The organism is Acinetobacter sp. 1000160 (genome assembly GCF_000588715.1).
GTDB lineage: Bacteria > Pseudomonadota > Gammaproteobacteria > Pseudomonadales > Moraxellaceae > Acinetobacter > Acinetobacter courvalinii.
Genome location: NZ_JFWP02000001.1, coordinates 1 through 115343 on the forward strand (window position 1 = coordinate 1; position 115343 = coordinate 115343).

The 115343-nt window shown below is 41.6% G+C and carries 112 protein-coding genes, 2 tRNA genes and 1 pseudogene (1 of these 115 running past the window's edge); 58 read left to right on the plus strand and 57 right to left on the minus strand.

Going from position 1 to position 115343, the window contains the following annotated elements:
- A partial coding sequence (gene ahpF / locus J699_RS18285) for an alkyl hydroperoxide reductase subunit F (protein ID WP_032882651.1) occupies positions 1-951 on the plus strand: 951 nt, incomplete at its 5' end.
- Between the two features lie 48 nt (positions 952-999).
- Here ahpF and J699_RS18280 read toward each other — a convergent pair.
- From J699_RS18280 to dnaE, 5 genes are all read right to left on the minus strand, one after another.
- Positions 1000-3024: an esterase/lipase family protein gene (locus tag J699_RS18280; RefSeq protein ID WP_032868775.1), complete on the minus strand. Its 2025-nt coding sequence runs from the start codon at positions 3022-3024 to the stop codon at positions 1000-1002.
- Positions 3025-3148: 124 nt separating this feature from the next.
- Positions 3149-4048 (minus strand): ABUW_2363 family tetratricopeptide repeat lipoprotein, encoded by a 900-nt coding sequence (locus J699_RS18275; RefSeq protein WP_005229843.1) that lies wholly within the window; start codon positions 4046-4048, stop codon positions 3149-3151.
- A 112-nt stretch (positions 4049-4160) separates the two neighbouring features.
- On the minus strand, positions 4161-4973 hold the full coding sequence (gene cysE / locus J699_RS18270) for a serine O-acetyltransferase (protein WP_005229844.1): 813 nt from the start codon (positions 4971-4973) through the stop codon (positions 4161-4163).
- Positions 4966-5805, minus strand: coding sequence for an RNA methyltransferase (locus J699_RS18265; RefSeq protein WP_032882653.1), 840 nt, complete (start codon positions 5803-5805; stop codon positions 4966-4968). Before J699_RS18265 ends, cysE begins: the two co-directional genes overlap by 8 nt.
- A 13-nt stretch (positions 5806-5818) precedes the next feature.
- A complete protein-coding gene (dnaE, locus tag J699_RS18260; RefSeq protein ID WP_032868779.1) occupies positions 5819-9382 on the minus strand; it encodes a DNA polymerase III subunit alpha in 3564 nt (1187 codons plus the stop codon).
- Positions 9383-9597: 215 nt separating this feature from the next.
- Between dnaE and J699_RS18255 the strand changes: the two genes are divergently transcribed.
- Entirely contained in the window at positions 9598-10500 is a 903-nt protein-coding gene (locus J699_RS18255) for a tetratricopeptide repeat protein (protein WP_032882654.1), read from the plus strand.
- Positions 10501-10541: 41 nt separating this feature from the next.
- Here the strand turns inward: J699_RS18255 and J699_RS18250 are convergent, their stop codons facing one another.
- Positions 10542-11972, minus strand: a complete 1431-nt coding sequence (locus tag J699_RS18250) for a pyridoxal phosphate-dependent aminotransferase (protein WP_005229851.1) — start codon at positions 11970-11972, stop codon at positions 10542-10544.
- Positions 11973-12213: 241 nt separating this feature from the next.
- On the opposite strand from J699_RS18250, the gene msrB reads away from it, so the two are divergent.
- From msrB to J699_RS18230, 4 genes are all read left to right on the plus strand, one after another.
- Positions 12214-12633, plus strand: a complete 420-nt coding sequence (gene msrB, locus J699_RS18245; RefSeq protein ID WP_004771736.1) for a peptide-methionine (R)-S-oxide reductase MsrB — start codon at positions 12214-12216, stop codon at positions 12631-12633.
- The gene (locus J699_RS18240; protein WP_005229853.1) at positions 12630-13118 is read left to right on the plus strand and encodes a glutathione peroxidase; all 489 of its coding nucleotides are present in this window, start codon (positions 12630-12632) and stop codon (positions 13116-13118) included. The genes msrB and J699_RS18240 overlap by 4 nt, the downstream gene beginning before the upstream one ends.
- Before the next feature lie 66 nt (positions 13119-13184).
- Positions 13185-13988 (plus strand): helix-turn-helix transcriptional regulator, encoded by an 804-nt coding sequence (locus J699_RS18235; protein WP_032868784.1) that lies wholly within the window; start codon positions 13185-13187, stop codon positions 13986-13988.
- Between the two features lie 72 nt (positions 13989-14060).
- The gene (locus J699_RS18230) at positions 14061-14684 is read left to right on the plus strand and encodes a LysE family translocator (protein WP_032868786.1); all 624 of its coding nucleotides are present in this window, start codon (positions 14061-14063) and stop codon (positions 14682-14684) included.
- 43 nt (positions 14685-14727) lie between these two features.
- On the opposite strand, the gene J699_RS18225 is transcribed toward J699_RS18230, so the two are convergent.
- From J699_RS18225 to J699_RS18215, 3 genes are all read right to left on the minus strand, one after another.
- On the minus strand, positions 14728-17880 hold the full coding sequence (locus J699_RS18225) for an efflux RND transporter permease subunit (RefSeq protein WP_032882655.1): 3153 nt from the start codon (positions 17878-17880) through the stop codon (positions 14728-14730).
- Between the two features lies 1 nt (position 17881).
- Positions 17882-19072, minus strand: coding sequence for an efflux RND transporter periplasmic adaptor subunit (locus tag J699_RS18220; protein WP_032868789.1), 1191 nt, complete (start codon positions 19070-19072; stop codon positions 17882-17884).
- Positions 19073-19167: 95 nt separating this feature from the next.
- A complete protein-coding gene (locus tag J699_RS18215) occupies positions 19168-19620 on the minus strand; it encodes an Lrp/AsnC family transcriptional regulator (RefSeq protein WP_005229861.1) in 453 nt (150 codons plus the stop codon).
- Positions 19621-19771: 151 nt separating this feature from the next.
- Here J699_RS18215 and J699_RS18210 point away from each other — a divergent pair, with 151 nt between their 5' ends.
- A complete protein-coding gene (locus J699_RS18210; protein ID WP_032868790.1) occupies positions 19772-20389 on the plus strand; it encodes a LysE family translocator in 618 nt (205 codons plus the stop codon).
- Between the two features lie 127 nt (positions 20390-20516).
- On the opposite strand, the gene dapC is transcribed toward J699_RS18210, so the two are convergent.
- The 4 genes from dapC to J699_RS18190 all read right to left on the minus strand — a co-directional run bounded on the left by dapC (position 20517) and on the right by J699_RS18190 (position 26128).
- Complete coding sequence (dapC, locus tag J699_RS18205; RefSeq protein ID WP_005229867.1) at positions 20517-21686, minus strand: succinyldiaminopimelate transaminase; 1170 nt, start codon at positions 21684-21686, stop codon at positions 20517-20519.
- Between the two features lie 25 nt (positions 21687-21711).
- Positions 21712-24375, minus strand: a complete 2664-nt coding sequence (gene glnD / locus J699_RS18200) for a [protein-PII] uridylyltransferase (RefSeq protein ID WP_032868791.1) — start codon at positions 24373-24375, stop codon at positions 21712-21714.
- 24 nt (positions 24376-24399) lie between these two features.
- A complete protein-coding gene (gene purT / locus J699_RS18195) occupies positions 24400-25617 on the minus strand; it encodes a formate-dependent phosphoribosylglycinamide formyltransferase (protein WP_171070862.1) in 1218 nt (405 codons plus the stop codon).
- Positions 25618-25738: 121 nt separating this feature from the next.
- Complete coding sequence (locus tag J699_RS18190; protein WP_032868793.1) at positions 25739-26128, minus strand: tautomerase family protein; 390 nt, start codon at positions 26126-26128, stop codon at positions 25739-25741.
- 186 nt (positions 26129-26314) lie between these two features.
- Between J699_RS18190 and J699_RS18185 the strand changes: the two genes are divergently transcribed.
- Positions 26315-26779 (plus strand): hypothetical protein, encoded by a 465-nt coding sequence (locus tag J699_RS18185; protein ID WP_032868794.1) that lies wholly within the window; start codon positions 26315-26317, stop codon positions 26777-26779.
- Between the two features lie 64 nt (positions 26780-26843).
- Here the strand turns inward: J699_RS18185 and J699_RS18180 are convergent, their stop codons facing one another.
- On the minus strand, positions 26844-27161 hold the full coding sequence (locus J699_RS18180; protein ID WP_032869199.1) for a hypothetical protein: 318 nt from the start codon (positions 27159-27161) through the stop codon (positions 26844-26846).
- Between the two features lie 203 nt (positions 27162-27364).
- Positions 27365-28069, minus strand: coding sequence for a Crp/Fnr family transcriptional regulator (locus tag J699_RS18175; RefSeq protein WP_032868796.1), 705 nt, complete (start codon positions 28067-28069; stop codon positions 27365-27367).
- A gap of 106 nt (positions 28070-28175) precedes the next feature.
- Between J699_RS18175 and J699_RS18170 the strand changes: the two genes are divergently transcribed.
- The 7 genes from J699_RS18170 (at position 28176) to J699_RS19430 (ending at position 35622) form a co-directional block, all read left to right on the plus strand.
- Positions 28176-28709, plus strand: a complete 534-nt coding sequence (locus tag J699_RS18170; protein ID WP_032868797.1) for a DUF962 domain-containing protein — start codon at positions 28176-28178, stop codon at positions 28707-28709.
- A 264-nt stretch (positions 28710-28973) separates the two neighbouring features.
- Positions 28974-31838, plus strand: a complete 2865-nt coding sequence (locus J699_RS18165) for a type VI secretion system Vgr family protein (protein ID WP_032882657.1) — start codon at positions 28974-28976, stop codon at positions 31836-31838.
- A complete protein-coding gene (locus J699_RS19015; protein WP_079376485.1) occupies positions 31835-33490 on the plus strand; it encodes a glycoside hydrolase family 19 protein in 1656 nt (551 codons plus the stop codon). Before J699_RS18165 ends, J699_RS19015 begins: the two co-directional genes overlap by 4 nt.
- Positions 33487-34197 carry a hypothetical protein gene (locus J699_RS18155; protein WP_032868801.1) on the plus strand — a complete coding sequence of 237 codons (711 nt, stop codon included), beginning with the start codon at positions 33487-33489 and terminating at the stop codon, positions 34195-34197. Before J699_RS19015 ends, J699_RS18155 begins: the two co-directional genes overlap by 4 nt.
- Entirely contained in the window at positions 34190-34699 is a 510-nt protein-coding gene (locus tag J699_RS18150; RefSeq protein ID WP_228131931.1) for a hypothetical protein, read from the plus strand. Before J699_RS18155 ends, J699_RS18150 begins: the two co-directional genes overlap by 8 nt.
- A 46-nt stretch (positions 34700-34745) precedes the next feature.
- Positions 34746-35060 (plus strand): lysozyme inhibitor LprI family protein, encoded by a 315-nt coding sequence (locus tag J699_RS18145; protein WP_050441664.1) that lies wholly within the window; start codon positions 34746-34748, stop codon positions 35058-35060.
- 37 nt (positions 35061-35097) lie between these two features.
- Positions 35098-35622 carry a hypothetical protein gene (locus J699_RS19430; RefSeq protein ID WP_032868804.1) on the plus strand — a complete coding sequence of 175 codons (525 nt, stop codon included), beginning with the start codon at positions 35098-35100 and terminating at the stop codon, positions 35620-35622.
- Between the two features lie 120 nt (positions 35623-35742).
- Here J699_RS19430 and ychF read toward each other — a convergent pair whose 3' ends face one another.
- The 7 genes from ychF to J699_RS18105 form a co-directional block, all read right to left on the minus strand.
- Complete coding sequence (gene ychF, locus J699_RS18135; protein ID WP_005229883.1) at positions 35743-36834, minus strand: redox-regulated ATPase YchF; 1092 nt, start codon at positions 36832-36834, stop codon at positions 35743-35745.
- 94 nt (positions 36835-36928) lie between these two features.
- Entirely contained in the window at positions 36929-37588 is a 660-nt protein-coding gene (locus tag J699_RS18130) for a methionine ABC transporter permease (RefSeq protein WP_009515246.1), read from the minus strand.
- Positions 37569-38639 (minus strand): methionine ABC transporter ATP-binding protein, encoded by a 1071-nt coding sequence (locus tag J699_RS18125; protein ID WP_032868806.1) that lies wholly within the window; start codon positions 38637-38639, stop codon positions 37569-37571. Before J699_RS18125 ends, J699_RS18130 begins: the two co-directional genes overlap by 20 nt.
- Positions 38640-38650: 11 nt before the next feature.
- Entirely contained in the window at positions 38651-39481 is an 831-nt protein-coding gene (locus tag J699_RS18120) for a MetQ/NlpA family ABC transporter substrate-binding protein (RefSeq protein ID WP_032868807.1), read from the minus strand.
- Between the two features lie 27 nt (positions 39482-39508).
- Positions 39509-40921 (minus strand): LLM class flavin-dependent oxidoreductase, encoded by a 1413-nt coding sequence (locus J699_RS18115; RefSeq protein WP_032868808.1) that lies wholly within the window; start codon positions 40919-40921, stop codon positions 39509-39511.
- The gene (locus tag J699_RS18110) at positions 40921-42144 is read right to left on the minus strand and encodes an SfnB family sulfur acquisition oxidoreductase (protein WP_032868809.1); all 1224 of its coding nucleotides are present in this window, start codon (positions 42142-42144) and stop codon (positions 40921-40923) included. Before J699_RS18110 ends, J699_RS18115 begins: the two co-directional genes overlap by 1 nt.
- 13 nt (positions 42145-42157) lie before the next feature.
- Positions 42158-43369 carry an SfnB family sulfur acquisition oxidoreductase gene (locus J699_RS18105; protein WP_032868811.1) on the minus strand — a complete coding sequence of 404 codons (1212 nt, stop codon included), beginning with the start codon at positions 43367-43369 and terminating at the stop codon, positions 42158-42160.
- A 359-nt stretch (positions 43370-43728) separates the two neighbouring features.
- On the opposite strand from J699_RS18105, the gene J699_RS18100 reads away from it, so the two are divergent.
- Positions 43729-44499, plus strand: a complete 771-nt coding sequence (locus J699_RS18100; protein ID WP_032868812.1) for a glutathione S-transferase family protein — start codon at positions 43729-43731, stop codon at positions 44497-44499.
- A 459-nt stretch (positions 44500-44958) separates the two neighbouring features.
- Positions 44959-45429, plus strand: coding sequence for an Lrp/AsnC family transcriptional regulator (locus J699_RS18095; RefSeq protein ID WP_004771770.1), 471 nt, complete (start codon positions 44959-44961; stop codon positions 45427-45429).
- Positions 45430-45472: 43 nt separating this feature from the next.
- Here J699_RS18095 and J699_RS18090 read toward each other — a convergent pair whose 3' ends face one another.
- Together J699_RS18090 and J699_RS18085 are read right to left on the minus strand one after the other, a co-directional pair.
- Complete coding sequence (locus J699_RS18090; RefSeq protein ID WP_005285173.1) at positions 45473-46222, minus strand: YebC/PmpR family DNA-binding transcriptional regulator; 750 nt, start codon at positions 46220-46222, stop codon at positions 45473-45475.
- Between the two features lie 142 nt (positions 46223-46364).
- Positions 46365-46910, minus strand: a complete 546-nt coding sequence (locus J699_RS18085) for a 1-acyl-sn-glycerol-3-phosphate acyltransferase (protein WP_032869201.1) — start codon at positions 46908-46910, stop codon at positions 46365-46367.
- A 278-nt stretch (positions 46911-47188) separates the two neighbouring features.
- On the opposite strand from J699_RS18085, the gene J699_RS18080 reads away from it, so the two are divergent.
- Both J699_RS18080 and J699_RS18075 read left to right on the plus strand, forming a co-directional pair.
- A tRNA-Ile gene (locus tag J699_RS18080) sits at positions 47189-47265 on the plus strand.
- A gap of 247 nt (positions 47266-47512) precedes the next feature.
- Positions 47513-47914, plus strand: a complete 402-nt coding sequence (locus J699_RS18075) for a hypothetical protein (protein WP_032869226.1) — start codon at positions 47513-47515, stop codon at positions 47912-47914.
- Positions 47915-48372: 458 nt separating this feature from the next.
- On the opposite strand, the gene J699_RS18070 is transcribed toward J699_RS18075, so the two are convergent.
- From J699_RS18070 to J699_RS18050, 5 genes are all read right to left on the minus strand, one after another.
- Positions 48373-48666 (minus strand): hypothetical protein, encoded by a 294-nt coding sequence (locus J699_RS18070; protein ID WP_032868923.1) that lies wholly within the window; start codon positions 48664-48666, stop codon positions 48373-48375.
- Positions 48667-49017: 351 nt separating this feature from the next.
- Positions 49018-50031, minus strand: coding sequence for a fimbrial protein (locus J699_RS18065; protein ID WP_032869227.1), 1014 nt, complete (start codon positions 50029-50031; stop codon positions 49018-49020).
- Positions 50028-52601 (minus strand): fimbria/pilus outer membrane usher protein, encoded by a 2574-nt coding sequence (locus tag J699_RS18060; protein WP_032868924.1) that lies wholly within the window; start codon positions 52599-52601, stop codon positions 50028-50030. The genes J699_RS18065 and J699_RS18060 overlap by 4 nt, the downstream gene beginning before the upstream one ends.
- 63 nt (positions 52602-52664) lie before the next feature.
- Positions 52665-53399 (minus strand): molecular chaperone, encoded by a 735-nt coding sequence (locus J699_RS18055; RefSeq protein WP_032868925.1) that lies wholly within the window; start codon positions 53397-53399, stop codon positions 52665-52667.
- Positions 53400-53479: 80 nt separating this feature from the next.
- Entirely contained in the window at positions 53480-54013 is a 534-nt protein-coding gene (locus tag J699_RS18050) for a fimbrial protein (protein ID WP_032868926.1), read from the minus strand.
- A 500-nt stretch (positions 54014-54513) separates the two neighbouring features.
- Between J699_RS18050 and J699_RS18045 the strand changes: the two genes are divergently transcribed.
- Together J699_RS18045 and J699_RS18040 are read left to right on the plus strand one after the other, a co-directional pair.
- Positions 54514-54861 (plus strand): hypothetical protein, encoded by a 348-nt coding sequence (locus J699_RS18045; protein ID WP_005229912.1) that lies wholly within the window; start codon positions 54514-54516, stop codon positions 54859-54861.
- 135 nt (positions 54862-54996) lie between these two features.
- Positions 54997-55209, plus strand: a complete 213-nt coding sequence (locus J699_RS18040; protein ID WP_032868927.1) for a hypothetical protein — start codon at positions 54997-54999, stop codon at positions 55207-55209.
- Positions 55210-55255: 46 nt separating this feature from the next.
- Here J699_RS18040 and bioB read toward each other — a convergent pair whose 3' ends face one another.
- Both bioB and queG read right to left on the minus strand, forming a co-directional pair.
- Entirely contained in the window at positions 55256-56245 is a 990-nt protein-coding gene (gene bioB / locus J699_RS18035; protein WP_032868928.1) for a biotin synthase BioB, read from the minus strand.
- A 79-nt stretch (positions 56246-56324) separates the two neighbouring features.
- On the minus strand, positions 56325-57449 hold the full coding sequence (gene queG / locus J699_RS18030) for a tRNA epoxyqueuosine(34) reductase QueG (protein WP_032868929.1): 1125 nt from the start codon (positions 57447-57449) through the stop codon (positions 56325-56327).
- A 23-nt stretch (positions 57450-57472) separates the two neighbouring features.
- Between queG and J699_RS18025 the strand changes: the two genes are divergently transcribed.
- The gene (locus tag J699_RS18025) at positions 57473-58966 is read left to right on the plus strand and encodes a bifunctional ADP-dependent NAD(P)H-hydrate dehydratase/NAD(P)H-hydrate epimerase (RefSeq protein WP_032868930.1); all 1494 of its coding nucleotides are present in this window, start codon (positions 57473-57475) and stop codon (positions 58964-58966) included.
- Here the strand turns inward: J699_RS18025 and ruvC are convergent.
- The gene (gene ruvC, locus J699_RS18020) at positions 58963-59508 is read right to left on the minus strand and encodes a crossover junction endodeoxyribonuclease RuvC (RefSeq protein WP_005229920.1); all 546 of its coding nucleotides are present in this window, start codon (positions 59506-59508) and stop codon (positions 58963-58965) included. The genes J699_RS18025 and ruvC overlap by 4 nt on opposite strands.
- 320 nt (positions 59509-59828) lie before the next feature.
- Here ruvC and J699_RS18015 point away from each other — a divergent pair.
- From J699_RS18015 to J699_RS17975, 10 genes are all read left to right on the plus strand, one after another.
- Positions 59829-59905: transfer RNA gene (locus tag J699_RS18015), tRNA-Met, on the plus strand.
- A 189-nt stretch (positions 59906-60094) separates the two neighbouring features.
- Positions 60095-60328 carry a hypothetical protein gene (locus tag J699_RS18010; RefSeq protein ID WP_005229922.1) on the plus strand — a complete coding sequence of 78 codons (234 nt, stop codon included), beginning with the start codon at positions 60095-60097 and terminating at the stop codon, positions 60326-60328.
- Positions 60329-60435: 107 nt separating this feature from the next.
- The gene (locus J699_RS18005) at positions 60436-60645 is read left to right on the plus strand and encodes a cold-shock protein (RefSeq protein WP_004661816.1); all 210 of its coding nucleotides are present in this window, start codon (positions 60436-60438) and stop codon (positions 60643-60645) included.
- 478 nt (positions 60646-61123) lie between these two features.
- A complete protein-coding gene (locus J699_RS18000; RefSeq protein WP_004771798.1) occupies positions 61124-61333 on the plus strand; it encodes a cold-shock protein in 210 nt (69 codons plus the stop codon).
- A 478-nt stretch (positions 61334-61811) separates the two neighbouring features.
- Positions 61812-62024, plus strand: a complete 213-nt coding sequence (locus J699_RS17995; RefSeq protein ID WP_005229924.1) for a cold-shock protein — start codon at positions 61812-61814, stop codon at positions 62022-62024.
- Between the two features lie 531 nt (positions 62025-62555).
- Positions 62556-63974, plus strand: coding sequence for an NAD(P)/FAD-dependent oxidoreductase (locus J699_RS17990; protein WP_032868932.1), 1419 nt, complete (start codon positions 62556-62558; stop codon positions 63972-63974).
- A gap of 179 nt (positions 63975-64153) precedes the next feature.
- On the plus strand, positions 64154-64315 hold the full coding sequence (locus J699_RS19435; protein WP_005229928.1) for a hypothetical protein: 162 nt from the start codon (positions 64154-64156) through the stop codon (positions 64313-64315).
- A 32-nt stretch (positions 64316-64347) separates the two neighbouring features.
- Entirely contained in the window at positions 64348-64842 is a 495-nt protein-coding gene (locus J699_RS17985; protein WP_032868934.1) for a hypothetical protein, read from the plus strand.
- A 152-nt stretch (positions 64843-64994) separates the two neighbouring features.
- A complete protein-coding gene (locus tag J699_RS17980) occupies positions 64995-65429 on the plus strand; it encodes a DUF333 domain-containing protein (RefSeq protein ID WP_005285230.1) in 435 nt (144 codons plus the stop codon).
- Positions 65430-65615: 186 nt separating this feature from the next.
- The gene (locus tag J699_RS17975) at positions 65616-66188 is read left to right on the plus strand and encodes an FxsA family protein (protein WP_005285233.1); all 573 of its coding nucleotides are present in this window, start codon (positions 65616-65618) and stop codon (positions 66186-66188) included.
- Positions 66189-66233: 45 nt separating this feature from the next.
- Here the strand turns inward: J699_RS17975 and J699_RS17970 are convergent, their stop codons facing one another.
- The gene (locus tag J699_RS17970; protein WP_032868935.1) at positions 66234-66416 is read right to left on the minus strand and encodes a hypothetical protein; all 183 of its coding nucleotides are present in this window, start codon (positions 66414-66416) and stop codon (positions 66234-66236) included.
- A 242-nt stretch (positions 66417-66658) separates the two neighbouring features.
- Here J699_RS17970 and J699_RS17965 point away from each other — a divergent pair, with 242 nt between their 5' ends.
- Positions 66659-66916: a hypothetical protein gene (locus tag J699_RS17965; protein ID WP_005229937.1), complete on the plus strand. Its 258-nt coding sequence runs from the start codon at positions 66659-66661 to the stop codon at positions 66914-66916.
- 53 nt (positions 66917-66969) lie between these two features.
- Here the strand turns inward: J699_RS17965 and metK are convergent, their stop codons facing one another.
- Complete coding sequence (gene metK, locus J699_RS17960; RefSeq protein ID WP_004771809.1) at positions 66970-68136, minus strand: methionine adenosyltransferase; 1167 nt, start codon at positions 68134-68136, stop codon at positions 66970-66972.
- A gap of 383 nt (positions 68137-68519) precedes the next feature.
- Between metK and tkt the strand changes: the two genes are divergently transcribed.
- Entirely contained in the window at positions 68520-70508 is a 1989-nt protein-coding gene (tkt, locus tag J699_RS17955; protein WP_032868936.1) for a transketolase, read from the plus strand.
- Between the two features lie 140 nt (positions 70509-70648).
- A complete protein-coding gene (locus tag J699_RS17950) occupies positions 70649-71281 on the plus strand; it encodes a hypothetical protein (RefSeq protein WP_171070861.1) in 633 nt (210 codons plus the stop codon).
- 37 nt (positions 71282-71318) lie between these two features.
- Here J699_RS17950 and J699_RS17945 read toward each other — a convergent pair whose 3' ends face one another.
- Positions 71319-71729, minus strand: a complete 411-nt coding sequence (locus tag J699_RS17945) for an OsmC family protein (RefSeq protein WP_032868938.1) — start codon at positions 71727-71729, stop codon at positions 71319-71321.
- 225 nt (positions 71730-71954) lie between these two features.
- On the opposite strand from J699_RS17945, the gene J699_RS17940 reads away from it, so the two are divergent.
- A complete protein-coding gene (locus J699_RS17940) occupies positions 71955-72533 on the plus strand; it encodes a YceI family protein (RefSeq protein WP_005229947.1) in 579 nt (192 codons plus the stop codon).
- Between the two features lie 135 nt (positions 72534-72668).
- Here J699_RS17940 and J699_RS17935 read toward each other — a convergent pair whose 3' ends face one another.
- Positions 72669-73346, minus strand: a complete 678-nt coding sequence (locus J699_RS17935; RefSeq protein ID WP_032882659.1) for a LexA family protein — start codon at positions 73344-73346, stop codon at positions 72669-72671.
- A 136-nt stretch (positions 73347-73482) separates the two neighbouring features.
- On the opposite strand from J699_RS17935, the gene J699_RS17930 reads away from it, so the two are divergent.
- The 5 genes from J699_RS17930 to J699_RS17910 all read left to right on the plus strand — a co-directional run bounded on the left by J699_RS17930 (position 73483) and on the right by J699_RS17910 (position 77202).
- On the plus strand, positions 73483-73887 hold the full coding sequence (locus J699_RS17930; protein WP_032868940.1) for a hypothetical protein: 405 nt from the start codon (positions 73483-73485) through the stop codon (positions 73885-73887).
- 162 nt (positions 73888-74049) lie between these two features.
- Positions 74050-74598 (plus strand): hypothetical protein, encoded by a 549-nt coding sequence (locus tag J699_RS17925; RefSeq protein ID WP_032868941.1) that lies wholly within the window; start codon positions 74050-74052, stop codon positions 74596-74598.
- 203 nt (positions 74599-74801) lie between these two features.
- Positions 74802-76016, plus strand: coding sequence for a hypothetical protein (locus tag J699_RS17920; protein ID WP_032868943.1), 1215 nt, complete (start codon positions 74802-74804; stop codon positions 76014-76016).
- A 181-nt stretch (positions 76017-76197) separates the two neighbouring features.
- Positions 76198-76593, plus strand: coding sequence for a hypothetical protein (locus tag J699_RS17915; RefSeq protein WP_032868944.1), 396 nt, complete (start codon positions 76198-76200; stop codon positions 76591-76593).
- Positions 76594-76653: 60 nt separating this feature from the next.
- Entirely contained in the window at positions 76654-77202 is a 549-nt protein-coding gene (locus J699_RS17910; protein ID WP_032868945.1) for a chitinase, read from the plus strand.
- Between the two features lie 82 nt (positions 77203-77284).
- Here J699_RS17910 and J699_RS17905 read toward each other — a convergent pair whose 3' ends face one another.
- Both J699_RS17905 and J699_RS17900 read right to left on the minus strand, forming a co-directional pair.
- A complete protein-coding gene (locus J699_RS17905) occupies positions 77285-77791 on the minus strand; it encodes a GNAT family N-acetyltransferase (protein WP_032868946.1) in 507 nt (168 codons plus the stop codon).
- Between the two features lie 139 nt (positions 77792-77930).
- Entirely contained in the window at positions 77931-78464 is a 534-nt protein-coding gene (locus tag J699_RS17900; RefSeq protein ID WP_032868947.1) for a lecithin retinol acyltransferase family protein, read from the minus strand.
- Positions 78465-78634: 170 nt separating this feature from the next.
- Between J699_RS17900 and J699_RS17895 the strand changes: the two are divergent.
- A pseudogene (locus J699_RS17895) lies at positions 78635-79371 on the plus strand (phosphodiester glycosidase family protein).
- 44 nt (positions 79372-79415) lie between these two features.
- Here J699_RS17895 and J699_RS17890 read toward each other — a convergent pair.
- From J699_RS17890 to putA, 4 genes are all read right to left on the minus strand, one after another.
- Positions 79416-79643 carry a hypothetical protein gene (locus J699_RS17890; RefSeq protein ID WP_004653128.1) on the minus strand — a complete coding sequence of 76 codons (228 nt, stop codon included), beginning with the start codon at positions 79641-79643 and terminating at the stop codon, positions 79416-79418.
- A gap of 249 nt (positions 79644-79892) precedes the next feature.
- Positions 79893-80978 carry a tRNA (uridine(54)-C5)-methyltransferase TrmA gene (gene trmA, locus J699_RS17885; RefSeq protein ID WP_032868948.1) on the minus strand — a complete coding sequence of 362 codons (1086 nt, stop codon included), beginning with the start codon at positions 80976-80978 and terminating at the stop codon, positions 79893-79895.
- A gap of 83 nt (positions 80979-81061) precedes the next feature.
- Complete coding sequence (locus J699_RS17880) at positions 81062-81544, minus strand: GrpB family protein (RefSeq protein ID WP_032868949.1); 483 nt, start codon at positions 81542-81544, stop codon at positions 81062-81064.
- Positions 81545-81663: 119 nt separating this feature from the next.
- Positions 81664-85425, minus strand: a complete 3762-nt coding sequence (gene putA / locus J699_RS17875; protein WP_032868950.1) for a trifunctional transcriptional regulator/proline dehydrogenase/L-glutamate gamma-semialdehyde dehydrogenase — start codon at positions 85423-85425, stop codon at positions 81664-81666.
- Positions 85426-85545: 120 nt separating this feature from the next.
- On the opposite strand from putA, the gene J699_RS17870 reads away from it, so the two are divergent.
- Entirely contained in the window at positions 85546-86037 is a 492-nt protein-coding gene (locus tag J699_RS17870; RefSeq protein ID WP_005229968.1) for an Lrp/AsnC ligand binding domain-containing protein, read from the plus strand.
- A 43-nt stretch (positions 86038-86080) separates the two neighbouring features.
- On the opposite strand, the gene putP is transcribed toward J699_RS17870, so the two are convergent.
- The 5 genes from putP to J699_RS17845 all read right to left on the minus strand — a co-directional run bounded on the left by putP (position 86081) and on the right by J699_RS17845 (position 92142).
- A complete protein-coding gene (gene putP, locus J699_RS17865; RefSeq protein ID WP_032868951.1) occupies positions 86081-87577 on the minus strand; it encodes a sodium/proline symporter PutP in 1497 nt (498 codons plus the stop codon).
- Positions 87578-88238: 661 nt separating this feature from the next.
- Positions 88239-88613, minus strand: a complete 375-nt coding sequence (gene gcvH / locus J699_RS17860; RefSeq protein ID WP_005229972.1) for a glycine cleavage system protein GcvH — start codon at positions 88611-88613, stop codon at positions 88239-88241.
- Between the two features lie 87 nt (positions 88614-88700).
- Positions 88701-89726 carry an AraC family transcriptional regulator gene (locus J699_RS17855; RefSeq protein ID WP_005229974.1) on the minus strand — a complete coding sequence of 342 codons (1026 nt, stop codon included), beginning with the start codon at positions 89724-89726 and terminating at the stop codon, positions 88701-88703.
- 128 nt (positions 89727-89854) lie between these two features.
- Positions 89855-90295 (minus strand): MaoC family dehydratase, encoded by a 441-nt coding sequence (locus J699_RS17850; protein WP_032868952.1) that lies wholly within the window; start codon positions 90293-90295, stop codon positions 89855-89857.
- Positions 90295-92142, minus strand: a complete 1848-nt coding sequence (locus tag J699_RS17845) for an ABC transporter ATP-binding protein (protein ID WP_032868953.1) — start codon at positions 92140-92142, stop codon at positions 90295-90297. The genes J699_RS17850 and J699_RS17845 overlap by 1 nt, the downstream gene beginning before the upstream one ends.
- Positions 92143-92337: 195 nt before the next feature.
- Between J699_RS17845 and J699_RS17840 the strand changes: the two genes are divergently transcribed.
- The 9 genes from J699_RS17840 to J699_RS0218290 all read left to right on the plus strand — a co-directional run bounded on the left by J699_RS17840 (position 92338) and on the right by J699_RS0218290 (position 98015).
- Positions 92338-92532: a hypothetical protein gene (locus tag J699_RS17840; RefSeq protein WP_005229981.1), complete on the plus strand. Its 195-nt coding sequence runs from the start codon at positions 92338-92340 to the stop codon at positions 92530-92532.
- A 94-nt stretch (positions 92533-92626) separates the two neighbouring features.
- Positions 92627-92932, plus strand: coding sequence for a hypothetical protein (locus tag J699_RS17835; RefSeq protein WP_032868954.1), 306 nt, complete (start codon positions 92627-92629; stop codon positions 92930-92932).
- Positions 92933-93248: 316 nt separating this feature from the next.
- Positions 93249-93578, plus strand: a complete 330-nt coding sequence (locus J699_RS19025; RefSeq protein ID WP_079281804.1) for a four-helix bundle copper-binding protein — start codon at positions 93249-93251, stop codon at positions 93576-93578.
- Between the two features lie 259 nt (positions 93579-93837).
- Complete coding sequence (locus tag J699_RS17830; RefSeq protein WP_032868955.1) at positions 93838-95700, plus strand: hypothetical protein; 1863 nt, start codon at positions 93838-93840, stop codon at positions 95698-95700.
- A gap of 205 nt (positions 95701-95905) precedes the next feature.
- Complete coding sequence (locus tag J699_RS17825; protein WP_009511753.1) at positions 95906-96238, plus strand: hypothetical protein; 333 nt, start codon at positions 95906-95908, stop codon at positions 96236-96238.
- A gap of 108 nt (positions 96239-96346) precedes the next feature.
- Entirely contained in the window at positions 96347-96631 is a 285-nt protein-coding gene (locus J699_RS17820; RefSeq protein ID WP_032868961.1) for a hypothetical protein, read from the plus strand.
- Between the two features lie 81 nt (positions 96632-96712).
- Positions 96713-97162 carry a hypothetical protein gene (locus tag J699_RS17815; RefSeq protein WP_032868963.1) on the plus strand — a complete coding sequence of 150 codons (450 nt, stop codon included), beginning with the start codon at positions 96713-96715 and terminating at the stop codon, positions 97160-97162.
- A gap of 141 nt (positions 97163-97303) precedes the next feature.
- Positions 97304-97585, plus strand: coding sequence for a hypothetical protein (locus J699_RS17810; RefSeq protein ID WP_005229994.1), 282 nt, complete (start codon positions 97304-97306; stop codon positions 97583-97585).
- A gap of 178 nt (positions 97586-97763) precedes the next feature.
- Complete coding sequence (locus tag J699_RS0218290) at positions 97764-98015, plus strand: hypothetical protein (protein ID WP_032868964.1); 252 nt, start codon at positions 97764-97766, stop codon at positions 98013-98015.
- Between the two features lie 34 nt (positions 98016-98049).
- On the opposite strand, the gene J699_RS17805 is transcribed toward J699_RS0218290, so the two are convergent.
- The 10 genes from J699_RS17805 to J699_RS17760 all read right to left on the minus strand — a co-directional run bounded on the left by J699_RS17805 (position 98050) and on the right by J699_RS17760 (position 108719).
- Positions 98050-99300 (minus strand): mechanosensitive ion channel family protein, encoded by a 1251-nt coding sequence (locus J699_RS17805; RefSeq protein ID WP_005285342.1) that lies wholly within the window; start codon positions 99298-99300, stop codon positions 98050-98052.
- A gap of 118 nt (positions 99301-99418) precedes the next feature.
- Positions 99419-99958, minus strand: a complete 540-nt coding sequence (locus tag J699_RS17800; RefSeq protein WP_032868966.1) for a DUF2058 domain-containing protein — start codon at positions 99956-99958, stop codon at positions 99419-99421.
- Positions 99959-99961: 3 nt separating this feature from the next.
- Positions 99962-100642 carry a YoaK family protein gene (locus J699_RS17795; RefSeq protein WP_005230002.1) on the minus strand — a complete coding sequence of 227 codons (681 nt, stop codon included), beginning with the start codon at positions 100640-100642 and terminating at the stop codon, positions 99962-99964.
- A gap of 6 nt (positions 100643-100648) precedes the next feature.
- On the minus strand, positions 100649-101851 hold the full coding sequence (sstT, locus tag J699_RS17790; protein ID WP_032868968.1) for a serine/threonine transporter SstT: 1203 nt from the start codon (positions 101849-101851) through the stop codon (positions 100649-100651).
- Between the two features lie 197 nt (positions 101852-102048).
- Positions 102049-103749: a SulP family inorganic anion transporter gene (locus J699_RS17785; protein WP_032882660.1), complete on the minus strand. Its 1701-nt coding sequence runs from the start codon at positions 103747-103749 to the stop codon at positions 102049-102051.
- Between the two features lie 85 nt (positions 103750-103834).
- The gene (locus J699_RS17780; protein ID WP_005285354.1) at positions 103835-104146 is read right to left on the minus strand and encodes an ArsR/SmtB family transcription factor; all 312 of its coding nucleotides are present in this window, start codon (positions 104144-104146) and stop codon (positions 103835-103837) included.
- Between the two features lie 562 nt (positions 104147-104708).
- Positions 104709-105275, minus strand: coding sequence for a TetR/AcrR family transcriptional regulator (locus tag J699_RS17775; protein WP_005230011.1), 567 nt, complete (start codon positions 105273-105275; stop codon positions 104709-104711).
- Positions 105276-105753: 478 nt separating this feature from the next.
- Entirely contained in the window at positions 105754-106266 is a 513-nt protein-coding gene (locus tag J699_RS17770; RefSeq protein ID WP_032868972.1) for a hypothetical protein, read from the minus strand.
- Positions 106267-106291: 25 nt separating this feature from the next.
- Entirely contained in the window at positions 106292-107347 is a 1056-nt protein-coding gene (locus tag J699_RS17765) for a linear amide C-N hydrolase (RefSeq protein WP_032882661.1), read from the minus strand.
- A 211-nt stretch (positions 107348-107558) separates the two neighbouring features.
- A complete protein-coding gene (locus J699_RS17760; protein WP_032868974.1) occupies positions 107559-108719 on the minus strand; it encodes a cupin domain-containing protein in 1161 nt (386 codons plus the stop codon).
- A gap of 192 nt (positions 108720-108911) precedes the next feature.
- On the opposite strand from J699_RS17760, the gene dnaX reads away from it, so the two are divergent.
- The 6 genes from dnaX to J699_RS17730 form a co-directional block, all read left to right on the plus strand.
- On the plus strand, positions 108912-110909 hold the full coding sequence (gene dnaX, locus J699_RS17755) for a DNA polymerase III subunit gamma/tau (RefSeq protein ID WP_032882662.1): 1998 nt from the start codon (positions 108912-108914) through the stop codon (positions 110907-110909).
- Positions 110910-111019: 110 nt separating this feature from the next.
- Positions 111020-111658 carry a vWA domain-containing protein gene (locus tag J699_RS17750; protein WP_032882663.1) on the plus strand — a complete coding sequence of 213 codons (639 nt, stop codon included), beginning with the start codon at positions 111020-111022 and terminating at the stop codon, positions 111656-111658.
- A 28-nt stretch (positions 111659-111686) separates the two neighbouring features.
- The gene (locus J699_RS17745) at positions 111687-112328 is read left to right on the plus strand and encodes a TerD family protein (RefSeq protein WP_032868980.1); all 642 of its coding nucleotides are present in this window, start codon (positions 111687-111689) and stop codon (positions 112326-112328) included.
- Positions 112329-112365: 37 nt separating this feature from the next.
- Positions 112366-113001 carry a vWA domain-containing protein gene (locus tag J699_RS17740; protein WP_032868981.1) on the plus strand — a complete coding sequence of 212 codons (636 nt, stop codon included), beginning with the start codon at positions 112366-112368 and terminating at the stop codon, positions 112999-113001.
- A gap of 34 nt (positions 113002-113035) precedes the next feature.
- Positions 113036-114094 (plus strand): TerY-C metal binding domain-containing protein, encoded by a 1059-nt coding sequence (locus tag J699_RS17735; protein WP_032868982.1) that lies wholly within the window; start codon positions 113036-113038, stop codon positions 114092-114094.
- A gap of 21 nt (positions 114095-114115) precedes the next feature.
- Positions 114116-115343, plus strand: the 5' portion of a protein-coding gene (locus J699_RS17730) for a PP2C family serine/threonine-protein phosphatase (protein ID WP_032882664.1). Its footprint extends 581 nt past the window's final position; the window shows 1228 of its 1809 coding nt (coding positions 1-1228); the start codon lies at positions 114116-114118; the stop codon falls past the right edge of the window.

The window sequence follows — 115343 nt, forward strand, 5'->3', positions numbered from 1 at the left end:
ATCAATGCCAAAGATGCATTTGATGTGTTGGTGATTGGTGGTGGTCCTGCCGGTGGTACTGCGGCAATCTATGCAGCACGTAAAGGCATCAAGACCGGTATCGTGGCTGAACGCTTTGGCGGTCAGGTGATGGATACCATGGACATTGAAAACTTCACCACGGTGCAGAAAACCGTTGGTCCGAAGTTTGCTCAGGATATGGAAGCACATGTCCGTGAATACGGTGTGGATATCATGAACCTGCAACGTGTCAGCAAGATCACAGGTGCAGATCAAACGGCCAACGGTTTGGTTGAAGTTGAACTGGAAAATGGTGCCAAGCTGGAATCGAAAACCATCATTCTTTCCACCGGTGCACGCTGGAGAGAGATGAATGTGCCGGGTGAAGCAGAATACCGTACCCGTGGTGTGGCTTACTGCCCGCACTGTGATGGCCCATTATTCAAAGGCAAACGTGTTGCGGTGATTGGTGGCGGTAACTCGGGTGTAGAAGCAGCGATTGACCTTGCCGGTATTGTTGAACATGTCACACTGGTTGAATTCGATACCAAACTTCGTGCCGACCAAGTGTTGCAAGACAAGTTAAACAGCTTGCCAAATACCACCGTGATCATGAATGCATTGAGTACCGAAGTGGTCGGTGATGGTGCTCAGGTGACGGCATTGAAATATAAAGACCGTGCGACTGATATTGAGCATACGGTTGAGCTGGCAGGGATCTTTGTACAGATCGGCTTATTGCCAAACACTGATTTCCTGAAGAACAGTGCGGTTGAGTTGAGCAACCGTGGCGAGATCGTGATCAACGACCGTAACGAAACCAGTGTCAAGGGTGTATTTGCCGCAGGTGACTGTACCACTGTGCCGTACAAGCAAATTATCATTGCTACCGGTGAAGGTGCCAAAGCCTCACTGTCTGCCTTTGATTACATGATCCGTTCAGGCGTCTAAATAATCTGGCAAAAAAAGCCCCAATGGTTTGGGGCTTTTTTATTGGGTTTAGTTTTTAGTCGGTTTATATAAGCCATGATCGACCAGATGTTCACGTAAAATACGGCGAAGTTCCAGTACGGCTTCAGGTGTTTCCTGAATGGAGTGGCCACCGGTGAAGATCTTTTCCGATACCGCACCATCCAGATGGGCACTTTTATAAGGCACAATGCCATCGGTGATAAGCTCTGGATCATTGCTTTTGGTGACATTTCCCATAATGGAATGGAAAACCAGCCCTTTTTCTGGCGGAATGGTGGCCGTTAATTCCATAAATTTGGATTTTTTACTCAGATCACTTGGGCCATTCTGGATCACGTCATTGGTCAGGGTTTTGACAAACTCCTTAAGGTCCATGTCATCGCTGGTAAGTGTATCCGCCAAAGTGGTCAAGAACGTCGCAGGGAGCTTGATAATCTTTCGGGCTGCCAAGGTAAACCAGCGATCGGCATAATCTGTACCGCGATGCGGGGAGGCCAGGAAAATGGCACGATCAAAATTGGCAATCGGTTCCATTTTCAGTCGCTCGCCAATCACCGGATGTTTGCGCAAACGTGCCTGCTGGCGGCTATTCATCATGGTCAGAGCCTCTTTGGAAATATCCGCATTGCTCACTAAAAGCCGACTGATAATCCCACCCATACTATGACCGATTAAAACTGCATCCTGTGCAGCTGCATCTTTCGGGTTCAGTGAAGCAAAGGCTTGCTTTAACAGGGCATAGATTTGAAAACGGCTTTCCAGAATCGGCATATTGGTGGAGTAGAACACTTGCCAGACCTGATAATGCTCACGTAATACAGGGTCGCCCATAATATCGTTAGTCACTGCAATCCAGGCTTCAGGACTACTGGCCAGACCATGCACCAGTACAATCACTTTCTTATTTGGATTATAAGGTTCAAGCATGTAGAGATGCGGCATGGTCAGATGCTGATCGCGGTCAATCAGGGTCAGGTAGGCAGCAGTGCCTAAGTTATTTTCAGCCAGCCAAAGCCCATAAGGTGCAGAGAAATTGGCTGCCAGTGAATATTCTTTTCCAGCAATACTTACTTTCTCGACACTATAGGGATCATAAACTTTGACTTCAAAGTTTGGATTATTTAAAACATCATTGATCGTTGCAGCCGCATTCTTGGGTTGAGCAATAATGGTCGCAGCCAGATAACGGGCTTTATGAATGTTCGGGTTAACACCATTGGGGTAGTCAAAGCTTAACGGATCAAGAATATATTTATTGTCTCCGTGGGCAGTATTCTCTGAGGAAGGGAATACCGCAACGAAATCCGAGCCGAAACCATCCCGACGGTTAATCGCTCTTAAGCCGGAAAAGTTCATGTTATAGCTGGAAATAAACTTTTCAAGCTGCATGTTTTGCAAGCGCTGATAAGACTGGATATCAATGGTATAGATACTTTTACCAATTTTAATGGTCGGGGTAATGGTTTTAGCCGGATTTCTTAAGCTATGGACATTGACCAGTTTGGTCAAGGCCTGATTATAGAAATCCCGGATCTGAACTTGTCTGTTATCGAAAATACGCTCTTGCGGCTGACGAGCGGTTTTAAATAAATAAGCATAACTATAACGAATGCTCTTATCGAGGGCTTCAAGCTCTTGATCCAGACACTGTTCATAGGTTTTCTGAATTGTTTTTTGTTGTTCTTCGCCCTTATGTTTGCTGAGCTTGCTGACTTTACATTCAGACGAGTCAGACAGACTCATAGCTTTGGAAAGGTATAATTCACTGGAAGTTGATAACAGCTGCTCATCCTGAATCTGCGGAATTTTATGCAGATCTGCAATACATTCATCTGGTGTCTGCATGCAGACTTTTGCTTCTTTGCCTGACATTGACAACACATTGAGACTGGCTTCGCTCAATTTCTTCTGAGTCAGAATACTATTACGCTCGTTCGCAATCGTGACATTCAGGTCTTGCTGTTTCAGACTGACAACTTGGCAGCCACTCATTACCATCGCACTGAGTAGGCTAATCGCAAATAAACGTTGATTCGGGGTAAATGCTAGCATTATAAATCAGCAAGTTGGCTGGGAGATGGTAGCTATAATACGAAAATCGAATGTTTTTTCAATCATCCATAAAAAAATAGACTGTACACGACAGTCTATTTTTCACTACAGCATGGGCGAGTAATTAGTTCAATACTTGCCACACATTCCAGCGTTTTCCAGATTCAACTTCCTTGATCAGACGATCAGTGACTTCAGCCTCATCTGGGTAATTGATTTTGTAGTTCTTTAAGGTTTGAAGCGCATTTTTCTTTTGCTCTAACCAGAGATAATTGTTGGCAGCAGAAAGATAAGCTTCCTGAACACCACCTTTCATCGCCTTATCTAAATAAGGAATCGCTTCACGTTGACCGCCACCTTCAGACAGGCCAAAACCGAACCAGAAGTTTGTTTCAGCATCATTCGGGTTCATTGCCAGAATACGTTGCGCATAGTTCAATGATTTAGTGGTATAAGCGGTACCCAAATCCATATTACGTGCCATTACACTTGCTTTAAAGGCACGTGTCAGAACATCAATAGACGCATTTGGTTTTTCTGCCAAAGCATCCAGTTTTTGCGTGGTTTCTTTTAACTTGGCTTCATAGCCCTTGCGTTCTTGACGGTCAGGGAAGCGAGGTGGATAGTGACGCGCTTTACCTTCAACCAGTTGTAAGAAGTCATCAATCTCGGTCACGTCGACTTCGTTTTCACCAGCAAGAACCGCATATTTAACATTACGTTGTTTGCTGTCGATGGTCGGAACGATCAGTTTATTGATATCTAATGTGGTTGTTTTTGACGGGTCATTCTGTAATGACACCACCATTTTAGTCACAGGTTGGGCTGCAGCATCTTTAAGTGCAACTTCAAAGCTTGGCGGCGCATCATATTTGATTGGATTTAAAGCATAGAACGGTGCGGTTGGTTCTGGCTCTTTGAATACAAATGGCTCAGAAGCTTTATCTTTTTTGACAGGGGCGACGCCACAAGCGGTTAAAAAAGAAGTTGAAAGTACAAGTAATGCCAAAGGCTTAAAATTCATGCTTACATCCATTAATTTTAGTTAAATGAGAAGTAGATCGTTGGTTTCACCAGTCTAGGAAAAGCAAAACCAACTTGCAATGATAAGCTTGTTACATTTCTTATATATCTGCTTATGTTGCCGAAGTTTTGTTCTGTGCTTCGCACTCACGTCTAACTTCTTCAATAATTTTCAGTTCTTCTTTACTCAATGGTTGATTTTTAGAACTTTGCGGAGCGAAACTCGGATCCAGTTCCGACAGGCGCTGACACAGCACATTCATCCGCTTTTCATTTTTTTGCATACGGTCCAGAAGGACACGAATACCTTCTAAAATAGGATCAGACTGATCCTGAGTGGTGGCATAAGGCTGGAAGCCAATACTTTCAGCATAGTCACGGCGACTGACTTCATCCTGTTCAACCTGACTTTTATCTTTAAAGATATATCGGGCAGGGTTACCAACCGCAGTCACATTTTCAGGCACTTCCTTCGTTACGACAGCATTTGAACCGACTTTGGCACCTTTATGCACGGTAAACGGCCCCAGAATTTTTGCGCCAGCACCTACCACCACACCATCTTCCAGCGTCGGATGGCGTTTGCCTTTATTCCAGGTGGTGCCGCCTAAGGTCACACCATGATAAAGCGTGACATCATTACCAATTTCAGCGGTTTCACCAATCACCACGCCCATGCCGTGATCGATAAAGAAACGTTTGCCAATTTTTGCACCCGGATGAATTTCAATCCCTGTGGCAAAGCGGCTAAATGAAGAAAGCAGGCGAGCCGTACCCTTATATTCTTTTTTCCACAATTCATGTGCCATACGATGCATGATCAGCGCATGGATACCCGGATAGGTGGTTAGCACTTCCAGCGTGTTTCGAGCCGCAGGATCACGCGCAAACACAGCCTCGATATCTTCTTTAAGCTGTTTAATCATTTGAACGATCCTCCGTGTTTGTCTTTTTCCATGAACCATTGGCCAATGCCTGAACGCGACTGAAGATGCCGCGTAATAAATGATACTCCATACGATCTAATTGTATCCTGCCAAATAAACGACGCAAGCGTAATGGCAATAAACGCGGATTATTCGGGTCCAAAAACTCGATTTCAGTCAGCATTTTTTCCAGATGAGGATAGAATTCTTCCATCTGTTGCTGTGTCACCAGCGGTTCATCCCATTCCATGCTTTGCTGTTGTTTCAGTTGCATGTGATCGCTTGGCGTATCTTCAGTCTGGGTATTTTGTTCAAGCGCAGCCATTCTCAATTCATAACAGACCACCTGAATGGCTTGTGCCACATTCAGCACCCCATACTCAGGATTGACCGGAATGGTTAAGTGGTAATTGGCCAAGGCCAGTTCTTCGTTGGTCAGTCCCCGATCTTCACGACCAAACACGATGGCAATATGCTGTGCTTTGCTAGCCGCTTGTAAGGCTTCTTTTGCCGCAGGCCGAACATCAAGCAATGGCCATGGAATAGTACGACTACGGGCACTGGTGCCGAAGACAATATGACAATCCTGAATGGCCTGTTCTAAAGTCTCAACAATTTCAATTTGTGCAATCAAATCCTGTGCACCCGCTGCCAAAGCATCAATATCGGGATGTGGATAGGTTTTCGGTGCAACCAGTACCAGCTTGGATAAGCCCATGGTTTTCATTGCACGTAATGCACTACCAATATTGGCGGGGAGGGGGGTATTGACCATGACAATACGGACATGATCCAAATGTTTGGACACGTTATTTGAGTCAAACTGGTTCATATATTATCCAGAATTAAGAGTATTGAGAGACTTCTGCCTGATAGAGATCAAGCGCTTCATCCATTGACATATTATCCGGCGGCGGTGCGATGTTTGCCACTTTAGGCGCTTCAGCCACTCTGGCCGCTTTAGATTTCACCTGATATTCGATCGCAATGGCTTCTTTGCCAAAATAATCCCGCAACTTGCTGAGCAGCTCATCCAGTGGTGCAACTTTCCATTGTGGGCCAAGTTGTAGCTCGGCAGTTGCAAAACTCTGGTCCAGCTGGATGTGCAGTCCGATATGCTGGCACATATCCACATTACAATAAGGGAGAAGAATGGCCTGCAAGTCTTTCGCCAGCGTTTTGCTCATCAGCTCTTGAGCCAGTCGAATCTGAATGCTTTGGGCACGTTTTTGGCGAATTTCATTCAAACTGAATGCCTTACTTAAGCGTGCCATTGGACGGTCAAAACCTTCACGTTCGTAGATTTCACCTTCAATCACCACCACTTGTTCTAAGCGCACCACCTCTTTATAGCGCTGGAAACGCTCGTGGTTACAACTGATTTCGACACGGGCTGTACCATCATCCAGTGTGATCATAATCCGGTTCGGGAAGTTGGCAATATCAACCACTAAACCTGCAAAAACAGTGGTCACACCGCGACGGGTCGGGGTCAGTTCATTCAGTTTTGCAGAAATAAATGATTTCAATTCCGGGCGATAGACATCAATCGGATGACCTGTGAGATAAAGTCCAAGCGTATCTTTTTCACCTTTAAGACGAACTTCATCTGACCAGGGTTTTACTGGTTTAGCGGGTTTGCGTTGAACTTCTTCGACTTCACCAAACAGGTCCATAATCCCTGTTTCACGGTTACTACGCGCTTGCTCGGCGGCTTGCACGGCTTCTGGCAATTGTGCCATCAAGCTGGAACGTTCAATGCCGAGACAATCCAGCGCACCCGCACGAATCAGAGCTTCCAAGGTCCGTTTATTGATCTTTTTCAAATCAATACGATGACAGAAGTCGAATAAGTCCTTATACGGACCTTCATTGATGCGTGAGTCGATGACCGATTGCATGGCCTGCTCACCGACACCTTTAATGGCACCTAAACCATAGACAATGGTGGCTTCATCGCTGGCATGGAAATGATACAAAGACATATTCACTGAAGGTGGCAGTACTTCCAGTTTGTTATTACGGCAGTCATCAATCAGGAACACGATACTGTCGGTGTTCTGCATTTCCGAAGATAAAACCGCCGCCATAAATTCAGCAGGATAATGGGCTTTTAACCAAGCGGTGTGATAGGCAACCAGGGCATAGGCTGCGGCATGCGATTTGTTAAAACCATAGCCTGCGAACTTTTCCATATAGTCAAAGATATGGTTGGCGGTGGCTTCATCAATATCCTTTTTCGCAGCACCTTCAATAAAGATCTGGCGCTGTTTAACCATTTCTTCAGGTTTCTTTTTACCCATGGCACGACGAAGTAAGTCTGCGCCACCAAGGGTATAGCCTGCACAGAACTGTGCAGCCTGCATTACCTGTTCCTGATAAACCATAATCCCGTAGGTCGGTTCTAGCACGCCTTCAAGTAGTGGATGAAGATACTCAAATTCCCCACCATGCATACGATGGATAAAGTCGGGAATCAGGTCCATCGGACCCGGACGATACAAGGAAACGAAGGCAATAATTTCTTCAAATTTGCTTGGTCGTGCTTCCTTCAACATCTTTTTCATGCCGACGGATTCAAACTGGAATACCGCAGTCGTATTTGCTTCAGCAAACACCAGATAAGCATCTTTATCGTCTAAAGGGACATTGGAAATGTTTAGGGGGATCTCGGATTTGATCCGTTTATTGATATTCTGAACGGCATCTTCAATGACCGTCAGGTTACGTAAGCCCAAAAAGTCGAACTTAACCAGACCTGCGGCTTCAACATCGTCCTTATCATATTGTGCAACACGGTTGGTCCCATCAGGATCACACAACACTGCCGAGTAATCGGTAATTTTACCCGGTGCAATGACCACACCGCCGGCATGTTTACCGGTATTACGTGTAATCCCTTCCAGCTTGAGTGCCATTTCCCAGATTTCGGCAGCATCATCGTTGTCCGGATTGGACGGGTTGGTGACGATATCCTTGAGCTGCGGTTCCATATCAATCGCAGTGGCCAGATCAACACCCAGTGGCTTGGTCGGTACCATTTTGGAAATACGGTCAGCCAGACCATAAGATTTACCCAAGACACGGGCCACATCCCGGATCGCACCTTTTGCCGCCATGGTACCGAAGGTGGCAATCTGTGAAACCGCTTGACGACCATAATTTTGTGCCACGTATTCAATTACACGGTCACGGCCTGCAATACAGAAATCGACGTCAAAGTCGGGCATCGAGACACGTTCCGGATTTAAGAAACGTTCAAACAGCAGGTCATAACGGAGTGGGTCAAGATCGGTAATTTTTAAGCTATACGCAACTAGTGAGCCTGCACCTGAACCACGGCCCGGACCAACAGGCACGCCATTATTTTTGGCCCATTGAATGAAGTCCATGACGATCAGGAAGTAACCCGGGAATCCCATCTTGAGAATAATGTCGACTTCATATTTGATTCGCTCATCATACGGTTTGCGAATCTCAGCCCAGTCTTCGTCACGTTCAGCAACTGGATAAAGTACATTTAAACGTTCTTCTAAACCTTCACGAGACAAATGCTCGAAATAGGTGTCGATGGTATAGCCATCTGGAATCGGGAAATCAGGTAAGAAATAAGTCCCGAGCTGTAAAGCGACATTACAACGTTTTGCAATATGGTAAGTATTTTCAATCGCACTCGGAATGTCTGAAAACAGCTCAGACATTTGTTCGCCCGTTTTAAAATATTGTTCAGGGCTATAGTTTTTGGGGCGTTTAGCATCGCCAAGGACATAACCGTCCGCAATACAGACACGCGCTTCATGCGCGTCAAAATCTATTTGCTCAACAAAGTGAACATCATTATGGGCAACAACACCAATCTGATATTTGGCGGCTAGTTTTACCGCTTGCTGAATAAAATCTTCTTCACCGACACGTTCAGTACGGGTTAAGGCCAGATAAACGCGATTACCAAATTTCTCAATCCATGCTTCCAGTAAAGGTTCAGCTTTTTGTGGATTGGAAGAGCAGAGCATTTTGCCCACATCGCTATGTTGACCCAACATGACAATCAGGTCTTCAGCCTGTTCAAGTATCCACTCTTTTTGTACGCATGGAATACTTAACTGTTGGCCTTCGATAAAACCGCGAGACACGATTTCAGTCAGGTTACGCCAGCCGGTATTGCTCATGGCCAGCAGGGTGGCACGATGTTCGGCATCGTTGAGGCGAATGACACTGCCTAAAACCGGTTTAATGCCTTTTTTTAGGCAGGCTTCATAAAATTTTACTGCGGCATGCAGGTTGGATAAGTCTGTGAGTGCCAGCGCAGGCATCTCATCTTTTACGGCAGCCTTGACCAAATCAGGTATGCGAACAATCGATTCCGTGATCGAGAATTCTGTATGGATACCGAGATGAACAAACCGCATAGAAGGACTATCCTTTTTCAAACCAACGCATAGTTTAGCATGCAAACCGAAAATGGCATGCTTAATATTTTGGCAAACCGTATCTTTGCTTTGTTATTTCGCTGAAAAGATAAAAATTAGTTTTTGATTTCCTTACATATATCAATATCGATTTACATCATTGGTTTTATCGCTAGAATGTGATCGCATAAAAATATAGCAATATGAGTTAGATAATGAAATTTAAAAATATTGTGCTTGCAATATTGTTGACCAGCAGTTGGGTAAATTTATCTTATGCCGATGACGCGCCAGACCGACAAGCTTTAATGGTACAGGCTCAGTCTGGTGATATAAATGCGCAATATGAGCTGGCTAAAGCCTACTATTTTGCTGAAGGCGTAGAATGGAATTATGATGAAGCCTTGACGTGGTTTAAAAGAGCTGCCGCACAAGGAAATGCGGATGCAATGTACCAGGTCGGTTATATGTATGATCTGGGAGAGGGTATTGAAGAAGATAACCTGACTGCCATGAAATGGTATGCCCAAGCTGCAGAAAAAGGGCAATTACGAGCACAATATAGTTTGGGTTATCTTTATCTTTCTGATGAAGACGGGGTGGTAACCAACCTTAAAAAGGGCGTGGAATGGATTACGCGAGCTGCAGATGCCGGATTTGATGTGGCTCAGACGACGTTAGGACGTATGTATGAGGCAGGGCTGAAAGGTCTGCCGCAAGATCTTGGAAAGGCAAGACACTATTTACAGTTGGCTGCTCAGCAAGGTGACGCTACGGCAATGAATGCCTTGGCCTTTTTTTATATTGAAGGGACTGGAGGCGTCGAGAAAGATAATAAAGAGGCTTTGCGGTTATTTAGCTTGGCTTCTGAGGCATCTGGTCTTGCTTCTTTTAGTGCAGGACTGATGCATGAGTATGGTGAAGGAACCATTAAAAACTATAAAAAGGCAGCCGAGTTTTATGAACGTGCCTTAGAGCAGGATAATGAAGAGGGCTGGCAGGGACTTGCGCGTCTATATAAAACTGGTGGTTTCGGTCTGGCCAAAAACCTGAAAAAATCGCAACAATATGAAAGAATATGGCGGGAAGCTCAAAGCGAGAACAATGCATCGGAATAAATATAAAAAAATCCCCCTTTACTGAGAGGGGGATTTTTTTATTAACGCATTTTTGCCAGGAAGCGACCGAGGCGATTGATTGCTTCACGCAGCTCATTTTCTGCAGGCAGGAACACCACACGGAAGTGGTCTGGTGTTGGCCAGTTAAAGCCGGTGCCTTGTACCAATAATACTTTTTCAGCTTTTAACAGATCCAGCATCAGTTTCTCGTCATCTTCAACTGGATAAACCGCTGGATCAAGTTTAGGGAAGCAGTACATTGCGCCATCAGGCTTCACACAGCTGAGGCCGGGAATTTCATTCAGCATTTCCCAGGCAATATTACGCTGTTCATATAAACGTCCACCCGGGCGAATCAAGTCATTAATCGACTGATAACCGCCTAAGGCTGTTTGAATTGCATATTGCGCTTGGTGGTTGGCACATAAGCGCATTGAAGCCAGCATATCCAGACCTTCAATATAGTCTGCAGCACGTGCTTTATTGCCTGTAATTGCCATCCAGCCCGCGCGATAACCGGCAATCCGGTAGGCTTTGGACAAGCCATTGAATGAAATACACAACTGGTCGCCCGCCAATGCTGCGACAGCGACATGTTCAATGCCGTCATACACGATTTTGTCGTAGATTTCGTCAGCAAATAAAATCAGGTCGTGCTTTTTCGCCAATGCAACAATTTGCTCTAACACATGGCGTGGATAAACTGAACCGGTCGGGTTGTTCGGGTTGATAATCACGATACCACGGGTATTTGGCGTAATTTTGCTTTCCATATCCGCGATATCTGGATACCAGTAGTTCTCCGAATCACATTTATAATGAACTGCGGTACCGCCAGAAAGATTTACCGCTGCTGTCCATAACGGATAGTCGGGCATCGGCACCAGCATTTCATCGCCATCATCCAGCAGACCTTGCATGGCCATCACGATCAGTTCAGACACGCCGTTGCCGACATAGACATCATTCACATGCATATCGAAGATGCCTTTCTGCTGGTAGTATTGGCAGATGGCTTTACGTGCAGGGAAGATCCCCTTTGAATCGGTGTAGCCAATCGCATTCGGCAGGTTTAAAGCGACATCATTAATAATTTCTTGAGGGGCTTCAAAGCCAAATGGGGCAGGATTACCGATATTCAGTTTGATAATCTTGTGTCCTTGCTCCTCCATTTCATTGGCGGCTCGTAGTACAGGTCCTCGGATGTCATAACAAACATGCTCAAGCTTAGATGATTTTTTAATTTCTCGGCTTGATGGATGAGACTGGGGAACAACTGTACTTTTAGACATAGCAGGATTCACTTTTGCATATCGGTATAAATAACTTTTAAAGGTTTCCACTGTGACCAGATTGAGATCATGCTGATCTCTCAGCAATTCAACAATCTTTTCATGGGTAAAACCCGATTGTTGATATTGTCTGATGGTTGGTAATAAGTTCTGGAACACCACACTTTTCTTCTGAGACATTTCTTGTCCTATACAACCGTGCGAAACAAGAATATCACTATATTTGCTCACGCAAAAGACAATATTGTTAAAATTTGCTTACTTTGAATATTTAAATTGCTTTCTTTTTGCTATTTCTAGGTTTAGATGCTTAAACTTCAACAAATTATACGATCTGAGACTAGAGTTTTTTTTGCGAATGGCGTAAATATAAAATCTGATCATCAAGATATTTTTAACATCAGAATAAAAGGTGCAGGTTATGGGAAAAGTGAATAAAACAGACCGAGAATGGCAAAGAGAGTTATCCGCAGAAGAATATCGCATCACCCGTCAAAAAGGCACAGAACCCGCATTTACAGGACAATATTGGAATAACAAGCAACATGGTACTTATGTGTGTCGTTGTTGTGGTGCGGAATTGTTTTCTTCCGATACAAAATACGATAGCGGCTGTGGCTGGCCAAGCTTCTTTAAGCCGATTGATAGTGTGGCAATAGAAGAACATGAAGATTTATCGCATGGTATGGTCAGAACAGAAATTGTCTGCCATGATTGCGATGCACATTTGGGCCATGTGTTTGAGGATGGCCCACAGCCGACAGGACTGCGTTATTGCGTGAATTCGGCATCATTACAACTTAAAACAGATGAGAAGAATGACGAGGAAACTTATCCATGAGTAACATTTATCAGTTTGAAGCTGAGTTGTTAGAGGGAGAAACAAAAGCGCTCGCTGATTATAAAGGCAAGGTCATGCTGATTGTAAATACTGCAAGTAAGTGTGGCTTTACTCCGCAGTTTGCCGGATTAGAAAAACTTTATGAAAAATATAAATCTCAGGGACTTGAAGTATTAGGATTTCCTTGCAATCAGTTTGGAGGACAGGATCCGGGGACCAATAAAGAAATCGGGACCTTTTGCCAGCGTAATTATGGCGTCAGTTTTCCCATGTTTGCCAAGGTGGATGTCAAAGGGCCTGAAGCCCATGTGATTTTCCGTTATTTAACCCGTGAGGCAAAAGGGCTTTTGGGTAGTCGTAATATCAAATGGAATTTCACCAAGTTTCTGGTTGGCCGTAATGGTGAGGTGTTGGAGCGTTATGCCCCAACCACTAAACCAGAGGCCTTAGAAGCAGATATTGAAAAAGCTTTAGCGCAGAAATGATCGGGATACCGGTTAAAGGTTTAAGTTATTTTGAACTCAAGCGTTGAGTTTTGGCGCCATCCGGACATGCCGTACGTTGAAACACGTAGGGCATGTCAAAGCCGGATCTGTTATAAATCGCATAGCCATCCTACCTTTTCAATCGGGGCTGTTGATGCGGGGCAGAGTCATTTTTCCAGTTCCTTTGCTTCCGAACAGTTAATTCAGGCGGGTAGCGTCGTGGTTATTCCAGCCCATGTAGAGCATGCTTGTAATCCTTTACCGCAACAGGCCTGGAGTTACCAGATGATGCATCTTGATGCAACATGGTTCGCTGGGCTGCTTGATGAGCTTCAACAGGAAATGGATTTGCATTTGGATTTAAACACCTCCTATGTGCCGCAATTAAGACCTACAATTCTCCATGACCACCATCTTTACACTGCATTTACTACATTAAATCAGTGGTTATTTGATCCTCAGATTTCACGGTTGGAAAAAGAACAATATTTGATTAATACCTTAACCGAAATGTTAATACCGAATTTTCATTGGGAAAATATTGGGGAAGCGGGTTATTTTCAGTCCTATTTACCTCGTTTGATCGAGTGTCTGGCGAGTGATATTGAGGATTTATCACTACAGCAACTGGCTGAAAAATTACAGATCAGCCGCTATGCACTGATCCGGCTGTTTAAACAATATTTGGGTTTAACCCCACATGCTTATCAATTAAATCAAAAGGTCAATCAGGCGCGTTTACGTTTACGTCAGGGCTGTGATCTGGCCGAGCTGGCACATGAGTTAGAGTTTACGGACCAAAGTCATTTTCATCGTGTATTTAAACAATATACGGGGGTTACCCCAAAACAATATGCTAAAAAATCTTAGTGCTCGCAATTTTGTACAAGAATAAAGTTTTAAGCTTTTTTAAGCTGGCTCTCCTTCATCTGGAGAGCGGCTATGGAGCTTTTTTTAACCATTGTTGTGACGCATTTTATTGCTTTGCTGACGCCTGGGGCTGATTTCTTTTTAATTTTAAAAACCTTGATACAAAGCCAAATAAAGGCAGCGCGCTTGACGTGTATGGGGATTGCACTGGGGAATGCCATTATTCTGCTAGTGATTTATTGCAGTCTATTCTTGCTGGGCAAAGTCAATACCGAATTACTGGTCGTGATGAAATGGTTGGGTGTGCTTTATTTTGCTTATCTGGCAGTTCAATGTTTTCGCGCTGCACGTTCTGCACAGATATTGACTAAAGCCGAACCGGGACATGATGCTCGACCACCAAAACAAGCACTATTCAGGCACTTTTTACTGGGTTTGGGTTCGAGTCTGCTCAATCCCAAGAACCTGATGTTTTATTCGGTGTTGGTGATCCTGATCTATCCTCAATACAATGTAATGCAAAATATTCTGGTCTGTGGCTGGATGGTGGGCGTGGTGTTGATCTGGAATCTGGCGATGGTGAAATTGATGAGCGCAACCATGTATCTGTCATGGTTAAATCAGCAGATGCATTATTTGTATTATCTGGCGGGCAGCAGTTTTATCTTTTTTATGCTGGCACTGATATTATCCTGAACATAAAAAAGACGGTCATATGACCGTCTTTTTTAACTCCGACCTATTGAGAGGATTCAATCGATGGAGGTTGGGACTTCCTGAAGCTGTGGATTTTGCGATTAATATCATCAATAAAAGTATACACCACCGGAATCACCAGTAAGGACAAGAAGGTACTGGTAATCAAGCCGCCAATCACCGAAATCGCCATCGGTGCCCGGAAACTCGGATCAGTACCAATGCCTAAGGCAATCGGCAACATCCCTGCACCCATGGCCAGCGTGGTCATGATAATCGGACGTGCCCGTTTATGGCAGGCATCCAGCAAGGCATTGAAGCGGGAGGAATGTTTTTCATCTCTGGCAATAATGGCGTAATCCACCAGTAGAATCGAGTTCTTGCTGGCGATCCCCATCAGCATAATCAGACCGATCAGGCTTGGCATCGAGAAACTGCTTTTCGCCAGTAGCAGCATCACAAATGCACCGCCAAGCGATAAAGGTAGGGCTACCAGAATGGTAATCGGTTGCAGGAAGTCTTTGAATAACAGCACCAGCACCACATAAATACACAATACGCCGGTTAACATGGCAAGCCCAAAGCTTGAAAACAGTTCCTGCATGACTTCGGCATCACCAATATTGGTACGTTTCACCGTCGGTGGCAGATTCTTCATGGTTGGGAGCTGGTCAACTTTTGCTGCGATATCACCCAGCGGCTGATTATTCAGCTCGATGGTAAAGTTGATGTTGCGTAAGCGGTTAAAGCGGTCAATCTGCGATGGACCACTTTCAATATTGACATCGGCAATGGTACCTAACATGACAGGGCCATGACTGCCTTTGACCATTAGGCGTTTCATCAATTCCTGATCCTGACGTGCGGATAGCGGTAGCTTGATCACCACAGGAACCTGACGTTGCGACAGGTTTAACTTGGCCAGATTCTGGTCGAAATCACCTGCTGTCGCAATACGCAAAGTCTCTGCAATATCATAGGTGGTGACGCCCAGATCAGCTGCTTTGGCAAAGTCTGGACGAATCACCAGTTCGGGACGAATCAGGGCAGCACTTGAAGTGATACTTCCTACATTGGGAACAGTTCGTAATTCACGTTCAAGGCTCCGTGCGGTTGCCATGAGTGTATCTGGATCATCCCCAGACAGTGCGATCTGGTATTGGCTATTGTTACCTGCAAGCCCGACCTGTATACGTGCACCAGGAAGTGGGGCAAGGCGTTGGCGCAGTTCATCTTCAATGTCTTGCAAACTGGCACTACGATCAGAGCGTTCCGTGGTCTGAATTGTGAGGGTGGCTTTACGCGGTTCACTGGATGCGCCACCTGAAAACGGATCTGATCCTGCAGCACCGCCACCAATGGTGGTATAGATACTTTTGATTTCAGGATGGTCTTTAATCAGATTGCGTGCATATTCGGCAGTTTTAAGGGTATCCCCGAATTGAGAACCGGGTGTTAGCTCCAGACGAACCTGTGTTTGCCCGGTATCAGGGGGCGGCACAAATCCTGTCGGTAATAAGGGAATCAGCATGACCGAGGCAATAAAGAAGGCAATTGCACCACCTAAGGTGATCCAGCGATGATTGAGACACCAGGTGACCAGTCGCATATAACCACGCATGACTTTGCCATCTTTGGCGCGGTCTTTGGCTAAACGGGCTGTGCCTTGATCTGCCGCCGTTTTGGCATCTGAAGCATCGTCCTGCTGTTCAACTTTGCCGATCCACGGTTTCAGGATATAGGCAGACATCATCGGGGTAAGCAAACGTGCAACCAAGAGGGAAGCAAAAATTGCCAATGCTGCAGTCCAGCCAAACTGAACAAAGAATTTTCCTGCAATGCCACTCATAAAGGCAGTCGGCAGGAATACGGCAATCAGGGTGAAAGTGGTTGCAATCACGGCCAGACCAATTTCATCGGCAGCTTCCATCGCAGCTTCATAGGGGGTCTTGCCCATGCGCAGATGCCGTATGATATTTTCAATTTCTACAATCGCATCATCGACCAGAATCCCGACCACCAGTGACATGGCCAGTAGTGTTACGGTATTGAGGGTAAAGCCAAAGAAATACATGCCGATCATGGCAGGCAAAATAGACAATGGCAGGGCAGTTGCGGCAATAATCGTGGCACGCCAGTCACGTAAGAATAACCACACCACCAAAATCGCCAGAATAGCGCCTTCATACAGCAGCGACATTGAGCCTTCGTAATTGTCAACCACAGGATTGACGAAGTTAAACGCTTCGGTAATCTTGATATCCGGATGTGCCGTTTTCAGTTTATCCAGTGCTTCAGCGACACCTTTTTGAACATCAACCTCACTGGCCCCTTTACTGCGGGTGATTTCAAAACCAATGACGGGCTGTCCATTTAACAATGCAGCTGAACGTCTTTCGGCAATCCCGTCACGAACCGTGGCGACCTGATCCAGACGAATATGCCGACCATCACTTAAGGCAATATCCATTGCACCAATTTCATCTGCTGTCTTGACCGTGGCAATGGTACGAATCGATTGTTCACTGCCCCCAATTTTGGTTTGTCCACCGGAAGCATCTTGCTGGACTAAACGCAGTTGACGGGTAATATCGGTCGCCGTTGCATTCAGTGCCAAGAGTTTTTCAGGATCAAGTTCAACATCAACCTGACGTGTCACACCGCCAACACGTGCCACTGCACCAACCCCTTTGACCTGAAGCATGGCACGGGCAATGTCGTAATCCACAAACCATGACAGCGCTTCTTCATCCATTTTTGGCGACTGGATGGTATAAGTCAGAATCGGAGAGCCAGACAGGTTAATCTTGCTAACAATGGGGTCGCGTAGATCAGCAGGTAAATCGGAACGAACCTGCGATACTGCATTACGCACGTCATCCACCGCTTCCTGCAGGGGCTTTTCCAGCTGGAATTCTGCGGTGACCGTCACTACGCCATCCTGAATATTGGTGTACTGGTTTCTGAGTCCTTGCAGGGTGGCAATCGAGTTTTCGATTTTACGCGCCACTTCAGTCTCAAGTTGTGGCGGCGCAGCACCGGGAAGGGCTGCGGTGACCGTGACCATCGGCAGTTCAATATCAGGGAACTGCTGGATCTTCATCCATTTAAAGCATAATAATCCCGCCAGACCCAGCATGATAAATAACAGGATGCCGGGAATAGGATTACGGATCGACCAGGCGGAGAAATTCATATCATTTCTCCTGTGTGGTCACGAGCTGTTTGGTCAGTGGTGTGTCGGGAATATCTTTGGCAATACTGACCAGATCGCCATCTGCCAAGAAACCTGTGCCGGAAGACACTACTTTGACATTCGGGGCCAAATCTAAAATTTCGACCCGATCGCCCAGACGGCGCCCCACACTGACTTTCTGTTGAGTCACACGATTGTTGTCATTGACAATAAACACATAAGAAAAACCATCACGTAACAACAGCGCAGTTTGCGGAACGGTTAATGCGGCTTTCTGGCCTAAATCAAATTCACCTTTAACAAACATGCCCATGCGTACAGCCTGCGTGGTTGGAATATCCACATACACCAGTCCATAACGGGTCTGTGGATCAATCACGGGCGCGATCATTCTGACTTTCCCTGCCACAGCAGGTTGAGCTGGATCAGGTGAAATGATATGCGCTGTCATGCCTTGTTTGAGCTTATACAAATCAGAGGTGGTCACTTCTGCGCGCCATTCCAGGCGGTGATCGCGAATCAGGCGGAACAGTTCCTGTCCGGTTTGTGCCAAAGAACCGACCGTGGCAGTACGTGCCGAAATGACCCCATTGTCAGGCGAGACCACTCTGGTTTGAGCTAAACGTAACTGATTACTTTCAATCTGTGCCTTGGCTGCATCCAGCTTGGCTTGCGCAGTGGATTGGGAGGTTTGATATTGGGTGGCTTCCTGAGCCGAGATTGCACCTGTATTTTTGAGTTGCTGAATACGTCTATTATTGGTCATGGCATCGGCAAGCACTGCCTGTGCTTCGGCATAACTGGCTTTCGCTGCGGCAAGGTCGGCACGAATGGTGTCGCTGTTAATCTCTGCCAGAACCTGACCACGTCGAACCTCATCACCGACATTGACATTGACCCGAGTCAGACGCTGGCCTGAGAGTTCGCTGCCAATGACTACTTCTTGCCATGCCGCAATATTGCCATTGGCGGTAAATGTCTGTTTCCAGTTTTGCTGTTGAGGTGATACCACCGTAACGGTCAGCGCAGCTTTTTGTGCAGTGGTATCGGCATTTTTTTGCTGATTCGTCGCTTTCGATTTTTGAGCAGTTTTAGTCTGCCAAACCACAATTACAATAATTAAAAGTACAACCACGATTGCTAAAATGAGCCAACCCTTTTTCTTTATTTTCTTGGGATTTTGAGAAGTCATCTTTCCATAGTCATCAAGTCTTGATGGCTAATAAGTATAGTGTGAGTTTATTCACATTGATACATTTTAGGTTCACCCAAGAGGATAATGCCTTTTTATAAAGGCAGAAGCCGGTTGGACACCACATTTTTCATGACAATGGTCGAGGTCAGGCGTTGCACATTGGGTAGGGCGGAAAGGCTGTCATCATAGAGCTTCTGGAAACTTGCCAGGTCTTTTGCTACCACATGCAGTAAATAATCCGGATTGCCAAATAAGCGCTGTGCCTGAATGACATTGGGAATGTCGATGACTTTTTCTTCAAAGCTGGACAGGGCGGTTTTATCTCCGTCTTTTAAGGTCACAAAGATAATTGCCGAGAAATTAAGACCGATTTTTGAGGCTTCAAGATCGGCATGATAGCCTTTGATCACGCCACTTTCTTCCAAAGCTTTGACCCGACGATGACAAGGAGACAGGCTTAAACCGATTCGTTCCGCCAGTTCTGTGATAGATAATCGTCCATTGGCCTGTAGTTCAGCAATAATTTTCTTATCAATGCGGTCCATTTGGAAGAATCTCCCTGTTGGCTTAAAAGAAATAGAAGTATTTAGAATAACATTTTCACCATTAAAGCATATCCTTTCTCAACAATCTTCACCGAATGGTGAAAAAGAAGGCGATTAAAAATAGCGTTGATGATGCAGGAAGGGCTTGGGTATGGAACTTAGTGTAATTTTTGCATTTTGGTGTGTTTCGATCTTATTTGTGCTAACACCTGGTGCAGATTGGGCCTATGCCATTCTTGCGGGCATTCAAGGTAAATTCGTACTGAATGCCGTGACCGGCCTGATCTTGGGGCATTCTATCGCCATCTTGTGTGTGGCCGCTGGGGTAGGTGCATTACTGCAACACTATCCGATACTGTTAACCACCATGACGATTTTAGGTGCCTGTTATTTATTATGGATGGGTGCAAATTTATTACTTCATCCTGCCACCATTTCCAGTGATCATGAAGAAACGCAAACACTCGATTCTGCACGTTCGTGGTTACTGAAAGGCGTGGGGATTAGTGGGTTGAATCCTAAAGTCTTGCTGTTGTTTTTTGCTTTATTGCCACCGTTTATTCATCCGGAAATGAATTTTGCACCGACTACCCAGATTATTTTGCTGGGTATGATTCACCTATTGAGTTGTGCGGTGGTTTATGTGTTGGTGGGAATTGCCGCCAATAAACTGTTGGCGACGCGCCCACAGGCTGTAAAAGTTGTGAGTCGGGTTTCTGGTAGCCTGATGATAGGCATTGCAGTCATCTTATTTGTTGGGCAAATTTAAAGCTTAAACTTTTAGTAAATAAGTAAAAAGATAGCTGCTGAATATGGAAATGATTATATTGATCAAGCATATTTGATTTCTAATTCATAGCGCTAAAAAAATCCCCGAATATTCGGGGATTTTTTATTTATAGAATAGCTTTAAGGCGTTTCACCACTTCTTCACACTGACTCAAATCTGCAACCAGTGCCATACGCACATGACCTTCACCAGGATTCCCTTGTTCCGTCTCACGAGACAGATAACGACCTGGCAAAACTTTAATATGTGCTTTTTCCATTAACATCTTGGCAAAAGTTTCATCATTATCCACTTTTAGCCAGTAATAGAAGCCCGCATCCGGTTTTTGTAACGGCAATACATGACCGAGTTCTGACTGGAATAAATCAAATTTGGCACGGTATTGCTGACGGTTTTCTTCAACGTGTGCTTCATCATTCCAAGCTGCAATTGAAGCCAATTGATTTTGTACCGGCATTGCAGCGCCATGATAAGTACGGTATTGCAAATAAGGTTTTAATAAAGCCGCATCACCAGCAACAAAACCAGAACGCATGCCCGGCAGGTTTGAGCGTTTAGAAAGTGAATGGAACACGATACAGTTTTTATAATCGTCACGGCCCATTTCCGCACAAACTTCGAGTAGACCAACCGGAGCCTGATCAAACCAGAGTTCTGAATAACATTCATCTGATGCAATCACAAAATCATATTGATCAGACAGGGCAATCAGCTTTTTAAACTGTTCTTTTGACAGCACCGTACCCGTTGGGTTGCCGGGAGTGCATACAAACAGTAATGCCGTTTTTTCCCACACTTCCGCAGGAACCGCATCAAAATCACCTAAGTAACCATTGTCTTCGGTACAGTTGATGAAATAAGGTTTTGCGCCTGCCAGTAAGGCTGCCCCTTCATAAATCTGATAGAACGGATTTGGCATCACCACATAAGGTGCATCTTCACGTTTAATCAAGGCTTGTACAAAAGAGAAAATACCTTCGCGTGTGCCAGAAACGGGCAGAATATGATCCTCTGCACTGATCTGGTTCAGCTTAAAGCGATTTGTAAGCCATTGTGCAATACTTTGGCGCAGCTCTGGTAGGCCTTTACTGTTTGGGTAGGTCGATAAATGGGCAAAATTATCAATAATTGCCTGCTTTACAAACTCTGGCGCCGGATGTTTCGGTTCACCAATTGACAGGGGAATCAACGGTAAATTGGCAGGTTGTATCTCTTTAAACAGTTGGTTTAACTTTTCAAAAGGATAGGGATGCAATAACGACAAGCTAGAGTTCATTTAAACAGTTACCAAACAATAAAATTTAAGATGGATTACAAATTTGATTTGATGCTTCGTCTAAAGCCGCTTTGAGGGTTTCCACAAAAGTTTTGACTTCTTCATCGCTGAGCAAGACACCATTTTTCTTGGTGACAAAGAAAATATCTTCTGCACGTTCGCCCAAGGTGGCAATTCTGGCCGAATGGATATCCAGACCTTGCAGCATGAACAAGCCACCGATACGTGCCAGCAGGCCGGGTTGATCCAGTGTGGAAATCTCGACCATATGTTGCTGTAAGGTCGGGTTCAACACGATATCTACGGTATTTTGTACATCAAAGTGACGTAAATGACGTGGGATACGGCGTTGCATGATCCCCGGATACTGGTCGGAATGACTTAAGGCATCGACCAGAGCCGCTTTCACTTTGCGTTCACGTTCTGGGTCAGTCAACAAGGTGCCAAAACGATCCAGTACCAGATAAGTATCCAGGCTGAATGAGGTTGAGGCGGTAATAATACGCGCGTCCTGAACATCCAGATTCATACGGTCTAATACGGCCACCGTTGTCGCAAATAGGTTTGGCTGATCACGAGTATAGATAAAGATCTGCACTGCATCATCTGCTGCATTACGATGCGCACGTAATAACACCAAAGGTTCGGGATTATCGCCGTGTTGCAGAATGGCTTGGGTATGCCATGCAATTTCATTGGCTGATTCTTTGACGAAGTATTCATCGCCCAGCTCTTGCCAGACTTTCTCTACTTCAGCAAGGGAGAAGTCATTGACCAGAAGTTCGCTGGCCGCAAATTTGGTGTCTTCAATCAGCATTTGATAGTCGACTGGACGACCCAAGCCCGAACGGATGACATCACGTGCATAGGTATACAGCTGACGCATCAATGAGGCACGCCATGTATTCCACAGTTTAGGATTCGTGGCATTAATGTCGGCCACCGTCAGGGTATAGAGATAATCGAGATGCTCCATATCACCGACTTTTTCAGCAAAGTCTTTGACTTCATCCGGATCGGAAATATCTTTTTTCTGAGCCGTCAGTGACATCAACAGGTGATTGTTGATCAGCCATGCCACCAGCTTGCATTCACGTTCGGTAAAACCATGCGTGCGACAGAATTCAATGGCATCGATCGCGCCGAGTTCACTGTGATCACCACCACGGCCTTTGGCAATATCATGGAAAATCGCAGCCATATACACGATGTCATGGCGGGCAATACGCTGGAACACGGAACTGACCACCGGAAATTCTTTGGCAAATTCAGGTTCTTTAAAGCGGCTTAAATTACGGAGTAACAATAAAGTATGCGCATCGACCGTATAAATATGGAACAGGTCGTATTGCATCAAGCCAGTGATCTGGCCAAATGCGGGAATGTAATTACCCAACACGCCGTAACGTTTCATTGCCACCATGGTGTTATACAGATGCGGTGAACGGATAATCGACATGAACATGGCCTGATGTTCCGGATTATCGCGGAAACGCTGGTCAATCCGTTTGGCAGCCAATACCAGCAGACGCAGGGTACGGGCACGAATCCCGGTAATTTCAGGACGATTTGCCAGCAGATAGAATAATTCCAGGATGGCGATTGGCTCTTCTGAAAAAACTTTATGATGTTGAACAGCCAATTTCCCATCGACAATTTTAAAGCGCTCATTAATATCAATAATGTGGCGTTCATAATCCGGCAGACGAGGCGTAATCACCGATTCATTGAAATAGGCCAGTAGCATTTCATTCAGGGTTGAGACCTGTTGCGCGGTACGGTAATAGCGCTTCATAAACTGTTCAACGGCAAAATTAACCGGTTGACCTTCTTCACGGACATAGCCAAATTTTGCGGCAATGTCGCGCTGGTATTCAAACAATAGACGGTTTTCATCGCGTTTGGCTAGACGGTGTAACTGGGTGCGGATTTCCCATAAAAAGCTTTCAGCTTCTTCAAGTACCCCAAGTTCAAACTCGGTAATAAAACCTAAATGCACCAGATCATAAATGCGATTGACTCGGAAATGACGTTTGGCAATCCAGCCGATCTGGTTGATATCGCGAATACCGCCCGGGGCATTTTTAATATCAGGCTCCAGATTGCTTTCAGTGTTGTTGTGCTGTGCGTAGCGTTTGGCCTGTTCAGCCATTTTGGCATCATAGAAGGTTTGATCCGTCCATGTCTGTGCCACGATGCGACGCGGCCACTTTGCCAGTTGCGGATTGCCTGTGATCAGACGTGCTTCAATCAGCGTGGTCGCAACGGTCAGGTCATTAATCGCCTGTTCGACACAGTTTTGAATGGTCCGAACGCTGATGCCGGGTTTGAAATTACCGACATCCCATAAAGAAGAAATAAAGGTCGAAATGAGTTTTTCTTGTTCTTCACTGATTTCATCCTCAGACAAAATCATGATATCGGTATCTGAATAGGGCAGCATTTCATGGCGGCCATAGCCACCCACGGCAAAGAGTCCCAATTCAGTCTGATTTAAACCCGCATGATTCCATAGAAAGATCAGGGCTTCATCAATCGAATCGGAACGCGCACCAATCACTTCACGAATAGGTTGCCCATTTTCATAACTCTCCTGTAATTGCTTTTCTACATCCGTTCGCCATTGATTAATGGCTTGAATATCATGATGACTGGTGACGTAGTTCAACAATGGAGATGTATTGATCATGAAAATGGGTCTACTCAATTCAGGTTAAGAGTTAGTGTGTACGCTCACTTGGTCTGCGGCTTGTTGGGCCAATTCACGCGCAAGATCTGTGGTCTCAGCACGTGCAGTGGCAACACCCATACGACGGCGCTTAAAACCTTCCGGTTTTCCAAATAGGCGTAAGTCTGTAGCTGGATTGGCTAAAGCAAGATTCAAGCCAGCAAAGCTGAGATTTTTGGCATCCACACCCGCATAGATCACTGCACTTGCCGCCACACTGTGACGGGCAGTATTCACAGGCAAACCTAAAATGGCACGGGCATGCAGTTCAAATTCGCTTTGGAATTGTGAAGCCAGCGTCACCAAACCGGTGTCGTGTGGACGAGGGGAAACTTCACTAAACCAGACTTTATCGCCCTTAATGAATAACTCAACCCCGAAAATACCACAGCCACCTAATGCAACAGTGACCTTATTGGCAATACGCTTGGCTTCTTGTAGCGCAGCAGGGGTCATTGCTTGTGGCTGCCAGCTTTCGACATAATCACCTGCATCTTGACGATGTCCAATCGGATCACAGAAATGCGTTTCAACTTCGCCTGTTTCCGGATTTTTGGCGCGGACAGTGAGTAAAGTAATTTCAAAATCGAAATCAATTTGTGATTCAATAATCACGGTACCCTGATTCACGCGGCCGCCTTGCATTGCATACTCCCAAGCGGCATCCACCTCATCAAAGCTTTTTACGCGAGACTGGCCTTTACCAGAAGATGACATTACCGGTTTAACAAAGTTTGGATAACCAATATCGTCACAGGCAGCGCGGAAACTTTCTAAAGTGCTGGCAAAGCGATAAGCCGAAGTCGGGAGGCCAAGCTCTTCAGCAGCTAAACGACGAATCCCTTCACGGTTCATGGTCAGGTTGACCGCTTTGGCCGAGGGAATTACGGTTGCGGTTTTATTTTGTTCAATTTCAAGCAAGACTTCAGTGGCAATCGCTTCAATTTCAGGAACAATTAGGTTCGGTTTGATGTTTTCAATCAGTTGTTTTAATTCGGCTGGATCGGCCATATTCAGGATATAAGCATAATGAGCGACTTGCATGGCAGGCGCATGATCATAACGGTCAGCAGCATGAACTTCGACACCCAGACGTTGTAAAGAAATCACCACTTCTTTACCCAGCTCTCCAGAACCTAACAGTAAAACCTTAAATGCAGAAGATTGAAGTGGAGTTCCAAGAGTGACGCTCATGCGAATAATCCTATCCTGAGTAATTTGTGTTTAAGCATAGCAGAACTTTTTACGGAATTAAGCCCATATATCATAAAAAAACCTGCTTTTTGTCAGACAAAAATAATGGTTAAACAGCCCTTTGATTGATTTAGACATTGACTTGGTAATTTAGTTTTAATTCATCAGCATGTTGTCCACGAATGCCCCAGTTCACTTTTGGTGTTTCAAAAATGGTGATTTCAACGTCGTGGGGAGAGATTCCGCAGTGTTGTTGAATATAAGAAAAAAGTAACCGGATTAAACGTTTTTTTGCTTCATTGCTGCGGCCTTCAAACATGGAGATTTCAATAATCAGGTAATTTTCACTGCGATCTTGCGGATAGATAAAATCACTGGTCGCAAGACTGATGAAACGCTGGAATTTCTTTTCGACCGGGTAATTCAGACTATCTACCAGCGCCTGATGAATGGCATGGGAAAGCTGGTTTCTAAACTGCTCAATGGTTTGTTGTAAGGCATAAATTTTAACTTGCGACATGAATGTTTTGCTTCCTGATATATTGTTTATTTGACTGATCACAATATAAAGCAAATAGGTCGCGAGAAAACCATGCCTCTGCATTGAATTAGCCCGCGTGCTATGCGTGATTAAAATGTCACAATGATTGAGAATTATTCCCAAATTGACTAGCATAATGGCCTTATGTTCCATCGGCGATCTGATATGACGAATCTAAATACGCGTGTAACAGCAATTCTGTTGTGTAGTGCCTTTTTATTGGCAGCTTGTGGTAACTCAGGCGATGAGCCAAAACAGAAGGTAGAGATCAAGCCAGCGCCAAAACTGAATAATGATGCAACCAGCTATGCCAATGCCGCATGGAAACTGATTAATGAAATTGATCCAATTGTTTATAACAAGCAAACGGCTGAAATTGAAGAGAAGGTCAGAAAGCCATTACGCCAGCTCAGTACCGATTGGCGTATCAATGTCAAAATGACCGATTCGGTGACTGAAGGGAAATATGCGTTGTGCCGTAAGGCATTGACCAGTCTGGATACCTGGGCACGTGATGTTAAAGACAAGGCAAATGTATCTGTCCAAAAGCAGGCAGACTATGAGCGTGATAAAGCACAATGTAAAGATGCGATTGATAATCCGGCTTTAGGGAATACCTCGCCTAAATAAGCAGATAGAGATAAAAAAGCGAGATCATTGATCTCGCTTTTTTATGGTTAAAGTCATCAAACGATTATGAGGTTTTGACTGTTTTTGCGGCTTCCTGTTTAGCTTTGCTTGCTGTGGTGCTGGCTACTTTTTTCGTATCTGTTGCTGCCTTCATTGCATCATGTTTGGTCGTATCTTTCATTTTCGTCATGTCATGTTTGGCGGTTTGAGTGGTTTTGGTTGCTGCTTTCTTGGTTTTTACCACACTTGTTGCAACACATTTACCACCTTTGTGATTTGGTCCTGTACCGCCCTGGAGTTGAGTTCCTTTCGGGCAGGCAAATGCGCTAGCGCTAAGTACGGTAAATAAGCCTGCTGTTAGAATCGTTGCAATTTTTCTCATGATTGTCATCTGCATCGGGTAAGCGATAGTGCTTAGCCTTAATGTAAGCGTGTTGATGAGAGGAAAGCAGACTGATTTTGTGAAATATTTTAGAGCATGCGTAGCATTTTATAGTGAGAGTTTGTCTTTTAATTTAGGTTTAAGTTTAAAAGCATATTGCAAAAAATGCGGTGCTTATCAATTTAAAATACAAAAGATCAGGTTTACTCTTTTAAATAACCGACTGTGGCCAATTTTCTGAGACCGTCTAAATCGAGTACTGCAATTTTTTTAAAGCCCAACTGAATTACACCTTGCTTTTCAAACTGATTCAGTTCGTGATTGATGGTTTGTCTGGAAACGGTCAGCATATTGGCCAGCTGGTCCTGTGAGATCTGAATGTTGAAATCTTGAATCGATGAACGGTTACCATAACCTTCCAAAATAAATAACAGCCGCTGCGCCAGACGCTGGCCAATACTTTGGGTTTGAATCGCAATATGTTCTAAAAATACATAGCGTAATTTTTGACTGGTGAGCATGGCAAAGTAATACCAGTAATAGGGATTTTGTAGCAAGAAATCATGAAGTGGCTGTGCAGGTATTTGCAGTACCACACTTTTCTTCAATGCAATCGCGTCATGCGAGCGGGGTTGCCGGTCAATCAGGGAAATTTCACCAAACCACATGATCGGTTCAGCAATTGCAGCGATGGCTTCGTTACCATTGACATCGATATAACCCAGACTAATCGAGCCTTCCAGCACACCATAGACCCCATCAAAACGGTCTTGTGCGCTAAAAACAGCCGCATTTTTCTCAACAGTATATTTTTTGCCATGTTCAAGAATAAAATTTTGAAAAGGCTCTGCTAAGTGGCTAAACCATGCGTTTTGTTTTAAATGCTGAATATAAAGCGGCTCTATCACGATTATTCCTTGCTTAAAAAGATATCCATTTGTCAGCTACGTGACAACTTGCTCACGCTATTTCTTATAGATTAACAGCATAAACGAATGATATGAGGAAAGAAAAATGACAAATCTGGAACGTCTACTCAGCCAGTATGCAGCTTATCATCTGGATCGAAATAATATTGTGACCCATTTTGTGGGTATTCCTTTGATTGTTTTTTCTATTTTGTGTTTAACGGCACGTGCAGGTATCGAAATTTCTGGCTTTTCAATCACATTAGCCATACTGCTCATCGTAATCAGTAGCATTTACTATATTTCACTGGATAAGCTGTTTGGTGGGCTGATGTTGATTCTTTTTGTCTTGGCTTATCCTTTGGCCGTAAAAATTGCCGCTTTATCCATGTGGAGCTGGCTAGGGGCCAGTATCGGTATTTTTGTGGTGGGCTGGGTGTTCCAATTCGTGGGGCATTATTTTGAAAAGAAAAAGCCTGCTTTTGTTGATGATGCGATTGGTTTAGCTATTGGACCGTTATTTGTACTGGCTGAATTCGTCTTCTTGCTGGGCTTTCGTAAACTGTTACACCAGCGGATTTTAAAAGAAGCCCACATCAAGCGTGCTGAAATGGATGTGAAGCCGCAGACAGTCGCTTAAGCAAATAGGTTACTCTATACAATTCATACCTGAAAGTTAGACAGAAATTGTCTAACTTTCAGGTGTTTTTTTAGATTTTATATATTTTAATTTTAATACGCTTAATCGCTTAAAAAACCAAAAATGATTTCAAAGGGCCTATTTATCTCCGTTGGATATAATAAAGGCATAAACTGCTATTTAATATGATCTAAAGTGGTAAATAAAACGCTGTTTCCTCATTTAAAATAAATAATTAAATCGTTTCATATAAAAAATATTAGGATGAAATTCAACAATATTGAGTATCTATTAGAAAAAATAGGACTAACCACCCAAAAGCGTGCGCTGCATATTCAGTTTTCAAATCCGAATTTAAATACAAAGGTATTCCTGCAACGTATTGATGGTCAACACCAACTCAATGCTGGATTCAAGGCAGAGCTGATTTGCCTATCCACGGATGCGGCCATTCCCCTGAAACGATTTATCGGCAGCCAAGCGGCGGTTGATGCAGTGACGGATCAAGGTCAACTCGCCCGCGTCACAGGGATCATTACGCAGGCACTGCAAGGGCAATCGGATGGTAGCCTGACACTGTATAAGCTCACTTTAGAAGATCCAACCGCACTGTGGAAACTACGCCGTAACAGTCGCGTATTTATGAATAAGTCTGCGGTTGAGGTTATAGAAATATTGTTCCGTGAGTGGCAGCAACGTAGTGCTTTATTTGCTTCCAGTTTAAGTCTTGATCTGAGCGGGCTCACAGGAAACTACGATATTCGGCCATTTATGATGCAGTCGAATGAGCTGGATAGCGAGTTTATTCAACGGTTGCTCTATTCGGAAGGAATTAGCACCTTAATAGAAGAAGCAGCGCTTACTGTTCCGAATAGTAATCACCCGATCCAGCCACAAAAACTTCGCCTTATTGATGACAATAGTCAATACCAAGCTTTAGACCGAAGAACAATTCGTTACCATCGCAGCAATGCCACGGAACAATATGACAGCATGACCAGCCTGAGGGCACAACATCGCCTACAGCCAACCGCTGTACATATCCAGCGTTGGCAAGCTGATGTACTGGAGCAAGAAGATGGTGCGGGCAGTGTTCAAACCAAACATCAGCATAGCCAAGACCATGATGCAGCTTCCCTTGCACTCGAAGATGCCTGGCATTTCAGTCCGGCATGGATGCAGGACCTCAACGGTGAAGATGGCGCAACTGAGTCGGGAAATGTACAGATTGAAAAACTCACCCAGAACCGAGTGCACTATTATGATCTGCAATCAAAACATTTTGTCGCCCATACCACCGTTCGCGATGCGCATGTCGGATACTGGTTTGAGCTCGCAGAACATCCTGAAATTAATCTGCACCCAGGCGGTGATCAGCAATTTCTGATTACAGCCAAACAGTTTTATAACCAGAATAATTTGCCGAAAGACTTAAAACAACAGATCAACCAGTTATTAACCGAAAGTGACTGGTATATTGAAGATCGTGAGGAACGTCAGGCGAATCAACTGACCCTGCAGCGCCGTAGTATCAAAATCGTACCTGAATATCATCCCTTCACACATAGACCGACTGCTCACCCCATGCGGGCAAAAGTGGTTGGGCCTGAAGGTGAAGAGATCCATGTGGATGAGTGGGGACGGATTAAAGTTCGCTTCCTGTTTACCCGTGCAGAGGATCATCAGCATGATGGTGGCGCAGGTGCCAATGATAATGACACCGACTCTGCCTGGGTGGATGTGCTGACGCCTTGGGCTGGCGAAGGCTATGGCGCACGCTTCTTGCCACGCATTGGTGAGATTGTGGTGATCAACTTCTCTGATGGCAATATTGACCGACCATTTGTTGCTGGACGAATTCATGAAGCCCATCGCAGTCCGACTAAATTCGATCATATAGGCAAGCTGCCTGACACCAAGAAACTGGCAGGAATCAAGTCCAGAGAATACCAAGGTAGCGGCTTTAACCAATTGAGATTTGATGATACTCAGGGGCAGATCAGTGCCCAACTACAAAGTAGCCATGCTGCGAGCCAACTCAATCTCGGCAAGCTTAGTTATCCGAAAGACACGGCTGAAAGCGATGACCGTGGCGAAGGATTTGAACTACGGACGGACCAATGGGGCGCTGTGCGTGCAGGTGAAGGTTTATTATTTTCGACGCACAAGCAAGAGCAGGCGCAAGGTGAACATCTGGATGCACAACCTGCCAAGCAGCAGCTCGAAGACAACCTCAGCAATGCGATAGCACTGAGTGAAGTGGCCAAACATCAGCAGACCGATGAAATTGAATCATTAGCACAACTCAAAGATTTCGCTGCACAGATCGAAGCAAAGATTGCCAAGTTCAATAAGGCGTTGTTATTACTGAGTTCACCCGATGGCATTGGTTTGAGTAGTCAGGCAGATATTCATATTTCAGCAGAGGGCCAGATTAATCAGGTTGCGGGCGAGAGTATTAACCTGAGCACGCAAAAGAACTTGATTGCGCATGTACAGAACAGGATCAGCCTTTTTGCTGCGCAGCATGGGATCAAGCAGGTTGCTGCAAAAGGAAAATTTGAAGCGCATGCCCAGTCGGATGGTATGGACTTGTTTGCCAAACAAGCTATTCAGATTATTTCGACTGAAGACCGGATTGAAATCATCAGCCCCAAAGAAATTGTATTTACCGCAGGGTCTTCACAAATCAAGCTAAATGGTTCAGGGATTTTCCCAACTACAGGCGGCAAGTTTGAGGTGAAGGCTGGACAGCATTGGTTTGAAGGTGGGGCGAATATTGTGGTTCCAAAATTGAGCCTGCCAACAGCCAAGACACTGTTTAGCAATCAGGTGAACTATAACTGGAATATAGAATCTGAAGGAAAAAAAGAGATCTTTATTTTAGACCGAAAGAGTAACAACCTCATAAAAACAAAAATGGATCAACTTGATTCTGAAAATAAAGTGAGTTCACTACGCTTCTACACACCGCAAACAACCGACTTTACAGCACTCATCTTTAATTCAGATCTTCCACGCTTAAAGCTGGATCTGCTTGATAGTGAAAATATTGATGAACTATTAGAAGAAGCGCTTTATGAACAAGAAAGTGATGAAAGAGACACGGAAGAGGATGCTGACCAATGAGTAACTTAGTCTCCATTACAGCCAAATTTTACGATAAATCTGGACAGTCTTTTGGTCACTTGGATGTTCAGTCTCGATATCAAGGTTCCTCCAAAGCCAATACTCAAAAGGCAGATTCTAATGGTTTATTTGTTTTTCAGGCATCTCCACACAGGAAGGTGGAATTATTAGCTAAACCGCAGAATCAAAAAGATTATACGGTATTCAAAACCATAGATTCCTCTATTGCGTCGTCAGCAGAGAATCCAGTTAAAGTTCAACTGCCTAAAACAATAGAGGAATATAAACAAAGTAAACAGCCTTCGTCGGCTAAAGGAATTGTAAGTACATTTTTTAAAGTAGTGGATAGTAATGGGAAAATTATGAAGAATTTCCCTGTTCAGTCCAGACCAAAAGGAAAAGGAAACTCACCAGATAAATTCACTGATGATCAGGGAATTGTAGAGGTGAAGTCTTCTCCTAATCGGGATATAGAAGTTCTAGTATTGACATCTAGTGATCAATTTATCTTAAAAAGTTCTATGAATTCTGGTAATGGGAATGAGAAGCCGATCCTCATCAAACTGGATGAACCTTATGCAAAATTTTTAAGTCGCTCTATGATCAAGATTTTAGATCGGGATGGTAATGACTACGTTATAGAGAAAACAAATGTAGAAATGTTAATTGTCGAGAGCGGTAGAAAGCAATTGTATAGTATCTCGAATGGAAAGTTGGCTCTACAGAGTATGGTTGGGCAAAAACTGGAATTTACCGTGTATAAACCTGATGGTAAACCATTGAAACCTCAGCCTTATATGGCAACACGAATAAAAAATAATCCTGCTGAGTTGCATTTGGATGTTGATGTAACCAAAGGAACGACAGCAGCTAATGATCCAGAGATCAATAGAGCAATTCAAGGCAAGGTATTATGTAAAAAATGCCAAAAATCATTAAGTTATGATATTGATTTTATTAAAGTCATTGCACCAAAAGCAAAAAGTGAATTCCAGAAGGCTTTATTAACCTTACCTAATTTTATGGAAAAGTATAATGTGAATTCTTGTAGAGATCTTATAAATATATTAGCGCAGGGGAAAATTGAAACGGAAGACTTTACTAAGTTAAGAGAAGGATTAACCTACACTAAAAAAACTTTTAAGAGACCCGAGAATATTTATGCTATATCTCCGACAGCTATAAATGCTGGTTTTGAGCGTAAAGGTTTAGGAAAGTATACTCTAAGACAAAAATTGGACTATATTTGGAATAATCTTACAGATAATGATGCTGCATATGGTTTTCATTTATATGGAAACGAAAAATATCCAAATAAGGATTACAGAGGCAGAGGGTTATTACATTTAACACATTTTAAAGGGTATGAAGATTGTGCGAAAGATACAGGTTTGGATATCGTAAATAATCCAACGTTGTTAGAAAGTAATTATAGTGTTGCAATACAAACAGGAGCTTGGTTCTGGAAGAATAAAGAAAATGGTAGAATTCCAATTTTAGCAGCAAAAGAAACTATAAAAGTAGATTCTGATAGTATAACTACATCAATCACTTATTTAGTTAATGGAGGTAAAATGAAATTACCTCAAAGAAAGGTTGCTAAAAAAAAGATAGCAAATGAATTTATTTTGAAATATGGTGAATGTAAATGATTTTTTTTATAAAGAGAATATTTGCTCTATTTTTTTGCATATTTAGCGTATCCTTTATTTACGCAGGAGAAAAATTTAAATTAAATGATAGTCAATGTATTGGTACACAGGTTAATGATATAAATTTAGATGTATATATAACTGATTGTAATAAAAAAATAAGAAAAATTGACTCAATAGAGGTTCCTGATGATATTGCACGTGTAGAATACGTTTTTTCTAAGGATAAAAAAATATATATTGCATATTCATATAATGAGGATTATAGAGATTACAGTAAGAATTATAATTATGTTGATAAGTATTTCTTAATAAATTCTTATGATTGTAATGAAAATAGTTATTGTAAATATAATTTTTTGGTATCAAACTATTTTGGGGGTGGTGGTGATATTTTAAATAGAAAAACAAAAAAGATTGTTTATAATTACCCGTACTCTAAAAAAGAATTTTTAATTAAGGAAATACAATCAAAAAGATTTGGTGAATGGTTTAATGGTAAATTAACTAATGGTAAAGTTGTGAGAAAAACATTTATTAATGATGTTAATAATTTTTCAACTGAACATAAAGGGTATTTGGTTAAAGGTGATAGTTTTTTGGTGGATGAGATAAGTTCTGGCTGGTTGAGAGTGAAATATAAAAATAAAGTTGGTAAGATAACAAGAGGATGGATTAATTGTAAGGATACAAATATTTGTGATTAAATTTAACTTCATTTTTTTCTTTATTTTTTTTATACAAACCACCTGTGCTGAGACAAAAAATGATAATACTTACGAAAGTTGCGATATAAAATTTACGAAAATAAGTCTTAAATTTAAAAATGATTTTCGAATAGTTAGTAAAACTTGTGATGAAGAAAATCCATATGTGATTAATTTCTTAGAAGGAGAAGGTCGAAAAATATTTATTAATAAATATAGTACAGATGGTGGAAAGTGGCCACAGAAGCTAGAAGCTGTGAGTATTTATAAACAAAAGAATAAAGCCCGTATTCTCATTACCTTGCATACCCAGCGATGGGATACTCCTACTATAAGTGGAGTAACTTATTCAGTTAACTTATATCAAATAATTAATAATAATGAAGGTGTGAAGTTGATAGATATTAGTAAGAATCCTGGTGATGATCAAAGTGGTTTAGATGGTGTTTCAGATGACTATATGCATTTTAAATTTAAGGATATAGCTACTATTAAAAAATAGCTGGATAAAAATTATAAATGAGATTCTTTATTGGATTGTATTTAGTATGTTTGCCTATGCAGATAAAGATGTTATTACTTGTAAACCTGATAGTACTTTTTTTAATGATATATTGAATTGTTATTTAATTGAATACAAAGAAAATGACAAAGTGCTAAACTCAGTTTATAAAAGTAAAATATCTAAACTTTCTCAAAATGAAAAAGAAAAGTTAAAAGCATCCCAAAGAAACTGGGTTAAGAAGAAAGAAAAGCTATGTATGGCAAATGAAGATGAATTTGGACGAGAAAGTCATTTTGAAGCTATAGCATGCCAAACTGAAATGACAAAAGAGCGGATTTCATTTTTAAGAAAATATTAAATTTGAAATTAATATGCGGACAATATGGAATCGTTAAATGAAAAAGAACCTTATGCATTTTCTGTTTATTTTAATATTTCTATTCTGTTATAAGGATGCATGGGCAAAAGACCAATGTCATATGCAACAAGTCATAGATTTGAGTATTTTTAAGAAAAATGACTATAAATTATTTAATTATACGTGTTCATCGGAGCAAGGTGAGACCTTAAAAAATTATATGGGAAATTCAAAAAAGAAGTTTCTTGTAAATAAATATTTTGATTTTGCTGCTAAAGAAAGTCCTAAGCTTTTAGCCGTTAGTATTTATAGACCCAAAATGAAGCAAATCCCATTACTTATAACTCTTCACACATCATATTATTGTTGTACCCCTCAAATAGAGGGTAGTTCTTATGAAGTTAATCTTTATCAGATAGATAAAAATATGAAGTTAACAGAGTTAACAAGCCTACTAGGTGAAGATTCAGTAGGTTTTGAAGGACAGGTAGAGGGACGGGTTTATTATAGATTCAAAGACATTGCTTCTATTAAAAGATGGCTTGATAAAAATTATAAATGAGATTCTTTATTGAATTATTATCTATAGGCATTGATAAAGTGTTTATTTAACATGAATATTTTAAATAAAAAAACCGCCAAAAAATTCCTCATTAGCGGTTTTTCTTATCAGAACACTGACTTAGACGTTAAAACGGAAGTGCAAGACATCACCGTCCTGAACGACATAGGTTTTACCTTCCAAGCGCCATTTACCCGCTTCTTTGGCACCATTCTCACCGTTAAATTGAATGAAGTCATCATAGGCAACACATTCAGCACGGATAAAGCCTTTTTCAAAGTCAGTGTGAATCACACCAGCTGCTTGTGGCGCAGTGGCACCCACTTTAACTGTCCAGGCACGAACTTCTTGTACACCCGCAGTGAAGTAAGTTTGTAGACCAAGCAGTTTATAACCAGCACGGATTACCACGTTTAGGCCTGGTTCTTCCATACCCATTGCTTCAAGGAATTCAGCGCGATCTTCATCTTCAAGCAATGAAATTTCAGCTTCGATCTGGTTGCAAAGTGGCACAACAATCGCATTTTCTTCAGCAGCGAGCTTTTGTACTGCTTCAAGATGTGGGTTGTTTTCAAAACCATCTTCAGCTACGTTGGCAATATACATGGTTGGTTTAAGGGTCATTAAACCAAAACCACGCACTGCTTTACGCTCATCATCAGAAAGGTCAGCGGCACGTGCCGGTTTACCTTCATCCAGTAAAGGCTGGATTTTTTCTAAAACTGCTTTGGTTGCAAGCGCTTCTTTATCGCCACCTTTTGCCGCTTTAGTTAAGCGTAACAATGCTTTAGCAACGGTATCAAGGTCAGCTAGAGCAAGTTCGGTATTGATGGTTGCAATATCATCTAATGGATCAATTTTACCATTTACGTGAATGACGTTCTCATCTTCGAAGCAACGAACAACGTGTGCAATCGCATCTGTTTCACGGATATTGGCAAGGAACTGGTTACCCAAACCTTCACCTTTAGATGCGCCTGCAACCAGACCGGCGATGTCAACGAATTCCATCGTGGTTGGTAAAATACGTTGTGGTTTTACGATTGCAGCAAGTTTGTCCAAACGTGGATCTGGTACGGGTACGATGCCTGTGTTCGGTTCAATGGTGCAGAACGGAAAGTTTTCAGCAGCAATCGCTGCCTTTGTTAATGCATTAAATAATGTAGATTTACCTACGTTTGGCAGACCAACAATACCGCAATTAAAACCCATGAAACCACTCACAAATGTGTAATATAAAAATTGCTGCTGATTTTACATGAAAGCCATGACAAAGTCATGGCTAGAGTGGATGATCCATTCGGGCTTAAACTTTGCGTTTATCCAGTTGTTGGGCAATATGATCGCCAGTGGCCTGCACCAACATGACCAAAACGATCAGGACCAAAATCACCGCCAGCATCACTTGCATATCAAAACGCTGGTAACCATAACGATAGGCAATATCGCCTAGACCGCCTGCACCTATTGCACCGGCAATGGCGGAAGAACTGATCATGGTGACAATAGTCACGGTAAAACCTGCGATAATTCCGGGTAATGCTTCCGGGAGCAGCACGTGCCAAAGAATCTGCTTGCGATTACAGCCCATTGCTTGTGCTGCCTCAATCAGCCCTTGATCGACTTCGCGTAGGCTGACTTCGGCAATACGGGCAAAGAACGGAATCGCGGCGATAGTCAAAGGTACAATTGCGGCGAGCACACCATAACTGGTGCCGACGATCCAGCGGGTAAATGGAATCAAAGCCACCATTAAAATCAGGAAGGGGACTGATCGAGTGATGTTAATGATCCAGCCTAAGGACTGATTGATTCTCCTGGACGGATAAATGCCAAAATCGGCGGTGCTGACCAAAATCAAGGCAATCGGCAAACCAATCAAAAAGGCGAGAATCGCAGACACACCAACCATAATCAGGGTATCGGTGGTGCCTGTCAGTAACAGATCAATGAGTTGATTGTACATAACCGATCACCTCAAGTTGTGTTATGGCTGGATGTTTTGCAAATTGGGGGCTGTTCAGATCGAATTCGAGATTGCCAATCGCAATGACTAAAGAACCAATACTATGCTGCTGAATGGTATCAATCTGACTGTAATACACCTGAACAGGGCTGTTAAATCTATCCAGTAATTCATATAAATCAGGCACCGATTTCGATTCACTGACATATTTCAGTTTTAAAAGCTGATGGGTAGTCTGAGGCAGAATGGTTGGACTCAGTTCAAAAGGTAAATTCACCTGCTCAAAATTGAGTAATTCCTGTGTGATCTGTTGTTGCGGATTGGAAAATACCGACCAGACTTGCCCCGACTCAACGATTTCACCCTGATCAATCACGACCACCTGATCACAAATCTCCTGGATGACCTGCATTTCATGGGTGATCAGGACAATGGTCAAACCAAGGTCCTGGTTAATCTGTTTCAGCAAAGCCAGAATATTGGCGGTACTTTCAGGGTCGAGTGCAGAAGTGGCTTCATCACACAGCAGGATTTCAGGTTGCGACACCAAGGCCCGCGCGATCCCCACACGCTGTTTTTGTCCACCAGAAAGTTGAGCAGGGTAATCATTTCGCTTTGCTTCTAATCCCACTAGCGTCAATACATCACTGACCCGTTGCTCAATCTCAGCCTTGTCATAAGCTGCGATCCGCAATGGTAGAGCCACATTTTCCCACACTGTTTTGGCAGACATTAAATTAAAATGCTGAAAAATCATGCCAATTTTCTGTCGGGTCTTGATCAACTCGGCATGGCTGAGTTCAGCAATATTTTGCTGATGAATCAGGATGCTGCCGGTATCAATGGATTCTAGGCCATTTAGAGTGCGGAGCAGGGAAGATTTACCTGCTCCGCTTTTTCCGATAATTCCAACAATTTGTGCTTTGGGAATATCGAGATGAATGTCTTTTAAGGCATGTAAGCGTTGGCCCTGTACATCATAAAACTTGTTTAAACCGCGTATTTTCAGATGGGGAACTGAAAAATCGACTTGTGAACCAAAACTCACCATCATTGTTCTCCTTATTTCCAGCCAGGGAACCACAACGTTGGACCGAAATCGCTATCCAAGGCCGCTTTGACTTTTGGCGAGTTTTGATAAATCTCGACAAATTTCTGTAGCTTGTTGTCTTTGTCCTGATAGTCATCACGCACCACAAATAAAATCGCATAACGCTTATTGGTGTTGTCATCAAACAGTAAGGCACTTTCAGGATCAGCCGTTTTGGCTAAACGTAAGTAATGCGGATAGCCAAAAGCGAGATCAACATCGTCAATGGCACGTGCAGTTTGCGGCCCTTCAACTTCGGTAAATTTCAGGTTCTTCGGATTTGCGGTAATGTCTTTCAGTGCAGAAAGATGATTATTGCTATCTTTCAGTTCAATTAACTTGGCTTGCTGTAAAAGGAGTAGTGCGCGCCCCTGATTAACGGGATCATTCGGAATCGCAACAGTGGCACCATTTGGCAGTTCATCAAAACTTTTATATTTTTTTGAATACAGTCCAACATGCGACGCCGCACCTGCAGCAAATGACTTTAACTTAAAGCCGGTTTCTTTAATGGCATTATCCAAAAAGGGCTGATGCTGGAAAAAGTTGGCATCAATATCGCCATGACTAAGCGTAATATTAGGCGTATTCCAGTCGGAAAACTCGACCAGTTTGACATTTAATCCCTGTTGTTTGGCTTCATCCGCTGCGACTTGAAGCGGATGAGCAAAAGAAGGACTGATTCCAATCACCAGTTCACTATTACTGCTTTGTCTGTGTTTATTCCAGATCAATAAGGCAATAATTGCAACAACAACGACCAGGCCAATACCGAGCCATTTTTTAGAGGCTGTTTGAGCCATATATTTCTCCAATTCTTTTCTTTAATGTTAAGCACTAATTTCTTCAATTATTTTGAGAGTATCTGTGTTGTTATGCGTTCTACATCGGAACTGATCAGCAGGATGGCTAGCAGCTAAATGATCGCCTTGGGCAAAAAGCTTATTGCGTAATGAACCTGTGGCATATTCAGTTTTATAACGTCCACGTTGTTGTAACTCTGGAATGACCAGTCGAATAAAATCATGATGCGATTCTGGTGCAACCGTACGGGTCAGGTTAAAACCATCAATACCGGTCTGATCAAGCAGATCAATCAGGTATTCCGCAACTTCAACACCACTGCCAACAATGAGCGGATAGCGTCCACCGAGCACATGTTGGGCTTTTAGATCATTTTTGCTGATGCGCTGTTCTTTAAACTTTTCATTGACCGAAGCAATACTGTTGCTCTTTTGATACGGAATCGCTTCATCATCTGCAAACTTGGCAAGATCAATACCGACTGAACTGGCATAATGTGCTAAACCTGCTTCTGGGCTGGCATATTGACGATATTCAGCCAGTTTTTGCTGGGCAAGTTCATGTGTTTCAGCCACAACGACGGTAATGCCGACAAAGATTTTAATTGCATCTTCATCTCGACCTTGTTGTTGTGCTTGTAGTCGTATTTTATTGACTTGCTGACGAATCTTTTCGGGTTGATCACCGCCAATAAAAATACATTCCGCATGACGCGTGGCAAACTGTAGTCCTTTTGGTGAAGCCCCTGCCTGAAAAAGTGTTGGTGTGCGCTGTACCGATGGCGCAACCTGAAACACCCCTTGGCTTTGGTAATATTGCCCTTGATGATTGATCGAGTGGACTTTTTTGGGGTCAGTAAAAACACGCTGTTGCTTATCTTTCTTTAAGGCGTCATTTTCCCAGGAACCTTCCCAATATTGATAGCAAAGCTGTAAGAACTCCTCGGCTTGATCATAACGTGCATCATGATCTTTTAAGCCTTTTTGCCCAATCAGGCGTTCAGCACTGTCCAGATAGCCAGTGACAATATTCCAGCCCAAACGACCTTGGGTTAAATGATCGAGACTGGCAAAACGCCGTGCAAATTGATAAGGCTGCTCATAGCTGAGATTGACCGTGACGCCAAAACTCAAATTCTGCGTGACCAAAGCCATGGCTGAAATCAGGGTAGAAGGGTCATGGCTTGGCAGTTGAATTGACTCTTTCAGGGTCAGCTCAATCCCATTTTGATAGACATCATAAACACCGGTAATATCGGCGAGAAATAAACCATCAAACAAACCTTGTTCTAAAGTTTGTGCCAGTTCAGTCCAATAATTCAGCTCATTAAAGCGATGTGACTGATCACGCGGATGTGTCCATAGGCCATGATTGATATGACCGACGCAGTTCATATCAAAGGCGTTCAGTAAAATTTTCTTGGCAGTCGTTTGCGTCATTACAATGTCCCCCGACGTGGAGGCAGAATGCCATTCAACACATAATTACCGATGAAGTAATATTTCCAGCGTGCCGCATCATGCAAGGTGTGTACACGCGCATTACGCCAGTGACGGTCCAGCCCATCGGCACGTTGACTACCACGACTGCCCGCCAGTTCAATCAGTTTCGATGAGGCCTTTAATGCAGTTTCGCTACTATGCGCACGAACTTTGGCAACATCAATTGAGGCTTTGGCTAAGCTTTCTGGATTGAGATCCTGTTTGGCAGCATCAACAGATCGAGCCGCCTGTTTGAGGAGTAATTCACTGGCTTTGACATCGGTTGCGACACGACCTAATTCAGATAGGGTTAACGGATCTTGATTTGCTGATTCAATATTGGCATCAATCCAGGGGCGAGCGACACGCACGCGTTGCAATGTTTCCTCAAAAGCAGCACGGGCAATCCCGACTTCAATTGCGGCATGCATGATTTGCGCAAATGGGCCGACCAAAGACAATTGCTTAAAGGCGGTATCAAATGGAATCACATCCTCTTTGGCAACGTAGACCTGATTAAACTTGACTGTACCGCTGCCTGTAGTCCGTTGCCCAAAACCAGACCAGTCATCAATCAGTTCCAAACCTTGACTGTCGCGCTGCACAAAAGCCAAAAATTCATTACCTGTTTCATCCACCACTAAGGTTGGAATACGATGGGCAAAGAGACTACCCGTACAATAAAACTTTTCCCCCTGAATCAGATAACCGTTTTCGCTTGGGATTAAGGTGGTTTGTTTATGTGCTGAGGTACGGGTTTTAAACTCAGCCAGCGCATTACCAAAACGTGCACCTTGTAATACTTCCTGATAGAGACGCTGCTTTTGTGCTTCGGTACCGGTATTGCGTAATACTTCCAGTGCATAAAAATGGTTTTGTGGAATTTGACCGATTGAACCATCTGCTCCGCTAAACAGCGCAATCACTTTGGCAACGGTGTGGCTGGAAACCTCTGCACCGCCATACTGTTTAGGTACGGTAATCGCCCATAAACCTGACTGGCTATACGCTTCGATTTCGGTAAAGGGCAAGTCCCGATTGGCATCACGTTCAACCGCAGCTTGTTTAAACTGCTGACTGAGTTGTGTGGCAATCTCCAAGGCTTCTGCATCGCTTTGAATGATATGTGCCGCTTTTAAATGGGGCTTGGCAAAACCTTGTAATTCTTGATATGAGGTCATTATAATTTACTCCTTAAATCCAGGCATGGCGGGCAGGGTGAGTACCATTCAGGTAATAGTCACCAATTGCATGGAATTTCCAACGCACAGGATCGTGTAGGGTATGGACACGAGCATTGCGCCAGTGCTGATCAAGATTATGTTGGCTCAGGCTGGCCCGGCTACCGCCAAGTTCGAGTAGTTTTTCGGAGATGTGCAGGGCCGCATCATTGGCATAGATTTTTGCCTCTGCGACCAAAATCGAAGCGCGAGCGGCTTGCTCGGCAGAAATCTTAGGGAGTTGATCCAGTTCATCCAGATATTCTGCTGCCTCATCTAGCAATAAAATGGCTGCATCGAGCAGGATATTGAGCTTGCCGACCTCTTGCAGGGTGTAATGTTCCTCACTGGCTTTTTCTACGCCTGCATCAATAACCGGACGTGCTTTACGCACGCTGGACAAGGTGTCATCAAAAGCTGCTTCGGCAATGCCAACATCAATCGCGACTTGTAACAGTTGAGAATAGGCACCACGGACATTTGGAGTATCCGCGATAATGCGTTCATCAAAAAATAAGGCCGGATCAGCGATGACACTGTGAAGTTTTACTGTTCCACTGGCTGTGGTGCGTTGACCGAAGCCGTTCCAGTCATTAATGACCTCAACGCCCGCAGCATGTCGGTCAATGATCGTCAATACGGTATAACCGTCTGGATGTAAGGCACGGATGGCTAGCCAATCTGCAAAACTGGTGCCAGTCGAGTAAAATTTTTCCCCGTTTAAAAGATATTGACCATTTTGCAACGTTAACGTGGTTTGAATCGCCTTGGTATCTTTAGCGTTTTTCTCAGGCCCGCCATTGGCAATGCGTTTACCTGCAAGGACTTCAGTATAGATAAACTGCTTTTGGGCATCTGAACCGGTGATATTGATAAAATTGAGTAGCCCGAACTGGTTTTGAGGAATCTGTCCAACATTGGCATCGGCTTTAGTTAAAATACGGAACACGTGGGCCAAGGTTTTATTGGAAACCAAAGCTCCACCATACTGCTGTGGTACACGGATTCCACCAAGACCCTTTTGGCTAAACTGGATGATTTGTTCTGTAGGTAGAATACGGTTTTGATCACGTATATTGCGCTCTTCTAAGGCAAAGTCAGCAACTTGATAGGCAGCATTAATGGCCTGCTGATCATTTGAAATCAGTTGTATTTGCGCGTGGATCACTGATTGATTACTGGACATGTGAGCACCTCTAATAGATAAGAGGAACTTTACAAAAGTTTTACTTTTCCACTAAACCATCAGTTATGGCTTAATTATCACAATAATTATTAAGCATTTTTTATGAGAAAAATAACAGAAAAATAGATATGTAATGTTGATTAAAAACAGATGCTTAGTCGTGTTTGATTTTTTATTGCCCAAAGGGAAACCGTATTTTCTATGAAAGAAATGAATAATCTCAACAGGAATATTTATAAAGCAAACTCGCCAAAATTAAAAAAGATCGAGCAAAAAGGACATTGTATTCATTGGCTTTTACTTCTAAAGTATGAAAAACCTTATGTTTGATCGAGTAGAAAAATAAATCTGGAGAGTCTATGCGGGTTTTATACCAATTTCCTTTATCTCACTATTGTGAAAAAGCTCGCTGGTTGTTAGATCATAAGGAATTGGACTATGTTGCACATAATTTGATTCCTGGTTTTCATCGCGCCTTTACCTTCCTTAAATCGGGGCAGTATTTACTGCCGATGTTGAAGGATGATAAACACTGGATTGCTGATTCAACCCAAATCGCTTTATATCTTGATACGACCTATCCTGAACATGCATTACTTAGACGTGATGAACAGTTGCGCGAACAGGCCTTGGAGATTGACAAGCTGGCTGATGAGCTGGGTGTACATGTCCGGCGCTGGTCTTTGGCGCATGCCTTGTCAGTGGGTGATCATCCACTTGAAATCATGATGGGAGAGCAGGGCTATTTACGACAGTTTGAAAAAATTTCCAAGCCAATCTTAAAAAGTCTGGTGTCAACCAATTATAAGTTAAGTCCTGAAAAAGTAGCCCAATCCAAGTTACGCATGACCGAGCTGATTACCGATCTCAACCAGCGTCTGATTGATAATCAAGGGCGTTATCTGGTGGGTGACCGTCTGGGGCTGGCTGATATTGCAGTCTGTTCAATTCTCGCCCCTTTACTGATGATCAAAGGTACCCCTTGGGAGCTGGAGAATGATGATGTTGAACAGTTCAGTGGTGAGTTGAAACAATATTATGACGAATTGTCTGATTTACCGATTGGACAATATGTACAGCGTATTTATGCCACGGAGCGTAATGCACGCGTCGATTGGCGCGGGTTATAAGTAAATGATGCTGTAAAAAAGCCCTGATGCAATCATCGGGGCTTTTTTTATGAGAAAGAAAATAGAAAAACTGCCACAAAAGTAAAAAATTATTAGTGAATAAAATTAATTTTTAAAAGAAAATTCGTTTTAAGCTGAAAATAGTAGAAATTATTGCCAAATTTACTTTAAAAAAACTGAAAAGAGGGAAATAATTATAAAACGGCTTTGTTATCTTATGTTTCAGGGTGTGATGGGGATCGAAACGAGTTGTTCAGCTATTGGGAGATCAGTTGAACAGTTGCTCAAAAGGTCTTGTTTCGGCTTTGAGACAAAGATAAACCACAAGTTTATCGGAATCATGTTTGCGTTATCCATGCAGCATTGTCAAAAGTTAAACGAATGTTTTCCCTTGACCCTTAAAAATTACTGATCGTAAACAGTTCCGTAAAAACCGAGATAACACATGAGGACTGTAAAATGGAATTGGACCGTTTTGATAAACAAATTCTTGAAATTTTGACCCATGAAGATGTCAATCTGAATGAGCTATCAGAACGTATTAACCTTTCGGTTAGTTCAGTGCACAGACGCATTAAGAATCTGATCGAATCCCAAGTGATGGGACAGCTCAAACGAGAAATCAATTTTAATAAACTGGGCTTTAGCCTACATATTCTTTTGCAGGTTTCATTGAGCAAACACGATAGTGAAACTTTTGATAAGTTCTTGCAGGAACTGGAAGATATTCCGGAAGTGACCAATGCATTCCTGGTGACCGGACAGAGTGCTGATTTTATCCTGGAACTGGTGGCCCGCAATATGGATGACTATAGTGAAATCCTGTTACGCCGTATTGGGAAGATCGACAGTGTGGTGGCGCTGCATTCCAGCTTTGTGATTAAGGAATATAATGTCTTTAACTGTTATAAACTTTTAAACAAGCTATAAAAAATGCATCTAAACAGATGCATTTTTGACTCGGCAGAAAGATTTAGGCATCAAGTTGCGCTAAAACCTCTTCAGAGAATTCAACGTTGGTATACACGTTTTGAACATCATCAAGATCTTCAAGCATATCAATCATCTTCATGATTTGTTTAGCTTGATCAATATCGGTGATTTCAGCTTTAGTCGATGGGCTCATCACAACTTCAGCGTTGTCAGATTTTAAACCTGCAGCTGTAAGCGCATCCTGAACGTCACCAAAGCTTTCCGGGCTGGTGATTACCAAGATACTGTCTTCATCAATCTCGATATCGTCAGCACCTGCTTCTAAAGCAACTTCCATGACTTTATCTTCTAAAGACACATCGTCAAAAGAAATTTCGCCACGTTTGGTGAACAGATAAGCCACTGAACCATTGGTACCCAAGTTACCATTGGTTTTTGAGAAACAGTGACGAACATCTGGCACGGTACGGTTCAGGTTGTCGGTCATGGTTTCAACAATAACGGCCACACCGCCAACACCATAACCTTCATAGGTTACTTCTTTTAAATCATCATTATCTTCGCCGCCAGCACCACGCTGGATCGCACGGTTAATGGTGTCGCGTGTCATATTGACTGAAAGTGCTTTTTCGACAACAGCACGTAAACGTGGGTTGCTTGCAGCATCTGGTCCGCCTAAACGCGCAGCAGTTACGATTTCACGGATATATTTAGTAAAAACCTTACCGCGACTTGCATCTTGTTTAGCTTTACGATGCTTAATATTGGCCCATTTAGAATGACCCGCCATGGAAGTAACTCCAAAAAATTAAAACTCAAAAAAGTGCAGGAATATTAGCATAGCCAAGGTTTTGTTGAAAACTGCCCGAACTGATATTCAAAATTTAAAATCTTGCTCAAGTATCAAAGATTGAACAAATAGACAGGGTCCATTAGCTAATTTTTACGTCTATGTCGTATTCCGCATACAGCGCCTTGATCTTTTCCAGATCCTGTTGCAGTTCGGTCGGGTAGATTTTGCCTAAGATGCCGCCTTGCTTGGTTCGGGCGTTGGCATACATCAGAATGATCGGCACATTGGCTGCTTTGGCGATATGCCAGAAACCGGTACGGATCGGTTTACGCGCTTCACCATCTTTAGCACGGGTTGCTTCCGGTGCAATCACCAGATTAAAACGATCATTCTGATTAAATAGCTCCACCATTTGCGTGACAATATCTTTACTGGCTTTGCGGTCTACAGCAATGCCACCTAAACGTTGTAAAATTGGTTTTAATGGACCTTTAAATAATTCTTTTTTAATAAGCGTATGAATTTTAATCTCTAAAATATCAAACAAAGCCAGAGAAAGGATGGTATCGAGATTAGAGGTATGCTCAAAACCGATAATGACTTGTTTATTCTCTAAGATTGCTGGATCAACATTATATGTCCAACCTGTTGCTTTAAAAATAGATTTTCCTAAAAACTTTTTCATATCCATGATCATTGGCTGTGCGTGGTCGCAGTTTAATACGAGTTTTCAGGAAAATACATATCCGAAAACACCAGATAACAGTAATTTGGATGGCTTTAAAATGATCAAAACCGTGCAATATTTACTTTACTCATTATAGCGAGATCAGATAGAATCAGCGCAGTTTATGATTTTTAACACTTTTTTAGGTGGTTTGATAAAATCATCTGCTTGTAATTGAAGTTAAATTTGACTAAGATCAGGCAGCATTCATCATATTAATATGATGGAAATTTATAGGGCCTATAGCTCAGTTGGTTAGAGCAGCGGACTCATAATCCGTTGGTCCACAGTTCAAGTCTGTGTGGGCCCACCATATATCAAGCACTTACATGTATTAACTGTAAGTGCTTTTTTAATGTCTAAAAATTAATGGTCGCAATAGAAATAAAACAACAGGGCAAGACCTGTAGTATCTTCTTGAATTATCTTAAGACTATATAAGTCCCATCATAATTATGCTCAGGCGGATATATTATCCTTTGTCATATTTCATTATTTTTGATATCTTATAGTTTTTATTCTTATAGATTATTAAAGTGAAGAATGTCTTAGCTTTCACCATGATGTTATTTTTATTCGGGTGTGAAAGTTTTGAAGATTATAAGAGTAAAGACTCTAATATAATGACAGAGTTTGATTCTTATATTATTGAGAATGATAATCAAAAAAATGTCAGGGATTTGAGTAAAAACACTTCTTATATTCGAAAATCTGAGATTCATTTAAATAAAGAAAAATTGATCCAAAAGTGCAAAAAACTTGTGCTCGCCAATGTGATAAAGGAAAAAAGCGTGAGTTTTAACGATAATTTGCGTGGGAATTATTATATAAATCAAAAAAGTGGAGACGTATATCTTTATCTGGAGTTCTGCGCTGAAAATGAGCTGGGGAATGCACAAGAATTTAAAGGCAAATGTATATTTTCAATAGATGGTCAGACTCAAGTGAGTATTTTTGAGTAGAATCGCGCTTGAAGACTTGTATATGGTTTAGCATTGATCGCAGAGTAAAATGTCCTGAGAAATAGATCAGAGCAGTCCCGCTATTTCTTCAACATAAAGAACTAAACTAAGTAAGGGAATGCCATATTGTAAAAGAGGGTGGCTACAAAAATTGTTTAGATCAGTTGTACTCAAACCGCTGTGCTCTATGCTTGCTTGGGATTTGTTACAGTATCCGCCATTTTTGCTTTCTATCTTCAATCTACCCAAGTAAGAATGTGGAGAGTAGATGTCTGCTCGTTATGCCCGCAACTCAATCAAACTATTGAATAGCCCGTTTTTCATGCTGATAAAAATGCAATAAATAAATTTTAGGTATTGAATTACTATTTAAATCTAAAAGAGTTTTTTGATTATTAAAAAGATGTGAATTCGTTATTAATGTTAACTGAATCACATCTTGATAATAAATGTATTAACTAGTAGTAGTTTGCAATAATAATCGCATTTTTATGATCTGGAAGTTGCTCAAAGCTAATCTCAGTCATGGTGTTTTTTTGAGGTGAAGTATTTAAATCGCTTAATGAAATAGTTTGGGATTCAATTTTTTGCCGTAACATGTTCAATTGTTCGCATTCATTGATTTGCAGTTGTTGAGAACAGGTATCTTCTACAATACTTCCATTCAATTGGATTGTGCTTGCAGCATAACTCACCGAAGCAAATGCCATTAATGATAAAAGTAGGGCAGATTTATAAATATAGTTATACATATTTATTGCCTTTTATAAATATATTAAGTATTAATTAACATGGAATTTATTATTGGGGCAATATTTAAATAAATTTTTAATTAAATATTTATTTAAAGTGTGATCTATTTAAGGTTTTATTTTTAAATTGATAATTAATATAATAAATTGATTTTGTTAATTCTGTCACATATTTTTATTATAATGTGGATTTAAAAAATTAGAGTAATTTACTTAGTTTTAGGTATTTATAGAAAGGGATTTGATTACTTAAACATGGAAGTGTTACAGGGACAGATGTAGTTAAATGATGTGTTGCTGTTGCATAGAGAATAAAAAAGCCTCTTTGGGGAGAAGAGGCCTAGTAGAAGTTTAATCGTATTGGATGGTTACGGTTGCCATGGCACGGACTTTACCCGCTGTAACATTGGCTGCAGTTTGGTAGTAGCGAGCAGTGAGAGGAACATTATATTGAACGGTTTGGTTCGATTTTACAGTTCCTAGCTCCAACTTATTACCTAGCCCAATCACCTGATTTTTATTTTGATAATTTGATACAAGCTGCACACCGACACCATTTGCTTTTGTCGCATTCGGTTCGAGATTCTTTAAAACCTGAGTGTTATTACCTTCTTGTTGATAATCAAAGGTTAAACTAATCAGGTTCTTCTCTTCATAACCTGTTTGATTTTCACCACCATTACACAAAATGTTGAGTTCAAAAGCATGGTCGCCTTGTGTAGAACCTATCCCTTTAAAGCCTGACTTCATTACAGTTGGAAGTTGTACCGCTTTATTAATATTACCTCTCCACTCACAAGATGAAGATGCGATCGTAATGGCATTACCGTAAACAGTACTGGTCAAAAAAGGGCGATCATTTCGGTTTCCAGCATAATAGGTACTGTATACGCCTGGCACTAATGTTCCTGAGCCGGTATTTTCTGCTGTTTTTACAATTTCAACAACGAAATATCCTTCAGCAAGGCTAATACGTGTACTCGGTACTGGACGAGTGTAAGGATAATAGCCTGAGAAGTTTGTTGCATTAAAAGCTTCTCGATAAAGACGAATTCCAATTCCAGGAATGTTGGTGGAATAGATATTGTCGCCCAGTGGACTCAATGCATAATTTTGGAGTAAACGTGCGACCATCATATCGCTACTATTACAACTATATGTAGTTCTAGAGTCTGGACGAATTTCAAAAAGAGATTTAACCAAGACCTTCCCGACTGGATCGCTCGGACGTACTACAACACGGCCAACCTGCATAGACACGTCAATAGTCCGGAAGTATGTACTGGTTGAACAAGCAGCCTGAGCTGCGGTATTCACACCAAAGCCAGCAGCCATTAAGGCAGTACTTACAAGTAATTTTTTCATTTGCATACGGCCTCAGACATGATCATGCTTTGCTGATCTTTAGAAATTTGTGCGCTAACATCATAACTGAAGTGGCACTGTTCATTGGCTTCTTCGCCCCATTTTACATACAGATCACCTTTTGGCTCTTGGGTACGTAAATACACCATGCTGCCTTGGGCAACAATACCAACAGATTCATCTTTAGCATTAAAAACTTGCGATGCAAATGGTAAGCTCTCACCTGTTGCTGTTTTGGTATTGATATAGATGGCATAACCCTTCTTGGTCGAGAAATCTACTTTTGCAATCGCACCCGCAAATGGGGCAATACGCTGGCTGGTTTCTTCCAATTCAACATTGGTTGACATTTCTTGCGGATCAAGTGTGATGTCATTCAAACGGTAAGGTGTGACATACGGAATCACGGCATAACCAGCCTTATTTACGCTGAGACCAACGGTATTGTTAACTTTGGCACCTGCAGCATCTGGTGCATAGACCAGCACCATAGTTTGCCCTTGTTCTGGACCAAACAGGATACCTTTTTCATGTGCAACGATACTGCCACTTACACTGAGCATCGCCTGTTGATAAGAATCAGCGATGCTATATGAGCCACCTACGGTCGCAAAGTTCGTACGATAACGGCTATTCACGTTAAAACTCGGGTTTTGTCTATCTTGATGAGATACAGAAGCACCGTAGTTAAAACGATCACCGACCATACCACTCATACCCACGGTGCGGCTGTTTTCAGACGCGGTCGCATTGACGTTGACAGAACTCTTTCTGAAATTGATCGGGAAAGAAAGGGTCATCAAATATTCAGTATCACGGGTTTGATTTCTTGAACCGTATTCAATCTCACGATTGGTCGCAGAAAGACCATAGGTCAAACCATGATAATTATTGCTGTAACCGATTTGATATTGGCGACTGGTCTCATTACGGTTCCAGTAATCATTCCACGAACCGACCATATAAACATTACCCCAGCCCTCAGGCAGGCCTTGGTTCAGGGTAATCTGGAATTCACTGCGTTGTTTACCTACCGCAAAGGTATTCACACCTTTATCTTCAAGGTCACGAATGAGCAGGGCATCACGTAATTTATAATAGTTTTCCGTCGAATAACGATAGGCTGCCAAGGTTAAGTTGGTATTGGTCGGTGAGATCAGTTTGCTATAGCTGAGACGGAAACTTTGTCCGGATTGTGAACCTTGCTTGTCAAAGTCAGTATTGGACTGGGTCACGTCAAAAGAGACCGCACCAATAGGTGTTGCTACCGCGGCACCTAATAGTAAGGCACTGTAGTCTTCAGCCAGTTGAAAGCCGGTATAGCCGGTCAAGTAGTTGTTAATACCACGTTGGTATTTACCTTGCGTCACCCACGGCGTTAAATCAATATCACGGTCGCGGAACTCACCGGCAGTGATCGAGTAGCGGCTGAGTCCGGGGCGCAGCATTTGCACAACAGACGCATAAGGAACCGCTAGCTTTTGTATTTCACCATTCGATTCAATAATCGAAACTTCAAGTTCACCACCAAAACCTGTCGGGTAGAGATCATTGATTTCAAAGCTACCTGGTGCAACCGTGGTCTGGTAAATCAACTGACCCTGTTGACGAACTTCTACTTTCGCATTGGTTTTTGCATTACCACGAATACGGGGCGCATAGCCGAGCATACTATTCGGCAGCATGCGGTCATCGCTCGAAAAATCTAGTCCGCGATAACCGAATGAGTCAAATAACTCACCATTGGTAAAGCTATCACCCAAGGTTAAAACCCCACGATATTGAGGAAAGGCACGTTGTAAATAAGTGCTGGTAGACTCGTAGTTTGATTTTTTCTTATTTGTTGGGTCTAATTCACTTTGAGCGCCATCTTGCCATTGCCACTGACCGTTATGGCGAAGTTGCCATCCTGCAATGTTTGCACCCGCTGTAATTGCCATAAAGGCATTAGTAGTCTCTTTATTATCATTTAAACGGTTAAAGGTTTTGTAAGCACTACCGCTATACGATAAAAATCCGGCATTAACACCGCGATCCCAGATACTCGGATCTACATAGCCCTGGGCATTTTTTTGTAATGCAATTTGTGGAATCGAAATGTCGATACGCAGGCGTGAGGTATCGAAATCGTAATAGGCATTTTCAATCCATTCTTCAATTTTATAGCATGCATTTGGCGCATTCGATTCAGTACGGTTGACCAGAACTGCTTGCTTTACGCCGTACTCAAGTAATGAACCTGAGGTAAAACAGGTAAAGGCATTCTGGTTTTGTTCCGTTGAACGAAACATCATTCTTCTTTTGCCGAACCAGTTGCCATTGATGTAGACATCAACGTTATATTCACCCGGTAAAACAGGGTTGCCGTATTTAAAGCGGGAAATATCGACTTTTTGCGCATCACCGATTAAAAAAACAGAGTCGAATTCCGCTTCCATGGGTGCTGCTTGTTCTGTTGTCTGTTCTACTGCATAAACAGCCATAGGCAGCGTTACGGTGATTACCCCTGAAGTCAGGTAATAACAGATACGACGCTTCAAGAATTTAGCTGTTGCATTTTTCTTTGACATAATCGGTTCGCCTATTCAATGATAGGTACAAAATCATTTATGGATTGGGAATAAATTTGTTTGTTATTGAAGCTTGATCTGGTGTTCGATACGACCGCCATAATCATTAATGCTGACATAGCTCATCTTTTCAGTATTTCCCGTTTTTAACTGGACTTTGTCTTCTGAAAAAGGTGCAAGCATTAAACCTTTGGGTAATAGATCCACCGGCTTTCCTGCATTTTGCTGGTAAATCGCCGTCATAGTGACGTGAAACGGTGTTGGATTTTTTACAATCAGCGTTTGTCCGCTTTTAATCCATTGCAATTTTTCACCTGCAAGATTGGCATCAGTTTTAATACTCGCCGGGCGATAGAAAAATTTAATGCGTGAACGAATCGCAAGCTGTAAAAAATTATCAGGAACAGCATCTTTGCTATTCGCTGTTGGTCGTGGTGGAATATCCAGAACATTCAGCCAAAAAACGGTTTCTTGTTTTTGATTTAACTGAGCTGCATTAGGTAATGCCGTAATACGAAGGGATTGACTCTTCGTTGGATCAACACGCGAAATCGGTGGGGTAATCATAAATGGAACTTTTGACTGGTCCGGTGTACTTTTAGCATCACCTTCATCAATCCAAGCCTGAACAAGGGATGGTTTAGAACCGTTGTTACTCACTTGCAAAGTTACTTCACGTGCATCAGACGGGTAAATCACACGAGTGCCGTGCAAAATAATTTCTGCATGGGTATGAGTTGCGATAAATGCTGATGATAGTGTTAAACCAAGCAAAAAATTGTAACCGTTCAGTGCCATTTAAATTTACTCTATGATTGCGTGAAATTTACAATTGCGAATTCCTAGAAGTCTAGAAACCCGCAAAGTCTACCAATAGATTATTGATAAATAATTGTATATTGAACTGAAGTGTTTACTTCACCAGCAGATGAAGCGCCAGTTGCATAATATTCAGCATAGTAGTTAAGGTCAGCAGTACCGCCTTCTACTACATCAACCCATTGAGAGTTTGCTTGAGCACCGTTACTGCCAGCAGCAAGTACTGGAATAACTTGGTTGTTGCTACCTAAAAGTTGAACATCAACATTTTTAGCACCAGCAGCGTTTTGGTTAAGTAAACGGCCAGTGTTAAAATCAACAGTTGCACCTGGTTCGAAGTAAGTTGCAACTTTACCCGCTGAACATTTATCTAGGTTAATTTGGAATGGGGTACGACCAGCAACATCACCTGATTTTGCAAGTGTTTGTTTAGATACAGTTGGAAGTGTTACGGTAAAGTCTTTACCTGCTGGAGTTACGATGTCACAAGTTTTGTCTGTCACTAGACCATTAATTGTAATCGTTCCATCAGCAGCTTGAGCGTTAGCAATACCTACAACTGAAAGAGTAGCGATCAAAGCAAGTTTTTTCATAATAATTTCTCGAATACATCAGCTAAAAGTTTGAATTAAAATTACTTTTCAGTTGAATTTTTGCGCTGAACAAGTAATGCGCAAAATATATCGCAATTAATTTAAAAAGTGCAAATTACGTCACATTTTATGTATTTTTTTAATCTAAAATTCCGATTTAAAATAAGTTTTTGATATAGATTACATTTTCATATTTTATAGAGTAAAAATTCAATTTTTTTAATCTTTTTTTTTAATATTTCTAAAGATTGATTGATTTTTCCTTTAGAAAAAAACAACAGATTGTTTATTTTTTATACATAATTATGGGGCTGGCTGAAAAATACTTTGCCGAGAAAAAATGTAAAACAAATACTTTTTTGTAGTTTTTGATTAACAATTTTGAAGAAAAATGACAATCCGTTAACAAAATATGCGTACTGGTTTTAAGAATTTTTTAAGGTTCAATCTTTAGTTTTTTAGTCATGATTAGATGAAAAAAACCTCAAGAGGAGCTTTCAATGAACATGCTTTATACCCATAAACCGAATTACTATTTCTTTGCACATAAATTGGTTTTATTTCTGGAAAGTCATCTGAAAAGCCATCCATTGGAAAAACAAACCAGCTTTAATCTGCAAACCATCTATGATCTGTTTGGTCACGACCGTGCCTCAAGTACGACCAATCTGGAAGGGATTTTAAATATTGCAGATGAATATGTGCTTGAAACAGATGAAGGGCAGCAGTCATTGATTCGTTCATATCATGTCCATTTAGATAATCACGTGTTGACTCTGGAATTTAACCCGAAAGCAGTTGATAGTTTGAAATCAGGTCAGACGATAGTGAATCCAAAGGCTGCTTAAACTCAAGCTTAAAACGGCCAAGCCTTATTGAGACATTTAGCGAGCATTCATAGCGCTAAATGTCTTTGACTTAGCTGATTTAAAGCTGTCTATTCGCTATGATAGTGTCATGTATTCAATGATTAGATTGGCTTAATGAATAAGGATTTTAAATCAGAAACCTATACTGTCGATGACAATATGGCAGAGACAATAACCTGGCTGATACATCATCAGGAGGTTTTCGATTCATTACATTTTGATGTGCATACTCAGGAACTGTCAGTTTCACATGCAGCAGGCGTGGATATTATTCGAGTCGGCATGTATCTAACTGCCAAGTATGGCATTCTGGTGACATCTATCTGATTTTTCATCTAAAAAAAAGCCTTGTCATTTGACAAGGCTTTTTCATTTATGCACTCATGGCATCGACCGAAAGTTCCGCAACGGTCGGTTTTGGTTTCTCTGCGGTTAAACCTAATTTAGCAAACAGGATTTGATCCTTTCCTTCGCCGGCATTTGGTGTGGTTAATAATTTGTCGCCAGAGAAGAGCGAGTTTGCACCCGCCATAAATGCAAGTGCCTGATCAGAATCACTGAGTGATTCACGACCTGCTGAAAGGCGGATATAACTGTGTGGCATGATGATACGTGCAACCGCAATGGTACGGATCCATTCGGTAACATCTAGTTTTTCGACATCAGCAAGTGGTGTACCTTCGATAGGGACCAGCATGTTGATTGGGACTGATTCAGGATGGACAGGCATGGTTGCCAGTTCATGTAATAGACCAATACGGTCATTACGGCTTTCGCCCAACCCAACAATACCACCACTACAAACTTTCATGCCTGCTTGACGAACGTGATCTAAAGTATCCAGACGATCATCAAAAGTACGCGTGCTAATAATATGAGAATAGTATTCGCGGGAAGTATCCAGGTTGTGGTTGTAATAATCTAGGCCTGCATCTTTTAAACGCTCGGCTTGTGACTGGTTCAACATACCTAAGGTCATGCAGGTTTCAAGGCCTAATGCTTTTACTTCACGTACCATTTCAAGCACATATGGCATATCACGTTCATGCGGATTACGCCATGCAGCGCCCATACAGAAACGTGAAGAGCCTGATTCTTTGGCAGCCTGTGCTTCACGAATGACTTTATCAACCGCAATACGTTTTTCAGCTTCTAATTTTGAATCGTAATGCGCCGATTGCGAACAATATTTACAATCTTCAGGACATTTACCCGTTTTAATGGAAAGAAGGGTGCTGACCTGAATCGAGTTGGCCTGGAAATGTTGACGATGTACGCTTTGCGCTTCAAAAACTAAGTCTAGAAAAGGTTGATCATATAGAGCTTGGATTTCATCACGAGTCCAGTCATTACGTAAGGTCATTGTTATATCCATGATGATTGATGACAAACATTGAGACTAATCATACAGAAATCGTGCCAAAGCCAAAGGGCAAAAAACATCATTTTTCTATTTGGGGCATATCTGCCTGTTGCAATTGCTGTTGAATTGCCCAGTCAATATGCACATTGACAATCTCGTCGTGCCACGTTTTTGCATCTTGCAAGGCCGTGACAATTTCAGCTGAGTATGGAGCATTTCCAAGGCCGATTGCAATATTACGTTTAAAGGATTGATAACCAGTACGGCGGATCGGGCTGCCTTCGGTATTGGCAAGAAAAGTGGCTTCATCCCAGCGCCAGATCTCCAGCAGGCTGATATTATCCAGACCATGCCTTGGATCAAAATCCGGAATGGAAGCAGTTTTGGCAAAGCTGTTCCACGGGCAAATCAGTTGACAGTCATCACAGCCGAAAATACGGTTACCAATACCCGAGCGTAATTCTTCAGGAATGATGCCTTTATATTCAATGGTTAAATAAGCGATACATTTTCGTGCATCCAGCATGTAGGGCTCAACAATGGCTTGGGTCGGACAAATGTCGATACAGGCGGTACATGAGCCGCAATGTGCAGTTGCAGGTTGGTCAAAAGGCAGTTCCAGTGACGTAAACAGTTCACCTAAGACAAAGAAAGAGCCTGATTTTTTATGAATGAGTAGGGTATGTTTCCCGGTCCATCCCATGCCTGCACTTTCAGCCAGCGATTTTTCAAAGATCGGAGCAGAGTCAGCAAAGGGGCGCGATTCAAAATCACCGACTTTTTCCCGGATACGCGTGGCTAAAGTCTTTAGCCGTCCACGCATGACTTTGTGATAATCACGGCCCCGTGCATAACGCGCAATAATGGCTGAATTTGGTTCAAATGGAACATAACGGGGCTTCGGTGATGCCACAAGATAGTTCATGCGCACACAAATAATGCTTTTTGTACCGGGCACAAGTAAGGTTGGATCTGCACGTTTTTCCAGATTTTCCTCTAAATAGTGCATGTCTGCATGGTATCCGCGTTCTAAATATTCTTTAAAACGTGGCATTTGATCTTGAGCATCTGGTTTGGCAATGACACAATCAGAAAAACCCAAATCCAAAGCTTGTTGTTTAATCCAAGCCTTCAGTGCTTGTGGATCGAGCTGCTGTAGTTCAATCTGTTGAGATTGCGTCTGAGATGAGGAGGTTGAAGCCATAAACCAAGAATGAGGGAGAGAACATGCAAGGTGTAGTTTACCATAGCCAGAGTATCCAAGCATGGGAACAGCGTTGGTTTGCTCAGCAAAATTCATCCTTGGGGCTAATGCAGCAAGCCGCATGGGTGATCTCGCAACAGTTAATTCCGCAATTTAAGTCAAAGAAAATTCAAAAGATCGCAGTCTGGTGCGGACAAGGCAATAATGCTGGAGACGGCTACTATATGGCTGCCTATATGAAGCAGCAGGGAATAAAAGTGACCGTGTTTGCGACAAAACTCGGACAATCAGCGGATTTACAACAAGCTGCAGATTATGCGCAGTCTTATCAAGTCGATATTCAAACCATCGATTATATATTGTCAGAAACAGCAGTCCATCAAGAAATTCCAGGTTTTGATTGTCATATTGATGCCTTATTTGGCATTGGCTTGAATCGGGAACTCGACCAATATTGGCAAAAGATTATCCAGCTCTTTAATGCCCAGACAGGGTTAAAAATCTCGATTGATATTCCCAGCGGTTTGCAAGCCAACACAGGCCAGGCTTTACCTGTTGCGATACAGGCAGATCAAACTTTTACAATTTTGGGTTATAAGGCTGGCCTATTCACAGGTCAAGGCAAGCAATATGTTGGCGATTTACAGTTAGTCAGCCTGATTCCGCCAGATACACAATTAAAGCCGCTGGCTTATCTGTCTCCCGAAACAGTGATCTTGCCCAAGCGGCAAGCCTTTGGACATAAAGGCAGTTATGGCCATGTATTGGTGGTAGGCGGTCATGCAGATATGGGTGGCGCCGTTATCATGTCGGCTGAAGCCGCTTTTCATGCTGGAGCTGGCAAAGTCAGTGTAGTCTGTCATGCCAAACACCATCAGGCTATTCTGGCACGCTCACCTAATATTATGGTTAGAGACATCAATCTTCTGGATCAGGAGGGCATCGAGCAATTACTTGAACATGTCGATGCGGTAGGTTTGGGTATGGGCTTAGGACGGGATCAATGGGCTGAACAAATTTATCAGCAATGGTTTGTGCGACTGAATCAAAATTCTCATTTAGACGTGGTACTTGATGCCGACGCGCTCTGGTTTTTGGCAAAAGATCCACAACAGTTAAATAATCATGTGTATGCCACCCCGCATCCCGGTGAGGCGGCGACCTTGTTAGGTTGTAGCGCCAAGGAAATTGAACAGGACCGTATTGCAGCAATTCAGCAGTTGCAGCAAAAGTACGCTGGTCAATGGGTACTTAAAGGCGCGGGCAGTCTCATTTTAGAGAAAGAATTAGTCATTTGTACCCAAGGCAATGCGGGCATGGGTACAGGTGGAATGGGTGATGTACTGGCAGGCATGATTGCCAGTTTAAAAGCACAGTTTCATCAGCAGATTGCTTTGCATGAAATCGTGAGCTTACATGCACAGGCAGGTGATCTGTTGGCTGAAAAGGGGATGCGCGGATTACAGGCGCATGAAATGGGCAAAATGATTTATCAGGTAGTCAATCAAAATGACTAACGGCGTCTGCTGCTGACACGGCTGCGGCCACGAGCCATGCCACCTAATGCATTAAGCACAGCCATTTTACTCATACTGCCCGAAGCATGGGCATGGCAAATGGCGGCAGCTAGGGCATCGGCAGCATCAGACTGTGGTTTGATGCTCAGGTTCAGTAAACGCATCACCATCATCTGGACCTGTTCTTTATCTGCTGCGCCGTAACCGACCACAGACTGTTTAATTTGTCGTGCGGTATATTCAGCCACCTGTAAATCCAGATTAACTAGAGCGGCAATTGCAGCACCGCGTGCCTGACCGAGTTTCAATGCCGAATCGGGATTCTGCGCCATAAAGACTTGCTCTACCGCTGCTTCAGTTGGACCATGAAATTTAACAATCCGTTCAACCCCGGCAAAGATACGTTTTAAACGTTCTGGCATTTCTTGGGTTTCGGTACGAATGGTGCCTGCATCGACAAAACGTAGTTTATTGCCATCTTTTTCGATAATTCCGTAACCTGTTAAGCGTGAGCCGGGATCAATACCAATAATTAATGACATGTCGAACTATAACAATAAAAGATTGTTGATATTGTTACATAGCAGGCTTTTTGATGCATATTATTTTTGTAGGATTTTGAATTATAACAAAATAGCAGATTTATTAAGCAAATTCGGTTTGTTCGGTTAATTATCCTGCAATTCGGTCTCATTTCAACAGTTTGATCGATATGGCTTAATCTGAGGGGATTTTGATCAATTTGTATTTAATTTAAGCGTTAGAGCGTAAATTATGTGATTTTTCTAAAAAAAATTTGCATTGTGGGGGAGATGGGCGTATAAAGCATCTCATTGATCGAAGATGTTGATCAATATGTTGTTGCGGGATGGAGCAGTCTGGTAGCTCGTCGGGCTCATAACCCGAAGGTCGTTGGTTCAAATCCAGCTCCCGCTACCACTTTTAAAGTTAATCGAATATTAGCTCTGTGATTATTGAGTTGTTGTTATCTGAAAGATTAGACAGCAATTAAGTTAGCTGAAATAACCCTAAAGAAAGCTAAAAATTATTAGATTCTAGAATTGTAGTTTGCCTCTCTCCATATATCTAGCGTTATAGTAAATCCAAATCGATCACTTGAGCTCAGGAATGAGTGATTTTGTGTTGAAAATTATTAATGAATGGCGTGTAGCCAAAGCCAGCAATGGCAATGAAATTTGTGTGCAAATTATCCCGATGAAACGTCAGCAAAATACGTTGGATGGTTTCAAATGGGTGGAAGTTGGAAAGAAAATCCAGCTAGAGTCAGGTCGGGAAATCGATTTTAATCTAGATGGCAAAAGCTTCTATACCGATGTTAATCAGCTTTATCGATTAACATAGATGATTTACGCACTTGAAGTATCTATTGGTTAAAGATAGATTGAGTTAAATCAATATTAATAATTTGATTTAACTCATAAATGAACAAAGTTTAAAGGTTTAAAAGTATGTCTGATACAGTTACTGGTACTGTTAAGTGGTTTAACGAAACTAAAGGTTTTGGTTTCATTCAAGCTGATTCTGGCCAAGATGTTTTTGCTCACTTCAGCGAAATCCAAAGCAATGGTTTCAAAGTATTAAACGAAGGCCAACGCGTTTCGTTTGTACTTGGTCAAGGTAAAAAAGGACCACAAGCAACAACAATTAAAGTTATCTAATAAGATTGCTTGAAAATGAAGCTCACTTTAGGTGGGCTTTTTTTATATCTGAACAAATTGCCGTTTGGGTCTTTACCCATAGCTGTGCTGAAGTGAATTGTAGGGCTAAAAGTTGAATTTTGCATAAGAAACCAGGCTTAAATTTAAATCTTGATGCAAAAAAATATTTTGAGCAGAAAAAACAAAAATATTTTTTATTTGGCTAAATCTCAGTTTTTAGATGCTAGATCGCTTAGCCTCTACAGGTAATTTTTTGATTTAACAGTGAATGTTATTTACAAATGATTTGGTTTATTAAAGTCCAACCTCATCTATTTAGGGGATAAAACTATCTATACTTCTCTCAATCTACTATCTCGTATGGCTTAAAGTTTGGTATGCTTGCAGTATCTGTCAAATAAAGATAGATTAAGTTAAATCATGATTAAAAAATTTTGATTTAACTTATAAATGAACAAATTTTAAAAGGTTTAAAAGTATGTCTGATACAGTTACCGGTACTGTTAAGTGGTTTAACGAAACTAAAGGTTTTGGTTTCATTCAAGCTGATTCTGGTGAAGATGTTTTTGCACACTTCAGCGAAATCCAAAGCAAAGGTTTTAAAGTATTACAAGAAGGCCAACGCGTTTCTTTCGTACTTGGTCAAGGTAAGAAAGGACCACAAGCAACCCTTATCACTGTTATCTAATTTTTAGACCAGTAAAAAAAAGCTCACACACGTTGTGGGCTTTTTTTGTGATGAAAATAGTGTGGAGTGAACGGTCTCAGCATTTGCTAATGGGCTGCTTGCTTCTATTTGCACGCTAAAATTCGATGAAATAATATGTTAAAAATTTATATCATTATTTTAAGGTATAATTTTTAAAGCAAAACAGGCTTATAATTATTTGAAATGTATTATAAAAGTTATAGGGATGGCAGTAGGGGAATCGCTGTGCCGATCAATAAGTCAGGCTATTTGGGTGCGATCAATAAATATTCATTGTGCCTAAAAAGTAAACTGGTGTATAGTAAATTACAACGAGAAGAATAACGCTGCTGATTCAGTAAATCTTGCATTTCATCATTTGAATAAACCTTTCGTTTTATCAGATCTAATCTCAGAGTTTATGATTCCAAGTTACGTGCTAGCAAGCACCCCAAAATTTATTAAATAGGTTAAATATATGTCGAATACTGTGACGGGTACAGTGAAATGGTTCAACGAAACCAAAGGTTTTGGCTTTATTCATGCTGATTCTGGACAGGATGTTTTTGCTCATTTCAGCGAAATCCAAAGTAGCGGTTTTAAAGTTTTACATGAAGGTCAACGTGTGACATTTACCATTACCGATGGTAAAAAAGGCCCACAAGCAACAGGGATTACGGTTGTTCCCTAGAACACTAAAAAAACCATATAAAAAAAAGCTCACCTTCGTGGGCTTTTTTTGTATCCCTGTTTTTGGATTGCTCTAAATTAAATATTTAATTATTTTGAGTTAAGCGCCTATTTTTGTCATAAAACAACTTTTTTGTGCAAAATTTGTGCTAGTCAGGACTACGACTTTTTGCTAATTTTATTGTGTTAATTTATTAGGCAAATTAACAAGTGCAGTACATTTAATGAGCGTTAGGGTTATGGAAAACTTGGAGTCGTATGCTCAAGGGTTTGAGCAGGAAGTTCATGTACATTGTAAAAGATCTTTAGGCACGTTGTTGTTTAGCTTTATGGTTCTAATTGCAACCAGCCTATAGAAATGAAAAGCACCTTCGGGTGCTTTTTTAATGTTTTTAAAATTTGTCGCCATAGCGCTTTTCTAGAAAATAAACTATCAAAAATATTGAAAGATTCTGGTTTTATTAATCACTGTTTTGGCGGTAACCTTGTCTTATTGTGAAGTAAGAAAATTTATTTTTTGGGTGAATTTCAAATGTTTAACGGTATTAATAAACCAATCCATTTAGATGATGTGGTCTTTAAGGAAAGTAAAGCATCTCAAAATTCGAATGAGTGGAGCTGGGTCAATCCTAAGCATGGGGAATTTGAACATCCAGCCAATTATTATGAGAGTTCTTTAGACGACTGGCATACCTTTGATGCACTCAATTTGGACCAAGTATGTGATGTTGTGGTGATTGGTGGGGGTTTATTGGGCGCTTCGGCAGCGTTGCATTTGTCGGAACAGGGCGTGGATACGATTCTGGTGGAGAAAAACCGCATCGGTTCATCTGCTTCTGGCCGAAATGGTGGACAACTCACACCTGGTTTGGCCCGTTGGGAAGCGGAAGAAATGATCAAGCGTTTTAGCTATGAAGATGCGAAAAAGCTTTGGCATTTTACCTCTACCGAGGCAATGTCCTTAATCGACCAGATCAGTGAAAAATATGATGTTGAGCTGGCGCGTAAGCGTGGACATATTACCGCTGCGGTACATGAGGGGCATCTTATTGCTTTGACGCAAGGCGCAGATGCCAGAAAGTACTTAGGTGAAAACAACACCACGGTGATGGGCGAATATGAACTGAAACAATTGATTAAATCTGACCTGTATAAAGGTGGACTGGTCGATGATTTGGGTGGTCATATCCAGCCGCTGGCTTTAAACCGTGCTTTGGTACATGGCTTTTGTAAAAATGGCGGTCAAGTATTCGAGCAGACCGAAGTATTGTCTATTTCTGAGCAGGCTGACGGGGTCTATGTCAATACGAGCGGCGGTACCATCAAAGCGCGTAAAAGCGTTGTGATTGCCGTGCATCACAATGCTTTTAAATTATTGCCTGAGAAAAAACAGACAGCGATTCCATTTCATACTTATATTGCGGTGACCGCACCTTTGGAGGTGCCGTTGACCGAGTTATTACCGCAGGATCATCCGGTCTATGATACGCAGTTGCAGATTGACTATTATCGTGGTGTTTCGAAAAACCGTTTATTATTTGGTGGGCAAGGAACCGGCACCAGCTGGAGCGTAGGGCGTATCAATCAATATTTGCTGGGCCGAACCCATAAAGTGTTTCCGCAGCTCAACCAGGTAGAGATGGACTTCTGCTGGAGTGGCGTCAGTGATCTGACCGTAAACGGGGCGACGGATAACCGTAAATTTGGAGAAAAATATCCAATTTATGCGGTGCACGGCTGGAGTGGTCATGGTGTGGCTCAAACCGTAAGGATCGGTAAGGCGATTGCGGATGATTTTTCTGGTTTAAATACCGATTATGCAATGCTCACCAAAATCCAGCATAGTGATATTTTATTTGGACGTTTGCTGGCGCCGTTGGCGATTCCAATGTCAAAAGGCTGGTATGGTATGACAGGCATGTTGAATCCCGGGAAAATGGTCTCTTTCTAAATATTGATCTATCTTGTCCCTAAAATGTGCCTCTTATCTAGAGGCACTTTGCATCTTGGTTTTGTAATGTTGGGCTATGGAACAGGGCCGTATAAAAATCCATTAATGAATCTGGCTAGATTTTATGCTTTAGTAAAATGCACTGCGTGTGCTAGGCTTGATAAAAAAGAGATCAGCTCATGGATATCATACAAGTCAAAGATTTTCCGGCATTCACTGGCTATACGGAAGCGATTCTGGCAATGGACGCGTGGATTAATACGCGACCTTATTTTTATATCATCAAAGAGCACTATTTGGTCGATGAGGCGATTCGGTTGGAATATATTATTATCCAATAATAATTAGGATTTGAGAAAAAGGAGATTCTGTTTTGAATCATGATGCAAGAATAGATTCATTCTGGGAGGACGTGAACATAGCTGATCAAAACAAAGTGACGTATTTGTTAGAAATGTTTGAGCGTGGTGTTCAGCAAAATGAGACTGATACACTTGAATTTGTAGTCGATGTGGCATTTAAAATAGAGAATCTGGAAATCAGAGCTTCGGCACTAAATCATTTATTATTGTTGGATGGACATGACCAGCACCAAATGATAACCAAAGAATTGCAAGGTCTTGCTCATCCATCAAGCGTCGCAATTATTGCCAGAATCCTTGAACAGGATTTTAAGCGTTTTGAATATACTGCTTCTGACGATGGTGTTATTGCAAAATGGTTTAGTCATGCTTTAGCAGATATTGGTACGCTAGATGCAATGGCTGTGTTAAAGCGCTATGCACAAAGTCAAAATCAAGACATTGCGCAGGAAATGCAATATCGCTTAAGAAAAATAGCAAATAAACAAAAAATTATAGGCAGATGAGTAGGCCGGAAAGTTAAAGCCTTTAAAAGGCTTATAAGTACTTTTAAAAAATTATGAATCGAATATAAGTTTGCATCTTGTTTCAAATCATTGACATAAAAAGTTAAGTTATTTTGTTATCTTTGCTTTTTCACTTTATCAGAATTCAAATTATGAAAAAGATCTTACTTTTAGGTGCAATTGTCGCTTCATTAGCAGCGTGTTCAGCAACTCCAAATAAAGATATGACGCCACCAAAAATTGGTATGCCTAACCCAGCAAGTAAATTCTGCGTAGACCAGGGTGGACAACTGGAAATCCGCAATGAAGCCAATGGTCAGGTGGGTTATTGCAAATTACCAAATGGCCAGGTGGTTGAAGAATGGGAACTGTTCCGTGCAAGCCAGCCAAAATGTATCGCTGACGAAGCAACCAAGTTAATCGGTCAGTCGGGTTTAACAGAAGCACAGATTAAACAAAAAACCAAATCTGAAATTGTTCGCAGTGTGGGTCCAAACCAGCCTGTTACCATGGATTACCGTGAAAATCGTGTGACCGTAACGATTGATCCTCAATCGAAGAAAATTACCCAAGCAACTTGTGGCTAATTTTTAAAGACGCTTTGGGCTCTCAATTAGATCAAATTTAATTGGGAGCTTTTTTATACAAGCTTTTTTACAAGACTTGATAAATTTGAAAATGTACCCATCATTAACTTTATTGGGTTTATTTTATTTGTTGTGTCAGGATTGATTCATCAATATTGCACAAGGTTTTAATTTTAGAGATTTGACATGAATCTACTTCTTATCGTGGTATTTGGCACAATTGCCGAGGTTTTAGTCTGGATTGGCGTGGGTGACCTCGTTGGAAGTATGTGGTATGTCTTTTTCTGGTTCATCATCGCATTCTTTATTGGTTTAAACCTGTTGCGTTCAAGTGCTTCAACGATTATGCCGCAATTACAGCAAATGCAGATGACAGGTCAGTTGGGTGGTGATCCTGCTGTTACCAAGAAACTGGCACTTGCGATGGCAGGTTTCTTATTGATGATTCCTGGTTTGATTTCTGATGTGTTGGCAGTATTGGTCTTGATTCCACCAGTTCAAACCGCATTCCGCAATGCCTTGATGAAAACTATGGCCAAACGTCAGCAAGCCATGATGGATAAAATGATGGGCGGTATGGGTGGCATGAGCGGTGGTGCAGCAGGGCAAAATCCGTTTGCTGATCTAATGCGCCAGATGCAAGATATGCAAAACCAGCAACAAGGTGGTGGTCAGCATCGGGACTCAACCATTATTGATGGTGAAGCACGTGAAGTAAAACCGGATCAGAAGCAAATTGAATTTAAAGATGTGAATTAATTCATTTCATTTTTATAAAAAGCACACTTTATTTGGTGTGCTTTTTTATGTTTGGTCTTTGGGGTGGGCTGGATCGGGTGATTCTGGATTGGTAGACGTAGCTGTTTCTTTGGAAGGCGGCTGATATTGGCTCGGTGGCAGGGGGGTCACCTCGTTTTCTGACTGTTGGTACTTGCGACTACGATTGGCGCGTTCGCGAAATCCACCTTTATTGATCAATTGGGCCATGCGTTACTCCACACTGCGTAAAATCTTATTTTATCAAATTACATGAAAGATCAAAATAAAATGAACAGCTTAATCATTGAGTCAAACTTAAGATTCTAATCAAATTGTCATAAAAATTTGTTAATTTGAATGTGTAGGTCAGAAAACGTGATTGAATTATGGTTTTTTTTCTCATAGGATAAAAGTGTGACATATGAGTATTTGTTGTAAAAAGAAAATAAAAAAATAAAGAGGAGATATGAATGATGTTATATCAATATCATTGTGCATGTTGTGACAAGGTCGTTGCATCAACAGATAAAGAGTGCCCTTATTGTGGTTCTCAGCATATTCGCAGCCCGTATGGCATGTGGATGTTTTGTGTTGCTGCCTGTCTGGCAGTGGTGGTTGTGATTAAACTTGCACATTTATATAGTCAGCATCATCAAGAAGATCAGCCAGTGCAAAGCAATTCGCTGCTGGAGATGTTCAAACAGGACAATACCAATTCAAATAAATAATTTCTGGGGCAATAAAAAAGCTCGCCATGGCGAGCTTTTTTACAGTAGCGGAATTACAGTCCAGCAGCATCCTTAAGGATGTCAACTTTATCGGTTTTTTCCCAGGTAAATGCAGAATCAGAACCTTCACGGCCAAAATGACCATAAGCTGCTGTTTGCTTATACATAGGTTGAATCAGATTCAACATACGGGTAATGCCATATGGACGTAAGTCAAAATGTTCACGTACAAGTTGAACAATCAGCTCATCCGATACTTTGCCGGTATTAAAGGTATTGATTGAAATCGAAGTCGGTTCAGCAACACCGATTGCATAGCTCACCTGAATTTCACATTTATCTGCCAAACCAGCTGCAACAATATTTTTTGCTACATAACGGCCCGCATAAGCCGCTGAACGGTCAACTTTTGATGGGTCTTTACCAGAGAAAGCACCACCACCATGACGCGCCATACCGCCATAGGTATCTACAATAATTTTACGACCTGTTAAGCCACAGTCACCTACAGGACCGCCAATGACGAACATACCTGTCGGGTTGATGTGGAACTTCGTGCCTGCATGGAACATTTCAGCAGGAATGATCGGTTTAACGATTTCTTCGATTACAGCTTCTTTTAACTGGATTTGAGAAATTTCAGGATCATGTTGCGTTGATAAAACAACTGCATCTAAACGAACCGGTTTGCCATTTTCATAAGCAAAAGTCACCTGGCTTTTCGCATCTGGGCGTAACCATGGTAATGCACCTGAACGACGTAATTCTGCTTGACGCTCCATTAAACGGTGCGCATAAGAGATTGGGGCAGGCATCAGCACATCGGTTTCACGGCTTGCATAACCGAACATCAAACCTTGGTCACCTGCACCTTGATCTTCTGGCTTCTGGCGATCAACACCTTGTGCAATCTCAGGAGACTGTTTACCGATCATGTTGATCACGGCACAAGTTGAACCATCGAAACCTAAATCAGAATGGTGATAACCGATTCCATTGACGGTTTGACGTACAATCGCTTCAAAGTCCACATTTGCTGTCGTTGTGATTTCACCAGCAAGAACAACCGCACCTGTTTTTACTAATGTTTCACAAGCGACACGCGCATACGGGTCTTCTCTTAGGATTGCATCTAAAATTGCATCGCTAATTTGGTCAGCCATTTTATCTGGATGACCTTCGCTTACAGATTCTGAAGTAAAAACAGCATACTCGCGCATGAACGTCCTATCATTGGTATTTTCAAAAAGACAGAGTATGTTACATCGACTTGGCGCATAGGACTAGCACAAGCTGACTAAAAAGCGTGAATTTATTTCATTTTCATGATGTTTTTATTGATATGTGTATCAGGGAAATTGATATTTATAGTTTTTGATATGAATAAATCTGTAATTTACTGTTTAAATTTTTTACAAGGAAGCACAGACGTCGCCTATCGTATGAACATTTACACATTTAATGTTAAATGATTGCGTGAAAAACAAGAAATATCGTGTATTGGACTTTACCCCTTGGCGTTTTTTTAAGACAATAGTCTCAGTTTTTGAAAGATGATTTCTCATCTTCTCTCATCTTATTTGATTTAATCGGATTCTGACTTATGACAACCCCTTTAAATGAACGTCGTATTGCAAACGCAATTCGTGTCTTGGCAATGGATGCTGTGCAACAAGCAAACTCAGGGCATCCAGGTGCACCAATGGGGATGGCAGATATCGCTGACGTAGTTTGGCGTGAATTTTTAAATCATAACCCGACCAACCCGCAATGGGCGAACCGCGACCGTTTTGTGTTGTCGAATGGTCATGGCTCAATGTTGCAATATGCGTTATTGCATTTGACGGGTTATGATTTATCTATTGAAGATTTAAAACAGTTCCGTCAATTACATTCTAAAACACCGGGCCACCCTGAATATGGTTATGCGCCTGGTATTGAAACTACAACTGGTCCATTGGGTCAGGGGATTGCCAATGCAGTCGGCTTTGCATTAGCTGAAAAAACGTTGGCTGCACAGTTCAACAAAGATGGCTTAAACGTTGTTGATCACTTCACTTACTGCTTCCTTGGCGATGGCTGCTTGATGGAAGGTATTTCTCACGAAGTATGTTCACTTGCAGGCACATTAGGTCTGGGTAAGCTAATCGCATACTACGATGACAATGGTATCTCGATCGATGGTGAAGTTGAAGGCTGGTTCAGCGATGATACTGAACAACGTTTCAAAGCTTATGGTTGGCAAGTGCTTCGTGTAGATGGTCATGACGCTGATGCAATTCGTCAAGCGACTGTAGAAGCGAAAGCTGAAAGCAACAAACCAACGATCATTATCTGTAAAACAGTGATTGGTTTGGGTTCACCAAATAAACAAGGTAAAGAAGACTGTCACGGTGCACCACTCGGTAAAGACGAAATCGTTTTAACCCGTGAAGCATTAGGCTGGAAAGAAGATTCATTTGTTATCCCTGAAGATGTTTATGCAGCTTGGGATGCAAAAGCAAAAGGTCAAAGCTCTGAAGCAGCTTGGAATGAATTGTTTGCTCAATACCAAGCAAAATATCCAACTGAAGCAGCAGAATTATTACGCCGTATCAATGGCGATTTGCCAGCTGAGTTCGCAGCACAAGCAGATGCTTTCATTGCTGAAACCAATGCCAAAGCTGAAACCATTGCGACACGTAAAGCAAGCCAAAATACGCTACAAGCGTTCGGTCCATTACTTCCTGAATTATTAGGTGGTTCGGCTGACTTGGCGGGCTCTAACTTAACACTTTGGAAAGGTTGCCAAGGTGTTCAAGAAAATCCAGCGGGCAACTACGTGTACTATGGTGTGCGTGAATTCGGTATGACAGCAATCGCGAATGGTATCGCTTTACATGGCGGTTTTGTTCCTTACGTAGCAACATTCTTGATGTTTATGGAATATGCGCGTAATGCAGTACGTATGTCTGCATTGATGAAGCAACGTGTGATTCATGTGTATACGCATGACTCAATCGGTTTGGGTGAAGATGGTCCTACGCATCAGCCAATCGAACAAATTGCATCATTACGCGGTACACCAAACTTAAATACTTGGCGTCCATGTGATACGGTTGAAGCTGCTGTTTCTTGGAAATCTGCACTTCAACGTAAAGAAGGCCCATCTGCGTTAATTTTCTCTCGTCAAAACTTGCCATTCCAAGCGCGTAATGAAGCTCAAATTCAAAACGTTGCAAAAGGTGGTTATGTACTTGCTGAAGAGAAAGGTGAGTTGAAAGCAATCATTATCGCAACAGGTTCTGAAGTTTCATTAGCAATGGAAGCATATGCACAACTTGAAGGTGTGCGTGTGGTGTCTATGCCATGTGCCGAAGAGTTTATGAAGCAAGATGCTGCATATCGTGAAGCGGTATTGCCTGCGCATATCCGTGCACGTGTAGCGGTTGAAGCGGCTCATGTAGACTACTGGTGGAAGTTTGTTGGTTTAGACGGCAAAGTGATCGGTATGACCACTTACGGCGAATCTGCGCCAGCAAAAGACTTGTTCCAGTTCTTCGGTATTACTACTGAAGCGGTTGTTGCTGCGGTTAAAGAATTGACTGCTTAATTGAATTAAGTGGTATAAAAAAGCGTCCTGATTCAGGGCGCTTTTTTACATTTGTGAATTGAGTTTCTTAAAACAATAGTGATAGAAAGTTAAAGAAATTATGAAATACTCTTTGGTTTTATAGGGGAATAAAAATTATTATGAATTACATGCACCCATATTTATTTTCAATAATTTGTAGAATCGCAGCTAACCAGACTTATTATTTTGAGTGTGATGAATGGCGTTTAAAACTTAGAGAAGCTTTATTTGAACAAAGTACAATGGCTGATCTCGATATAGGTTTTGATACAGAAATTCTTTGCACAGAAGATCCAAAACAGAATCTATGCAAATATCAATTGTTTAAATATACAGACAGTTTAATTCAGAGTTTGAACAACATTGAAAATTTATCTACTTGGCGGGTCTTTGGCGTCAATTGTATTGATACGTATGAAACACATTTTTTGAAGATGGCAAGCTTGGATATGGTTCATAATTTTGAAAAACCAGAGTTTTTTCCGCAGTATAAGACAAAAATTATAGAACTGATTAACCTGCTTTTAACCAATAAATATGGTTATGAGTTAAGAAGTATCGATGAAAAATATATTAAATTGGACCAGAAACAGGGGCTTTTCTACTGTCCAGATGACAAAAGTGAAGTGAATTGGTATGACTTAATTTATATGATTATAAGCCCAGAAGCAAAACAGATCATTCCTCAGCATATGTTGGAAGAATTTGATTGTCAGGAACTAAATTATCAGTTCAAGATTAATTTTTTGTAAAATATGGTCTTTAACATAAAGACCATATTTATATCTCTTACCCAATACTTAATTCACTCTGAATCGAAATATTTGAGGTCAATAACTTATGAATCGGGCAGCTTTCCGCAACTTTTAACAAACGTTTGTGCTGATCTTCGGTAAATTCACCTTTTAAGATAATTTTACGTTCAATATTGTTGTGTCCTGATTCAGGTTCACCATTGGGATTTAAGGCTAAATCCACCTGCACATGCTCAAGCTTGATGCCTTTGTGATTGGCATACATTTCTAAGGTAATGGTCGTACAGGCACCTAAAGCTGACAGTAACAGCTGAACTGGGTTGGGTGCAGTATCTTGACCACCTTTATCGGCTGGCTCATCTGCATACCAGCTATGACCAGAAGAATCTGTCAATGTAACGCGATAAGGTGTTGAAGTACTAAGTGCTTGAGCTGTATGTGTCATATTCTACCTTGTTGTTTATCTTTGTGAATTTAAATCTATATATGAACTGATCGTGTTATTTCTCAGATCAATTGTCGAGTAGCGGTTAGTCTTATGATAGGCGTTTTACATAATAACTGTAACGCTTTTATTGTTGCATGGATGAAACATATCGTTTTATAAAGACTAGTGAATAAAAATACTTGATCTATACACTAATGGCTATATCAAACAAGGATACCAAAAATGCAATTTAAAACATTAAGCCTCGGTTTAGCAGTCGCTTTAGCTAGTTCTGTAACGTTGGCTGCGCCAGTCGATTATAAAATTGATCCAACACATACTGCGACAGTATTCAGCTGGAACCACTTTGGTTTCTCTACACCAAGTGCAAACTTCACTGATATTCAGGGTACAATTAAAGTTGATAATGCAAAACCTGCAAACTCATCAGTTGAAGTCACGATTCCTTTAAGCAGCGTCAATACTAATGTGCCTGCCTTAGACAAAGAGTTCCAGGAAGAAGCATGGTTTAATGCTGCAAAATATCCAAACATTACTTTCAAAAGCACCAAAGTGGAAACTAAAGACAAAAAGCACTTTAAAATTACAGGTGATTTGACTGTGAAAGGTGTAACTAAACCTGTGGTATTAGATGCTGTACTGAATAAACAAGGCGAGCATCCAATGGCGAAAGTACCTGCAATTGGCTTTAATGCAACCACCAGCTTTAATCGTTCAGCATTTGGTATCGGAAATTATGTGCCTAATGTGGGTGATAAGATCACTGTGAATATTACAACTGAAGCAACTGCTGCAAAGTAATATCGAAATTGATCAAAAAGCCTGAATGACTAGCTTATTCAGGCTTTTTTATTTGCCTATTATTCATGTTTATTATTAGTTTTCTAATATTTGTTTATTATCAGAATACTAATTTTTTATACTAATCCGTCACCTTTAACTGTGTTTTATCTTTGAACGACGTTTGGATTGGTAAATATAACGAATCGAATCGACCACTTCACCCACGAAAATACATTCTTCGTCCAAGGGAATAATATTCGGTTTAAATTCCGGATTAAGCGCCTGTAAGTATCTCGAATTATCAGTCTCGATCACCAGTTTCTTGAAGGTGGCATCTTCATGTTTTCTCACAACAATCATATCACCTGATTGCATATCACTATACTGGACGGTTGGATCAACCAGAATGTAATCACCTTCATGAAATACAGGATAATTACTTAGACCTTGAACTTTAAGATAAAAACACTGATCACAATCATCGGGTAGCGGTAACCATTCTTCAACCTGAGCCATATCAACAGCTTGCACATTGGTAAAAATACCGGCTTGCACCCATGACAAAACAGGTGCCATCTTGGCCTGAACCGGAGAAATATTAATTGCATGTTCGGGCTGGAATGGATCTGGATCGGCTTGTCCTTGACCAGTTTGCAGCCAGTAAGCATCAACACCTAAGTATTTGGCGATAGAGGGAAGATGCGAGGATGAATTCACTAATCCTGTTTCCAGTTGGCTTAAAGCGGACTGGGTTATTCCGACAGCGGCAACCACATCTTTTTGAGACTTCTTTGCTCTTTTTCTAGCTTCTTTGAGCCTATCTTTTAGCATTTCAATCGACCTGAATATTATTAAATTCAGAATATTAGCAAACTAATGTGAAGTCAAATTAGTATTCTTATTGATTTAATATTAGTTTGCTAATATTATGGTCGTATTAATTAAATTTCAATGTGAGAGGTGGCGTATGGGCAAAGCAATAACTCCAAACATGCATATCAAACAAAACTTAAATGCTGAAATTGAAGCCTGGTTGGCAAAAGGCAATGCAATCACCCAGATTCAAACTAAATTTCAGCCACGAAGAGTGGAATACAGTAAAAAACTAAAAGCAATGCGACTGGAAGATGAGCAGAAACAGCTCAAAAAACAAAAACGTATCGACAATCAAGCAACGCAACAACAGATTACGATGCTCAGCAACTGGCTCAATCAACACAAGGGTAGAGCCAAGTCTCTGGTTGAAGTGCTCGGCTGTGCGCATAGCTATATTTCTCAAATCAAGAGCTTTACCCGCCCATGTAGCAAGAGCCGATTTGAAGAGATCAAACAGGCCATGCACTGTGTGGAGCAAACAGAAAAATATCATTAATTCAAAGATGAAAAGAGACAGCAAGGTAGCGTCAGGTCGTAAATAAAGTCATGACATGCACAAGCAAACACGAACATGATGATTCAAATTGGCAAAGGATCTATTACTTGAGAGACAACATAGATCATGCCAGAAAAATAAATAATGAGATGAGGTGAAAATATGAATGCGATGGTAACTAAATTTGAAAAGTTTGAGTGGTTAACTCATGGTTTAACGGTAAGTTCTCCAGGTTTTGATCCTTACGTGCGTGGCACAGGCGAGCGTTTAAGCTATCAGGATCGTTTAGGTACGATTGCTGCAATGGATACGCAGTTGGCCAAGTCCGTGACCGCATTGATTGTGTTTGAAAATAAGTCAGCTACAGATTATGACTATGTCCGTCAGTATTTGGCAGATATTTTTATTAAACAGGCTGAACGAGATAAAAAGCGTGAACCAGAACGGATTGCCATGTATCACTTGGCCTGGTTGGTATCTCGAATGGTGCTGGATTTCGTTTTAAACCCGGAACTGGAAGAAAATTACACAGCGAAAGGACGTTTGGCCTATGCTGGAATTCATCGCCATCAACTTAATGTAGAAAGCTATCGAAAGACCTGGAAAACTTATGAAAATCTGATGGTTAAAGCATTAGAGTCAGCTATTGAAGAAGCAGAAATCGTGATTGAGCAATATCGTAAAAACACTTACAAAAATATGCATAACTAAGGATTCCATTATTTCGGAAAGCACGCTATAGTTTTACTATACTGGTCGTATTAAAGATTAAATATGACAAAACTTGAAAGCTCATCATAGATGGGCTTTTTTGTTGCCTAATGAAAACTCGGTTCCGTCATGGAGACCGAGTTTTTTTATGTCTAAAACCTGGAATTGGTTTGAAATTTATAAAGAATTTGAGGTATTTGAAAATGAAGAGTACAAATAATATTAGCTATTTAAACCAAGATTTAACGCGTTTTTCTTTCGCTACTATTGTCCCGTCTTGTATGCAGATCACACCAGATGCTGCGGCTGTGACCCTGATGGAATCCAGCCCGTATCTAGGTGCCTTAACAGTAGTCGAAGATATGCAGGAACCCGCTCTTAGTTATGATGATTATCAGCTTATCCAGTCGCGCAATATGCTAGCTGTGTCTGAAGCTAGATTTATACCGGATATTGCGGTCATTCGACCTGTCAGCATGCAGGGTCTTATTGCACCGCTACAGGGCAATCGTGATTACAAAATCAGCATCGGTGAACAGGCCGAGACTTTAATCCTTTTTAAACACGGACAAGATCATGTCACGATCAGTATAGAAGGCAAAAGAGTGTCAATGTTCAGTAGTACTGATTTACCCATCACCCTAAATGATTTTAATAAAATCGAGAATCTGGTGATTCGGGTAACAGCAAATGCTGTACAGTTGTTAAAAATCAATGATAAGACTGTCCATACACAGGCCTATCAATTAGATATGGATTTCGAATATGTGCAACTGGAGGCAACTGAACTGCCTTATGATCTGTCCAATGTCTTTATCCAGTTTGGATGGGCCGAGCAACTGACCAAGGCACCGTTCTTATCGGCCTATTTTCAGGTATGTCAGGGTAGTTTTTCCTTGAGTAACTCAAATGCATCTCAGCATGCTTTTATGCTTGCTGGACTTGCCTATCCACCAGAAAGAAAGCTGATTGCTGATCAGGTGAAACAGGGATTTGTCATTTACAGTTTGTTTGTGGATGAGAAGTTCACGGTGATATTAGGGGATTATGGCAGTATGGATAATGTCACTTTTACGCAAGATGAGCCTTGTTTAAATCCAGTAGTCACTTTTGAAATCACAGGCAAGCATTCGATGAATGTCTATATTGATGGAAAACTGATGGGGAGCTGGGTTTCAAGTCATGGATTAGAGTTACCAGAATTTTATCAAGTTATTGTATTGGATGGACTGACTCAACTGGATTTTGACTTAAGAGCAGCCTATGCAGCAGTTGGAGAAGAGATCTATGCTGTAAATACAAACAATGCAAAAAATTATGACTCAGTGCATAAATACAAGCTTTCGCCTAAGCGGATGAGAACAGGTCATTATTTACCTTTTTCTCATTCGCAGTATTTGCCGCTTTATCCACTGTGACTTTTTTAATTAGTCGGCCTCCCACACGGGAGGTTTTTTTATAGATAAAACATGTGCTGTGATAGGAAGTGAATAACAAGAGTGATGACTTCAACAAGGATAAGTCGGCTGCTTTATAAAATTATCTTATTTAAATAATGCCCTGTATCGCTCAGGGCTTTTCTTTTTTTGGAGGAGGAAAATGGTAGACCTCGTTTCAGCGGGTGCAGACATTGCAGCCGCAATAAAATCTTATGGTGTGTTTTTTATTATCTTGATGGCACTCACTTTCATGCTTTTGGCCTGGATTGTTGTTGTGATGACACGGTTGCCAAAATCTAGGCGTGAGTGGGTGGTTTCATTAATTTCTACTTCGGTCGGAAGCATTGCGGGTGGCGGTTTTGTGATTCAGCATTTTGATTTGCAAGACTGGAGTAAGAATATGTTTGGCGTATTTGCCCTCGGTGGTTTGTATTTCCTTTGTGGCTTACCTGTGTGGGCACTCATTCGCTGGACTTTTAACTACATCAATGCAAGAGAGGATTTAACGATTCTAGATGTTGCAAGAGAAGTAAAAGACTTTAAAGACAAATTTTAAATAATAACTTCAATTCAATGCCGCCTTCGGGCGGTTTTTTATTATAAAGAGGAAAAGAACATGACAATTACACAAGACGGTTTTGATATTTTACGCAAAAATTTTGGCAAGTTGGCACAATCTCAGGTCGATGGCATTAACTTTCTTGTCTCAGTACTGGCTGAAGATACGGCCATTATAACCACGCAGGCGGCTTATATCTTGGCAACGGCTTGGCATGAAACAGCGAAAACGATGCAGCCAGTGATCGAGTACGGCTCTGAAAAATATTTAAAGTCTAAGCAATATTATCCCTATATTGGTTATGGCTATGTGCAACTGACATGGTTGTCCAACTATAAACGCCTGGGCGATTACTTAAAAATTGATTTAGTCAAAAATCCAAAATTGGCTTTACAGGCTGACATCGCGGCCCGTGTCATGATTGTCGGTATGAAAAAGGGCATGTTCACAGGTAAAAGACTTTCTGATTACATCAATCAGCATAAAAAGAATTATGTGGGCGCACGCTATATTGTCAATGGAACAGATAAAGCTGAACTGGTCGCGAGCTATGCCGAAATCTTTGAAAAGGCTTTAGAAGCTTCTGAAGAAGTTGTTTGTCATTAAGCGTGTATTCAATTTATTCGCTTTAGAATTCTATAATCACAAATATAAGCGCTCAGCTTTAACTGAAGCTGAGCGCTTAAGACTATGCAGTCGCATTAAATGCTTCTGCATAAACCACGTCGCCGTGAGGCATTTTATCCGTGAAACAAAGAATCTGGAAATACACTGCGGGAACACCTTGCAAAACAAGTTCCGGCTTCGCTTTAAAGCCGAAGCGAGCATAATAGTCAGGATCGCCGAGTAAAACACAGCCAGCAGCTTTTAACATTTTCAATTTGTCTAAACCGGCATGGATCAGTTGAGAGCCAATCCCTTGATTTTGAAATTCAGGTTGTACAGAGACAGGTCCTAAACCGTACCAATTGGTTGTTCCATCCGAGATCGAAACAGGAGAAAACGCAATATGCCCAATAATTTGGCCTTCATATTCAGAGACTAGCGATACGGTCAATTGTTGAGAATTGCGTAAAGCATTCACAATAAACTGCTCTGTATGACTGGAGTATTCTATATCTTTGAAAGCCGCTTGAGTGAGTTTAAAAATATGGGGAATATCAGATGGTTGTTCATTTCGAATCGATATATTCATTATGATCTCTTGCTGATTTTAGTACCCAAAGCTTGAGCTTAATTTAAGCTGGAATGATTTGATGATGAGTACGAGATAGCTTAAAGGGAACAGTTAAAAATTAATAAGGTACTCTACCTACAATGTTTTAAAAATCATTTTATTTCTTGGAATGCTTTTCTTTGAGCTGTAAGTAAGCTGGAACCGATTTTTTGGCTTGATGGCGCAACAGTATTTTAATATACAGCACAATCGCGAAGCAGGCTGTCGCAACCGTCAGCATCAGGCCATTCATATAACTCATGACCGAGCTAACATAACCGATCGTGGCTAAACGGCGTTGCATGCGTTCGACCTGAGTACTGGATTCAACACCGGTAATGGCCCAGGTACATAAGTGTTCGCAGTTGTTAATGATGAGATGGTAGTGATTTTCATGCATGCGTGAGCGCATACGCCGTACTACGGTTCTGGCTTTGTAGCGCGTGGAGTGATAGCCCCTGATATAAATAGGCTTTCCTCGCGCAAAACGCTGGATAGAGGTCATTTCAATCGGATGCTTTTTAAATATATGGGCAAAACCGGAATAATGAATGACTCGGCCACGTCCTGCATAAATGCCGTGGTGACTATAACCAAAGTGTTTTACGATCAGATGGGCGCCAATTGGAAAGCGCGGATGTCTTTGCTGCATGTTGATACAAGGTTATTGTATTTACACGCTTATTTTAGTGAAAAAATGTGAATCAATCGAGCTTATTTATACACTCAATCCAATGATTATGTGTGGAGTTTGTATCCGTCATTCTGCATGATTTGCTGTTGTGAGAAAATAGCCAGATCTCATCTTAAATATATCGCATAATGAAAAGCTGGTTACTGTTCTCCTTTACATTTTTAGCTGTTCCATCTGCATATGCGATGCAGCAGCAAGCCATTCAATTTAATCAAAACAGCTACGATGTCATTAAAGTCGACCACCTGGATCAACTGGAATTATTTTTAAAAAATCCTGAAAGCAATCGCTACTATCAAAAGTTTGCAACTTTACAAAAAGCATTGCCGGCTTGTGCCCAACTCAATTTTGCCATGAATGTGGGAATGTATCATGCTGACTTTCAGCCGGTTGGATTATATGTCGAACAGGGCAAAGAGCTGCGTCAGTTAAATCAGGCGAAAGGTTTTGGTAATTTTTTTATGCAACCGAATGGAGTCGTGGCGTGGAATGATCGCAGTGCCGTCATCAAAACCACGGCTGATTATGCACATTCAGGTTTTCAGGCACAGTTTGCGCCCCAGTCAGGGCCGATGCTGGTCTATCAGGGTAAAATCAATGATCAATTTTTACCGGACTCAACTTCAGTTAAAATCAGAAATGGGGTGGGCGTAAAAAATAATGAGCTGTATTTTGTGATTTCACAACAACGGGTAAGTTTTTACCAGTTTGCGCAGTTTTTAAGCAACAGTTGAAAATAGAACATGCGTTATATCTGGATGGATCGATTTCAAGTATGTATTCAATACAAAATAAACGCCATGATAAGCGATTTAATCTGGGACCGATGGTGGCAGAAGTGAATCGGGAAAAGTGTAAATCTTGATGACACCCTCATCTCCTGAATTTAAGGAGATGAGGGGCTTATTTTTATTGAATCGGTGGTTTGATCATCGCAAGTAATTCTTTGCGGCTATAACCCCGAGAAATCAGTACTTTCTTAATGCCTTTAATGACATCCTCATCTGTTGCTTTGACTAAAGCATCGAGTAGCTGTTCATTGGTTTTGCAAGAACAATCGTTTTCCACGCAAGAAGTCTGGTTCTTGTGTTCGTTATATTGTTCGTCTGCATTGAACAATTTTTGCCAAAAACTCATAGAGCCTTCATTAACAACCTAACATAGCTCGAAATATAGCCACTTTAAAATAAAATACAAGTCAGCTTAAGTGATAAAAGCAGCAGTTGAACTTCAATTTTTTCGATGAGTCTGCTCATCTCAAACGAAATTATGACGGTATCATGACTTGACCTTTGAAAAATATCACTTTTTTATCCATATCCTTTGAGCAAAAATAAAGGGTTATTGAAACCCTTTATAATTTATTGTTACGTTGAAATAATTTGTTTAAATCTTCTCAAGTAAAACACCCGACTCAACATGATGGGTAAAAGGGAACTGATCGAACATAGCGAACTTCACAATGCGATGGGTTTGAGTCAGTGTGTTGAGGTTGTCATGCAGGGTGTCCGGATTACATGAGATATAGAGAATACGCTTGAATCCCTGTAGCAGTTTCAGCGTTTCATCATCAATGCCTGCACGTGGCGGATCGACGAAAACTGTATCGAAGTCATAGCTTTGAATATCAATTTCAGCTTCTTGCAGGCGTCTAAACTCACGTTCGCCCTGATACGCTTGGGTAAACTCTTCCGCAGATAAACGCGCCACCTGAATATTTTCAATCTGATTTTGCTCAATATTCCATTGCGCCGCATAAACCGAAGATTTAGCCAGCTCAGTGGCAAGTACACGATTAAATTTTAAAGACAACGGTAGGGTAAAGTTACCATTACCACAATACAATTCTAAAAGATCTTGTTGAGATCCTTGTGCAGCATCACATGCCCATTCCAGCATATGCTGGCACACTTGCGCATTTGGCTGGGTAAAACTGCTTTCAATTTGTTTGTATTTAAAAGTACGACCATGAACGTTGAGCTGCTCAACCACATAGTCATCGCCAATAATCACTTTTTGGCCACGGCTACGGCCCATGATCTTGATATTCAGTTTTTCTGCTAACGTTTTTGCTGCCGTTTCCCATTCTGCATCCAGTTTACGGTGATAAATCAGCGTAACCAGCATTTCTCCGCTTAATGTTGCAAGAAAATCCGCTTCAAAAATACGTTGCGATAGAATCGGTACTGCTTTTAATTCTTCTAATAGACGCGGCATTAAGTCATTGATGCTTTGATCTGCAATCGGAAATTCATCTACACGAACAACTTCTTTTTGCTTTCCATCTTCAGCACGTTCAAACATGGCATAGAACAGATCATCTTCGGTATGCCAGAGACGGAATTCTGCACGCATACGGAAATGTTGTTCGGGTGATTGAAACACTTCTAAAGCTGGTGGATTGAACGGGGCAAATTGTGCGGTGATTCGTTCAACTTTCTCTTGAAGTTGCTGCTGGTAAGAGATGGTCATAAACAAGAAAACTATAGGTGAAATCTAAACAGGAATGGTATCAAAAAAAGTGCTACAAGGTGCAGGGAAATTATCAAATTTGCTTATTTGTAAGCTGGATTAGGATTCAGTACATTCTGTATAAATATTGCTTTAATCTGACGATACTGCTCTGGTGAAGTACCTGAACAACTTTGTTTGAGTTGATTGTATTGCTGAACCAGCTCTGGGTGACGTCGTAGTTGATCCCGAAAAGTAAGAAAATTTTGAAATTCCGAGCCCGTCACAACGATTTGCAAGGCGACATCATGCGCTTGTGATTGCAGCATACATAGCTCATGGGTACGTAATGTATCAGACTTTTCTTTAAAATTAAGTTGTTGTAAATCTTTAATGGTATCTAAAAACTGTTGAGTAGGGACTTCAACATAAATATCGAGATCACCCTTTGAGATTGCATTGGGGATCGCGGATGAGCCAATATGTTCAACAATGGCAAAAGGGATAAGCTGCCTGATCTTTGTTTTATAATCTTCAAAAAGCTGGGCACAGTGAGGTTGATATTCAGTAGCGGGGAAAAACTGCATTTTCAGGTTCTCATTTTTATAATTGCAATAAAGATCAACTAAAACATAATAAAAAACCCGAACCATGTAAACATGATTCGGGTCAGTGAGAGACTTAATATCTCTCGAAAAGGCGAATATTAGTCTTCAGATAAAGTCATCAAGCTTGCGTTACCGCCAGCTGCTGCTGTATTCACGCTGATGGCACGTTCAATCACAAGACGCTCTAACGGAATCTGCTCATTGGCTTGTAGCTGGGTAATGCCAACAATCGCACCTGAACGGGCAGCAACTTTAGTTTGCAAATCTTGCAACTGTTCAACAGAACCTTGATGAAGCACGGCATCAAAGGCATCTTTTTCAACGCTTGAAATCACAGTGATTGCATCCAAAACATCTTTTGGTAAAGACGCTTTGTGTTTTACCAAGAATGCATTGTCTTTCAATACCGCAGCTGTACTGCTAACAGCGAAAATCGCAAGCAATTGCTGAAGCTGGCTAGCATCATCATTAGCAATCGAAAGCACACGATGGCGAGGCAGGATAATGTACTGGTTACTTTCGCCAGTCGGACCTTGCAACTCGTAGAATTTACCTACGCCAAATGCTGGAATTGTCGGTACTGCTTGAGCCATGTGTTGTTTTGCCCAAGTCAGCAAGCTTTGGTAAGCCACATTGGATACGGCATCAAACTGAGAGATTTCAGCTTTTACCGCAAATGGGGTCGCCAATACTTTCTCTGAACAATGTTCCATCAAACGGTACATATAAAGTGGACCACCGGCTTTCGGACCCGTACCAGACAAGCCTTCACCACCAAACGGTTGTACACCTACCACTGCGCCGACGATGTTGCGGTTGATGTATAAGTTACCCACTTCAGCACGTTGAATCACCGTATTAATGGTTTCATCGATACGGGTATGTAGACCCATGGTCAAGCCGTAACCTTTGGCATTGATACGATCGATCAACTGCTCAAGTTCACCGTACTTATAGGTGATGATGTGTAGTACAGGACCAAATACTTCACGCTCAAGGTCATCAAGGTTTGGTAATTCGATTGCTGTTGGCGGAACGAAAGTACCTTGTGCAAGTGCCTGTTGGCTTGCAGCATCGTTGAACATCAATTGATGAACAGGGTAACCCTTAGATTTCATCTTTTGAATGTGCGTATCGATGGTTTGTTTCGCTTCAGTATCGATCACAGGACCAATGTCGGTTTTTAAGATCGCAGGGTTGCCGACGATCAACTGTTGCATCGCACCTTTCAACATTTTGATGACGGTTGCAGCGCTGTCTTCTTGTACACATAAGATACGAAGTGCAGAACAACGTTGACCGGCACTGTCGAATGCAGAACTGACAACATCGAGAACCACTTGTTCAGTCAACGCAGAAGAGTCTACGATCATCGCATTTTGACCACCGGTTTCCGCGATTAACGGAATAGGTTGACCATTTGGAGATAAACGTTTTGCTACCGTCTTTTGCAAGATTTTTGCAACTTCAGTCGAACCTGTGAACATGATGCCTTGGATGCGGTCATCCTGGCTCAATTGCGCACCGACTGTTTCACCACGGCCTGGAACAAGCTGTACAGCGCCGTGTGGCACGCCAGCTTCCCAAAGCATTTGCACCGCTTGTGCTGCAATGAGTGGTGTTTGTTCCGCTGGTTTGGCAATAACACAGTTACCGCTTACCAATGCAGCTGCAATCTGACCCGAGAAAATTGCAAGAGGGAAGTTCCATGGGCTGATACACAATACGGTACCTAATGGCTTCACCTGTGCATTTGCAGGCAGGTTTTCAATTTGAGTTGCGTAGTAACGTAGGAAATCGACCGCTTCACGAACTTCTGCAATCGCATTGGCATAGGTTTTACCACTTTCGCGGCAAAGTAAAACCATCAACTCTTGAATACGGGCTTCCATCAAGTCAGCAGCACGTTTTAAGCAAGCAGCACGCTCAACTTTATCAGTTGCTGCCCAGCTTTGTTCTGCTTGTGCTGCAGCTTCTAACGCCAGTTGTACATCAGCGCTGGTTGCTTCATTAACATAACCGACAACTTCACTGTTTTGTGCAGGGTTTGTAATTGCAAGCGCATTACTTTCATCATGGACTGCTGATTCAAAACCAAGTAAAGGGGCACTTTTCCAAATCTGGTTACGTAGCTTCTGTGCGGTCGCATCCAGGTCTGCTAACGGTTGATCGTTATTGAGATCAAAGCCACTTGAGTTTGGACGTAATGGATAAAGATCATGCGGAAGTGGAATCGCTGGGTGTTTTAAACCAAGCTGGCCTTCATCTTTCGCTGAAGTTTGAATATCTTTGATTGGAGATTGAATTAAATCTTCAACTTTTAAAGTTTTATCCGCAATACGGTTGACGAATGAGGTGTTGGCACCATTTTCAAGTAAACGACGGACCAAGTAAGCCAACAAAGTTTCATGGTTACCCACAGGTGCGTAAACACGACATGGCACACCAAGTTTATTGTCTTCTTTAGAACCAACCACTTGTTCGTACAATGGCTCACCCATACCGTGCAAGCATTGGAACTCGTATTGACCTGGATAATATTTGCTTGGATCAGCCAGGTTGTAAATCGTTGCAAGCGATTGCGCATTGTGTGTCGCAAACTGCGGATACACTTGATCTGGTGCAGCAAGTAATTTTTTCGCACATGCAATGTAAGACAAGTCAGTGTGAACTTTACGGGTAAACACAGGGTAGTCGGTCATGCCATCGATTTGTGCTTTCTTGATTTCGCTATCCCAATATGCACCTTTCACCAAACGGATCATCAGGCGTTTGTTACTGCGTTTTGCAAGATCAACGATGTAATCAACAACGTAGAAACAGCGCTTTTGGTAGGCCTGAATCACGAAACCAATACCTTTCCAGTTGGCAAGTTTCGGTTCGAAACATAGGCGTTCAAGCAATTCAAGCGAGATTTCCAAGCGCTCAGATTCTTCAGCATCGATGTTTAAGCCGATATCGTATTGTTTTGCCAAGCACGCCAGTTCAAAAACTTTGTTGTAAAGTTCATGATGAACACGGTCAATTTGCGCACGTTGGTAACGTGGGTGCAATGCAGAAAGCTTGATTGAAATACCCGGACCATCATAAACACCACGACCGTTCGATGCTTTACCAATGGCATGAATGGCTTGGGTGTAGTCGTTGTAATAACGCTCAGCATCATGTTCAGTTAGGGCTGCTTCACCCAACATGTCGTATGAGTAGCGGAAACCCTTGTGCTCAAATGGTTTTGCGTGTTCAAGCGCTTCGCCGATGGTTTCGCCGGTAACGAATTGTTCACCCATCATACGCATGGCAACGTCAACGGCTTTACGGATGATACCGCGACCACTACGTGCCAATAGGCCAGTTAAAACACTTGATAAACTGGTTTGCTTTGGTGTTTCCATTAACTTACCAGTTAACATCAAACCCCAGGCAGCGGCGTTGACGAACATCAGGTTACTTTGACCAACGTGTTCTTTCCAGTTGCCTTGGTTGATTTTGTCACGGATCAATAAATCACGTGTTGCAGTATCTGGAATACGAAGCAAAGCTTCTGCCAAACACATCAGGGCCACACCTTCTTGTGAAGAAAGTGAAAATTCTTGAAGTAAACCTTGAACGATACCAGCTTTACCTGCTGAACTTTTACGCTCACGCAAATTGTGCGCTAAGCTAAATGCGAGCTCATAAATTTTATGGTCAAGTTCAGGGGAAATGTTGGCTGCTTCAGCAAGTACAGCGACTGCTTCAGGCTCTGCACGGCGCCATGCCGTATTGATGCGTTGCTCAAACTCACTTTTTTCTTTAAATTCGGTGATATAACCGTCTGCGTGAGCTGTGTCCATTTGTGCGGGAGTATCCAATGTATTCATGCTAAATTCCAATAACAATCTCTAAAACATATTGAGCAGAGAGGTTTAGATAATTTATGATTACAGAATAAATCCCGAGTAACTCACTATAATTTGCTTATTTTTTAGAGGAAAATTCAGTTGAATGGCCCTATTTATACACTAGATCGAACTGATCTGAAAATTCTGGATATTCTTCAAACAGATGGAAGGATTTCCAATAGTAAATTGGCGGAACTTGTGAACCTATCACCGACTGCGGTGATGGCGCGCGTGCAGAAATTGACGAAGGATGAGTTTATCTTGGGGTATGAGGCGAAACTGAATCCGAATAAGCTCAATGCCAATTTTCTGGTCTTTGTGGAAGTGCTGCTGGATAAGACCACACCGCATGTACTCGATGATTTTATTGACGCAGTCACGCAGTATCCTGAAATCGTGGAATGTCATATGGTCAGTGGCGGTTTTGATTTTCTGATTAAATTGCGTAGTGCGGGAATGGAGGAGTTTCGTCGCATTGCAGGACAGATTTTATGGCAGTTGCCAGGGGTGAAGGAAACCCGTAGTTATCCTGTGATGCAGGTGGTGAAAGACAGCTCGAAAATAAAAATTAAATCACGGACAAAATTTTAAATAAAAAAAGGGGCTCGAAAGCCCCTTAAATTTTTCAGCAAAATTATTTCATTTCGCGTGCATAAATTTCATCAGCTTGTTCGAAGCGGCTGGTTACAGCAGCATTTGGTGCTTTACCGAGTAAGCTCACCACCACAATACTGATCAAGGCGAAAACGAAGCCCGGAATAATTTCGTAGATGCCTGTAGCACCAAAGAAGTTCTTCCAAAGGATAACGGTTACAGCACCCACAACCATACCTGCCAATGCGCCGTTCAAGGTCATACGCTTCCAGAACAATGAAAGAATAATCAATGGACCGAATGCTGCACCAAAACCTGCCCATGCATAGGCAACCAGGCCCAGTACTTTGCTGTCCGGATTTTGCGCGAGGAAAAGAGCTAGCATGGCAACGGCGATCACCATTGAGCGGCCTACCCAAACGAGTTCTTTTTGAGATGCGTTTTTACGGATAAAGCCTTTGTATAAATCTTCGGTTAAAGCACTTGAACACACCAGTAACTGGCAGCTTAATGTACTCATAATTGCAGATAAAATCGCAGCAAGGATCACACCCACAACCCAAGGGTTGAATAAGATCTTGGTCAATTCCATGAACACAGTCTCAGGGTTAGCTGTTACTGCTGCCGCAAATTCAGGATGCATCTGGAAGTATGCAATACCGATAAAGCCTGAACCGACTGCGCCCGCCAAGCATAAAACCATCCAGGTCATACCAATACGGCGAGCCGCTGGAATTGATTTCACAGAATCAGCAGCCATGAAGCGAACCAGGATGTGTGGTTGACCAAAATAGCCTAAGCCCCATGCAGCTGCAGAAAGAATCGCAACAACGCTTAAGTTTGTCGCAAAATCAAAGGCATGTGGGCGAACACTTTCAACAACAGCGGTAAACTCTTCCATGCCGATACCTAAAGACATGTAGGTCACAATTGGCAGGAGCAATAATGCGAAAATCATTAAGCCCGCCTGGAAGGTATCGGTCCAGCTGATCGCAAGGAAGCCACCGATACAAACATAGCCAATGGTTGCAAATGCACCGATCCATAAAGCTGTGCTATACGGCAATTGGAATAATGTTTCAAACAAACGTGCACCAGCGACCATGCCAGAAGCACAATAAATTGCGAAAAATACCAGAATAATCAATGCAGAAGTGACGCGTAAGATTTTCTTCTGGTCATCAAAACGACCAGTAAAATAATCAGGCAAGGTGAGGGCATTGTTTTGTACTTCGGTATGGACACGTAAACGCCCAGCCACCAAATACCAGTTCAGCCATGCACCGATAATCAAACCGATCGCAATCCACGATTCAGATAAACCCGTTAAGTAAATAGCGCCAGGTAGGCCCATGAGTAACCAACCGCTCATGTCTGATGCACCCGCAGATAATGCGGTTACAAAACTGCCTAAACTTCGGCCTCCAAGAATATAATCATCAAGATTTTTAGTAGAAAAATAGGCGTATAAACCGATGCCAAGCATGGCCAGGATATACACCACGAATACAACAACTGTGGGATTCGAAAAATTCATAATGGATGCCTGTCCTTACATATCCATAATTTGCAATCACAACTGAATAGCTAAAAAAATGAATGACTATTCTTGGGATTGATAAGGTCACAGATTCAAGCACAAATGATTTTTAAAATACTGTTATGTTTGTGTATTTTATTTGTATATTTTATGTAATTTAAAATAACTCTATGAATATTAATTTTTTTATTGAAAAAAGCGCGGTTTTTTTCAGCAAAAATGCTCGGGTTGATGAGTGAAATTTACGCACAATGTTTTCAAAAGTTACAATTTATAAAAAGTACAGATGTAGATTAAATTGAAGCAGTCAAAAACTAGGCAAAAATATTGACACATGATGTTACAAAGGTAACCAGCCAGAGAAATTTGACATTAAAAAAATATAATATTGAGTGCTTTTCTACATAAAAAAGTAGCAGAAATTTTGATTATTTATTTATCGAATTTTCAAGATGAAGGCTTGGCAAGAAAAGAAAAAATGATTCAGCCTGTTGTTCGTAAAGATGCGTGAACGATTAAGCTGTGACTTGATCACATATGTGTCGTCAAATTCAGATTTTAGACGCAAGTATGAGCGCTGCAAGGTACCACCACGTGCATTCATTTTAAAAAAAAGCCCGGTCAAATCAGCCGGGCTTTTTTGTTCAGATCTATTCGATTATAAACCTGACTCGTATTCACTATTTGAAAGCAGTTTTTCTACATCTGCGATATTGTCCGGTTTGATCTTGTAAATCCAGCCCTTGCCATAAGGTTCATCATTAACAAAATCAGGATCATCTTCAAGATCACTATTCACTTCAACGACTGTACCTGAAACAGGTGCATGAATATCTGAGGCAGTTTTGACTGATTCAACAATACCGGCCTGTTCAGTTGCGGTGACATGACTGCCTACTGCTGGGGTTTCTACGTAGACCAAATCACCCAACTCATCTTGTGCATGGTCGGTAATACCAGTCACAACGAGGTCACCCTCGATTCTTACCCATTCATGCGTACGTGCATATTTCAATTCTGCTGGATGATTCATGACAACTCCTTAACAATCTGTCGTATCATTTTTATTTGGTTTATACATGCTTTTCAATAAAAACAAAAGCTTTCGCCGTTGAACTTACTATAAGTATGGATCTTTGCGCCAGTTACTTGGGCTACGGCCACTCCAGCGTTTAAAGGCACGACTGAAGTTTGCCACGTCAGAATAGCCAAGCTCATCTGCAATCTGTTCCAGACTATAATCGGTGCGGGAAAGCAGGGAGGTGGCATGACGATAACGTACTTCATCCACTAAAGTGGAAAAAGAAGTACCTTCTGCTGCCAACTGACGCTTTAAGGTACGGTCGGACATATGCAAACGTTCAGCCACACTTTCGATACTGAGATAATGCTGTTCTGAATTGGTCAGAATATCCCGCACCCGCATCGCTAAACGCCGACGTTCGCCGAGTGCTGACAGTTCTGTTTCACACTGGTTAATAGCAATCTGGCTGGCAATCGGATCGGCATTGACCATTTTCAGGCCCAGATATTTTTTATCAAAGCTCGAGATCAAATGCGGTTGATTAAAACGAATGCTGCTGCTGAGTTTGTCCCGATATTTTTCAAAGCCTGCCGGTTCAGGGAAATCCAGATCCACTTCACCGCTTAAATCTTCTATTCCGGTTAGCGCTCTGGCCATGGTCATGATGCCAATGGTCAGACCTAGAATAATTTCAGTGCGCAACGGTTCGACTTCGATATCACACTGCAGTTGTAAAGTGGCTTTGGGGCCGAAGGTCGAAAAATATAGTTGTAGAAAGGGTAGACGTAATTGAATAAAGCGGCTGGCCAGTGCAATGGCATCGGTAATATCATGCGCCGTCATAATGGCATAACCAATAAAGCCATGAATGGAAATCCGCATTTGCGTACCGAGATGAAAACCCAGTGTACTTTCACCAGTCAGGCGCAAAGAATGCTTCACCAGTTCATTGGCAATCGGTGTTGGAATTCGATAGTTCGGATCAGCCAGCTGCTCACTCGTTAAATGAAATGGAGCAAATAAAGTTTCATCGCTATATCCCCAGCGAGAAACCACATCTAATAGCAATAAGCCATAGACGCCTGGTATTCCTTGATCTTGACGAGTTGTGCTTGTTTTCATGGGCTTTCCGTGGCGCTCATCAATTTTGCCAATATCTTTTAAACATTAAAGTCTTAAACATCTTTACATGAAATAAAATAATCAATCATAAAAATTGTTGGACAAAACAGTCACTGCATGTCCAAGCTTTAAGCTACTTTTCTAAACACCATAATTTTGGTTGTCGATATTAATAGCACATCACCGTGCTGGTTCAAAGCTTGGGTTACGTAGCTGACGATACCGCGATCGGGTTTAGTTTTAGACGGCACGATTGCGGTAATTTCAACTTCAACGTGAATTTTATCTCCTGCACGTGTCGGTCTTGGCCAGCGTAAACTCGATTCTGTTCCCAGTAAGCCGCCAGCAACCGGAAAACATTCCGTCCAAAGTCGCATGGTCACGGCTGAAGTGTGCCAGCCACTTGCTGCCAATCCCTGAAAAATAGGGTGTTGCGCAGCAGCTTGCTCATCGGTATGAAAGGGTTGTGGGTCGTATTGATTGGCAAACTGCTTAACTTCTTGTAGTGTCATTTCATATTCACTGCTGATGAAACGATCGCCAATATTAAGGTCTTCTAAATACAACATTATTCTGTGTCCTGCGTTACCCGTTGTTCAACCAAAAAACCGCCTGTCTGGCGTTTCCATAGTTGAGCATATAAACCATCTTGAGCAATCAGCTCCTCATGTGTGCCTTGTTCTGCGATTCTGCCCTGATCCAGCACAATGAGACGATCCATTTGAGCAATAGTAGATAAACGGTGGGCAATTGCAATGACCGTTTTGCCAACCATCAAGTCATTTAAACTGCTTTGAATTGCGGCTTCGACTTCGGAATCAAGGGCGCTGGTGGCTTCATCCAATATTAAAATCGGTGCATCTTTCAGGAAAACCCGTGAAATGGCAATACGTTGACGTTGTCCACCTGACAGTTTCACGCCACGTTCACCCACATAAGCATCAAACCCAACACGACCTTTCATATCTGTTAGCTGCGGAATAAACTCTTCCGCTTTGGCTTTTCTCACCGCCTGTTGAATTTCAGCTTCAGTTGCATTCGGGCGACCGTATTTAATATTTTCGGCGACGGTACGATGTAGCAGCGAGGTATCTTGCGTTACCAAGGCAATATTGGCACGTAAACTATCTTGGGTCACATCATGAATATTTTGACCATCAATCAAAATACGACCTTGGTTGATGTTATAGAAGTGCAGCAGCAGCTGAATCAGTGTCGATTTCCCGGCACCGGAACGACCGACAATCCCAATTTTCTCACCCGGTTTGATGGTCAGGTTAAAATGATCAATGACATTCTTCTGGTTATAAGCAAAGCTGACATCTTCAAAACGAATCTCGCCGTGCTGTACCTGTAACTCAGTGGCATTTGCCTTGTCCTGAATCTGGATCGGTTTGCCCAAAGTTTTCATCCCGTCCTGAATGGTACCGACATTTTCAAATAGCATAGTAATGTGCCACATGATGAATTCGGCCAGACTGTCTAACTTGAGTACCATCGCCGTGGTTGCCGCAATGACCCCGATTGCTGCCTGACCTTGTGTCCAAAGCCAGACCGAGGTTCCAATCACACTAATAAACAGGAATGCGCTGAGTACACGAATACTGATCTGGTATTTCACCCCCAGACGCATTTGTTTATACACGGTCACCATAAATTCCTGCATCGACTCTTTGGCATATTGGCTTTCACGACCCGCATGAGCGAAGAGCTTAACTGTCTGGATATTGGTATAGGCGTCGGTAACTCGACCGGTCATGACGGAACGCGCATCGGCCTGTTGCTGGGAGATTTTGCCAAGTCGTGGAATAAAATAGCTGGCAATGCCAATAAATAAGGCTAACCATAAAATCAGCGGCACAATCAACACTGGCGAAATTGCACCCATGACCAGACTAATGGTCACAAAATAGACCAGTACATAAACCAGCATATCCCCGAGGATCATCCAGAATTCACGTACCGCCAGTGCAGTCTGCATGACTTTGGCAGAAAGACGTCCAGCGAAATCGGTATGGAAGAAGTCCAGGCTTTGTTGCAGTAATAAATTATGAAAACGCCAACGCATACGCATTGGAAAGTTACTGAACAATACTTGGTGTTTAATAATAGATTGCAGGCTGACAAAGAAAATATTGGCAAACAGAATACTGATCAGAATGGTTAAGTTCTGTTGATTGGTTTGTAAAAAGGTGCTGGGTTGACTTTTTGTGAGCCAGTCGACCAATTTACCAATATAGGAAAAGAATAAAGCTTCAAAACATGCTGCTGCGGCAGTACATGCAATCAGTAAAAATAGAAAAGGGCGAATGCCTTGAGTCGATTGCCAAACGAAAGCAAAAAAGGTCGTAGGTAATGGTTTGTTTAAGTCTTTGGTGGGGTATGGATCGACTAGCTTTTCAAACCATCGCAGCATTTCGGTTTCCTCTAATATCAAGTACTAATTCAGCTTGTTCTGTAGCATAGCAGAAAATCAGCAATAGAGAGGAGAAAAGCTCAGGTGCAAGGATGGGGGCTTATTGTGATGTATCGGTTGTATAAAAGCAGGTATCTTGATCGAAATGCTAGGCGTATACTGATGAAGTGTACTGACAATTATATAGGATCAAAAATGCTGATTAAATTTGCAGTTCGATTCATGGGTGTATTGTTGAGTGTATTGGCGTTGGTGGCCATGGTTATCCATTTCTTCTTTTCAAGTCATTTAACAACCGATTTATGGATCATTATGGTCCCGGTGATCTTGGGTATTCCGATGCTCACTTCGGTCGTGATTGCCAAAGATGAAGAGTTAAGCCTGCACTAGTCATACCAATTTAATACTATAAAAGTCCATTAAAAGGTGGGCTTTTACTGTTTTGTATGCGATAACAGGTGTTCCAATAATAAAGGAGTCTAAAGTGGTTATTTCCCAAATCATGACACGTTTAGATCAAGAATATGATTTATTCCTTCAGTCCCAAAGTTATCAGGCGCATAAGAATAGTGAGATAGCGCTTAAAGCTTTGTTCTTTAGCGAAGCGCTAAAAACGCTCAAATATCCACACAGCGATGTGGTTGCTTTAGGCGGCGGAAGCTATAAATTTATTAATTTTAATCATTTTGAGTTGAATGTAAATTTATTCGATACTCCGCAGTTCAAGAATAAAACAGGCTTTATCCACTGGCTTTCAGACATCTTGCACAAAAATATTTATGGGCACTGATTATTTTTTTATAGAGTGACCCGGCTTAATATAAAGCGCTCATCTTCATTGCTGATTTTGAGCGTTTTTTTATCCGCATAAATAAAATAATCCCATACAAAAAACGCTCGGACTATTCTTAATTTTTTCCGTAGATATCTACCGCATACTGCGACTGCTTCTTTCGCTGAAAAGTCAGATCGAGAGATCTTTGCTTCATTCGATTACTTAAAAAAACATGGCTTACTTTTTATAACCGAATCCTTATGTTTTGCAGCACTTTATCTGGTTAGCTTATTTACTAAGCATTTTTGATGATTTAGCTAAGGAGAATAAGATGGACTCTATCCAGTTTTCAGATTGCGCCAAAGCTTGTCTGGTTTGTTCATTGGCCTGTACCACTTGTGCATCCGCCTGTTTACAAGAAGAAAAAGTCGAAATGATGCGGGAGTGCATTACCCGATGTCTGGAATGTTCGGATATCTGTATGTTATGTGCCAAAGCTCATCAACGAGAATCAATCTTTCTGGCGGATATGTGCCAGATCTGTGCAAAAATATGTGACTGGTGCGCTGAAGAGTGTATCAAACATGCTTCTGAACATTGTCAACAGTGTGCCGAAACCTGCCATCAATGTGCCATAGAATGTAGACGAATGGCGGCTTAAGCTGTTCACTGTCTAGCTTGAGATAAGCAGCTTATTTGAGCTGCATATAACAATATCAGGCTGCAAGGAAAGGTATCAAAATAAGGCTGTTGTTGGAAAGCTTATCAATAGATAAGCTTTTTTTATGCATTCAAAAATTCAAGTTACATAAACTCCATGTAAGTGCTGGGTTTTTGATCAATGATTACCGATGCAAACAGCCAAAAATAACAAGATTACTTAACATGAAAACTTAATTATTAAATGAGAGCATTATCAAATGACGAATAACTTTGAAAAAAACTTTAAAAAATCTCCTAGCTTAACTGTTACAACTTCGAGCATTGATCGGTTTAGCCCAAAGTTTTGGCGAGTTGATGGCCCGCAAACCATGTCTTTTGCCATTACCAATTTTGCTAACGGTTTTGAAGCCTTTTTCCGTTCCCGCACCACTACTGACCTAGTGGGGATTAGTTGGGATTCTTATGATGCAAAAGATCATCAGTTTCTTGCCTATGAGACCAAATATGATTACAGCGGTACAATCTGGGATTTTGATATTGAATTGTCGGCCAGTATGCCAACGTTAAATAATCCCGCTTTAACGCCGACCTTGACTGTGCAATATCATGAAAATGGAGTAGATAAGGTCGCTTATATCGTGCTGTTTAATTATGCCGATCAGCCTGCTTCACGATCAGCCCATATTCATATTAATTGGGATAGCGTCAAGTCGGGCTTCTCTGCAACAGATCCATTTCCTGTCAGTAACATTCAGCGTATTTCTTTCTCTGGATTTACCCTCAGTTATAACGGACATTCAACTCTGCCATTAGCACAGGCAGAAGAGGGATATATTCGGGTAACCAACTCCGTGACTACCGGCCCGAATGCCAAGCTGGCTTTAAATCAGGTCTCAGTACCTGCGCATGAGTATGGCCTATGTACCAGTTATGATGATCATTATGATCTCAACCCACAGCGATTGGTTGATAACATGGCGGCTTTGGGTTATCACGGTCTAATCAATCACTATTGTGGCATGTCGAAGTATCCTGAAATGGCATGGAATGCTGATATCAACAAATGGCAGATTCCTGATCCGTTAGTCAGCAATGCCAATGTCGTTAATCCATGTACTCGAAAATGGCACGAACATTTTGCCCAGGCACTCCATTGTGCCGATATGCAGCCTATCTTTGGTGTGAGCTTTGAAATGTATTCCTTAGGTGCTAATGAATACTGGGCTCAGCGGGACTGGAATAATAATCTGGGTCGAACAGGCTATGAGCCACCAAGTTACTTCTTTAGTCCATGTGATCAAAATGCGCAGGCTTATTTACATAAAGCCTTTATTGAGTTTGCCGATACCCTGGTTGCCGGCGGGTGTGAAGTGAATATGCAGATTGGCGAACCGTGGTGGTGGTATAACCAAGGTACAGATCTGCCATGTGTCTATGATTACCCAACCAAACTGGCTTTTAATGCGGATACCGGTTTATATGCGCCAGATCTGGGCACCATTTATGAAGCGATGAACAAGACCGGAACGCCGTATGATCAGTTTAAAAGCTGGTTAAGAAACAAGTTAGGGCAAACCTGTCAGGATATTCGGTCGGTGCTTAAGACAAAATACCCACAGGCAAAAGTATCTCCGCTGATTTTCTTCCCGACCATTCGCACCCCAATTGAAACTTTGGTGACGGATATCAATTATCCACGTGAATATTATGCCTATCCAAATTTTGATTATCTGATGACGGAAGCTTATGACTGGATTTTAGAAGCGCGTTTGGGATTGGCACATCAGGCTGTGGCTGAAATTCCAACTCAGGATTTGAACTATCCGGAAGATAAGGTTGCGTATCTGGCTGGGTTTGTGCCTGACTCGTCCATTGCACATTTATATGGATTTGACGCGAGTAAACCTTACCAAACACCGATCTGGCAGCGTATCTTTGGTGATATGCAAAATAATCAACCTTTGGGACTGATGAAACAGTTCATCTGGGCCTATCCTCAGGTTATGGCCGATTCAGTCACCATTGATATTGCACAGGCTCCAAACGGTTTCTTTGTAGGGCAGAGCTTATATTCCCCAATTAGTGACGATACACCGTATCCACCTGAAATTTATTTATAAAATTAATCTCATAACGAAAAAGGCTTTGAGCTGCAAAGCCTTTTTTGAGATAGATGACTGACAAATATAAATAAAATGGAGCCATCAAAAGCCGAAGACTAAACTTTACGAAATAGACAAGAAACTGAAAATGAAATTGTCACTTATTCAAATGAAAACTGATATACACTTACTTGTATTAGTTTCCAGAATTTAAAAGATCCTTATGAAAAACAAGATTCTATTCTTTGGTTTGATTGCAATCCTTTTTACAGGTTGTAATAAGCAGCCTGAAGTAAAGAGTGAAAAGGCTCAGGAAAGCTTCGAGAGCGTAGACAATAAAATTTCCGAGTACATGGATATTCTGGATAATCCTGACACACCTAAACAACAGCAGACCCAAGTGCTTTGTGAGGACTATCCGAAGTTATATGAATCGAAATATATTCCAGCCTTGTTAAAGGTGGCGCCAAAAGATTACACCAAAGAAAAATTGATGAATGATTTGAAGATTTCGACAGATTACTATGCTGAAAAGCTGGATATCATCTGTAAATAAACAATAACGAACTGCAATAAAAAAGCTCCAATATGGAGCTTTTTCTCTGTATATAATTTGATATATTCATCACATAATGTTAATCATTAGGCCTATTCAGGGGACAATATGAGTGAGACCCAATCCCAACTGAGAGAAAGCACAACCAATACGTTTGTTGCCTGGGTTGTTATTATATTAGGATGTATTGCTGGCCTTGCCTTTATTGTACTCTTTGGGCAAATCGAAGTCAGAAATGAGAATCTGGATATTGTTCAAGTCTGGTCTGGAAAAATTATTGCTGTTGGGCTCGGCATTATTATGAACGGGCTATTGTTTGGCTATCTATTGCTGAAGGTGAGTAGTATTTTGCAATATTATGAGCAAAGAAAAATAACAAACATTGCAGACTAAATGCGATCCGTATACAAACCATAAAAATTTACCATCATTTACACATGCTATATCTACCTCTAAATGTTGGGGGAGATATTTATGTGGACAATAATAATTACGCTGGTCATTGGTTTATTGATCATATTATTTGCCAGAAAATTTCAAAATAATGAGAGTTTATCTACCTCTGCTTCAGAAGATGCCTCTTTTGTTGATAATGTCTTATATACGTTCGAGATTGTGAGTGAATCTTCTTATCAGACTAATTTAAAAACAATTGTAGAAAACACAGTTCCTGCATCCAAATTGATTGAAGTCGCGGCGAGAGTGCTGTCTGAACCTTCCAATCCATCTGATCAGCATGCCATAAGGGTGGAAGTTCAAGGTTTAACGGTCGGTTATCTCAATAGTCAGGATGCAAAGCAATTGGCTGGGCATAATATTGATAAAAAAGTGTCAGCAGCAATCACGTCTCGAAAACAAACTAATCCTGATCAGGTAAATTACACGGTAAAACTTGCTTTAAAACAGTTAGATGATTTGCGTTAAGCTGTACTTATCAATCAAGCTGCATACAGAATTTCTTGATATGCGCCAAAATATGTCGTTTAGTTCAATTTTAACACTTGAAAAAGTGGAAATAGAACATATTATATTTTTTTCTTATTCTGATATCACAGGCGGAATACAGTGAACGAAGAAATTTTGTTACCTGCATCACGAGCTACTGCAATTTCAAATGCCAATGTTAAAAAATTAACTGTAGATAAAATTCTCTCCAAGATTTCAAGTACCATTAAATTAAGAGCCAATGACGGCGATCGCGATGCCTTACAACAATTTTCCAAGCATGAAGTCAGTAGTGAGGACGCAGACATCGTAGTCTCTGAGTTAAAAGCCGCAGGTTACCGCGTGTTTTTGAATCCTAATTTTACCAATACCAATATCCAGTTTCAGCTTGAGTGGGACTGAATAAAAAGAGCAAAAAAGCCCTAAATTTTTAGGGCTTTTTTTATGTGATTTATAAAATATTGCTGGTTATATAATGCGAGATAGGAGCCTGAGTTCATTGAGAAGATAAGATTCTTTTATCCTAAAATGTTAATAAAATATGATTATAATGTTGAAAAATAGGCCATAGAGCAGAACAATGAGCTTAAAAGGGGTGATGCTTGTAATTTTGGGGATCCTATTATTATGTATGGGCTACCTGTATCTGGATTATAGACAAACAGGAGGCTATCAGCGCAATAGTGATGGTTATTATGGTTATTCCTTTCCAGCGGACAATGGCTTAAAGAAGGTAGAAGATTGTAAGCTGGCAAATACCGAATACCCCCGTGAAGCACCTGTGTCTAAAGAATGGATGGAAGGGTGTAAGAAGTACTTCGAAATCCATTAAAAAAGCACCCGAAGGTGCTTTTTTAATATTTTATTTAAACTTTGTTTTCATGCTCTGGCGTAAGTAATTGAAAATCATGACCTGATGGTGCTTGATAAATTCTCAGACCAAACTCCGGAATAATCGCAATCAGATGATCGAAAATATCTGACTGGATGGCTTCATAAGCGGCCCAGGCAATGGTATTGGTAAATGCATAGATCTCTAATGGCAGACCTTCGCTTGTTGGCTGCATTTGACGTACCAGAATGGTCTGGTTTTGTGCAATCCCTTGATGCTGGCGTAAATAAAATTCAACGTAAGCACGGAATGTTCCAAGGTTGGTTAAGCGGCGCTGGTTATAACGCGACTGGTTACTCAAGTGATTATTGAACTCTTCAATTTCAGATTTCTTGGCATCCAGATATTGATCCAGTAATAGAAAATCTTTTAGCTTTTGCTGCTCTTCGTCACTCATGAAATGAACGCTACTTTGATCGAGGAAAAGAGAGCGTTTAATACGACGACAGCCGGACTCACTCATACCACGCCAGTTTCTAAAGGTATCCGTCACCAGTTTGTTAGTGGGGATGGTGGTAAAAGTCTTGTCAAAGTTCTGTACGGTCACCGTATGTAATGACATATCAATGACATCGCCATCCGCATTTAACGATGGCATTTCAATCCAGTCCCCGATACGTACCATGTCATAAGAAGCAATCTGTACGCTGGCAACTAACGAAAGGATAGTGTTCTGAAATACCAGCATCAGCACTGCTGCCATGGCACCAAAACCGGCAAGCAGGGTAAACACATCTTTCTTGAGGAAAGTTCCCAAGATCATCAAGCCACACACCACAAACAGGATCAGCTTGACCAGCTGTAGATAGCCTTTGATGGGCTTGTTTCTTGATTTTGGATTGCGCTGATAAATCAGGTTAAAGATATTTAAAGCTTCACTGACCGTAAGGGCAAGTGTAAGGAAAATGAATGCTTGCGCCCCCATTTGTACCAGACTTACGATTTTTGCAGGCAGATGAGGAATCGTGCTGATACCATTCATGATAACGATGGCAGGAACAATATTTGCAAAACGGCGAGTAACACTGTGTTGTGCAAATATAGATTGGTTTGGAGACTTAAATTTTGTAATCAGATGGCGAATGCCACGAACAATAATTCTTTTCGCAATAAAGTTCGCAAGCGCTGCAAATAAAATTAAAACAGCTAAGGATAATATCATCTCAAGCCAGGGATAATGACTTAACTCAACCCGAATATCACGGATAAAACCTAAATAATCCAAACGAATACACCTTACATTTCTTTTAAGACAGAATTGTAAGGTGTATTTGATATTTATAATAATCTGATCACAGTTTATATACGTTCTGTAAGGCGTTTTTACATAACGCCGTGGTGTTTTACCACATCAAGTCATCAGGAATCACATAAGCTGCGTATGGATCTTCCTCATCGGTGGCCTGATCATTTTTTTCGCTATTGTTATTCACCAAGATAAAACCTGACATTTTCTGGTCAATCTTGTCAGCCAGCGCTTTAGGCAGATAAGCATAACTGTCCTGATCCTTGGCAATCACCAGTGAGCCTGAAACAAGGGCGTTATAAACCTGTTGTGAAAGATAGACTTTCTTGATTTTACCTTCATCAATAAATTGATAAGTCACATCACCCTTAATATCTTGTACTTTATGCTGCTTAATCATTTGGATAATCGAAGCTTTTAGGGCTTTCTCTTCTAGAATCTTTTGCTTTTCCAGATTCAGCGCCTGATCTTTGGCTAATTTTTCCTGTTTGGCACGATCAATTTCCGCCTTCAGAGTCGCATCATCATTTTGTCCAGTCCGTTGCCCGTGTTGAGCCTGTTTGGTCAGTTTTTTCGCTTTTTTATTATCCACCAAACCAGCTTTTAATAATTGGGCCTGCAATGCATTTTTAACCATAATTCAATCCAGATGTGAGTTTGATGAAGAACGAAAATAAAAAATCCAGTATGTCATACTCATCCCCAGACTTAAGCCGGCAGGGATGAGAAAACTATTTAATTTTAAATAAGGATAAAGTGCACTCGCAATGAGTCCACCCAATAAAAAACCGATAAAGATAAGCAGATGTAGAAAAATCCGGCGTTTTTCTACATGTAAGCCACGGGCTTTATATCCTAAAGCCAGACCTATATCGGTGAGAACGCCTGAAAGGTGCGTTGTCCGGATAATCGCACCTTTGTAGTGACTGACCATGGCATTCTGCACGCCCATGGCTACACACGCCCAGAGCAGGCCATAACGGGGGAAGTAAGGCAGCAATAACCAGGTCAGGAACAGAAAGATAGCCACCAGGCTCAGAGGAAGGCCGTAACGACGACCAAAGGCCAGATTGCCATTCCCCAGAATCAGGCCACTATAGAATGACCCTGTGATAAAGCAGAGAATGACCAGACTGAGATAGATAAAATGTTCAGGCTGCCAGTCCAGCAAACTCATGGCCAGAATGCTGACATTGCCTGTCATGTGTGAAACAGATTGATGCAACACGGTAAATAAGCCTAAAACGTTTACCATTCCTGCATTCAGTGCAAGAAAAAAAGCACCAAGTTGAATCCAGTTGGGTAAACGTTGAAGTGGCATATATACCTATGGGTTTTGACGGTCTCTAAAATCTACAGCAGCGGTAAAGAGGACATCGGTTGATGAGTTTAGCGCTGTTTCTGTTGAATCCTGCAATACACTGATAATCATACCAATCGCAACGATCTGCATTGCAATTTCAGATGATATACCAAACAGGCTACAAGCAACAGGGATCAGGAGCAAAGAGCCACCCGCAACGCCTGAGGCACCACAGGCAGAAATAGCAGCAACCACAGATAAAATAATCATGGTGCTTAGGTCAACAGGAATACCCAAAGTATGCACGGCCGCAAGGGTAAGTACCGTAATGGTCACGGCAGCACCTGCCATGTTAATGGTCGCACCGAGTGGAATAGACACACTTGCAGTGGCTTCATGTACACCCAAACGGTGAGCCAGATCCAGATTCACCGGAATATTGGCTGCAGAGCTACGGGTAAAGAATGCGGTGATGCCACTTTCTTTGAGGCAGGTAAATACCAGCGGATAGGGATTGGCTTTCATGGTAATCGCAACCAGGATCGGGTTGATCACCAGCGCGACAAACAACATGGTCCCAATTAACACGAACAGGAGATGTGCATAGCTTTGTAATGTCGCCAAGCCTGCATCGGCAAAGGTCACCGCAACCAGACCAAAAATACCGATTGGGGCAAAGCCAATCACGGTATGAATGATCTTATTCACCGCATCGGCCACATCAGTCAATACCTGTTTGGTGGCATCCGAACTATGACGTAAAGCCAGGCCTAAGCCGATTGCCCATGCCAGAATACCGATAAAGTTGGCTTCACCAATGGCTTGAACAGGGTTGGCAATAAAACTTAAAAGTAAATTCTTTAAAATTTCTGCCAGGCTACCAGGCGCCTGAAGTCCACTTTCAGCAGGTAAGTGTAAAAACAGCTGGCTTGGGAACATGATACTTGCAGCTACCGCACTAAACGCAGCCAACAGCATTCCCACCAGATACAACACCAGAACAGGTCTGATATTAGAGTGCTGTCCAATCTGGAAATTTGCAATCGAAGAAAGGACTAAAACAAAAACTAAAATCGGTGCAACAGACTTTAATGCTTTAATGAATAATTCACCCAATAAACTTAAATAGGGTGTAAAGTTAGGAAAGAGCAGAGCTACTCCGATCCCTAGAAAAATAGCGATAATAATTTTGCTAACTAAACTCAAGCGAGACAATACATTAAACATATAAAGGCCTTATAAACCTATGCACGGTTTAAGGTTAAACAAGCGCGGTATTCTATACCTAAGAACCGTGAATAATAAAATTTTTTTTGCAATTCAATTACTTTAAAAATATTGAAAAAATTAAGACAATGTTTTTAAAAAAAAATTAAGAAAACATGACACATCCTTTTGTATAAAAAATAATCCGGTAAAATTGTTTATTCTACAAGCATATCAGGCGAAAGTGTTTGTATTGCTTGATAATGTGATAGAAAAATCTGGCCTGTGAGTTGCGTGGTCAGTTCAGATTTAACCAACCGGTCCATCACAAAACTTTTCACTTCTGACAAATGCAATTGAATATTTAACTGTGCCAATTCACGGTTAAGATCTTCCAGCATTTCTAAAGCACTCAGGTCAATATTGCTAATACTTGAGCAATTGATCACCACATGTTGTAGAACTGCATTTTGACTGACTTCTGTAATCACATGACCTTTTAACACATGCGCGTTTAAAAAAGTCAGATTTTCATCTACCCGAAAAGCCACCACGGTTGGGGTCGTAATGACATCATAGCGTGACACATTTCTGAAATGCTGGGTCCCTTCAATCAGACCAATCACTGCAATATGCGGTCGGCTAATTTTCCAAAGTAATAGAACAAAGGTTAAAATAATACCAATAATCAATCCTGTCGAGATATCAATACAGGTGACGCCAAAAAATGTTGCCCACATGGCGAGGCCGTCGGCTTTTGAATATTTCCAGGTTTCAATAAAAGGGCTCAGGCGAACCAGCTTCCAGATGGAAACAAAAATGGTTGCAGCCAGCACAGCTAAAGGTAAATTCTGGAAAAACCCCGTAAAATATAAGCTCACAGCGATCATGAACAATGAAGAAAGTACACCCGCAATCGGGGTCTTTGCACCTGCATCGGCATTGACCACAGTACGGGATAAGCTGCCCGATACCGCAAAACCTGAATTTACACCAGCAACAATATTTGCCAGACCTAAAGCAATCAGTTCCTGATTACTATTTAAATCATCGCGTTTTTGCAAAGCGGTGGCCTGAGCTATGGCCAGTGATTCAACAAAACTAATCATGGCAATCATAAAAGCGCTGGGTAACAGTTGCTGGACTAAACTGAGGTTCCATGTTGGAAACTGTAAGCCGGGTAAACCTGTCGGAATGATCCCTACGGTTTGAATGCCCAGATTATTTTCACTCCAAAGGCTGAGTACGACAATGGAGCAGACGACCAGAAGCAGAGGCAGGACTTTGTTGAGGAATTCCGAGCGGATAAATTTGGGAAGCAAAAAAAGTAACAATACCGAGAGCAGGCCAAAGCTCATTCCTGAAACTGTGATCCGGTGAAAATTTTGAGATAAGCTCAGGATAAATTTTGGAATATTTGTGGCTTGTAGCGGAATATCGAGCAGAAACTTGAGCTGTCCTAAGGCAATTAACAGGGCCGATGCAATGATAAAACTCTGAATCACCGGATGACTAATTAACTGGATTAAGAATCCGAAACGTAATAGCCCCAGAATCATCGAAATGATGCCCACCAAAAGCGCCAATAAGCAGGCAGCTTCTATATAAGCGGTAGAGCCCACGGGAAATAATGGATTTAATGCAGCAAAGACCATCATTGAAATAATGGCAACGGGGCCTATAGACAGCGTTGTACTGGTTCCGGTAAAGGCATAAACAATCATGGGCAATATACTGGCGTATATTCCCATAACTGGTGGTAACCCAGCCAGCATGGCATAGGCCATACCTTGGGGTACCAGCATTGCCAGCACAATAAGCGCGGCAATTAAGTCCGACTTAAAGCTTGAAAACTGATATTCACTTAGCCATTTTCGTGCAGGAAAAAGTCTGGAAACATTTTGGTTGAACAATTTCATGCATCATAGTCTAAATCATAAATTCATATATATTATGCAGAAAAAATGCTAAAGAAAGTGATGCTGATTGTAATTTCCTCAAAAATTATGCTTGAGGGCAATAATGTTCATACAAGGTATTTAAAATTGCTTTTAATTTCGGATCGAGAATGGAGTAAAAAATTTGTTTACCATCACGGCGGGTAGACACTGCATTGCTTTTCCGTAGCATCATTAGCTGTTGAGACAGGGTAGGTTGGAAGATTTGCGTAATCTCCTCAATCTGTGAAACATTCAGCTCTTGTTTAGCTAAATGACACAAAATAATTAACCGATCGGTATTGGCGAGAGATTTAAGTACATTGACGATTGTACCTGCTGATTCTCTCATTGCGTCGATTTCAAAATCCTTTTGCATACTTACACTCGTTACGTTACAGCCGTGGCTAGTATAAAGTCAGCATAGGAGAAAATTGTAGTAAAACTGCATAATTGCAATGGTTTTTAATGAAAATACATATAAGTAAAATTGATAAAACAATTCAAAATGTGGTGTTTTTCTTGATTCTTGTGGATAGTGTGCTTTAGTTATTTTTATGGTGATTAAATGTGTTTTTTGTCGCATTTTGAGAATCAGACCAGTTTTTTAGGCCAAGCTATTCTTTAGTTAAACTGTAAAATAAAATTAAGTGCTTAATATATTTAACAAATATAAAAATATTGAAAAAAAGATTGTGCTTTAATAGAAAGTATATATAATAGAAAACAAGACAGAACGATCTGTCTGCATAAGAAGGATTGGGAGTGCGAAAGTACAACCGCCAGAGGGTAATAATACTTATTATTCTTTTTACACTCAGACGCAAGCGTGAGCCACAATAATAATTATAAATCACGCTTTATTTTTTTCAATTTTTTATTCAGATCTTGCTTAAATTTAATGAATGATTATCCCCTTATTCATAAAGGGATAATCAGGCTTATGCAAATTCTTTTTCAAAATTGATCAGATGCTCAACACGTTTCCAGTATTCATTCATCTCAACGGAATGTCTGTTGACATGGGCTTGAATCGTCATCCCATCCAGAATGCTGACAATCAGCGTGGCGAGATGGGTCGGATTGTGAATTTCAAGATTGGTCAGCAAGTTTTGCACCAGTGCAGTTAACCAGATCTTGTATTGGGTTGCAGGTTGCAAGGTCGATGGATAGATTTTGATGACTTCTTCTAAAGCTTTCTGGAACATGCATCCATTGAAGTCTTCACTATTAAACCATGCAGCATACCATTGAAAAATCGCCTTAAGCTGGCTTAGGTGATCTGACTGGTCACACTCCGCCAAAGTTGCATTCAAAGAGGCCTGAAGGTTGATATTACGTTGTATCAGACACTCTTCAATCAGCTTTTCCTTTGATGGAAAGTATTTATAAAAAGTCATCTTTGCAACGCCAGATTCACTGATAATACGATCGACGCCAATCGAGTTGTAACTGTGCGAATTAAAAAGTCTTAATGCAGTGTTAATAATATCTTCTTTTTTTGACATATAACGCCTCAAGTTAGCCCATCACCAAGAGCACCAAGTTGCATTTCATCATGCAATTTTCGCTGGGATTCTACATGGTATTTAAAAAATATCATAGGGAAAAATAATAATATTTATTTAATTGATCCTTCAGGCTTTCTTTTCAAGGGCAGTATAAAAATTAAAGATATGAATATTTAAGAAATAATCTGGAATTAGTTTATTTAGACGAAGTTTTAAATAAAATCAGAGAAGGTAATGAATGGATGATAATTCATCTAATTGTTTTTACAAGATATGTGCTGTGATGCAAATAATCTTTATCGTTTGGAAAATAATGAGAAGAGTTTAATTGTTGTTTGCTATGGCTTATTTAATTTTTACAGAGATCTTTTTGAAAATTGATTCTGAATCCGGATTTTTAATAAAACTGTAATATTTAAAAGTCAGTTATTTTAGTTAAAATAAATAACTGACTTTAATCGTATAATTTTCTTTTTTACGATTTGTTGGCAGGCGCTGGTAGACCAGCGATCAACTTGACAAAATTTTGATAGAGCATTGATGGCTGGTTTGGCGCATAAACTGAACGCTGAATATTCCCTTTGTCGGTTTCGATTGAAAGCTCGACCTGTTGAGCTTTGCTGAGTTCATATAGAAACGAGCTCGGAACAATAAAACTATTTGAAGAGCGTCTTGGAATCAGGCGATTAATATTTTTCTGCTGGGTTGGGCCAGTCGCCGGATATGAAAATGCTTTGCCATCAAGCAGGAAGGTAATCGCTTTAATATCATAGTAGTCATAGCTGCTGTTGAGCACCGTCTCAACTCTTAATTGCTGTTTCTGTTGCTGATCCCATTCCACAAAGACATTGGGGCAAAGTTCGTTTGCTTTACAGTTTAAAGAGCCTGCTGTCGCCAAATTACCTGCTGATTGTGTCGCAGAGTCGGGCAAGGTCGAGCATCCGCTCATCACAAGACAAAGGCTCATTAAACTTAAGGTTTTTTTCATGTTTTCAACTCTCTAGGGTTCAGTGTTAATGGTGTAGTTGTGGACCAAGAAACTCAAATGGTTTTGATATTTTAAATTGATTGGTGGCATCACCAGCAAAGGTATTTTGTTGATCTTTTCCAAGATCAAGTTTACGCGTTAAACCATCTTTAAAGTTGATTTTCTTTAAATCTACCCAGAATACATTGGGTGAAACGGCCGATTCAAAGAAGTAAAGTTGCTGTTTATGATCCGCAACCGTTCTCCAGCGGGTAGAAGAAATATTCGGTTCTTCTGCAGTATTTAATCCATAAGGTACGGAGGCATTACGAATGACACTAAACACCGAGGCAATGGCATCTTTAGGATTGTCATTTTTGGGAATGGCATTGATATAAAAAGAGGCACGGGCAAAACGGTCAGCTGCGCGGTTAGTACCAGGTAGCATCACCGTTCCACCAATTTGCTGCCAGTAGCTGTTTAATGCAAGTTGCTGATCAAAGGTGGGTGAATTGGTCATGACCTGATATTTTTTATTATGATGAATCACTTGTTTGCCGCCAATGTACTCAATGATTGCACTGTCTCCGGTCTTGTCTGAAATGGATAAATGCAAGGTGGCAAGACGCTGTTCACCTGGCACACTGTCGGTAATCAGGTCAAAAGGTTGTTTTTCTAATGCGCTGACAGCCTCGGCGACAGTCGCATAATTATCCAGTACATATTGCGCCCAGGCCGAAATGCTCAGCTGCGGTTTATTCGAGTGTTTGGTATCGGGATATTGAGATTCACCCAGCCATAAAACATTAGCGACCAATCCGGCTTCATTCATGCCGTCTGTAGTGGAAATATCATAGCCTGTGGCAATCACACTGCCATACTTGGCTTTCCATTTCAGCGATTTAGGGCCGGCATTGCTGTCTCGAACTACGCCACTGGGTAAAATCCACAGGTTGGTACCGACATCCACTTTCCAGTCCATCGATCGGGCAGTAATAATATGATCATTATTTCCGAGATAAACCGCACGGGTACAGGCATGGCTAGTTTGCAAGATCAATGCAGTGGCGAGAAAAGAAAAACCTAATATTTTTTTAAACACAAGTGATACTCCTTGCAGTTATATAAGCATGATTTCTATTCAATATTTTTTTGTAATGAATTAATTTGAGTCTATTTAAAAAACGACTTTATTCAAGCAGTAAAATGTAATCAATATAAAAAGTAGGGATTTATTTTTGTGGATTTTTATTGGCGTAGCCCAAAAGAGAAAAGGCTTCTCTATCGGGCCAGAATGTTTAAGGGGATATGGATTAATTTGGCGGTAATAACATTACAATGGCATTGTTGAGTAACAATGCGATGTCTTCCAGAATATCCGCTTCATTAAAACGTTCATCCAGTAATAGGCTTTCACCATCTGCAATTTGTTTTAAATAAGGCATGAACGCTGCCGAGATACAAACCGTATCACCATTGGCCCAAAACTCGAAAGAATCGTCCTGTTTCCGGTAAAGCAATCTTGAAGCAGGTTCCAAAATGATCTGGTAATCTGCACCAATCACTTCAGCTACATCATTCGCATCTACTTCTTCAGGTTCCGGAATATTGTTTGGATAGCTTGCTTCACTCATGTAGGCCATGATGGCGGCATCAAACTCAGGTGCTTGAGTGAGGTAGTCTAGGAGTTGGGTTTTTAAATAAGCAAACTCAGTGCTATTAATTTCACCTAGATGTGCTGTCTGTTGACGTGAGATATCTGCCAATGGATTCTTGAGCAGGGTGTTTTCTGCAAATTTATCGCTGACCTGATCAATCATTTCAGAAAGATTTGGCATACGGAAACCAAAGGAAAAGGTCAAGCAATCATCTTCAGCAACGCCGTAATGTGATAGACCGGGTGGGACATAAAGTAAGTCGCCCGGTGCGAGTACCTCATCAAAATGCACATCCATGTCAGCCAAAAGCTTTAATGGCTGGTCAGCAATGAACTGGGTTGATTCGTCACACATTTGTCCAAGTTGCCAGCGACGGTGACCGTGACCCTGGATCAGGAACACATCATAAAAATCGAAGTGTTTTCCAACAGAACCGCCTTTGGGCGCATAAGAAACCATGATGTCATCACGACGCCATTGCGGGATAAACGGAAATTTTTTCCATAACTCAGCAATATCGAAGGAGTAATGGTCAACGGCTTGAACCAGTAGTGTCCATAGATTAGGCAATTTCTGGAAGTCGCCTTTGGTGAGTGGTGAAGACTTCACATGCCATTCATTTGGATTCTTGTTTTTTTGACGAATCAGACGGGCAGTAACATGTTCTTCCAGCGCTAGCTCTTGTACGTCCGCTGGTTCTAATAGGCCAATAATTTCAGGCATGGCATTACGAACCAGCAAAGGTTTTTTTTGCCAATATTCATTAAGAAACTGTTCTGCGGTAATGCCGCCGAGTACCGCTAAAGATTGAGACATGGGAAATGAAACCAACAACATTTAAATTGGTGTGTATTGTCCCTTGAGTTGAATGTTGGTGCAAGTCTTGTATGAAAGTGATGAAAACCACAGAAAAAATCAGGTAAAGTACTTAATCTTGATCAATTGAACGCGTATTCGTTCACAGTCTTTCAAAAAAACAGTATGCTTAACAGGCGAAAAGGAGCATACATGTATCAAGTACTGGCAAGAAAATACCGTCCACGTAATTTCAATGAGTTAGTGGGGCAAAACCATGTTTCTCGTGCGTTAACCAGCGCATTGGAACGCGGTCGTTTGCATCATGCTTACTTGTTTACAGGAACGCGTGGCGTGGGGAAAACCACGATTGCCCGTATTTTAGCCAAATGCTTAAACTGTGAAACCGGTGTCACCTCAACGCCGTGTGAAGTATGCACCACATGTAAGGCGGTGAATGAAGGCCGCTTTATCGACTTGATTGAAATTGATGCGGCGTCACGGACCAAAGTGGAAGATACCCGAGAGTTACTCGACAATGTTCCTTATGCGCCAACGCAAGGTCGTTTCAAGGTCTACCTGATCGATGAAGTGCACATGCTTTCAACGCATTCGTTTAATGCCTTGTTAAAGACCTTGGAAGAACCGCCTGAGCATGTCAAATTCCTGTTCGCGACCACAGATCCACAAAAATTACCGATTACCGTGATTTCGCGTTGTCTGCAATTTACTCTGCGCCCGTTAGCTGTCGATGAAATTACTGAACATTTAACTGCAATTCTGAATAAAGAACAGATAGACGCGGATCAGGATGCGATTTGGCAAATTGCCGAGTCTGCACAAGGCTCCTTACGTGATGCCTTGTCATTAACAGATCAGGCAATTGCCTATGGTCAAGGTGCCGTACATCACCAAGATGTCAAAGACATGTTGGGCCTGATTGACCGAACCATTATTTACGACCTGATTCTGGCGATTCATCAAAATCAGCAAGCGCGTGTGAGTCAGCTACTTCTACAATTTAGACAGCAAGCCCTCGATGTGTCTCTGGTACTGGATCAACTGGTTTCAACCTTACATGAACTGGCATTGTTGCAATACTTGCCAGATCTTGCGCTGAAGTACAGTGAAGAAATCAATCAGAAAATTTTACAGCTTTCTAAGACAGTTTCTGCCCAAGACTTACAGCTTTATTATCAGATTGCATGCAAAGGGCGGGCAGAGTTACAACTGGCAGTGACGCAAGAGCAAGGCTTTGAAATGACGGTGTTACGCTTACTGGCGTTTAGACCGATGAGCTTAAATGAAGTCACTGTAAGTGCAACGCCTGTTATCCAGGTTGCAGCAGAAGTTCAGCAACCAGTACAACATGTAAATACAGAAAATCAACTTGCGGTTCAGCAAGAAGCGGTTAATGTTGAACCTGAACCTGAACCTGAACCTGAACCTGAACCTGAACCTGAACCTGAACCTGAACCTGAACCTGTTGCGCAAAATCCAGATCGTAATTTGATGGTATTTGATGCAGAAGCGGGACAATTAATCGGTCTGGAAACTTCAGTACAGACAGAAGTCGTTCAATCGAGTATTACCGATTCGGAAGAAGTTCTGATTTTCCCGGTTGAAGAAAATGTTGAAACTTCTGCTCCCGTAGATGAGCTGCAGCTTGAACCGCAACCTGTAGTGGAAGCAGAGTCTTCAGTTGCTGTTATCAAGCAACAGGTTGTAGACACTGTGGTTGCAACAACCACAAGCGTAGTGACTGCTGCTCCAGCAATATCAGACGATTTAATGCCACAAGACATTCTCAAGCTGCGTGAGCAGACTTTGGAGGGCGAGTGGAATCTGGAAAAATGGGAATACTGGTTTAGAACCAGCCAGCTTTCACCTGCCGTACAGGAGTTGGCACAGCATGGTGTGATGCAAGGGCAAATTAACGGCACCTGTGTTCTGGTGATTCCTCAGGAGTATGAAGGCATGCTGTCACAGTTACAGCATGGTCTGGAAGATGCCTTAAAAGCGCAATGGCCTCAAACCCATTTTAATGTGCAATACGGTGCAGTGGACTCAAATACGCCGTTGTTGATGCAGAATCAACGTAAGCAAAAAGCCTTTAATCGTGCTGTCGAGTTGTTACATCAAGAACCTACGATTAAAAGTCTGGTAGACACTTTTGATGCGGAATTGCACAATATTCAATTGAAGCTTTAAGTAAAATAGACAGAATAGTATTTATTTTTTTACTTTGTAATGATTTAGAGAAGTTAAAAGTGTAATCTATGCTTAAAACTTAAATCATAACGAAATAAAGGTAAAAAATAATGCGTCGTTTACCCGTTTATTTATTACTTGATCCCTCAGGCTCTATGCATGGTGAACCTATAGAAGCCGTAAAAAATGGGGTGCAAATTTTACTTTCGACTTTACGTCAGGATCCTTATGCGCTAGAAACGGCCTATTTATCTTTAATTAGTTTTGATAGTCAAGCTAAACAGTTAGTCCCTTTAACTGAATTGGCTGTCTTTCAAACACCTGATTTACAGGTCACAGGCACCACCGCCTTGGGCGATGCTTTAGCGCTGTTAGCCGATAAAATTGAACAAGAAGTAGCTAAAACTACAGTAGAAGTCAAAGGTGACTGGAAACCTTTGATTTTCATTATGACTGATGGTGTGCCAACAGATGATTGGCGAAAGGGACTGCAACGTTTACAACAGGTTAAAACAGGAGTGATCGTGGCCTGCGCAGCGGGACATGGTGCCGATACTTCAATTTTAAAACAAATCACTGAAGTTGTTGTGGAATTGGCAACTGCAGATTCAAATACGATTAAAGCATTCTTTAAATGGGTTTCTGCCAGTATTTCAACAGGTAGTCAGAAAGTGGATGCCGGACAAAAAGAAGTCACTGGTTTGGGTGATTTGCCACCTCCACCGCCTGAAGTCAACATCGTACTATAAAACAAAGATTAAAGAAGAGGGTAAAACCATGGCTGTGAGTTTAAATAAAGGTCAAGGCATAAGTTTAAGTAAAACTGAAAATAATTTATCTCAAGTAACGATTGGTTTAGGTTGGGATTTTCAGGAACAGAAAAAAGGCTTTTTGGGTGGATTGTTTGGGGGTAAGAGCGCTGAATATGATCTGGATGTGATCGCCTTCCTTGTAGGGAATAATGGCAAAGTCAACAATCTGGGACGAGACGCACAGGGAAATGTCACCTTAGAAAATAGTGATGTTATCTTTTTTAATAATCAAAAGCATTCTTCTGGACATATCTGGTTAACTGGTGATAACCGTACAGGTGCGGGTGATGGTGATGATGAACAAATTATCGTGAAGCTCAATGATTTGGGTCAACAATACCAAAAAGTCGTTTTTGTGGTGCAAATCTATAAAGCTGCTGAAAATAATCAACATTTTGGGCAAGTCAAAAATGCATTCATCCGTGCAGTAGATACCACGGGCAGGGAAATGGTTCGTTTCGATTTGTCGGGCACGGGACAATATGATCAACAGCGTTCATTACTGTTTGCTGAACTTGTCCGTGAATCGGCAGGATGGAAATTTAATGCCGTAGGGCAGGCATCCCAATCTGATTCATTTGTGGAATGGTTAAAACAATACGCTTAAAAATTTGATTTTCGGCTAAAGAAAGGTTTAGAACAACATGCGCCGTTTACCCGTTTATATTTTATTAGATACCTCAGGATCGATGCGAGGTGAGCCAATTCATTCGGTGAACGTCGGCTTGCAGTCCATGTTGAGTGCATTGCGCCAAGACCCGTATGCATTGGAGAGCGTACATTTAAGTATTATTACCTTTGATCTGGAGGCGAAGGTTTATTTACCTTTAACGCCTTTGGATCAAGTACAGCTTGCCGATATTGATGTTCCGAGTGCAGGCGCAACTTTTATGGGTGCTGCACTTGAGTTGCTTGCTGAGCAAGTTAATCAGCAATTACAGAAAAGTACCGATGAGGTCAAAGGAGATTGGCGGCCACTATTGTTTGTGATGACTGATGGCTCACCGTCTGATGTCTATGCTTACCAACAAGCGATTCCTGTCATACAACAGTTAAACTTTGCCAGTATCGTTGCCTGTGCCGCTGGGCCAAAAGCCAAGCAGGAATATCTCCTACAACTGACCGATAAAGTTGTGGTCTTGGATACTATGGACGCGGCCTCTTTTGCAGGGTTCTTTAAGTGGGTGTCTGCCAGTGTCGTGGTGGGAAGCAGTAGTGCAGGGATTTCAGGCTCTGTTTCATTGCCGCCACCGCCGCCCGAAGTTCAATTGGTGTTGTAAATAAAATAAAGAATATATTAAGGATAATCAGAAGATGCGCCGTTTACCTGTTTTTTTCGTATTGGATTGTTCTGAGTCGATGGCGGGGGGGAATATTCAACAGATGCAACAAGGCATCCAGTCGATTATGCAGCAATTACGTCAAGATCCATATGCCTTGGAAACCGTCTATATCTCTGTTATTGCCTTTGCAGGGATTGTTCGAACCTTGGTTCCTTTGGTTGAGGTGTTTGCCTACTATCCTGTGAAATTACCTTTGGGTGGCGGAACACATTTAGGCAAAGCCTTAGAACATTTGATGAATGAATTTGATCGTCATTTGATTAAAACAACGGAAGAAACCAAAGGGGATTGGAAGCCAATCGTCTATTTGTTTACAGATGGTCGTCCGACCGATGAATGTAAAGATGCGATATACCGCTGGCAAAAGAAATATGCACGACGCTGTACGCTGATTGCCTTAGGGATGGGAAAAAATGTTGATTATGCAACGCTCAAGCAACTAACAGAGCACTGTATTGCTTTTGATGAGTTGAATGAACAAGACTTTAAAAAGTTTTTCCAATGGATTAGTGCTTCTGTGGTTGCACAAAGCAAAAGTATTGGGGATGGACAGCAGCAAGATCATTTACCGCCAATTGATGAGCGTTATATGCGTCTGGTCAAAGATCTGCCTGCCAAGAAAACCTTGGTGGATGAAAACTGTGTCACTTTTGTGGGACGCTGTGGCAAGCTGAATCGACCCTATTTAATGAAATTTGAACGTGAAATTCAGTATCAAGCGCCTCAAGATTTAAATATCAACCTGAATTTATATCATTTTCAATTGACCGAATGCTGCAAAATTGATGAGGATTATTTTACCTGGTCTGATCAAACCCAACATCAGCAGCAGATCAATACCACGTTATTACAAGGCACTCCAGAATGTCCGCATTGTTTGGCTGAAACGGCTTTTGCCATGTGTGGTTGTGGCCAATTGATGTGTTATGACGGTTTTAGCGAGGACGTGACCTGTCCATGGTGCCGTCGCCAAGTCAGTTTTGGTTATGGTGGTATGGATGGCTTCGATGTGCAACGAGGACGTGGTTAATCATTAGATTTAGGAAGGGCCATGTCGCAAACTTTAGTTCCTGAAATTCAGACTGCTTTATTGAAAACATTGAAGCAGTTACTACAAGATCAAACTCAACAGACCCCTCTATTACTGGATGGTGATTCTATTGATCAATTGCTGAATAGTAAAAAAATTTATAATGCCTACTATGATTTGGCTGAACAAATTTATACGCTGATGGGGTTTCAATTAGAACAGTCAGCAGCATTTCAGCATTCTTTATTACGTTGCATTCTGGAGCAGGGCCGCTTACCGATTTACATCTCTAACGCTGAAAATATCAATAGCGCTGAATCAAGCCAACCGCTATTCGATCATACGCAAATGATGCAGAATCCAAACAATGAGACTGATGCATTGGAGTCAATTGATCAGCTTGATTTTCTAGACGAGCTTTACTTGTCTCCTCCTGTTGAGCCAGAAAACGAGCTATCTTTTATAAATAATAGCTTTGTCGCTACACCACTTATGACAACGTCATTGTTACTTAGTTTAACTACAGATAACGGCTCAAATAATACCGACCACAATCACAATAATGCCTCAGGAAAACCAAATCATGAGGTGAAAATGGTGAAAAAAATGCCTCATTTTCAGATACCCAATGCACGTGTTGGGCAAGACTATCAAGCGCGTATTCAAATGCAATATCCGGTCAAAGAAGACGTGCTGATTTGTTCTGAATCAATCAAGATTCCAGAAGACTTGGGCATCGTATTTGATGATCAAGCCCAACAATTACAGGGTATTCCGTTGCAAGCAGGTGAGTTTAAACTGGCCTTTCAGTATAAAAACAACGAAGCCGTACAAGCATGGTCTTCCGGTGAGGTGACCTTTATTATTACCGCTGATCCGCGTAGTTTATGGCAGGTCAATGAACCCGATATCAATGAACCTTATCAGAAAGCACATAGTGACCACCAACTGATTCAGACTGAGCATTTTAACCTTGCTGCCTGTAGCCAGCGCGGACGCTCACATGAGCACGCTGGTACTTTCCGTGATGATGATTTTTTAATTGCACGTGTTGCAGAGACTGATTGGTCAGTGTTGATCGTTGCAGATGGCGCTGGCAGTGCTAGTTACTCTCGACAAGGTTCTTTACTTGCGGTGCAAAGTGTAGCCAAAACGCTGACAGATTACCTTGAACAGCATCATCCGCATTTGGATTCTTTGTTGCTGCAATGGCAAGTTGGCAGTGACGATGAAATGACCAAATCTGTTG

Coding starts and splice junctions, on each gene's coding strand:
- J699_RS0218290 (WP_032868964.1), top strand. CDS start 97,764: ATGAGCTTAAAAGGGGTGATGCTTGTAATTTTGGGGATCCTATTATTA.
- J699_RS17785 (WP_032882660.1), bottom strand. CDS start 103,749: ATGAAATTGTTCAACCAAAATGTTTCCAGACTTTTTCCTGCACGAAAA.
- J699_RS18165 (WP_032882657.1), top strand. CDS start 28,974: ATGAAATTCAACAATATTGAGTATCTATTAGAAAAAATAGGACTAACC.
- bioB (WP_032868928.1), bottom strand. CDS start 56,245: ATGACCTTACGTAATGACTGGACTCGTGATGAAATCCAAGCTCTATAT.
- J699_RS19435 (WP_005229928.1), top strand. CDS start 64,154: ATGGATATCATACAAGTCAAAGATTTTCCGGCATTCACTGGCTATACG.
- J699_RS17800 (WP_032868966.1), bottom strand. CDS start 99,958: ATGGTTAAAAATGCATTGCAGGCCCAATTATTAAAAGCTGGTTTGGTG.
- J699_RS17780 (WP_005285354.1), bottom strand. CDS start 104,146: ATGCAAAAGGATTTTGAAATCGACGCAATGAGAGAATCAGCAGGTACA.
- J699_RS18185 (WP_032868794.1), top strand. CDS start 26,315: ATGACGAATCTAAATACGCGTGTAACAGCAATTCTGTTGTGTAGTGCC.
- queG (WP_032868929.1), bottom strand. CDS start 57,449: ATGGCTTCAACCTCCTCATCTCAGACGCAATCTCAACAGATTGAACTA.
- J699_RS17815 (WP_032868963.1), top strand. CDS start 96,713: ATGTGGACAATAATAATTACGCTGGTCATTGGTTTATTGATCATATTA.
- J699_RS17975 (WP_005285233.1), top strand. CDS start 65,616: ATGAATCTACTTCTTATCGTGGTATTTGGCACAATTGCCGAGGTTTTA.
- J699_RS18040 (WP_032868927.1), top strand. CDS start 54,997: ATGAATAAGGATTTTAAATCAGAAACCTATACTGTCGATGACAATATG.
- J699_RS17890 (WP_004653128.1), bottom strand. CDS start 79,643: ATGAGTTTTTGGCAAAAATTGTTCAATGCAGACGAACAATATAACGAA.
- J699_RS18070 (WP_032868923.1), bottom strand. CDS start 48,666: ATGTATAACTATATTTATAAATCTGCCCTACTTTTATCATTAATGGCA.
- J699_RS18275 (WP_005229843.1), bottom strand. CDS start 4,048: ATGAATTTTAAGCCTTTGGCATTACTTGTACTTTCAACTTCTTTTTTA.
- J699_RS17990 (WP_032868932.1), top strand. CDS start 62,556: ATGTTTAACGGTATTAATAAACCAATCCATTTAGATGATGTGGTCTTT.
- J699_RS17920 (WP_032868943.1), top strand. CDS start 74,802: ATGAAGAGTACAAATAATATTAGCTATTTAAACCAAGATTTAACGCGT.
- J699_RS18155 (WP_032868801.1), top strand. CDS start 33,487: ATGATTTTTTTTATAAAGAGAATATTTGCTCTATTTTTTTGCATATTT.
- J699_RS18180 (WP_032869199.1), bottom strand. CDS start 27,161: ATGAGAAAAATTGCAACGATTCTAACAGCAGGCTTATTTACCGTACTT.
- J699_RS17840 (WP_005229981.1), top strand. CDS start 92,338: ATGCTGATTAAATTTGCAGTTCGATTCATGGGTGTATTGTTGAGTGTA.
- J699_RS17930 (WP_032868940.1), top strand. CDS start 73,483: ATGGGCAAAGCAATAACTCCAAACATGCATATCAAACAAAACTTAAAT.
- J699_RS18220 (WP_032868789.1), bottom strand. CDS start 19,072: ATGACTTCTCAAAATCCCAAGAAAATAAAGAAAAAGGGTTGGCTCATT.
- J699_RS17735 (WP_032868982.1), top strand. CDS start 113,036: ATGCGCCGTTTACCTGTTTTTTTCGTATTGGATTGTTCTGAGTCGATG.
- J699_RS19025 (WP_079281804.1), top strand. CDS start 93,249: ATGGACTCTATCCAGTTTTCAGATTGCGCCAAAGCTTGTCTGGTTTGT.
- msrB (WP_004771736.1), top strand. CDS start 12,214: ATGGGAAAAGTGAATAAAACAGACCGAGAATGGCAAAGAGAGTTATCC.
- J699_RS18120 (WP_032868807.1), bottom strand. CDS start 39,481: ATGGCTCAAACAGCCTCTAAAAAATGGCTCGGTATTGGCCTGGTCGTT.
- J699_RS18105 (WP_032868811.1), bottom strand. CDS start 43,369: ATGTCCAGTAATCAATCAGTGATCCACGCGCAAATACAACTGATTTCA.
- metK (WP_004771809.1), bottom strand. CDS start 68,136: ATGCGCGAGTATGCTGTTTTTACTTCAGAATCTGTAAGCGAAGGTCAT.
- J699_RS18240 (WP_005229853.1), top strand. CDS start 12,630: ATGAGTAACATTTATCAGTTTGAAGCTGAGTTGTTAGAGGGAGAAACA.
- J699_RS18050 (WP_032868926.1), bottom strand. CDS start 54,013: ATGAAAAAACTTGCTTTGATCGCTACTCTTTCAGTTGTAGGTATTGCT.
- J699_RS18095 (WP_004771770.1), top strand. CDS start 44,959: ATGGAATTGGACCGTTTTGATAAACAAATTCTTGAAATTTTGACCCAT.
- J699_RS18065 (WP_032869227.1), bottom strand. CDS start 50,031: ATGAAAAAATTACTTGTAAGTACTGCCTTAATGGCTGCTGGCTTTGGT.
- putA (WP_032868950.1), bottom strand. CDS start 85,425: ATGAATACATTGGATACTCCCGCACAAATGGACACAGCTCACGCAGAC.
- J699_RS18210 (WP_032868790.1), top strand. CDS start 19,772: ATGGAACTTAGTGTAATTTTTGCATTTTGGTGTGTTTCGATCTTATTT.
- cysE (WP_005229844.1), bottom strand. CDS start 4,973: ATGATTAAACAGCTTAAAGAAGATATCGAGGCTGTGTTTGCGCGTGAT.
- J699_RS19015 (WP_079376485.1), top strand. CDS start 31,835: ATGAGTAACTTAGTCTCCATTACAGCCAAATTTTACGATAAATCTGGA.
- trmA (WP_032868948.1), bottom strand. CDS start 80,978: ATGACCATCTCTTACCAGCAGCAACTTCAAGAGAAAGTTGAACGAATC.
- J699_RS17750 (WP_032882663.1), top strand. CDS start 111,020: ATGCGTCGTTTACCCGTTTATTTATTACTTGATCCCTCAGGCTCTATG.
- J699_RS18055 (WP_032868925.1), bottom strand. CDS start 53,399: ATGGCACTGAACGGTTACAATTTTTTGCTTGGTTTAACACTATCATCA.
- J699_RS17745 (WP_032868980.1), top strand. CDS start 111,687: ATGGCTGTGAGTTTAAATAAAGGTCAAGGCATAAGTTTAAGTAAAACT.
- J699_RS18145 (WP_050441664.1), top strand. CDS start 34,746: ATGTTTGCCTATGCAGATAAAGATGTTATTACTTGTAAACCTGATAGT.
- J699_RS17855 (WP_005229974.1), bottom strand. CDS start 89,726: ATGAAAACAAGCACAACTCGTCAAGATCAAGGAATACCAGGCGTCTAT.
- J699_RS17900 (WP_032868947.1), bottom strand. CDS start 78,464: ATGCAGCAAAGACATCCGCGCTTTCCAATTGGCGCCCATCTGATCGTA.
- gcvH (WP_005229972.1), bottom strand. CDS start 88,613: ATGAATCATCCAGCAGAATTGAAATATGCACGTACGCATGAATGGGTA.
- J699_RS18100 (WP_032868812.1), top strand. CDS start 43,729: ATGCGGGTTTTATACCAATTTCCTTTATCTCACTATTGTGAAAAAGCT.
- J699_RS17820 (WP_032868961.1), top strand. CDS start 96,347: ATGAGTGAGACCCAATCCCAACTGAGAGAAAGCACAACCAATACGTTT.
- J699_RS18130 (WP_009515246.1), bottom strand. CDS start 37,588: ATGTACAATCAACTCATTGATCTGTTACTGACAGGCACCACCGATACC.
- J699_RS18215 (WP_005229861.1), bottom strand. CDS start 19,620: ATGGACCGCATTGATAAGAAAATTATTGCTGAACTACAGGCCAATGGA.
- ychF (WP_005229883.1), bottom strand. CDS start 36,834: ATGGGTTTTAATTGCGGTATTGTTGGTCTGCCAAACGTAGGTAAATCT.
- J699_RS17770 (WP_032868972.1), bottom strand. CDS start 106,266: ATGAAAAAAACCTTAAGTTTAATGAGCCTTTGTCTTGTGATGAGCGGA.
- dnaX (WP_032882662.1), top strand. CDS start 108,912: ATGTATCAAGTACTGGCAAGAAAATACCGTCCACGTAATTTCAATGAG.
- J699_RS17915 (WP_032868944.1), top strand. CDS start 76,198: ATGGTAGACCTCGTTTCAGCGGGTGCAGACATTGCAGCCGCAATAAAA.
- J699_RS17825 (WP_009511753.1), top strand. CDS start 95,906: ATGAAAAACAAGATTCTATTCTTTGGTTTGATTGCAATCCTTTTTACA.
- sstT (WP_032868968.1), bottom strand. CDS start 101,851: ATGTTTAATGTATTGTCTCGCTTGAGTTTAGTTAGCAAAATTATTATC.
- J699_RS19430 (WP_032868804.1), top strand. CDS start 35,098: ATGAAAAAGAACCTTATGCATTTTCTGTTTATTTTAATATTTCTATTC.
- J699_RS18235 (WP_032868784.1), top strand. CDS start 13,185: ATGCCGTACGTTGAAACACGTAGGGCATGTCAAAGCCGGATCTGTTAT.
- tkt (WP_032868936.1), top strand. CDS start 68,520: ATGACAACCCCTTTAAATGAACGTCGTATTGCAAACGCAATTCGTGTC.
- J699_RS17935 (WP_032882659.1), bottom strand. CDS start 73,346: ATGCTAAAAGATAGGCTCAAAGAAGCTAGAAAAAGAGCAAAGAAGTCT.
- J699_RS17880 (WP_032868949.1), bottom strand. CDS start 81,544: ATGCAGTTTTTCCCCGCTACTGAATATCAACCTCACTGTGCCCAGCTT.
- J699_RS18110 (WP_032868809.1), bottom strand. CDS start 42,144: ATGACCTCATATCAAGAATTACAAGGTTTTGCCAAGCCCCATTTAAAA.
- J699_RS18115 (WP_032868808.1), bottom strand. CDS start 40,921: ATGACGCAAACGACTGCCAAGAAAATTTTACTGAACGCCTTTGATATG.
- J699_RS17775 (WP_005230011.1), bottom strand. CDS start 105,275: ATGTCAAAAAAAGAAGATATTATTAACACTGCATTAAGACTTTTTAAT.
- J699_RS17850 (WP_032868952.1), bottom strand. CDS start 90,295: ATGTTGTATTTAGAAGACCTTAATATTGGCGATCGTTTCATCAGCAGT.
- J699_RS17980 (WP_005285230.1), top strand. CDS start 64,995: ATGAAAAAGATCTTACTTTTAGGTGCAATTGTCGCTTCATTAGCAGCG.
- J699_RS17950 (WP_171070861.1), top strand. CDS start 70,649: ATGAATTACATGCACCCATATTTATTTTCAATAATTTGTAGAATCGCA.
- J699_RS17925 (WP_032868941.1), top strand. CDS start 74,050: ATGAATGCGATGGTAACTAAATTTGAAAAGTTTGAGTGGTTAACTCAT.
- J699_RS18190 (WP_032868793.1), bottom strand. CDS start 26,128: ATGTCGCAAGTTAAAATTTATGCCTTACAACAAACCATTGAGCAGTTT.
- J699_RS18230 (WP_032868786.1), top strand. CDS start 14,061: ATGGAGCTTTTTTTAACCATTGTTGTGACGCATTTTATTGCTTTGCTG.
- J699_RS17830 (WP_032868955.1), top strand. CDS start 93,838: ATGACGAATAACTTTGAAAAAAACTTTAAAAAATCTCCTAGCTTAACT.
- J699_RS17905 (WP_032868946.1), bottom strand. CDS start 77,791: ATGAATATATCGATTCGAAATGAACAACCATCTGATATTCCCCATATT.
- J699_RS18025 (WP_032868930.1), top strand. CDS start 57,473: ATGCAAGGTGTAGTTTACCATAGCCAGAGTATCCAAGCATGGGAACAG.
- J699_RS18125 (WP_032868806.1), bottom strand. CDS start 38,639: ATGGTGAGTTTTGGTTCACAAGTCGATTTTTCAGTTCCCCATCTGAAA.
- J699_RS18005 (WP_004661816.1), top strand. CDS start 60,436: ATGTCTGATACAGTTACTGGTACTGTTAAGTGGTTTAACGAAACTAAA.
- J699_RS17760 (WP_032868974.1), bottom strand. CDS start 108,719: ATGTCTCAATCTTTAGCGGTACTCGGCGGCATTACCGCAGAACAGTTT.
- J699_RS18075 (WP_032869226.1), top strand. CDS start 47,513: ATGATGTTATTTTTATTCGGGTGTGAAAGTTTTGAAGATTATAAGAGT.
- J699_RS18085 (WP_032869201.1), bottom strand. CDS start 46,910: ATGAAAAAGTTTTTAGGAAAATCTATTTTTAAAGCAACAGGTTGGACA.
- ruvC (WP_005229920.1), bottom strand. CDS start 59,508: ATGTCATTAATTATTGGTATTGATCCCGGCTCACGCTTAACAGGTTAC.
- J699_RS18250 (WP_005229851.1), bottom strand. CDS start 11,972: ATGTCTCAGAAGAAAAGTGTGGTGTTCCAGAACTTATTACCAACCATC.
- J699_RS18225 (WP_032882655.1), bottom strand. CDS start 17,880: ATGAATTTCTCCGCCTGGTCGATCCGTAATCCTATTCCCGGCATCCTG.
- dapC (WP_005229867.1), bottom strand. CDS start 21,686: ATGAACTCTAGCTTGTCGTTATTGCATCCCTATCCTTTTGAAAAGTTA.
- J699_RS17945 (WP_032868938.1), bottom strand. CDS start 71,729: ATGACACATACAGCTCAAGCACTTAGTACTTCAACACCTTATCGCGTT.
- J699_RS18170 (WP_032868797.1), top strand. CDS start 28,176: ATGACAAATCTGGAACGTCTACTCAGCCAGTATGCAGCTTATCATCTG.
- glnD (WP_032868791.1), bottom strand. CDS start 24,375: ATGATCAATACATCTCCATTGTTGAACTACGTCACCAGTCATCATGAT.
- J699_RS17965 (WP_005229937.1), top strand. CDS start 66,659: ATGATGTTATATCAATATCATTGTGCATGTTGTGACAAGGTCGTTGCA.
- J699_RS17910 (WP_032868945.1), top strand. CDS start 76,654: ATGACAATTACACAAGACGGTTTTGATATTTTACGCAAAAATTTTGGC.
- putP (WP_032868951.1), bottom strand. CDS start 87,577: ATGAATTTTTCGAATCCCACAGTTGTTGTATTCGTGGTGTATATCCTG.
- J699_RS18010 (WP_005229922.1), top strand. CDS start 60,095: ATGAGTGATTTTGTGTTGAAAATTATTAATGAATGGCGTGTAGCCAAA.
- J699_RS18090 (WP_005285173.1), bottom strand. CDS start 46,222: ATGGCGGGTCATTCTAAATGGGCCAATATTAAGCATCGTAAAGCTAAA.
- J699_RS17845 (WP_032868953.1), bottom strand. CDS start 92,142: ATGCTGCGATGGTTTGAAAAGCTAGTCGATCCATACCCCACCAAAGAC.
- J699_RS18280 (WP_032868775.1), bottom strand. CDS start 3,024: ATGCTAGCATTTACCCCGAATCAACGTTTATTTGCGATTAGCCTACTC.
- J699_RS17970 (WP_032868935.1), bottom strand. CDS start 66,416: ATGGCCCAATTGATCAATAAAGGTGGATTTCGCGAACGCGCCAATCGT.
- J699_RS18265 (WP_032882653.1), bottom strand. CDS start 5,805: ATGAACCAGTTTGACTCAAATAACGTGTCCAAACATTTGGATCATGTC.
- dnaE (WP_032868779.1), bottom strand. CDS start 9,382: ATGCGGTTTGTTCATCTCGGTATCCATACAGAATTCTCGATCACGGAA.
- J699_RS18045 (WP_005229912.1), top strand. CDS start 54,514: ATGAACATGCTTTATACCCATAAACCGAATTACTATTTCTTTGCACAT.
- J699_RS18000 (WP_004771798.1), top strand. CDS start 61,124: ATGTCTGATACAGTTACCGGTACTGTTAAGTGGTTTAACGAAACTAAA.
- J699_RS17795 (WP_005230002.1), bottom strand. CDS start 100,642: ATGCCACTTCAACGTTTACCCAACTGGATTCAACTTGGTGCTTTTTTT.
- J699_RS17995 (WP_005229924.1), top strand. CDS start 61,812: ATGTCGAATACTGTGACGGGTACAGTGAAATGGTTCAACGAAACCAAA.
- J699_RS18060 (WP_032868924.1), bottom strand. CDS start 52,601: ATGTCAAAGAAAAATGCAACAGCTAAATTCTTGAAGCGTCGTATCTGT.
- J699_RS18255 (WP_032882654.1), top strand. CDS start 9,598: ATGAAATTTAAAAATATTGTGCTTGCAATATTGTTGACCAGCAGTTGG.
- J699_RS17740 (WP_032868981.1), top strand. CDS start 112,366: ATGCGCCGTTTACCCGTTTATATTTTATTAGATACCTCAGGATCGATG.
- J699_RS17940 (WP_005229947.1), top strand. CDS start 71,955: ATGCAATTTAAAACATTAAGCCTCGGTTTAGCAGTCGCTTTAGCTAGT.